Consider the following 105,648-nt stretch of genomic DNA (forward strand, 5'->3'; position numbering starts at 1 on the left):
CGGCGTCGGTGTCTGGTTTGCCGCCGAAGGTGGGGGAGAATTCTCCTGCTCGGGTTGAGGCTTCGGGGTCGGTGTCGGTGCCGTCGGAGCATAAGCCGGGGTTGTCGTTGGTGAAGTCGGCGGATAAAGAATCCGCTGGAATCGGAGATACTATTACCTACACCTTTACTGTGAAGAATGAAGGTAACGTGACGGTCCATGACATTGCCATCAAGGACGCAATGCCAGGAGTGAAGTTAGCTGAGCTGCCTAAGACGACGTTGGCACCAGGAGAAAGCGTAGAGACTACGGGAACATACGTGGTCACTGCAGACGATGCCTCCAAAGCCTCTCTAGTTAATGAAGCAACAGCCGTCGGTTCACTTCCGGATAGTTCTACGTTGACGGTTACTTCTGAAGTGGCTAAAGCAACTGTCAAGATCGTTGTTCCGCCACCGGCACCAACCCCAGGTAAGCCAGATCAGCCGGCTGTGCCAATTAATCCTCCGGCTAAGCCAGTTCCCGCACCTGGTGGCTCTGGTGGCAGCCTGCCGGATACCGGTATGCATCTGGGCAACCAGTTGCGCAATGCCTTGCTGCTATTGTTTAGCGGTATTGCAATGTTGTTTGCTGGTAAACGACGTCGGAAGGATACGGAGGTATAGCTTGGGCAATGCGCTCGCGAGGAATATCTGCTCGCTCAACAATTAAGAGCTGATGCAGAGCCATTCCGTCACGAGCTCATCCCAGGGATCCATTCATTAAAGAATGATTGTGGGGTTCGCATATAACTGCGAACCCCACATCTGTATCTAATAATGATCAGGCCTGCCCGGTTAACGTCAGTACCACAAGAGCGAGATTTAAGCTCACAATTAACGCCGCAATAAGACTGGACACTATGCGTAGGACCCGCCCGTCAGCATATCCGCCCATCACATCTCGTTGCCGCGTGTAGTATGCCAAGGGAACAATAGCGAGTGGTATTCCAAAGGAGAGCACTACTTGGGAGACTACGAGAGCCCAGGTTGGTTCTGCGCCCCACCACAAAATGGCAAGCGCGGGGATAATCGTGATGGCTCGTCGTGCCACAACAGGAACTCGGATATGTAGCAACCCTTTCATAATCTCCGATCCGGCGTATGCACCGACGGAGGTGGACGCTAATCCGGAGGCGAGCAACCCGATAGCGAAAATAACGCCGATCCCTGGCCCAAGGGCGGCAGTAATGGCAGCATGTGCCCCGTCAATCGTATCGGTATCAGAACGACCTGCTAAGGCACTCGCAGCTAAGAGCAACAACGCGATATTCACAGCGCCGGCAAGTAAAAGTGCCCACAATACGTCCCAGCGGGATGCGGATAATAGCCGACGTTTTTCTCGGTCTGTTCGAACTTGCCCGTGGCGATCGTTGACGAGTGAGGAATGTAGATAGATGGCGTGCGGCATGACGGTTGCGCCCAGCATAGAGGCAGCCACTAAAACGGTGTCAGTCCCAGCAAAACGCGGAATAAGCCCGTGGATTACCCCATTCGGCGAAGGGGGCGCGACAAAGAGTGCAGAGACGAACCCTAAGGTAATAATCACCAGGAGAGCGATGATGATGCCCTCAAAAAGCCGTTGCCGCCGTCGGTCCTGAACAATGAGCAAGGCGATAGAAACAGCGGCTACTATCACGCCACCCCATAAAAGTGGCAGATTGAATAACAGGTGTAGGGCAATAGCTCCGCCAATGACTTCTGCCAAATCAGTTGCCGCAGCGACGAGTTCGGCTTGTGCCCACATAGCTAGTCGAGCCGGTTTGCTGAGTCGAGCACCTAAGAGCTCTGGCAGGGAAGATCCTGTGACGATGCCGAGTTTGGCGCTTTGGTATTGCACGATGACGGCCATTGCGTTAGCGAGGACGAGCACCCATACGAGCAGGTAGCCGTAGCGTGCGCCGGCGGTGATATTGGCTGCGACATTGCCAGGATCGACGTATGCCACTGCTGCCACGAATGCTGGTCCGAGCAGAGTCCACAATTTTCCATGCTGAGCTGGGCGAGACACGGTGCTGACTTTCTAAGTAAACAACGACCGGAGGGGCGGTACTCCGATTCCCTCATTGTAGCCGCGCTCCTGCATAGAATAAATTCCTCAGGGCCCGGATGTATGGATTTGAATTGATGGCGGGATTTCACGCCAGACTATGGAGATGAGGGGATATCTGCACGCGGGCGGGGTGCATCGTGGCAGGAGCAGGAATGGTGTGGTGTGCTCTGTGCTCTGGGAATTATTGCGTTTAGGTTTGTGGACGGCAAACGTGCGGAAACTAAAGAGGGCACAGAAAAAGAAGCCGGAAAGCAGAATCTGAAAGCAGAATCTGAACGTAGCTTCCGTGCGAGGACGTAGAGCGAAATGGTTAGTCCGTGTGCTCTGTGCCTCTTTTCTGTTCCCCGAAGTCGTGCCGGTACGCGAGAGGCCTGCCCTTCTATCGCCTGACGATTATTGCTGCGGGATGAAAGCACATAGCCTGCTGTGGGTAGCACAAAGAAGGCAAAATCCTAGGAAAGCCCAGGGAAAGCCATGAAATCAAGGAAATAAGAAAGACGGGGGAGCGAGAAACTCAGGTGGGAAAAGAGAGGAACAAAGAGTAACGGAAAGCAGGAAAGCTAAGAATCCGCGAGCGCATAATACGGACTAGGAGAAGATGAGATGGGAGGAGATGGCACGAACTTCCTATGCTCATATCTCTTAGATCGGTTATAGTGATGGGGAAATGTTCGCACTGTTAAGGAGAGTGTCATATATGGCTACCCCCCCCTCGCAGGTCAGCAGGTAGCGCCTGAAGTTACGGCATCGAATACGGAGGCCAAGAAGCCGTTTTATAAGAAATGGTGGTTTTGGCTGATCGTGGTCATTGCGGTAGCGGTGATTGCCACGCAAATGAGCGGCGGATCGAAGTCCGAGGATCAATCCGGCGCACACAGCTCATCGACGAGCCAGACAAGCCAAGATAGTGGATCGGCAACGTCAGAAGATCAGGGTGCGTCAACGGAAAGCGAAACGGAAAGTGAGCAGAAAGCAGCCGCGCCTGAGTTAACCGTCACGGTGACTGATCTGACGAAGGCCTATCAAGAAAACGAATTGGCTGCCGATAAACAGTACAAGGATAAAGTTATCCAAGTCACCGGAAAGATGGACCAGGTGACGGATATTCTCAACCACAAGACTCTGTTTTTAGGTAGCGGCGAGCAGTTCGCAATTCATGGCGTCTCGTGCCCAATTTCCGATGAGCAGATTGATAAAGCGGCAGGATTGAGCAAAGGCGCAGATGTAACTGTTATCGGCACAGTAGATGGATTTGATCAGCTCAATGTCGAGTTGTCGGACTGCGTTATTCAGTAACAGCTAAAAAATACACCTCGGTGCGGTTATCTGTGCGATGTATTGGGTACTGCTGAAATCGTGTACGCGCGAGGAATAGTTAGCGTAGGCGGCAGATAGGTAGCGCAGATATTGCGGTAATGACGGAAGAGGTCTGCTGATTGGCTGCTTCTTCGGGCATTGCGCGTATAGATAGCCGTGTTGGGGCAAATATCGTCGATGTGGGGGTGCAAAACGTTGCGCCCCCACATGTGTTCCTCACATTTATTTTTTATCCCGCCAAAGGCGAGGTTGGCTGGGCACGAACTTCGCCAGATCCGCGCGGGATGAGATGTACTGGTAGTTCAATAAGCTCTGGCTTGCCGGTTACTGTGCCGTCAAGGCGGTCGAAGATTCGCTGTGCTGCCAGAGTGCCAATTTTGGATACGTCTTGAGCGACGGCGGTTAGCGGGGTGGGGAATAGGTCGGCGTATTCAATATCGTCGAAGCTAACGATTGCTACTTGGTCATTTAATCTCAAGCTGGTAACGAAGCGCATTGCTTCTGCGGCCAGGTTGTTTCGGGCTGCGAGGAATGCGGTGACGGGTTCTGGGGCGTGAACTAGGGCGGTGATTTGTTTGCCCAGCCCAGACAGGTTGCGAATATTGGTCAGGTGATAGCTGGGATTTGGCGTGATACCGGCTTCCGTCAGGGCGTCAAGGTAGCCTTTCTGGCGCTCTTGTGCGGTTTGGATGGTTGATAAATCGCCGATGAATCCGATTCGGCGGTGGCCGTGTGCAAGTAAATGTTTGATGGCGAGTTTTGCTCCGGCATAGTTTTGGCTGACGACGGCGTCTGCGATGAGAGGGGTGGGCTGACGATCAATAAATACGACGGGGATTGTATTGGCAACGCCGGTGAGCCACTCTTGGTTTGCCCCGACGGAGGCGATGATGAGTCCGTCAATTTGGCGTTGCATGAGACGTTGAACATAGTCTTGTTCGCGTTCGATGTCATCTTCGGTGCTCACTGCCAGAACCATGACGTTGCGTTCGTGGGCAACCTGTTCGATGGCGGCGTGAATAACTGAATCGAATTCGTTGGCGACGGAGGAGATGACCAGGCCGATGGATTGGGTTCGCCGGTCGGCTCTGCGCAGGGATCGTGCGGAAAGATCGGCTTGGTAGCCGAGTTTTAGGCAGGCTTGTTTTACTTTTTCTGCAGTATCCTTGCCGACGCCGTATTCCTTGTTAATTGCCCGAGAGACGGTTTTGACGCTCACTCCGGCTAGGGCGGCTACCTCTTTGATGGTAACGCGCTGTTGACGATTCATATCTCAAGTATGCCGTGAAAAAGATTTTAATGAAACTTTGCTATTGACAACGTTTACCATCGTCAGTATTGTTAAGACAACGTTGTCAGATAACGTTGTCTGATCCGTTAACTCCGTCGCACAGCCTCGTATGTGCCACATAATCCATAAACAATCGCACTCGCGAGAGGAAATAAAATGAGCGAAACCAAAGCCGCTCCGGCAAAGGCGAGTTCGCTAGTAAAACGTAGCGCCATTGTTGCCGCTATCGGTGGCCTCATCTTCGGTTTTGACACGGCAGTCATCTCCGGAACAACCACCGCACTTGAAGCCAAGTTTGACTTAAGCTCGTCGGGTCTTGGCTTTACTGTCGCCATTGCAACGATCGGTACCATTCTCGGTGCTTTAGTTGCTGGCAATCTCGCAGATCGTCTCGGTCGGCGCAAGGTCCTATTCATTATCGGATGTCTATATCTTCTTGGCGCGTTGGGAACTGGTTTAGCTCCTACGCATGTCGTACTGCTGATCTTCCGTTTTATTGGTGGTATTGGCGTGGGTATGTCCAGTGTGGTTGCCCCGATCTACACGGCAGAGATTTCTCCTGCCGCAGTTCGCGGTCGCCTCGTTGGGCTGGTTCAGTTCAATATTGTGCTCGGTATTCTGGTTGCCTATGCTTCCAATGCTGGTATCCGTAAGATCTTTGACGATGACGTTGCCTGGCGCTGGATGCTCGGTGTGATGGCGATTCCGGCTGTGATCTTCCTCCTCCTGTTGGCTTTCGTGCCGGAAACTCCGCGCTGGTTGTTTGATAACGGTAAAGACGCAGAGGCGACGCGCGTCAGCCGGGCATTGTGCAATTCCCAGGAAGAATCCGATATGCAGATCGCGGAAATTCGCAAGCAAATGGCAGAGGACGCTGCCGTTGCGGGTGCGCATATCCCGTTCTTCACCAAGCGTTACCGCAAGCCAATCCTTATGGCTTTCCTGATTGCTATGTTTAACCAGCTCTCCGGTATTAACGCCATCTTGTACTACGCCCCAGTTGTTATGCAGCAGGCAGGCGCTTCGGAAGATAGCTCGTATCTGATGTCGATTGCTGTCGGTTTGATGAACCTGGTGGCAACTATGATCGCATTGACGGTTATTGACCGCCTGGGTCGTCGTCAACTGATGATCGTCGGCTCGTTGGGCTACCTCATCAGCTTGGGCTTCCTGGCAGTTGTTATGTTCAAGTACGAAGGTCATTTCAACAGCACCTCGTCGGTTCTCGTGCTCATTGGTTTGCTAGTGTTCATCGCTGCGCACGCTTTCGGGCAAGGCTCGGTCATCTGGGTGTTTATCTCGGAGATTTTCCCGAACCGAGTGCGCGGTCGCGGTCAATCCCTTGGGTCGATGACTCACTGGGTGTTCGCGGCGCTGACCACTTACGCATTCCCGCCGATGATCGACGGTTTAGGTGGTGGAACAGCGTTCTTGTTCTTCTTCCTGTTCATGGGCGGTCAGTTGTTCTGGGTGCTCAAGGTGATGCCGGAAACAAAGGGAATTCCGCTCGAAGAAATGGAATCCCGACTTGGCCTATCCCAGTAAGATAGGTCACGGCAGAGGGGAGAGAAGAGATGAACGGCGCAAATCGACCTGTGTTGTGCCTCGGTGAAGCCCTGGTAGATGTTGTTAACCGCGACGGAGAAGTCACCGAACACGTCGGAGGCAGCCTGCTCAATGTGGCTTGTGTTATCGCTCGGTTGGGCTACCGCTGTGCAATCGGTGCCTGGTGGGGTGACGATAAGTTCGGCAAAATGATCTCTGCGTATGCGGAGGAGCATAATGTTGAGATTGTTCCGGGGAGCGACCATGCTGAGCGCACCACCGTTGCGTATGCCACCCTTGATGAAAACGGGCGGGCCAGTTACGAATTTGACCTGTTGTGGGATGTTCCCCAGCTTCCACCGGCTGACGAACTTCGTCATCTGCACGTCGGAAGTATTGGGGCGACGTTGGAACCAGGAGCGCAGAAAGTCCTGCAAGCGGTCAAACAGATGGCCATTCGGGGAACGGTCTCCTATGATCCGAATGCTCGTCCGGCCATCATGGAATCTCCCGAGCTGGTTCGTGATCGGATAGAGTCCATCATCGCGTTATCAGATCTCGTTAAGGCCTCAGATGAGGATATCCAGTGGCTCTACCCGGAGCGCCCGGTTGAAGATGTTATGCGTCATTGGCTGAGCCTTGGTGCCGGCATGGTGGTGGCAACTCGGGGGCCGTGGGGTGCCTATGCCATGTTGAGTAGTGAACGAGACATGCTCGTCATTGACCCGCTCAATATTGAGATGGTCGATACGGTGGGTGCTGGAGATTCCTTTATGGGAGGTCTGATCTCTGGTTTGTTGGATGCTCGCCTGCTGGGAGGTGCAGAAGCAAAGAATGCTCTGCGGCAGGCGCGTTGGGCTGATGTGCAAACTGCGTTACACCGAGCCACGATTACATCTGGCCTGACGGTTAGCCACTCCGGTGCTTATGCTCCGACGTATGATGACGTGGCACAAGTGCTGGCGGCGAATCCTAAGCTGCATTAAAACTGTGGGGTGAAGCTCCAGTAAACGCATCGGTCTACGGGTGTTGGGAGACTTGGCGGCACGGCTGCGAGTCTCCCAACATCATCTTGTGTGGAAAGTCGGTTGGTGTTGGGGTACTGCTAAGTGGTTCGTCGGTACTGCATAGAGGGCAGTGCGGTAAGGGACAAATGCGGGAGTGCTTAACTGGGCGTTAATGGATACAAAGACCGCTAAGAGAGAAGCATGCCCGAAAAGAGAAATTGGAGCTATAGGATCAATAACGCTGTCAGAGGTTTCGCCCTGGGAGTTATTGGTTATAGCAGTCGGTTTTAGCGCTCTGAGATGCGCGAGTGTGATTTATGTGCGCCGCGTGCCCTGATTATCTGCAACTAGATAGTAGGGCACGCATTGAATCGAGATGTGGTTTAGCTACTCGCCGTCGGTAAATACATGATCGGAGACGTCAATGCGGTGGAAGTTCTGATGCGAACGCGATGCCGTCGGACCCCGTTGACCGTGATAATGCGAGCCAAGTGAACCTTGCCCATAGGGCTGTTTGGCGGCGCTGGAAAGTTGGAAGAAGCAGAACTGGCCAACCTTCATGCCTGGAAGCAGTTTGATCGGCATGGTAGCAGTATTGGATAGTTCAAGGGTGACGTGACCGGAGAATCCAGGATCAATAAAACCGGCGGTCGAGTGTGTGAGCAGACCGAGCCGACCGAGCGAGGACTTACCTTCTAGTCGGGCAGCAATATCGTCGGATAATGTGATGTGCTCATAGGTGGAGCCGAGTACGAACTCGCCAGGATGCAAAATGAAATGCCCGTCGGCCGGTACCTCAACTAAGCGGGTAAGTTCTGGTTGAGGCTCAGCGGGGTCGATAACGGGATACTTGTGATTATCGAATAGCCGGAAAAAACGGTCTAAATGAATATCCACTGACGAGGGCTGGACCATTTGCGGGTCCCACGGTTCGAGCACAATGCGCCCGTCCACCACGGCGGCGGTGATGTCACGATCTGAAAGCAGCACGTGGTTATTGTGTCACGGCTGAGAGCTAGGTGCATCTCGTATTGAGGTATTTGGAATAGGCGAACTGACGGTGCTGGTTATTTGAGTGATAGCGCTGGGTGCTGTTTGCTAAAGAGTTGGTAGTGGGAGGTGGGTTAGGAGGGGGTAATGAGCGGAGAAAGTAAGGTCAATTGTGAAAAATGGTCATGCCTCGTCGTGAATACGTGTGTGGATAGCTTTCTTGGGGTATTGGAAGTAAAAGACGGGGAGGTTTCGTGGTGGGGGGGGTAAAGGCAGAGAGATTTTGGAGGGGCTTGGCTGGCAAGTGGTAGGGGTAGCTCGTGGCGGGGAAGTGTTGGTGTGAATGGGCTGGGGTAAATGGGCTGGTAGTGGACTGGCTGCGCGAGAGTTGGTGGTGGCAAGTGAAAGGCCTGAAGTCAGCGGCGAGCTGGTGGTGCGGTAAGGAATAGGGCGATAAGGAGTAGTGAAAGACCGCATGAATGGAATATATGTTTCGAGCCTGAAGTGGGCATAGGGAACGCCTTGCGGCATTTTATGCGGTTTTGGGATGGGGCTTGATTGTGAATATGTTTTTTTTGGGGGGGGGTGAAGGGTGTAGGTAATTTGGGTAAGGTATGTGCTCTCGCGCTGTGGTTAGGCAGTTGGATGCGGATAGCATTTGGCAACTGGGAGTGTAATTACATATGATCGGAGGGTACTCATAAGAGTGCTTGCGCGAATACGCGGGCGTGATTGTGTGGCGTGAAGGCGCTGTGCAGGTCAGGTTCTTGTTCGGCGGATCTCCCCGGTGGGTGTGCTGGCGCGGTGCAAGTGCTTATGAGCTGATCTGCGGGTGTAGTTCATCGGTAGAACGGCAGCTTCCCAAGCTGCAGAGGCGGGTTCGACTCCCGTCACCCGCTCCACTTTCACGTCGTATTTGATAAGCCCCTGGTTGCGTTGGAGTGTTGGCGCTTCGCCTCATCCGCGCTCATTCCAAATATCATCACCTGTCTTTTAGAGAGTGTTTTCACCAGATCCTCTATCCCAAACGGAGTGCCTGCCGTCTCCTACTTTAGATCATCACCAACGCCTGGGCCGTAGCCTGATCGCCAGGCAGCGTGGTGAAGCTAGGTGTATATGCCGGATTTGAAGTCTTTAATAATCTCACTCGCGCCGTCGTTTGCATAGAGGATGGCTTCTGCGATTTCGATGGAGAGTTCGGCGCTGATGGATTTGGCGAGTTGTTTTTTTGGAGTGGCGTAGGTTTCCTTACCGGAATCGTTTCGGTGATGGTGGCGTAGTAGAGCTCATCTAAATCAATAGCGGCTATGGTGTGGATCCTTTCTTAAGTGTTTGGCGTTGGTGATGGCCCGGGCGGATAGGCAGAGGCTTGGTAGAATTGAGGAAGAACATAGTCAGTGTCGAGTTAAAGGTGACGTGGATAATGACAGTGGACAACACTCCAACGATTGACCAGTTCCGTCCTATCGTTTTGCGGGTTCTTGCTGACGGGCAGGAGCGGTCCTTCAAAGAGGTATGCGAGCTTGTTGCCATGCACATGCAGCTTCCTGCAGATGTTCGAGCTGAACGGATTGCTTCGGGTCAACAGCGATACGTCAATCGAATTAACTGGGCATGTTCTGCCCTGACTCAGGCAGGTTTAGTGGATAGGCCACGTCGTGGCCATTACCGTATTACAGGCAATGGACGTATTGTTGATCAACGGTCACTGGGTGAGTATTCCGAGAAAGATATGCTTGAATGGCCGGCGTGGCAGTCATATCAAGAAGAGATCATTGAGCGGCGTCACGCACGAGGTGACGCCCTAGAGCCTATTCCCACTGGGGAGGATATGAGTGACCCGCTTGAGGCATTAACTGCAGGTGAGCGTGACTTCAACACTCAAACCGAGACAAAACTGCGTAAACGCCTACAAGAGGCCTCACCAGAGTTCTTCGAGCGCGCTGTTATAGATGTCTTATGGGCGATGGGCTATGGCGGTAGCCACGGAGAGAAACAGCACGTTGGACGTTCCGGGGATGGCGGCATTGACGGAATCATTCGTCAAGATGCTCTGGGATTGTCCAACATCTACATCCAAGCCAAACGCTATTCAGACTCCAACAAGGTCGGCGAACCTGAAATCCGCAACTTTATTGGTTCCCTTGTTGCCAAGGGTGCAAGCCTTGGTGTTTTTATTACAACCTCTACATTCCAGCCTGCCGCGCAAAAGACTGCTGAGCGTTACCAGCCCGGCAAGATTGTCCTCATCGATGGCATTAAGCTGACCTCTTTGATGCTTGCCTACGGTGTGGCTGTTCATAAAGCCCACGAGTTCACGCTCTACGAAATCGATGACGACTTCTTCGACGAAGAGCTCACCTAACCATCTGCAGGTCGCCGTTATTTCGATGGCGTAGTGCTGAATCCTGTATCCGGTTCAAAAAGCACATACCGTCGGCAAGTGATCGTCACAACGGCGTTGATAAGCGCCTTGATGATTCGTTTACGTAGGGGCAAGTTGCCTGTGGTGAACAAAGCGAGGTGGACTTCCTCGACTTGACCTTGATCTCGGAGTGTTGTCTGGGAACAGCTCAAATGAGTCAGTCAGCGGTGTGGCGATCAGATATATGGCAGGTGCTGGGTGAACAAACCAACCTCAAACGGGACACTTAGCCCGTCAGTGACCGCACGCAGCGTTTCGAATCGAAAGTGATCGTTTATGCTTTCACCCGATCAATCGTTGACGTGAGAGCCTGTTTCATCGCCTCGGTCGCGGGTTGGGAGCGGTGGTGTGAGAGAAAACAGTCTGGTTGGCTGATTACTACGTTCGTGTTCGAGAATGTTGATCAATGCATTGGAACGGGCATGGTCCCGATTTAAGTAAACCTGACCTTCACGTTATAAACATCCTGGGAGTTCACTCGCACGGCGGTCGTGCCAAGCCGCCCAGGAGGTGACCTGTGGAACGAGACGGCAGTTTCATGCCGTGTCCGATCGCCACATTCAGGCTGGCGCTGAGAAACTTTCCGAGGTCGAATCAGACAAGTAAGGGCGGTTGCCGGAGCAGGCGAAAAGGTTCGCCGATGCCTGATCAACATGCGTTGTTATCTTCTTCTGATGCTCACTGGTGGTTGGTCTGCCACCCTCCGCAACCTTAGAAAACAACCTGCCAGAATCATCGAATTAAAGATCAAAGACGAAAGGTCATTGCGTTTAAGAAAATACGTCCTGCAGCTCTGCCTAGCGCGATTTTGGCATGGCTTTGTGTGCTCTTGAGCCAGAGCTAAACACAGCTATCACAAAATCTGGCTTCTCTCTAGCTACTAGGTTTAGTCGGTTCTGCACCCACCCAACCCCTTGTAGCCACGGATCACCAAACATCCAGAGATTACTTATGAATATTATGAATACTTTGCTTAGGTCAGAAAATTGCCGGAACCCCTACGGTAAAACGCATGATAATTGCCGTGGCTACTAGGGGGAATAAAAAGGCTGGCCATTTGTATTTCAGTTCCATCTTGCTTATATACGCAGTAGTCGTAATTGCGCTAAAAATAATAAGAGGAATGAGATAAATAGCGTCTTTTTCCTGTGATACTCCTTCAAAGGCTAGCCGACCTGCAACCACCAGTGCGATAGCTATTACGCTGAGCCAGCAATATCGAAAAATAGGCTTCATCTGTTTTCTCCTTGTTTCCGCAGAACCGCTGGAAGTATAAACAAAAGCTGAATAACAAGATATGCCACAGCAAATACTGCAAACCAGATGAGCGCATTAGTTACACTCCATCCTGCTGGTTTGGCGAGAAAAGCAATAAACATGCCAAGTAATCCAGCCACAATATCTGGAATATGATTTTTTAATTTTCCATTTTTATGCCTTTTCCAGATTTATTTTTCGTCACTTTGTGCAATCTAGGATTCTCTTGGTGAAAGAATAACTGGTTCGTGCAGAAATGTTAAGGTCTCGGTTACTAACGTTTTGGCGGGCGAGAGCAAGACGAAACTACTTTGTAGAAGAAAAGAAAATCTTTCGTGTCCTCAAAACTGCGCCACTAGGCTATGGCTCCATACGCAAACTAATTGAGCGAATCGTCTGCAAAAGCCATCAGCCGCACCGAGCGAATGTGACGCTGTTCAGGTCGTGGTCAAGTGTGATTAGGCGTAGAAAGACGCCATTTGACGAGGAAGAATGCAATCGTTCGGTTAATGGCGGAGATGTGCTATTCGGTAAGGGAAGGCTGTTATTCGATAGGAAGAGGTCTGTTATTCGGTAGCGCGGGTGACCCAGTATTTAGTAGGGAGTGACCGGCTTAGTAGTGGTGATAAACCGCCATTTAAGCGTGACAATGAAGCATTATTTATGCGGGAGGCTGAGCCGTTATTTAACTGCGATGATGTCACTATTCAGTAGGAGGATGACCGCTACTCATTAGGAGGATGACCCGCTATCTCCCCGGAATTGTAGATGAGTGGGGGGGAGGCAGGGCCTTTTCGTTAAAATAGAGCCTCTTTTCGTTAAAACGGAGCTACTCCTTGTTAAAAACAGTGATACTTCTTGTTGTTAAAGGTGTCCAATCCGTAAGCCGTTCTAAGGCTTAGCTGTTGCGACTATGAATCTTCAGCTCATTAGATGCCTCAAAATTGATAGTGGATTGAGCTAACGGGTAAACCTCCTGGCATTTCGAGCTGGTGTATCGGAGTCGAGAAAGGTCTTGATCCACAGCGCCAGGCGTAATCGCCATCGCCCATGATCCGGCGGCCTCGGCCAGATCCGGTTCAAGATAACCCATTTTCACTACAATGACGTCATACTCGTTAAAAGTACGGATTCCAGCGTTGTTAAACATTTCAAGCCGTCCATATTGAGTTCGACCTTCAGTTACGATTATGGATACGCCTCCTGTTTGCACGTCTACGTCAAGCAGTGCCGAGCGCTTGCCTTGCGGGCAGTGAAAGACCTTCCGCACTCTTGCAGTGCCGGCAAACGGCGATCCATACTGGGGTGCGAGCTTGCCGCCGAGAGAAAAGCTAATCGTTTCCCCTTCTTGGCAGAACGCTGACTGCGCTACCTCTGGGTCATAGATTGCTGCAACGAGAATTCGTTTTCCCGATCCTTTGTTTTGGTGCTGCTTAAATAATTCATTGAGCACAACAACGAGATCGCCAATACCTCCAGCGCCGGTGTTATCGCCAGTATCGGAGATGAAGAACGGTTTTTCCGCTGCTTGAAGCGCTGTTGATACTGCCGTCTCGCAATCAACGGCTGGTCCAACAAACTCGAATGCGTCTTTTCTATCCCAAAACGCATTAGCTAGCCGTATCGCCTCGCTTTGTGCTACCTCGTGAGAGTCTGCGGATACAACTACAGTTCCGCGGCAACGATCCTCATCTCCCCAAGGAAATCCCATCCAGATTGCGGCATCCAGCACTGAGGCATGTGCTTCGCTGCGGTCAATTTCCAGATACAGACTCTTGCCAGGTTCAACAACCGTTGAGGTTTTTTCGCCAGGTAACAAAATGGGTACCGAAATTTTAGCGGTGTAAATTGGACGCTTTGTTTTCAGTGAATCAGTGAGGATACGCGCTGCTCGATAGCGGGTTTCGAGTGTATCGATATGCGGTGCTGTGCGATAGCAGGTGAGTAGATCGCAGGATTCGAACAGGGCGTCGGAAATATTGCCGTGCAGATCCATAGTGGCGCTAATCAGCGCCTTTTGACCGACGATTTCTCTAACGGTTGTCGCGAGAGAACCTTCGGCATCGTCAAGACCTTCAACCAATGCGGCGCCGTGGATGTCCAGTAAAACCCCATCCAACCCTTCTTGTGCGGCCTCTGATAGCTTCGAGGTGAATTTATGGAAGAAATCCTGGTAGAAATCGGCTGCTATAGGGCCACCTGGTAAAGCTCGCATGTGAACTAGAGGGATCCATTCCACACCAGGTATTGGCTCGACAATCGCTCCTCGTTCTTGCTCTCTACGTGTTTCACCGGAGGATTCGTCACCGGCAATAAACGGGTAGGAGTGTAGGAGTTCCTTTCCCTCAAGGACGTGAAAATCTGCGCTTCCGGAGCGATAAGGGGTGAAAGCTGATGACTCAATATGAAAACCGCCGACCGCGATACGCATCTTTTCCTCGCTGATTCCGCTATGAAATGTATGTAATATTATCCGTCCTTCTACCTGCTGGAAAGCTGAAGCAACGCCGTGAGCTCGTCGTCATTCTGGAAAAATGCAGGTCACGTCAGGGAAACCTAAAAAAGCAAATGAACTCATCACAGTCGATCCTTTGCAGATGCGGGGCATTACCGCGAGGCGTATGACTGATTTTTACTGCAGAGCGGAGGTGTGGCGGGAAATTTGGGATAGCGACGCATTTGGGATAGTGACAAAGTTGGGCTGACGATAAATTTGAGACGGCGGCAAAGTCGGTAGTTGTGGTCAGATCTCTTACCGATTCCATGTATATCCCTGTTTATCTGCCGTTTAGGTGCAGTTTATAGGTGTTTTTGCAGGCCTTCGTGCCCTGAAGGGATGGGGTACTAACTGACGGACAACCCGTAGGCAATCCCCATGTGACTGCCTAGACGATGCCTTTGCGCACTGCATGTACCGCAATTTGCACTCTATTGCGCATGTGCCATTTGGTCATTACTGATCCAAGCCGCTTTTTCACGGTTCCTTCTGAGATGTGGATGCGCTCTGCAATTTCCTCATTGGATAAGCCCTCTACAACGAGGCGCAGCACATCAATTTCCCGAGGGGTGAGTTGAGGATAAGCGATCTTAGGTGAAGAGCATCCAAGTTCATTTAATATGATGTTCGCTGCGTGGCTGGATACTACTGTCTCCCCACGCATTACGCTGCGCAGGTTCTCATGTAACCGATCAGCGGGTTCGTTCTTATTTAAGTATCCCCATGCTCCGTTTCTCAGTGCTGCGAAGAGATTATCGCCGAGTTCGGATACCGTCAGCATAACTACTCGAACATCAGGATTGTCGCTCGAAATGAGTTTAGTTGCTTCAATACCGTCAATCTCTCCTTCCATTCGTACATCCATCAATATGATGTCTGGTCGTAGGATGGCTGCTTGACGGATGCCGTCAGCACCAGAATTGGCGATACCGACAACGTCGAAATCGTCCCAACGCGAAAGCAAAACTTCCATGCCTTGGCAAAAGAGCACATGGTCATCAACAATAAGGAGACGATATGGTGTAGATGGTTTTTCGGTCAATGTCACCTGGTTAACCCCTCCTCATAGAGCAGTGGCACACTCACAAATACTGTAGTTCCTTGACCTGCTGCGGAACTGACGCGGAACTGGCCATGTATTTGATCCACTCGTTCTTTCATGATTTGCAGTCCGAGCCGTGCCCCCTCGATAGCTTGGACGTCAAAACCTACTCCGTCATCAATAACCTGCATGACTATCCGAGTCGCAGAGCAATCTAACGTAACATCGACGCGATGCGCGTTAGCGTGAAGCAAAATGTTATTCAGTGATTCACGCAGCACACGAGCTAGCGGCGAGGCAATAGCAAGAGGAATCGAGTTTTGTCGATTGCCCGTCACATTCAGTGCGGTTTGGACGTCGGTGCGTTGTGCTAGTGCATTCAGGCGCTCGCGGACAACATCAATAAAATTGCCATCAATCATGTTCGCGTCGCGACGTAGCCCGAGCATAAGACTGCGCAAACCTTGCTGAGCTTCCTGCAGCATTGTTTTCAGCCGGATAATATCTTCATCTAGCCCAGAACAGTCACATTCTTGCGCGTCAATATCGAGCGTCTCAAGCGCTAATCCTAGGGCGGCGAGATCTTGGGAAATATCAGCATGCAGCTCGTCGCCCATTCGGCGGCGTTCAACGAGAGCGCCAATCTCGCGATTGCGTTCACGTGTCTGCCAGGCATAAACAAATTGCCCAAGAATCCTTCCGGTAGCGGCAAAGAAGCGCGCCTGTTCTTCGTCCATGTCGTATTGATCGTCAAAGGTCAATAGGACGGCTCCGAGGTGACGCCCATCGGCACACAGCGGTAACACTATTCCGGATTCGCTGAACCAATCACGGAAACGCTGCGGAAAAATCTCCCAGGCCTGAGATCCGATGAGTGAGCGAGCCGATACTGGCCATTCCCGTTCATTAATCCACGGCGGGCGTACATGCATCCATGCTGGCATCGTCTCGAAACCTGCTGGGAGAAGGTGTGCTTGTTTATCGCGTAGTAGCACCAATCTCGTCTTTGATAGATCCAAAAGATACGTTGGAGCGAGCTTTGCGCCGGTTAGAGATTTGAGAATGGAAATGGCATTATCCCAAGATGTAACCGGATTTTCTGACCAATGTAGCATATCGCTGATCTCGATAAGGTCAGTTATGGTGCCGTGCCTAATGGTGTTCATAGTAGCCAATGTACTCAATGAGATTAGCCTTGGCGGAAGGCAATTCCAAACCCACCCCTAGGGTAGTGCCACTTAAGTACACCCGAGGGAACGACTGCCAGGCATGTGCCACATTCAAAACATGCTGCATACCCAACTCCGATTGAGCCATCTGCTTTACGAGAGTAAACGTGGGCTGGGCAGACGTTAATGAGGGTTTCGTCGCTACCTGTTTGCTTGGCGAGTTCTTGATTGACTTCGATATGTGATTCCTCTTCGTCAAGCTGATAGACGTTTGAGCCGATACGTTCCTCAACATTTCCAAACATTAGGGTTTCTCCTCGCGGTAAGTTGGTAAGTTATAGAGCTCGTGTAGCATGCCATGCGTCTTTCGCAATCGTCAGCAAGCCAATTCCTGAGCGTTTGATCGCTCGCAGTGCAATAGAGACAGCGCGCTTACGAGGGGTGGTATCCAAAGTGAATAGCTCGTTAAAAATATCAACGGCAAGTTTTCCATGGCTCTTATACATTCGTTCGTTTTCGAGAAATGCGGGAGTTCGCTGGTACGTTGCCATATCTTGACCTAAGAATGAATCTGCTAATGCTTGACGGTAAACAGTAGTGAGATCTTCCGTGTAGTTTTCATCCGTTAATGCCTGATTAACTATTTTTGCCGCGCATCGAGCACTCTCGGTTGCTAAATCCATGCCGCGTATCGTTAAGCCAGTGTTCAGTGTGAACCCTGCCGCGTCCCCAATTAAAAGAATACCTGGACGCGCAATCGCTTGTTTAACCATTGCGGGGCCGTTCTCGATGGTTAAATGAGAACCGTATTCTAAGAGATCTCCTCCTTTGATTAAGGGTTTTATCGTGGGGTGAGAGAGGAAATAATCGTGGATATCTGAGGCTGATTTGCCGGACGCAACCAGATCGTCTAAGCGCAATACGACGCCTAAAGAAATAGACTCAGTGTTGGTGTATAAAAATGCACCGCCGCCAATTCCTTGTGTACAGTCGCCCACCATTGCGTAGGCAACGCCATCGTTTTCACTGAGGTGGAATCTTTCTTCGATTTTCTCTTTGGGTAGGCCAATAACTGATTTAACTCCGATTGCAAGATGGGAAAGTTTTTCTTGCTGACGCATCCCAAGCGAACGCGCTACAAAGGAGTTCACACCATCGGCAGCAATCGTCATACGAGCACGAATTTCGTCACCGTCAACCTCAATGCCTTTTACAACGCCGTCTTCCACAATGAGCTTTTCAATGAGGAACCCTGGCATTAACGTGACGCCAGAGTTTTCGGCTTGTTCGGCAAGCCACGGATCTAAACGGGCGCGCAGTACGCTCACCGCATTGACGGGTTCGCCTAGACGCTGATCGTAGTAGTCAACCCCAACGCTGGAGGTTTCGTTAATAAAGTGTATGCAGTTGCGAGTGATACGGCGTTCTACTGGCGCTACATCGGCAAAGTTGGGGAAAATCTCTTCTATCACCCGTGAATAAAAGATTCCGCCGGAAAGATTCTTTGAACCTGGTTCATTGCCGCGTTCGACGAGCAAAACCTCGTGCCCTTGATCGGCTATTAGCTTTGCGCATACTGATCCGGCAACACCAGCTCCAATGATGATTACGTCAAAATCTACTTCTTCAGCCATCGTTTTCCCTTCAAGGAGTAACCCCGGGCAAGATGGAGTGCTTGTTGGCAATTCAGGAAAAGTACCCCAACCTTGCCCGGAGAATGAATGATTTACAGTTCGCCGGCGTGAATACGCGCGTTAATATCATCGGCGCTGAGCCAGCCCGAGGTTAACGCGAAACCGTTAGCTGTGCCGGGAACGGTCAAAGCATAGGCTTCGCCATACATACCACCCGCATCGCAGCCCACTACATATAGACCACGCACTGGTTCGCCACTATCGTTGAGTGCCCGCATTTTATCGTCAATACGTAGCGCGCCCATCGTAATCATTGCGCCAGTTTCCATCTTGATGGCATAGAAAGGAGCAGTTTCTACGGCGTGTAAATACTTCGCATTCTTGTGGAACTTACTATCTACGCCACTGTGGCAGGCTTCGTTATAATCTTCGACTTCGCCGGCAAGAATATCTGGGTCAACGCCCATCTTCTGTGCCAATTCGGCAATAGTATCGGCGGATACAACATTTTCGCTATTTTCAGCGTCTGCGGCTATTTCCGTCGGAAGGTTAACGAGCTTTTCGTAGTTGCGCACGTAAATGCCCAATCCGACTTCGTTACCGTTGTTGACCAGATGATCGATTGTTGCTGAATCGAGAACCATCCAATAGAAGGATCCGGGAAGGGCGGCAACAACATCGCCTGCGAAACCGAAATTCAGCCCTACCGTCTCGTCAGTGAAGCGATAGCCCTCGGAGTTTACCCAGAAATATGGCTGCATACCGGCATTATTGGTATGTGACGTGACCGTCTTATTCCGCATAAAGGGGAAAAGTAGTGATGTGCCAATGGAGGGGCTGAGGCTACCTCCAGCCTGCAAAACCATGGTGATCCCATCGCCAGTATTTCCCGGACTTCCTACAACGATGAGCTTTTCGCCAATGGGATGCTTATAGAATTTATTGAACATCTCGGGGTTTGATGCGTACCCTCCAGTACCGACGACGACAGCTTTTGCGCCCAACATGACTTCTTCACCGTCGGCGTCGCAGGCCCGCACGCCAATGACTTTCCCGTCCTCTGTGAGAATCTCCTTGGCTGGAGTTTCAGTGAAAATATCGACTCCGTGGCGTCGCGCATCGGCTTCCAGCAGAAGAAGTAACTGTGCAACCTCGCCTTTTGGCAAGTGCCATGTGACCAGCTCGCCAGATTGTTCTGGGGCGGTAATCGTCACTTCTTCATATTCCGCGCCAATATCCTCACGCATGCGGCGAATTGTTTCAGCCGCATTTTCAACGAATCGGGAGACGAGTGCGGGCTCTGCGCGCCAATGGCTGTAATCGAGGTAGGTGCGGAATGCTTCGTCTTTCGTGACGGTAATTCCACGTTTTTCTTGTTCATCGGATTCAAAGGCGGCATGCCCCTCAGCGAAAGCAGAGGATCCGCCTAACTGTGGCATCTTTTCTAACAGAGCCACGCTGAGACCGTGGCGGGCTGCGTACACTGCACATGACTGCCCGGAGGCGCCAGAGCCAAGCACAACGACGTCATACTCGGCATCCCACGAATATTGAGTATCTGACATGATGTTAGGGTCCTTTCCCGGTTTCTATTTCGATACGGCTGCAGTTAATGCGGGTAGAACTTCGTAAAGATCTCCGCAGATTCCGTAGTGAGCGTGGGTGAAGATCGCGGCGGCAGGATCATCGTTGATGGCCACTATCGTCTTAGCTCCACGCACACCTTCCATGTGTTGAGGTGCGCCAGAAATTCCTACTGCTATGTAGAGTTGAGGAGAAACTTGCTGGCCTGACCTTCCCACATAGTGGCTCTTATCCACCCATCCCAAATCGTCAGCAACCGGCATTGAGCAACCGATCTCGGCGCCAATTGCTGAAGCAAATTCTTGAGCTAATGCGATGTCATCCTTTGCCTTAAATCCTCGGCCTACCGAGACGATTCGTTCCGCATTCGCGATACCGGATGCGGCAAATTGGGATTTCTGTGTTGATTCACGTTTAAGCTCAGGATCTACATCGGCGTCAATTGTGGTAATTTCTCCAGCTTCGGTGCTTTCCTGCGGGGCGTCAATATCACTGGGAGTTGTTAACGCTACGAGGGTTCCACTGCCGGCTAGCGTCTGAATTAATTTGGATTGGATGGTCAGGCAATGTGCGCACCATGAATCCCCATCATGACTGACGTTAAGAGCTCCGCTAACGATACAAGCATTTAACTGCGCGGAAATAGCGCCACCGATAACTCGCCCAGCGGGAGTTTGTGGTAGCACTACGATACGTGGCTGTAGTGGGGTGAGGGCCTTACAGATTGAATCGGTATATGCTTCGAGAGCGTTTTCGGAGTTAAGCCACAGCACGCGAGATACGTAGTGAGAGGCAAACTGAGCTAATTCTTGCGAACCCAGCACGATTGCGACCCTGTTATGTGCAGGAGTGTCCGTCAAAGCTAAAAGAGATCCAAACTGGCGCTGGTCGTCACAGATGATTGCGGTAATTTCAGAATTCACGTTCTCTCCTTCGTTGACTAGAGCAATCCGTCATTGCGTAGCCGAGCGATTAGTTTTTCAGCAGCTTCAGCAGGATCGCCATCAAACATTGTTGTGCTGACGTTTTCCGGAAGCTGGGTGCCGGTAACTTCGATACGTTTTGTGCCGTCGGTATTGAGATCCGAGATGTTTATTTTGGTGATAGGCCGTTTACGGGCTTTTAACATTTCTTTCATCCCCGGTGGGTTCTTTTCTGACGAGGCAGCCGCAATTCCAATTAACGCCGGCAGGGCGACGGTGATCTCCTCGATATTGCTGCCACTGCGACGCTTTACGGTGAGGCTCTCGCCATTGCGGGTACAGGATTCAACTCCAAGTATTGCCCGTATTCCGAGGTATCCGGCGATGGTTCCCGCAACTGCCGCTTGGTCATTGTTTTCGCCGATAAGTACCAGATCGACGTCTCCCATTCGAGTAATTGCGGCGGCTAAGAGCTGAGCGAGATATGCGTGATCGTCAGTGATTTCGGGTTCTGTGATGCTGTAGGTTTCTTCAGCTCCGCGTGCCAAAGCCCAGGATGCATCTCCGCTATCGAACGTAAGACCGCTCAGTGTATCGCCCGGGTTGAGGATCTCCCGAGCGCACGCAATTGCTGCAGCATCGTCGTCACTGGCTACCATCTTGGCATTGCGCCAGTCCACACTTGCGTCACTTTTAATAAGGGCGTCGTCGGGATTGAGCGCCCATTTATAGATGGCAACTATTTTCATACTGACATCCTCATTTCAACGTTGAAACAATGTTCTATATTTCAAGTCTTATGAGCTAAAAACTGACGGGCTAGCCTCAAATGGGTAAATAAGGTAGCCATTTGGCTACTTTTATCGTGGAAAATATAGGCTGACTACTGGAGGTAATGGCGATAGGTGTGGGGTTGGTTTTAGCGTTGGCGCGGGCGGATATTAAATGATGCGTGCTGGGAAAGTTGGAGGTTCCGCATATTCTCGTGCTTGGAGGGCAGATCAGATCGGGTGATCTTGGTTGAGGGCGCACTGTTTACACTGCTTCGCTCGGAATATCTGCTGACGTTTTATGAGCAGTGGCGAGGCTGGAGGGCGGGAGAGGGCCTAATTAATCCGCTAAAACGCCTAGTAAATGTTCAGCAAAACCTAATAGCGTGTGCCGCGCATTTCAGGGGTGTTCGTGATTAACCTGCTCTGCCAGGTCCTGATGTGCCATGAGTTAGCTACACAGCTAAGGAATGAACGGGTTTCGGGAATCGGCACGTGCCCTGTTTGGCAGGTTGAGTGTGTGCTCTGGCCGGCGGGGTAGGTACGCGCCCTATGAAACCTTATATTTAACAGAACATTAAGATGGTTAAATTCCTGATTCGGTGCCTGCCGTCATTTTTTGCCTGTAATGCGGCAATTTCATGTTATGCCCGTGGTGACGGCGTACATAATTAAAAACCGCCCTCGCGGTTCTTTCATAACGCAGATGATTAATCTATCTTCGCAGGTTATGCTGGTGGTGGTTTCCATATACCTGCAACGATTTTTGTTGGCACGGTTGGAATCCACCGGACAGCAATCCAAAAAAAGACAGCACAGCACTGTTAATACGCCGCGTCTCAGGTGTATTAACAAGAAAGGTATTCCGTGAAAACTCACCACTTCCGGAGGAAATGTATCTCAGCAAGGGTGGCTGCGCTAGCGGCACTTCCCCTTGCACTGACGGGGATGATGTCATCTTCAGTCACCGTCTATGCTGATGATGAGGGCGCTGCTATGACCGCGCATGCCACGCAATCCGCATCTGCTCTCATTGAAGCCGAGCTGAGTACAGAAGCTCAGACGTCGTTATTGCACTCATCTTCTGAGATATCTCGTGGCGATAATACTCTTGACGTTAAAACTGCAGGTGACATTGCTGATACGACTGAATCGTTGATGGATGACCCTGTTATTGCTAGCGCTCGTGAGAGCGACGAGATAGCTAATGGCGAGGCAGTGAGCGAAAGTATCAAACCAGGCGAAGCGGGAGCCGCGCCCAATAACGCTGAGCTTTGGTCTACTGACGAGGCGGCGTCCCCACAATCAACGGATCTGTTGAAGCAGTTGGCAGATAGTAGGGCTTTGCCGAGGGAACAGCCTGCGAACAGCGCGTTACAGGCGCGACAGCCAAATCCCAGTGCACCGCAAACACCACAGCAGCCAGATACCGCTACCTCGCTGGCAAAAGAGGCAGCGAACATTACACCGCAAGCAACGCAGTCGGGCAGTACGTTCATCCCGCCGGTCAACAAGTATCCGGAAATTGGGAGCGATGAGTGGAATGCTTTGCCAGAAGCCGAACGCCTTGCTGCCAGTGAGAACTTTTATGGGATGGATCCTAAATATAGAGAGTTCTTTGAACCTCGCGTGCCATCTTCGAGCACAAATCATTTAACGTATCAGCTTTGGCAAAAGCATCCGGTGACGGGTCAGATGGAGCGCGTTCCAGTCACCTGGATGACTGCTGCCATCAATCCAGGGGCAAAGCTGTATGTTTTTATGAAAGTTGACGTGTCGAAGGCGCGTTACGACATGAGCAACGAGACGCGCGTCGGATTCGGCTTCCATTATTGGGGTTCACATCCGGCTGGTGACGGGGTCTATGCTCTCGATCGGAACGACGCTGGAAAAGCGCTCTTTACTTTCCTCAAGCCTGACTCAGTAATGATTGATGGGCAGATCACGAACAGATTTGATGATGCTGAGCGGATCTATGGAACGCATACGACTGATCCGTACCCTGCTCCGGATCGTAGTGAGCCACGTCAGGGGCATAAAGTGATCGAAAAGAAGGTTGCGCGCGGAGCGGTTCATTACATCGCCATCGAATATACAATGCCAGATAATTTTGCCTACGCGGCTTGGTCGCATGGTTCTGGATCGTCGGGGTCAGCGAGTGGAAGTATCGGCGCAAAGGCCCAAGGGTTCCGTGCGTTCCCGCTACCTCGGATTGACGTGCGTTATGTTCTCGATAAGGATTACCGCCAGTCGCAAGGTATCGCAGCTCCTGAATCGGACAGTCCCTTGACGGAGCGTGAACAGATGGCGCAGTACCACGTCATTGCTGATCTGGAAAACAAGCAAATTGCTGAGAAGAGTGCGGTATTTATGGACGGCGCGGGTGAAACGCTTTTCCCGCTGGATACCACATTCCGAATTTCTGGGTCGGATGGGAGCGTCCAAACGCTTCCCTATAAGTATGTGATGTTTGGGCCGGGTGCATACAGTACGGAACGACCTACTTATGAGAGTCTTATTAAAGATATTCCTGGTTATCGTTACGTGGCTGATGATTTTCAAAAGTCAACCGATAAGTTTTATAACGAGGGGAAAGAATCAAAGCTGCCCGTCTTTGACTATGAGTTTGACCCAAGCACAGGAAAGGTTGCGGTTTTTAAGCACTACTACGTCACCTACGAGGCGTTAACGGATGTTCGGGTAACGAAATCCTGGGTAGGTGATGAAACGAAGCGCCCGGATTCGGTTAAGGTTCAGCTCGAACGCGACGGGGAAGCGCTGGGTGATGTCATCGAGCTAAATGCGGAAAATAATTGGGTTTATCGATGGACCGAGCTTGAGCGTGATCGTGCCGATGGTGAGCCGTATGTTTATACGGTTGTTGAGGTGGATGTTCCAGAAGGTTTTAGTCTGACGAGGGAGCGCACGGTTGGTGAGGATTCCACGACGGGGGTTCCGCTCGTGGAAGTATCGCTGACGAATACGTATATTCCGCCAGAAGAACCGCCGAATACTCCACCTGATACGCCTCCGGATACTCCGCCGTCAACCCCACCTGTTCCACCGACCCCGCCGACACCTCCGTCAACGCCGCCTGCTCCTCCACATCTGGCAAAAACAGGTATTGGTGTGGTTGGTACGGTGTTATATGCTGCGATCATATTGAGTTCGGTTGGAGTTGGCTTTATGCGGTATAGCCGGCGAGAACGGCGATCCTAAAATGCCTCAGTAAGTGTTGAAGGGTGGCATAGGCTGTGATTTGCCTAGAGCTATCATCTATCAGGTAGGTATCGAGGGCGGCCTTGTAGCGAGTAATGCTGCGAGGTCGCCCGCTACTTTGTGCGTAGAGATGTGCGGTGTTTCAGAACAGAAGGATAATGCCTGACGGGATAAGAGGGCATGGACGGGCGGTTTTCAGCGTATTACTCCTGGCGAGCTGGCATTAGTTTTTACGCAGGGGATATGGCTGTGTGTTTGCTGGTTTATGAGGCTGTTTTTAGGGAAAAGAAGAGGCCTCGTATATGCGGGGTGCGTGTGTATGAATGTGTGTCGTTAAATTGTGGAGCAATTTTATGGTAGCCTGCATTTCGGACTTATGACTCAGGAAAATCGCATCTATTTACTTAAAATATTTCTCCATTGAAAACAGCGGATTGGGCTTGGAAGCATGGATGGAAACAGGGTAATAATCGCGGAGAGTCGGAATTATTTGCTTATGTACCAAGCTGAGACTAGCTTTTGTATTTTAGCTCGACTTCGACAATGGTAAGCGGGATAGTGCTAATCCCGGTCATGAGCGCGTGCGGATCGTCGTCAGATCTTTCCTTGGGAATTTTTCGTCATTGAAAATAGCAGTACCAGAGATTTCTGCTCTATCCTGCATATATAATAGGAGACATCCGAAACTTTCGTAAAAGTATTGACATGCATATTTTGTGTCACTAGATTGTCCTTAAGTTTCGAAGATGAAACTTCTAATTTGAGTCGAAGAAGGTGATTGTACGTCCAAGCGAAGAAATGCATATTTTGCAGCATCTATAATTTTTCTGCTTTCAACCATTACCACGGCTTATGGGTTGAGCTATACTGGTACGAAATATGGCAGTGAGATTCATACCAACGGCTCATTTATTTCTCTAAAAGATAATCAGGATGATAATCAGTTCCCGTCAGTTAACTACAGCTTTGATCAAGCGCGCCAAAGCTCAGGATTCTCAAATAAGTCTGGATACAATACAACAGTGACGATGAATGCTCCAGCGGAAGTCAACGGTATTCAGCCTTGTGTCTCGAGGTATTACATTCTTCCGTCTAACTGTGGAGGATGGATCGGTACTCCGCCGAAATAAGCAGGTTATCGGTTAATTTGTCTGACGTTTTGCGCTAAAAATTCAGCGCAAAATGTCAGCATATATCACTATCATGTTTAGGCTTGCTCGATTTAGTATCGCTACTACGGTGGCACTGTGGTTTGCCACAGTATTGATTGTGGTGCTGTGTTTTGCATCGCCCCATTGGCGTCTCAATAAAGCGGCGGAGCGCGCGCCGAACTATTTAGCAGATGCCTCTACTGCCGATATGGCTTTCATCTCCGGTGCGACCACTATTGACGATACAGTGGTTCCTTACTTTATTATCGAGCCACTCAATGGTCAATTACGTGTTCCTGGATTTGGCAAAACGCTTGGACCAGGTGAGGTTGTCATTTCCCCACGTTTGCAGGCGAATGAATCATTGGTAACTGCGCAGTTTGGCAAGATCGTCGGAGCGCTATCCACCGATATTCTTCTTCATGACGAGGAGGCACTCGTGTATGCTCGCCCCGCTGATGGGCAGCTCTTGCGTGACCGAGCCAATTCGGGCGTAGGGGTGGAGTATGGGGCTGGTTTTGGTCCAGATGCTAGATTTCGCAATGGTGAAGTGGTTTACGATTCCTGGTCGCAACTGTTGCCGGGGCTTGCCTGCGTGACCCTGATTCCGCCATTGCTGTTATTGACGATGGCGGCTTTGTCTATCAGCCATATTGCCATGTATCGCAAGTCCCAGATCTTTCAGATCGCAGGGGCTCGATATAGGCAGCTGTGTCGATTAAATCTACGCGAGCTTGGTACGTCGTTTCTTCTAGGTATATTGATTGGGGTTCTTTTCCAGGTATTATTTATTGCTTTTGACGTGCCGTTACCAGTTGATTTTATAGCTAGGTCGGAAGCGATCCGCCCATATCTTTCCGCTCTTTTCGGAGCAGATATCCTCACGGGTATAACCTTGGTGGTCTTATTTTTCCGTCCACAGATCGGGATTACCATTAAAAGTTCTCGTCGGAAGATCGTTTGGTGGCGTTCTTCCGTGTGGTTGGGGTCGTTTGTAGTTGGATTTCTTGTCACTATTATGGTGGCGATCTTCTATCAGGCTATCCCCGATTCGACTGCGCTCATTCTTTTGCTTATGGGTAGCGCGATGATGACCGCAGGGTTTCCGATGGCTTTGTCTTACCTGGTGAAGTTCTACTTCTCTCGTCAAGCTCGTGAGAAAGCGCCACTCACATTTGATCGTTTGCAGTGGCAGTGGGTATCGAGGAATTCATGGTTTGCAACGCGAAGTGGCTCGATCACTGGCGTGATGCTTATTGTTGGAATCTTTATCTCTGGTCTTTATGTCGTCTCAAGTGATAGCCCGTGGGGAAAGAATTATGGCGAGACGCGTGGCAGGATTGCTCAAGTTAATATTGATTGCGAAATGCGCCCAGAGTGTTTTACCGAACTCTTTTCCTCCCTTACTCAAGTAATGCCGGACTCCTTTGTTGGGGCAACGTTCTACGGTGAAAATACTGACGGAGTACTAGGAACTGCAAGGGTTGAGAGGGGAAGGAATAATCTAGACATTGAGCTTGAGCATAGTGTTAATTCCTATGTCCCTGATTCTATTCCAGAAGGGATTGGGCCGGAGGAATCAAATCTAGTGACCTTTTATGTTGCCGACTCTAACGGAGTCGATTTGACTCAGATCGCACCTATTCGCCTTAAATCTGTAGCTCACTATCCGACTGTTGAATGGGTTGGGGCTGGAGATAAAGCAGCAGCTGATATTTATAACTACCATTCTCGTTGGGTTTTGATTTTCTTTACGATAGCCACTCTGCTGTTCCTTAACGTCACACTGGTGAGTCAAGCGCTCCAAGCCCGGAAGTATGCCATCGAGATTAGTGCAATCGTTGCATTATCCGGGGCCAAGGATATGATAAGCCATACGCTGTCCAAACAACATGTGCGCATTGCGATGATTTCATCAATCTTCGCGTTACTTATCGGGGTGTATCTGTCCTACTCTTATGTTCGAGTCTCTCCATTTGAACTCCCACTCGGGTTTATCGCGGCGCTTCTAGCTATGCTGATCCTCGCTTCTTTCGTTCAGTTTATTCATATTTCCCGTGCTATCGCGGCTGAAACGGTCCGTTGGTTACCAGGAAAGGAATCCTAAGATGGTTTTATCTCTTCGGGATTTGGTTATCGGATATACGAGTCCACTGTGTCAGCCGATGACGTTCGATGTTGAGTGCGGGGAATCAGTGGTACTTGTGGGGCGTTCTGGTGTTGGAAAAACTACTCTGCTTTCAACGGTTCTGGGAATGCATCGCCCCTTATCTGGGACGGTCCTCGTCGATGGTATCAATGTTCATAAGATAAAATACGACGATCTCGCTCGGCTACGTAGCACAACTATCGGCACAGTTTTTCAGCATGGAGAGCTTCTCTCCACGTACACTGCAGAGCAAAATGTCATCCTGCCTCGATTACTTGCTAATAAGAGCGATAGCCATGTAACCGACGAAGCGATTGAGCTTTTGAAAGAGCTACGAGTAGAACCATCGCGTCTCGGCTCAGATCTATCAGGGGGTGAGAGACAGCGAGTTGCTTTGGCTCGTGCTCTCATTAACCATCCTCGTCTCATTCTCGCTGATGAACCAACTGGTTCCCTTGATCCCAATATGCGTGACGAAGTTATTGAGCTATTGTTTGCGGTTACCCAGCGTAACAATGCCGGACTCCTGATCGTCACTCATGACCCAATCGTCGCTAGTCATGCGGATAGGATTGTTTCCCTTGATTGAAAAACGGTGCTAGGAGTTTTGAGAGCACGAAACGCGGACGGATTGGATGAGAGAAGAGTTTTCGCTTTCATCCAATCCGCCTACATCGCTTATTTCCATTAACATTAAGATTTCTCTATTGGTTTATGGGGTGCGAGATGGTCTAGCTCTGTGGGGATCATGTGTGTTGCTCTGTTTTGCGTCTATGTAACGCCAGATCTTTACACATAGTAAAACGAGAGCTATCGCAATTATCGCTAGCAAGATTATGACGATGGGGCCTGTAATTGTTGCAGCGGTCATTAGGTATCCTCCTCATCAGCGGCTTGTGAGATTTCGAAGATAGGGTTCGCCACTCCTCTATGTTTAATGTGTTTTTAATCAGAAAGTATGTGACTTTCTGATGCGTGCGCGAAGCAAGCTTCGTGTGGAACTAGTGCGACTCTGCACTTCGCTCTTTGACGAGTGTGAGATCTCTCTCATTCGTCATTGTATGCTCGATAGGGGAATAGATCAAGAGAAATTCTAATAATGGCTATATGTGACTATGTAGTATTTCTAAAAATAACCTGAATTCAGGGATAGTAAAGCCGATGTTGTGATGGCGGATAGGAAATGTGGATGGCAATGAGGGCCCTCAGAGGTCGTTCGGGGGGGGGCTGAATTGCTGATTTTGCTTTTGGTGTTTTGACGGGCAAGGGGCGAGGTTGCATTTTGCCAGCTAGATTAGATCAGAGATGATTATCATCGTCGGTTTTGCTAAGGGGGGGGCAAATGAGAAAAGTACTTGTCATTGGTTGCCCAGGAGCTGGCAAAAGTACATTCGCTCGCCGATTACATGGAATAGTGGGTTTGCCCCTTCATCATCTAGATTTATTGTTCTGGAACGAGGATAAAACTTTCGTGCCAGCAAGTATTTTCAAAGGTCGCCAAGAGAAGATCCTTAACACGGATAATTGGATTATTGACGGTAACTACGAAAGTACCCTGGAACGACGGCTGCTGTTTGCCGATACGATATTTTTCTTAGACTATCCATTAGACGTTTGTATCGCCGGAGTGAAAGAAAGAAGCGGAAAGTTTCGTCCAGATTTACCGTGGAAAGAAAACGAAAATGACGAGACCTTTGAAGAGCTTGTAAGCTTTATTCGGGATTTTCATAAGAGCGGAAGGCAAAAGATTTCCGCCTTATTAGGTACCTGTTCGGGTAAAGAGGTTTACCATTTCAAAAGTCGCGATGAAGCCACAATGTATTTAAATGCGCTTTGTCAAAAGTAGATTGTGCTTTAAGAGGGGCTTGTGCCTCAGTTCCGTGCAGTATCTCTGAATTTTGGGTAATAAAGCTATCGGAGCGGCTAAGCAAAAACGGGGAGGCAAGTAATGATTTTCCTGTACCTTACTGGCTAGTAAAGGTAATGTTTTACCTAGTTTTACAGGTGAGAGCGACGTTAGAAGCAGGTAAATATGGACATATTTAATATCGATGCGAAAGACATGAATCTGTTTGCCACTTCGCAGGAAGCGTATATCGCCTGTTGTGTGGTGGCGTTGCTGTGGATTTCTGAGCTTGCTATCTGGTTTTATACCTCATTTGCTCAGCGGAAACATAGCCGAGATCTGACGCTTTGGTTAATTATTGGTGCGTGGTGTTGGGGTGTTGCGTCGGGAATAGTTTTCAGAGATACCGATATGCCATCTTGGGTTCAAAATCTGCTTTTCCCTCATATTATTTATTACCTCGGTTTGGTTCTGATCGTTGTAGGTGTTGTGATTCGTTGCCTTGCAGTCATTACTTTGCGCCATGCCTTTACGCACAATGTGCAGACAACCAGCGACCAGCATCTGATTCAAAGTGGGCTTTACCAGTGGGTGAGGAACCCTGCCTACACTGGAAGTATTGTCAGTTTGATCGGTGCCACGTTCGTCTACAGATCGGTGATCGCCACTATATCTACGATATTGGTATGCGCAATATGTTACGGGCTAAGAATTCACGTGGAAGAAAGGGCCTTGCAAAACCAGTTCCACGCTGAATTTATGGATTATTGCCAGAAAGTAAAATACCGCTTGTTTCCAGGTGTGTATTAATGATTTATTGGTGCTTTTCTGCAGACCTGCCGTGAATTCCTGGGAATATCTTTGGCTACAACCCAATTCTTTTCGAAGCGGCCAAGGAAAAAGCCCGAAATCCAAGACGTGCCAATTTGTTATTGGGAAAAGCTGAAGTGGTGCTGGCTTAAGCGGCGATAAGGCCGAGGCGAATCTTATTGTTTATATGCCATTGCTGGGATCAATTATTGTGTGGGGCGCAGGGGTGGTAAGTTTGAAATAGTGCGTATTCGAAAAATGTGCTTGACACGATTCGGGCAGTCTGCAAAACTTCTATCAAGCCAAAAATTGGAAACGTTTCAATTCTCGAAGGTGAGATCATGGCCAGAAAGAAAGTGACCCTAACTGAGGTTGCGGCGTATGCTGGCGTTTCGCTCGGATCTGCTTCGCGCGCAATGCGAGGCAATGGTGCAAGCGGTGCAACTGCGCGCAAGGTCCTTGAAGCGGCCGAGGAACTCGGTTATGTCCCCAATTTGCGGGCGCGTGCGTTGCGCGAAGGCAAGACGATGACGATCGCATTCGCAGTTCCTGATATTGGTAATCCGGCTTACGTCGAGATGATGAAAGAGCTAACAAACGTTCTCTCGCCGGTGGGTTATCGGGTAACCGTGGCGCAGATAGGGTCAGACCCTCGAGATGCAATTGATTTTGTCAGATCCTTTGCCAACGGCTCGGTTGATGCGGCGATCTTGTCGGTGCTTCGTATCAGTGATGAACTTGTCGAGGCACTTAAGAAGAGCGAGATTCCTGTGGTGGTGATCGGAAGTCCGGTGGATGACGGTGACATTGAAACCATAACGACTGATTCTGCACTTGGAATTGGCATGGCGGTGCGGCATGTAGTGGATCGCGGGTGCAAAGATCTCATCTTCGTAAACGGTCCCCTTGATACCCGACCGGGTGCCGCTCGGCAAATGGGTTTCGATGACATTGTGGAACAGCTAGGTTCTGAGATTTCCTCGGCACGGACGATACGGGTTGGAGATTTCAATCTGGAAGCAGGTTCTCATGCTGGAAGGAGGATCGCGCGGCTGTGGGAGGATAAACCTGCTAGTGACGTGAAAAGAGCTGTCATTGCGGCGAACGACCTGCTTGCCATAGGTGTTATGAGGGAGCTTATGAGCGCAGGATTCTTAATTCCGAGAGATGTTGCCGTCACGGGAATGGATGCCATTGAACTGGGAAAGCTCGTCACCCCCACACTGACTTCTGTATCTCTACGAGCGGGGGAGCGGGGTCGCCTTGCTGCGGAATCCCTCCTCTCCCATTTCGATACTCCCACCAAAGTTGCGCGTTCAACGTTCTTGGAGCCGCAACTCATTATTGCTGAATCAACAGGATGGATGTGACAACCAGATGGCTTCTGTAACGTCATTTCGTGGGCGAGAGCGAAGAAAGGAAGCACTCTTTCTTGCGATCCCCTCCTTGATCCCCATTCTGATCTTTTCGGTTGTGCCGCTCATTATCGGCATCGGACTTGCGTTTACGGATGCGCGGCTTGTGCGAAAACCAGAATACAATTTCGTTGGTCTGGATAACTTCCACGATCTTATGTCGAACGGCATGTTCTGGAACTCGTTCAAAATCGGCTTGATTTGGGCGGTTTCCGTCACGTTGTTGCAGATGGTGCTCGGGATGATCCTAGCCTTGCTCCTTAACTCCAACCTTCGCTTCAGCAGCTTTACTCGAGTGCTCGCTCTGATACCGTGGGCGATGCCGCCGGTTGTTGTCGCCATCATGTGGCGGATGCTTTACTCGCCGAATGCAGGCCCGATCAATGCATTCCTCGGGTCGATAGGTCTGCCGGATAGCACAAACTGGCTGGGTAGCTTCTCAACAGCTTTCCCTGCGGTAATCGTTGTTGGAGTATGGGTTGGGATGCCGCAAACGACCATTACGTTGCTCGCTGGTTTGCAGCAGATTCCACCGGAGATAAATGAAGCCGCACAGATTGATGGTGCTAATAATTGGAAACGATTCCGACACGTGACACTCCCGTCCCTTACTCCGATTATTGCGGCCATTGCCTCGCTTAATTTCATCTGGAATTTCAATTCGTTTTCGCTTGTTTATGTGCTCACCGAAGGCGGCCCAGGAGGTCGCACCATGCTGCCGATGCTTTTTACATATATCGAGGCATTCAAGAACCGAAACATCGGATACGCGGCGGCAATGGGTCTCGTTCTAGTAGTCATCGTGACAATCCTGCTCGCGCTATACCTCAAACTTCAGCTCCGCGAAGACAAGGAGAAGTAAGATGAAACAGGTTACGCGCGCCAGCCAGTACACGCTCCTCGTCGGGTTTATCGTATTCCTTGGTTTTCCCCTTCTGTGGCTGATCTCGTCCTCATTCAAATCATCTGGCGAGCTCAATTCGCTATCGGTCAACCTCATACCTCAAGACTTCACGGCATCCAACTATTCGGTCGCTCTTGAGAAGCAAGGAATTATCAGGTCATCGTGGAACTCGCTCGTTGTCGCTCTCGCGTCAACTGCTCTCGTCGTACTCATATCCATGCCTGCAGCATATTTACTGGCCAGATACAAGGGTGCAATACGGATGATTGGCACCGGATGGGTCATGATTAGCCAGGTGTTCCCAGTCATCCTGATTATTCTTCCGCTGTTCCTCATTCTGCGGTCAATCAATCTGGCTGACTCTCTGATCGGGCTCACTCTTGTGCATACGACCTATACCCTCCCGTTCGCGCTGTGGATGCTGCAGGGATACGTGGCAAATATTCCGATTGATCTTGAGGAAGCGGGAGCGATTGATGGCGCTTCGAGATACCAGGTACTCAGGCAAATTGTCTTCCCGTTACTGGCACCCGGAGCTGTCGCGACTGCGCTGTTTGCTTTTGTCTCCTCGTGGAACGAGTTTTTCTTCGCTCTCGTTCTACTCCAATCTCCAGAAAATTACACACTACCAATCACGCTGAAGATGTTTATCGGTGGTGAGGGCAAAGTGGCCCTCGGTCCATTAGCGGCTGGCTCGGTTCTTGCCGCTATTCCATCCATCATCTTCTTTTCAATCATGCAGAGAAAACTAATCTCCGGGCTAATGTCCGGCGCGGTCAAAGGCTGACCGTAAAGAGAGGAAAACCATGCGCACATACAAGATTCTGATAACGGTGATGGCGGCGGCAATTGGCCTTGCCGCCTGCGGTGCGGACGAAAAATCCGCAGAAGGAGAGCCGATCCGGCTTAGCTTCCAATCGCTCTCCGATCAACCAGCCACAATCGAGGTAACGAAACAGATTGTTGACACCTGGAACAAGGACAATCCCAATATCCAGGTTGAGATCATTCCTGCCGGCTGGGACGGCATCTACGACAAGCTCATAACGCAGTTCAACTCTGGGTCAGCTCCCGACATCATCCATTATGAGGCTGCTTCAATCATCCCCTTTGCTCGCGATGGATACCTCGCAGACCTCTCTGGACTCCTTGATAAAGACTTTGTCGCCGATGTCCCCAAAGGGATCATGGAGTCAGTGACCGTGGATGGGAAAGTCGTTGCCGCGCCAACAGAACTCCAGTCCTACATGGTGTTTGCTAATAAGAGCATTTTGAACAAAGCCGGAATTGAGATCCCGCACGGCGAAACAATGACCTGGGATGAACTGCGGAACATTGCAAAAGCGACGACAAATGCAGATACCTACGGTCTTGCCTGGGGGCTCAAGTCGCCTACCGCTGCAATGATGGCTATGGGCCCGCAATTCGACGGCAACTTCTTCGAAGGCACTGGGGAAGATGTGCGTATCAACGTGGGCGAAGGAGAGCTGGCTATTCCTAACATAATCCACGACATGGCCTACGTGGACAAGACCCTTTTCCCGCTATCTCTAACCCAATCGGGTTCTGAGGTGCTAGCTAGCTTCTACGCCGGCAAAGTTGCCATGACGATCCAGGGCTCTTACCAGGCCGCCAATATTGCGGTAGATGCTCCCAAAGGCTTCGATTGGGTCGTCTTGCCTCCGCTCAAGGGCACGGCAGGTGCTGGTCAATCAGCAAACCCGCAGACTCTCTCGGTAAACATTGATTCTGAGCATGTCGAAGAGTCGGCAGCATTTATCAACTATTTCGTAAAGGCGGAAAACCTTGCCACGATCAACAAGGCAGATGCTCTCATTCCGCCTTCGCAGTCGGCTCAAAAGCGTATGACTGAGTCCCTTGGCGGCGACGACAATTGGAAGACCATTCTCTCCTCAGGTCAGTATATGGTCTCCGCTCCCTACCTCTTTGCGGACCACTACGCACAGTGGAAAGACACAGTTGCCACCCCGGCCTACCAGAAGTACTTCGCTCAGGAAATTGATGCCGCACAACTCCAGGAGGCCTTGACCAGCGGGTGGAACACTATAACCCACTAGGTAAATAAAAGACGAAACTGCTGTATTAAAACCGCACAGAAGAAGGGTCACATCAATGGGAATCCGCGAAAAGTCACGAGCCGTCATCGCCGGTGTGGCTGTCGGAGATGCTCTCGGCGGCGCTACCGAGGGATGGTCGCCGGAGCAAATTCGGCAAAGGTGGGGCGGTCCGGTTACCGGAATAGTTGAGCCCTACTATTCGGACTGGAAAACAGCGCGACCTATCGCCCCCTACCACAAGGGCGATGGGCACGTGACCGACGATACGCTTATGACCAGGATTCTCATTGATGTGTACGCCTCAGTCCGTCGGCACTTAACTGCCTACGATATGGCGTCGGAAATTGTCCCAAGGTTGATTGGCGAGGAAGTATGGATCCCTGAACTGGAGGAGTCGCGAATCCCTCTGCAACGGCTCTTTCTCGCGGAGAAATGGATTGTAACGCGGCTCCACTATGGTCATATTGATCCCCGTGAAGCGGGAGTCGGGAACATCGTAAACTGCGGCGCTGCAATGTATATGGCTCCGGTGGGAATCGTCAATGCGGGGGATGCTGCCGGGGCTTACGCGGAGGCCATTGACTTATCTGGAGCGCACCAGTCGTCATACGGCCGGGAGGCCGCCGGTGTCTTTGCTGCCGCTGTTGCCCAAGCGATGGTAGCTGAATCAATAGATGAGGTTGTTGATTGCGCGATTGAGCTTAGCCATGATGGGACGCGACAGGCGATCATTGCGGTTGCGGAGTGTGCGCGCTCCTTGCGATCTGCCGGCCTCAACTCGACCAACCTAGCTGATATTAATTCTGCTCTACGTGACGCGATACGCCCCTACGATACCGTCGGAGATGCATACCGAGAAATGAGCTCCGACGCCCGCAGACCGTCGCGAACCAAAGCAATCGAAGAACTTCCAGTGGCTCTGGGATTATCGCTTGTTTATTCGGGAAATACCCGAGATGCTATCGTCTGTGCGGTTAACTATGGGCGCGATTCGGATTCGATTGCCGTCATGACGGCAGCAGTGTGCGCAGGACTCACTGGTCTTGAATCTATTCCAAAAGATTGGATCGATGATATTGGTGCCGCAAGTCAACTAGACATTCTTGGCCTTGGCGACAAGATCGCTGATGCGGCAAGAGACATTATTGAAGCTGATGTCGCCCGTCTTCGCACACTCCTCGAAACAAAGCTCAATTTTGAAACAGTGCGGGGAGTCCTATCGTGAGATTAACCTGGGCGCAGCCTGAAGATCTTGTTCCGCATGAGTTTGTTGCTCTGCGTGAGGAAGGCGTGGATACTACTGAGTTTGAAAAGGTATGGGTTGATGCCGGCGGATCCCTCATCCCAGAAGTATCTGGCGCGTCTGCCGTTGCCGCTCCAGCCGAGCGACGAGTAATTGCGCGGAAGATTCTCCATGCCCTACAAGAAGTTGAGAGCCCAGCGAGAACCGAAGCGATTTATGCTCCATATCGCGCTGCTGCTATGCGAGAGCCACGTCCAATAGGCCGAGCAGATTACGAACGTCGGGTTGCAGGGGCGTGGCACGGCAGGCTGGTGGGATGTCTGTTGGGTAAACCCGTCGAGAAAATTCCGCGCCAGGGGGTCGAGGAAATCGCACGTGCCACTGGAAATTGGCCAATCAGCTCATATTTCACTGCTAAGGGCTTGCCTGAGGAGATCTCCGTGCGCTGGCCGTGGAATAGGCGTTCCCGGCCGACGAGCCTCAAAGAGAACATTAACGGTATGCCCGAGGATGACGACATTAACTATCCACTCCTCGCTCTGAGCCTTCTCGAAGAGAAAGGGTCAGACTTTACCAGCGATGATGTGGTCAACCTCTGGCTTGCTAATCTCAGTGCTGGTCGCGTTTTTACTGCGGAACGTGCCGCTTACCGCAATATTCTCGATGCTCGGCCGGTACCAGAGTCTGCTATATACATAAATCCGTTCCGTGAATGGATTGGCGCTCTCATACGAGCTGACGTATTTGGCTGGGTTAATCCGGGTAATGAAGCGAAAGCAGCGGAGATGGCGTGGCGAGATGCGCGAGTATCCCACACTCGTAATGGTGTGTATGGAGAGATGTGGGCGGCTGCCTTGACCTCCTCCGCCATGACTGCTGATAGCGCTGAAGAGGCAATCGAACGATCTCTCACTGTTATCCCACCTACGTCTTTACTGGCACAGGCAGTGCGTAGCGGAGAGCAGATAGGTCGCGACGCGGGCACCCTCAGGGAAGGTCTTGATCGGCTCCATGCTGATTTCGGTCACTATCACTGGGTCCACGTCCTCAATAACGCGGCAACGATCAGTTTCGCTCTCACCGTTGGAAAAGGAGATTTTACTGCCTCAATTGGGGCTGCCGTATCGGCGGGGTGGGATACCGATTCGGTGGGAGCCACGGTTGGAAGTGTGGCCGGTGCGCTCGGCGGTACTGCCAAGATTGACCGCGCCTGGACCGACCCTATCCACGGATTCTTGCGCACATCGCTTCCAGGCATGAACGAGATTCACGTCAGCGAAGTTATTTCACGCACTATTGATCTCGGGGAGAGAATTTCTCATGTATGACGTCATGGTTATCGGTAGTTCAAATCTGGATACCGTTCTTAGCGTTCCAACTATTCCTAAACCAGGAGAAACAATTCTGGGATACACCATCGATAAAATTGGTGGTGGCAAGGGTGCCAACCAGGCGGTTGCTGCCGCTCGAGCCGGTGCTAAAACTGCATTTCTTTCTGCTTTTGGTCAGGATGAGGCGGGCGCAATGCTGCGCGCTGCGTTAGAAGGTGACGGGATTGACGTCTCCTCCTCGGTGAGTTCCGCCCAGCCGACTGGCGCTGCGTATATTGCCGTATCGGAAGATGGCGAGAATTCAATCGTCGTTATTGCTGGCGCAAACCAATCAGAGGAACTTTTAGAGGGCGCTAAGGATCTCGAAATAGAAGCTCGCGTTATTCTTTTCTCTCTTGAGATCCCGATGCGTGTTGTACAGGCGGCACTTGAGCGCGTCGGCGATGCGAAAGTCATCATTAATGTTGCGCCGGTTACTGATCTTCCTGCGGATGTGGCGAGACGGGTTGATGTGCTTGTTGTTAATGAGCATGAAGGGGCTGCGCTCGCTGAGCATACTGATCGGGGCGAGATTATTGAGATCCTCGGTGCGACGTATCCGGCTGTGGTTATGACTCTCGGTAAGAACGGGGCCCTTGTTGCTGAGCAGGGTAACGATAGCGTCCTGATCGAACCGTATGAGGTTTGTGCCGTAGATTCGACCGGGGCAGGAGATACGTTCTGTGGATACGTGGCTGCTGGTCTTGCTCGTGGTGACACGCTAGTTGAAGCTGTTCGGCGCGCAACTATTGCGGGAGCGCTCTGCGTAACGAAAAAGGGAGCTCAACCAGCGATCCCATACCTTGATGACGTAATCAACGCCGAAGAGCAGTAGTGGAAAGAGTAATGCTGTGGTTATCAGGTATTCATTTGATTCGCTCCAACCCCGACCTATCGATCTGCCAACAGAGGTACCACTTGACGATGATGCTGATCTTTCGGTGCTTGATGAGGCAAAGATTCTTGCTGCGCCCGCCTCACGGGCCGACGTTGAGCGGTGGCGGGATCAGATCGAGCGGTGGCGAGAAGAAGCTAGGAGTAGGCTTTGCTATTCCGGGGCTCAATATGACCGGATAGAGAGCCAGTGGGCGCAAACATGTTTTGCCGTGGCGCAGGTATGGCTGTGGGATGAATTGCTGTACTCCTTTGAGGATCATGTTTTTACGCCACAGAAATTCCTGGCGGATGCTAGGCAACGGTTGGGCGGGTTAGATGCAGTTGTCCTGTGGCACGCGTATCCCGTTATTGGTCTTGACGACCGGAATCAATGGGACTATTACAGGCAGATCCCCGGCTTAAAAGAACTCATAGCACAGTTCCATGCAGCAGGAGTGCGGGTCGGTGTTGACTACAACCCGTGGGATACCCAAACGCGAAGAGGAAAGGCGGATGTTGAAGAGCTTGCTGCTCTGGTAGCAGATCTGGGAGCGGATGCGGTATTCCTTGACACCCTTAAAACGGCGGAACCCGAGCTTGTTGAGGCATTAGAACGGGCCAAGCCAGGCATTGTTCTCGAAGGGGAATCGCGCGTCCTGCTTGCCCGCATTGAAGACCACGGCGCCTCCTGGGCACAGTTTTTTGCGGATTCCCCAGTACCTGGTGTGTTAAAGAGCCATTTCTTCGAGCGGCGCCACATGCTCCACCATGTTCGACGATGGCACCGCGACCACTCCGAAGAGATCCAGTCGGCCTGGGTGAACGGAGTGGGGCTCATGATGTGGGAGGTTGTCTTTGGTGTCTGGGTTGGATGGAATAAGCGCGACCGATCAACTGCTGCCAGGATGCTGACACTTCAGCGATCTTTATCGCATTTCCTTCTTGAGGGGCAGTTCACGCCGCTCGTTGAATGTGCTGACAATGCAGATGACAAGTTGGTTTTTGGCTCGTCGTGGAAACGTGGAACGGACACCTTATATGCCCTGGTGAACAGGTCCGAAACCCCAATAACGCTTAAACCCATCCGAGAAGAAACTGGAATCGTACAACTTGATCTCATGACTGGCGCAGTGGCGCAATGTCTTGCGATTACGATCCCTGCACGAGGAATCGCCGCGGTTATGACCAGTCAGGGAGAAATAGATCCAGACATGATTGAGCTTGCTAGCGAAGTTTCCGTGATTGAGCTATCTGATGATGCGCGGTTCGAACATCGGAGAGTCCATCGAGTCCATGAATCCAGCCGTTCAAAGAATACTGGCGAATCAGGTGTGCTCATTGAGCCTGGCGAGTATGTACTGACGGTTCGTTATCGGGGTAGGGAAACCGGGATGTATGACGGAGCGCCATACGTTGATGAATGGAAACCTCTCGTCCCACGCCTGCATGACCCGCGAACGCTCGAAAGAGTGACCACCTTGGATAATCCGGTTATTGTTGCCCAACATGAAGTGACGAATGACGAATTCCTGCACTTCGTCCGCGAAAGCGGATACCAGCCAGCCGTATCCAATCGTTTTCTCCTCCATGTGAAAGACGGAGTTAATGGGCGTGGTCACGAGCCGGTGTGTTTCGTCAGCTTAGAAGATGCTCGCGCGTACTGCGAGTGGGTGGGTGGCCGTCTGCCTACCGAAGATGAGTGGCAGATAGCCGGAGATAAACAAGGATTCCAGCGCCTGGAGCCGCACGTATGGAATTGGACGGAATCAGAATATTCCGACGGCAGGAGTCGTTTTGCCATCCTCAAGGGTGGATCCGATGCGCAATACGATGAATCGGAGTGGTACTTCGATGCGGGCGTGCGTCCCCCGGATTTCTCCGCAAAACTCCTCCTCATGGGATTGGGGATGTCTCGATCAGAACGTATTGGATTCCGAGTTGCATTTGATAGGAGAAACAAGTGAGTGTCTCAAGAAATCGCGAGGATGGGCCACTATCGGGATTGACGGTGATCGACGCATCAACCTTGTTTGCCGGGCCACTTGCCGCCATGCATCTTGGTGATTTTGGTGCGCGCGTCATTAAGGTCGAACATCCCTCCAAGCCGGATCCATCTCGGGGGCATGGTGCTGCGAAGAATGGCGTCAATCTGTGGTGGAAGACTCTGGGCCGGAACAAGGAATGTGTGACCTGCAATCTTTCCTCTCCGTCAGGGAAGGACGTATTCCTCCGACTCGTTGAACGAGCGGATGTTCTTATTGAGAATTTCCGTCCGGGGACCCTTGAACGCTGGGGATTGGATCCGGAGGTTCTTCACGAACGCAACCCGCGTCTTGTTCTCGCCCGTGTCACCGGATTTGGTCAGTTCGGGCCGTATGCTCACCGACCTGGCTTCGGTACGCTTGCCGAATCGATGAGTGGATTTGCATCCATGACGGGGGAGCCCGATGGTCCGCCGACATTGCCTCCGTTTGGGCTAGCTGACGGGATCACTTCCCTTGCCACAGCCTATGCCGTCATGACTGCTCTTCATGATCGCGACCGCACAGGCAAAGGCGGGATTGTTGACCTCTCGATTCTCGAACCCATGCTTGCAGTTCTTGGTCCTCAAATTTCGCGTTGGGATCAGCTACGTACAATCCAGCCTCGAACCGGCAATAGGTCAAGCAATAACGCTCCAAGGAATGTGTACCGAACACGTGATCGGCAGTGGGTCGCAGTGTCAACTAGTGCTCAATCGATAGCCGAGCGCGTTGTTGATCTCGTTGGGCGACCGGATTTTATTTCCGAACCGTGGTTCGCCACAGGTGCGGGTAGGGCAGCGCATGTAGAAGAACTTGATGAGGCTGTTGGATCGTGGATTGCCCAGAGGGATAGGGATGACGTCATTGCTGCTTTCACGCAGGCTCAGGCTGCCATTGCCCCGATTTATACGGCCGAGGACATCGTGAATGATCCGCAACTGAATGCAATTGGTGCCATCCAAAAGATCGAAGATAATGATTTTGGTCAGATGCTGATGCAGGGTCCTCTCTTTAGATATTCAGAGAAGGATGCGACCATCTCTTTCACAGGCAGAGCGCACGGTGCAGATACGGATAGCGTCCTTGAGGAACTTGGTTTCAATAAAGCGGATATAAATATTCTTCGTGCCGAAGGAGCAATCTAGTGGTAGCGCCCATGCGAGACGAGCATGTTCACGCAGTTCCTCTCACCTGGCTTTACGTACCTGGTGATCGCCCTGACCGTATTATTAAAGCGCTCGCAACGAAAGCGGATAGGGTCATTGTGGATTTGGAGGATGCGGTTGCTCCGCAGAAGAAAGCCGAGGCGCGTAAGAATCTTCACCTTCTCAGTGAGTATCCAGATCGCCCCACTGAAATCCGCATCAACGCGATCAATAGCCCCTGGTTCGACGATGACTGTATGGTCGTGCAACAACTTTCGCATGTTTCGGTGCGGGTGCCTAAGGTCGAATCCCCGGATCAGGTCTGCCTTCTGGGTGAGAAGCTCCCAGGTAAATCCTTGACCCTGTTGATTGAGTCTGCCATTGGGGTTGAGAATGCTTATCTGTTAGCCCAAGCCTCGCCCTCTGTCGAGTCGTTAGGTCTCGGTGAGGCAGACTTACGATCTGATTTAGGGGTTAGCGATCCAGCGGGATTATCGTGGGTGCGCTCTCGTATCGTTGTAGCGAGTCGGGCTGCTGGATTGCGTTCCCCAGCGATGTCCGTCTATCCGAATGTGAGAGATCTTGACGGGCTGGCGCTATCCTGCGCTCAGGGGCGAGATCTAGGTTTCGTTGGTCGAGCTGCAATTCATCCTAAACAATTGGAGACTATTCGCCGTGCGTTTCAAGCCACTGCAGAAGAACGTGAGCGAGCGCAACGCATTATCGGCAGTGTTGCTGGAGCGGCTCAGCAGGGGAGCGGTACTTTCGTTTTAGAAGACGGAACTTTCCTTGATGTTGCGATGGTGGAAGAAGCGAAGCGGGTGCTCGGAAGAGTTTAGGTTTCCGCTTATTTCTGCTCGTTTTCGCTCATGTTTCCGCAGTTCGTGGATGCGCGTCAGGAGAGGCTATGCCGGCGGGTATAAGAACTGGGGCGCAAGAACTAGGGGCATAAGAACGGGGCTCTGATGGGCGTAAGAACTAGGCTCTGGTGGATTTTGCCGAGTTTATGTTGAGGTTTTACGTTGAATTGCTTTACCCGTGCCCTGTTTTTGATGAGCTGGTTGCTGGTTTTTGATGGGGCGTGCGTGCTTTACGGCTCTCGTCATATCTCGCTTCGCTACGGCAATTACGTCGTTTCTGGTCAGCTCATTACGCCATTTCTTGGTTAACTATTCTGAATCCTCGCGCCGTGCTACAAGGTTGAGGTATGGGCATTTAATCCACGCATCGCCTTTTAAGAGTAATAGCATTGGCGAAAAGAGGAGAACGCTGCCTTGCAATCTTTATTTCATGGCTTGTTGATATTGTGCAGGGCTAGTAATAAGAAAGTAGGAAGAAAAGGAATTCGCGTTAAGGGATAGCGGAGGGCACATGGTGTTTGAGGTCAGTAATTTACAGTGGACGCGAGAGCCGAAAAATTACGTCATTTCCCAGGATAAAATAGAGATCGTTACCGAACCGCATACTGACTTATGGCAACGCACCTACTACCATTTTCGCAATGACAATGCCCCAGTGTTGCAGATGTCTACCCGTGAGAAATTCTTTTCCTTTGTTGTGAGGACGGAGTTCTCTAATAGCTGCCATCGTTTCGATCAGTGTGGCGTCGTGCTTTATCTTGATAGCGAGAACTGGCTTAAAGGTTCTATTGAATATGAAAACCAGCATTTTCAGCATTTAGGTAGCGTCGTAACTAATAATGGCTACTCGGATTGGGCGACGACGGAGATCCCTGCTGATGTTAAAGCTATGTGGTATCGCTTGAGCCGTCGGGAGGACGATTTCTGTATCGAATGTTCGGTGGATGGCGTCGTATTTCAGCAGATGCGCGTATGCCATCTCCATGCGGCTCAGGATGAGATTCGCTTTGGTGTGTATGCGTGTAGCCCAGAGGATTCTTCATTCCGTGCCGTCTTTACGGATATGGATGTGATGGAATGTCAATGGCTAGCGCATGATGGTCAGTCACCGGACAAAGATGTATAAACATATAAAAGCCATGACATCGGATCGATCATTGTTTATTATGGGATGAATCCTGCAGGGCATCTCTTCGATGGGGAAGAGATAGGGGGGATAGGGAAGAGGTTTGTGATGACGCTACATGCACGCTATCCGCGCCTCGCTGTGGGGCTTGCCCTTTTCGGCCTTCTCGCCTCAGGATGTACAGATAATAGCAATCCCTCGTCGAGCGACGATACAACGCATAAACAGGAATCTACCCAATCGGTCAATACGCCGGCATCGCAGGATTTTGATTACAATTCTTGGAAACCGGCGACGCGGGTCGCCCCTGTTGTGCTTGATGATCAAGCTTTAGCAAAGGCTCGCCTGGAATGGTTAGAACGCAATCGGGCGACGATTAATGCTGGTAATGGGGCGCAGATTGAGCCGCCGCCTCTCGTCCGTTACCTGGAACTTGGTGAGACGTTCGAACCTGTTGCGCAGTGCATTAAAGAGGCTGGTTATGATGTGCGGCTATCCCCAGATGGCCATGGTTTCGCATATACGCATCAACCGCCGGATCTTTCAACACAGATGTGGACGTGTTTAGCCCAATACACCCCGAAAGAAGTGTTATATCCGACAGGAGCGGATCAGGAATCTGTAATCTACGACTATTACACGACGTTCTTTGTTCCGTGCGCTGAAGCCCAAGGTGTCGTTTTCTCTGGTGAGATTCCAAGTAAACAAGCCTGGTTAGCTTCCTTGCATGGCGATTCAGGGACTCCGTGGCATCCGGTGACCCCTGGGTCAACGTGGTCTACGGAGAGCCAACACGAATTTGATGACGCTAAATTAACGGCACTGTATAAGGCCTGCCCATCCTCCCCGCCAGCTAGTGCCTTATACGGTGAATGAGCATGAAAGCGAAACGGGTCCAGCTCACACTGCTTATAGTGTGTGCGTTGCTCTGTGCTTTTTGGGCGGGAAGTGTTGTCTCGCGAGCCGGAATGACGAACGAGGGCAGTAACGCCGAACCGACTTATGCCAAAGTGGCTAAGGGTGCTCTCGGCAAAGAAGCACATATTACCGTGATGGCTCAACAGGAAATCCGAGATTTTGGGATCAATCGGCTCGCCGGAACGTTGACGTTTTTAGCAGCAAGTGGTGAGTTTAAGACGGGAGACGTCCTTTATAAAGTTGATGGGCGGGAGGTTCTTGCTCTGCCAGGAACAGTTCCGTTTTATCGGGATCTTGCGCGAGGAATTTCTGGCGAGGATGTTGCGCAACTAAATGTGGCTCTTCGCGAACTTGGATTTTCGCCTGACGAGGGATCGGAGTTCGGTGCGCGCACGCAAAGCGCAGTGCGTCAATGGCAAGAAAGCCGTGGGCATTCGGTAACTGGCTCTATTATGCTCGGTGAGGTTATCGCGATCCCAGCATTGCCGGCGGCGTTGACCTTTGATCCGACAGCGCATATTTTAGGCGCATCGCTAGGTGGCGGTGAACCGATGTTTAAGATGCGGCAGGGAGAACCACAGTTCAAAGTGGTGTTAACTGCGCATCAGTCAACAATGATCGGAGCAGACGTCCCCATAGTGATCAGCTATCAGGATCTCACCTGGCACGGAATTATCGGTCAAGCAACAACGGGTGAGGATGGTCAGATTACCGCACCCGTCACCCCTGCGGAGGGTACTTCGATATGCGCTCAGGATTGCGGGAGGCTACCTGCGTCGGCAGCAGTCAACCTCACCGGATTGGTCACCATCGTTCCGCAACAGAGTGGCTTAACTGTTCCCGTTTCTGCGCTGCAGCTAGAAAGCGGCGGAAACGTCTACGTTATGCGTCGGGCAGGTAGTGCGGATGAGAAGGTTCCCGTCAAACTCCTGGGAAGTCAAGACGGAGTAGCCCTTATAACGGGAGTGAACGACGGCGACGAGGTGCTCATTGATGGTAAAGCTAAGCAATGAGCTAGTTAGTTGGCTGCGCAGAAACCGAAATAAAAGCTCGCACACACATCTGAATGATGAGCTGCATACGACCTCGTGCGATACATTGCCTGATGCTCCATGCGCCGAGCAAATTAATAAATCAGCTCTTGAGCTGGCGGATCCTCCACTTGAGTCATCTCAAGAGCTATATGCCGATCCGGTATGTAGGGCGCCTGCTGATTCGCGACCTATATCTGTTACTACGCCCGTGAGCGAACCGAGTGGCGAAGCGCTGAGACGATCGCATAATGAGCCGGTCATCTGGGGTGTTGAGGATCTGTATTTTTCTTATAAGCCGCATCTTCCTGAGCTGTTTCATGGGCTGACGCACACGTTCACGCCTGGTGCTATTACGGCACTAACAGGAGCTTCCGGTCGAGGAAAATCAACTCTGCTCTATATTCTCGGCTTGCTATTGCGGGCTAACTCTGGGCGGATAATTCAAGGCGGCGTTGATATAGGGCGGCTTAAAGATTCTGCCGCTTCCCACATACGCGCACGCGATATTGGTTTTATTTTTCAAAGTGCGGAACTTGATCCGGCTGTGCCGATCCTGCGTTCGATTATTGAACCGGGGATGTATGAGGGGCGTCCCTTGGAACATTTGCTTACTCGCGCTCGCGAACTCTTAGAACAGTTCGGGCTTGGCGAACTTGCTGAGCGTCACCCTGGGCAGATCTCGGGTGGCCAAGCGCAACGAGTGGCGGTATGCCGCGCCTTAATCTGTGAGCCACAGATTATTCTGGCTGACGAACCGACGGGAAATCTGGATCGGGAGAATGCGGCCGCTCTTTTGCGAGCCTTGACGGAGATTGCTCGTTTGGGGACCACGGTTGTTATTGCCACCCATGATCCTTTTGTTGTGGAGAACGCCGACGAGGTGCTTGCGCTATGAAGTTATCTCGGATTGTTGTTTTGGGAATGCAGACGGCTCGTTCTACGCCGGTGACGTCTGGGCTTATGGTGATCATTGCTGCTCTTCTTTCGATGTTAACTTTGGTGACTATTGGGCGTGCTACTGCTGCCGAACAGGAACTTACCGAGAAAATAGAGCGGCCTGCGGCTCGCGTGCTCACCGTTCGAGATATTGCTAATGCTGGTTTTATTAATCCATTGACGTTGGAGGCGGTGTCGCACCTTTCTTCGACGGAGGTCGTGGTTGGGATGAGCGCTCCGATAGATATGCGAAATGGCCTCCTTGAGGGAGCGACGCCAGTTCCGATATGGGAGGTAACTAAACCGGAGGCGGTTGCCACGCTGACGGCGGGGCGGTTACCTCATGCCGGGGAGGTAATTCTTTCCGAATCAGCCACGCATCTCCAGCGGATTAGTCAGCCGAGTGGCTATATCACAGGTGCGGAGGATCGGGAGTACGCTGTTGTCGGATTTTTCAAAGCGAAACCAGGCTTTGATATTTTCGATTCCGGTGGAATTGCCGGTGCTGGAGGTGAGCCGGTAACTGGATTAATCGGTTTAGTGAAATCTACTCGGCAGGCTTCAAGTTTTCAGCAGGACGTGCTCGGCATACTTGGTTCGCCCGCGCGAGAATCAGTTATGGTGGAGTCTCCGTCGGGGATACGTGCGGCGGCGGATGCTGTGACCGTTGATGTGGCGCGGTATAACCGAAGTACTATTCTTATTGCTTTTGCTTTGGGCGGGTTGCTCATAGCAGCAACGGTTTTAGCTGATGTGCTCTTGCATCGTCGTGATCTGGGGCGGCGTCGAGCGCTGGGAATAAGTCGGGGTGATTTGACCCTGCTGACGATAGTTCGCACGATAACGCCAGCAGCGCTTGGGGCTTTTATCGCCTCGGGCGGTATCGTCGTGTATTTTCTCAATCGTGGGGTGTGGCTTGATGTCCCCCTTATTGTTTCGAATTTTGTTCTCTGTATTGGGCTGACGGGGATTGTTTCGGCGTTGCCTGCGGCGTGGTCGGCGTCGCGCGACCCAGTTGCTGTGCTGCGCACGCCCTAGCAGGTGTAATAGCGCGGCTGTGTTTTGGGGTGGTCGTGTCGTGAAGTTCTACTTTAAAAGCTGTGCTTTAAGGCGCGGCTTTAGATGGCGTGGTTTTCGCTATTTTTCTTTTATCTGCCTGACGTTTCCGCTGTCCTTTGAATATTCGGTAGAACTATGGATCCATGCAAAGTAACTCTTCCTTGGTTCTAGTTTTTGCAAAGAGGTCTATTTTTTTTGGGGGGGGGAGAGAGAATGTGCCCCGCGGATTTTTTTGGGGGGGGGATTTAGCGGATGAGAGCGGCGATCCGGCATTATGATGGATCATCATTAGCGGTTTGATAGCTGACATTTACGGAATTATTTATGCCGTGGGCGGGATTTCTCTTTATTAGCCCACAGAAGCTGGTGTTGAGTGCGCTATCTAAACTCGACCGTGGGTATTTGAAAACGTCTGCTGATCTGCGGCTAAATTGGATTATCAGTAAAAGCATTGTAAAAGGGGTGTTGGTATGATACTGTGACTCAAAACACAACGAGGTGTTTTGTGGTGAAAGGGCACATCATGAAGAAACTCCTATCAGTTCTTTGTTCGGGGATGATGGTAGCTGCCGCCTTTATGTGCTCTGCTGCTCCGGCCCACGCGGCAACTGCTACTATTACGAAAGTCTGCTCGACAAATGCGATTGTTACTGCGGTTTCTGCTGTGCCAAATCCGGCGAGACATGTTCATACCTATGTTGCTTCATCTGGAGCAAAGCAGGTTGAGGATTCTAGAACAATGGTGATTCGCCATACGTCTGGATCGGGATATTATCGGGCAACAGTCACCCTTAAAACAAGTACGCATGAATCCTTTACCGAGTATTCGGCAAGCTGCCTGACGATTGGCTAATGAGCTAATGGTGCGGTTTTCATTGGCGAGAAAGCAACTCTTAGTAGGTATTGCTGCGGTGGGAGTTCTGCTTTCAGGGTGTGGCGGCTCGGATGAGAGTCCGGCTGCCACGCCTACCATTGTTGATAGTCCAGCAGTGAGTGTGCAGCAGGGTACGGCTACCGCTTCGAATGGAAATAAAACCTATACGAACGCACCTGATGTGATTGTCGGAGAGGATGGTCAGCGCTCTTTCCCGACGATAACTACTCAGGAGACTCTGGACCTGATGTGGGAACAAGCTCTTTCTGATATTCCAGAGGGAACACCCATTCCAGAACGCCCCCAGGTTGATGTTGTTGTAGTTAAAGATCCTGAACAAAACAAATCTGGATACGTTCAATGTATGGCGGATTCCGGATTTCCGGGATTCACAATTTCTGATAGTGGAGTCAGCTCGCCAGAGATTCCGGCTGGGCAAATTGCGGCATACAATGTGGCTGACTATATCTGTACTGCTAAAAATTTTGTTCCGACTCCGGCACCCATGGATGAAGCGGATATGAATCGGCTTTACGATCATCAGATCAATTATGTTATTCCATGCTTAGAAAAATTAGGGTATCGAGTACACAATTTCCCCTCGCGTCAAACTTTTGTTGATCGCTATTTTGCGGAGCGTCAATATGAATTGGCGACTGATCTAGTGGGGCTATCTCCACAGGAGAGCGCGAAATGGGCTACCGAGGATGAATCTGTTTCATGCCATGCCTATCCGCCGGGGTTATGGGATGAGTAAATCGGCGCTTTTTCTGCGCATACTCGGTGCTCTCCTAGCGCTCGGAGTGGTTTTCGGCGCAGGATGGTGGGCGGGAAGTGCCACCTTTGGGTCGCGATCCACTGATCCTGAGGTGGCGCCTCCAACGTATGCTGAGGCCCGCCAAGGGCATGTTGGGCGTGAATATAGTTTCGGTATCACCGCTCGCCTGCCAATGGCTCCCGTTGCGGTTAACCTTCTCGAAGGCGTGGTCACTGCGATTGGTTCTCCTGATGTTGCGCAAGGCAGCCTGTTATATCGGGTAGCGCAAACTCCTGTCATCGCGGTGCGTTCACAGCTTCCGTTTTATCGTGATCTCAGTGAAGGCGCCCGAGGGGATGACGTACATGCTTTGCAGCAGATGCTTGTTGACTGTGGGCTGCTTGCAGGCGCTGATGGAGTTTTTGGGGCGGGCACAACCCATGCCCTGAAACAACTGCAGTTATCCCGTGGTGGGGAAGCGACGGGAGTTGCGCCGCTGGGATCTTTAGTGGCTTTCTCGACGCTCCCTACGCACATCAGCTTTTCACCGGATCTACGTATGGCCACCCTGATAACTACTGGCGCTACGGTCATCTCTGCCCCGTCGGCGCAACGGGATTTTATTATTAGTGCCAATAAACAACAGGTTGAGTTTGTGCCTGTAGGGGCTGAAGTTGTGTTCAACTATGGTGATGCGTCATTTAATGCGGTGGTATCCCGCGTTGAGCCGAATACCTCAGGGGAGGGCGTAGTTGCCTATCTTTCCAGCTCTGATGGTGGGAGCGTCTGTGCGGATCGCTGCGATGTTTTGCCGACGCTCCCGGAAGTGACGATGTTAGGGGCAGTACATCCAGAAAAGTCGGTGGAAGGAGTGGTGATCCCAGCCGCAGCAGTTGTTACATTATCTGATGGCAGTACAAAGGTGCTGATGAGTGACGGTGAAGAACGCCAAGTGACGATCCGTGGCTCTGGTCAGGGTCTGGTTGTTGTTGAGGGCGTTGCCGTCGGAGAGAAAGTAACACTCGGTGTTGAAGTAGTGAGCAGATAAATGCTCAGTGTTCGCGATTTATCATTTTCTTACCCGAAGTCTGACGAGAAACTGTACGACGGGCTGACTCACACATTTGAAGAGGGCAAAGTTACGGCTGTTACCGGGGCATCGGGCTGTGGGAAATCTACCTTGCTGTATATTCTTGGGCTAATGTTGCGCCCAACAAAAGGCGGGGTATATGTGGATGACGTTGAACTCTCCGCTCTTTCGCATGCCGATCGCGCTAGGGCACGCGCACAGACTTTCGGATTTGTGTTCCAAGATGCGGCGCTGGATCCAACGCGCACAATCCGTGATTGCGTCATTGAGCCAGCCCTCTATGCTGGGTGGAAACGCTCTGTCGCTGTCGCGCGAGCACAAGCTCTTTTGGAACTTACTCAGGTTTCTTATCGAATCGACCATAAAGCCAATGAGATTTCGGGTGGTCAAGCTCAACGTGTGGCATTAGCGCGGGCGTTGGTGAATGATCCTGCTGTCATCCTTGCCGATGAACCGACCGGAAATCTTGACCGTGCCAATGCGTCAATCGTGCTGGATGTGTTTTCCCAGCAGGCGCGTAGCGGGCGCACGGTTATCGTCGTTACGCATGATCCCTTCGTTGTCGATCATGCAGATCTTATTCTTGAATTAGATCACCTTGACGCTTCCACTCCTGATTCGACTACCCGCAGGGAAGTGGGGGCTGAGTGATGAGAGGGCGTGAGCTACTTCGAGAAATCCTTGTTTCAACGCGAGCATTGATTCTATCCTCGGCAATGATTGCCGGTATTGCCATGATTATTTGCCTGTCGGCAATCTTGACGGTAGGGCGGTCGGCGGCGGCCGATGCGCAGCTCCTTGCGCGTCTTGATGAGGCCGGTACTCGCTCATTTTCAATTGTTGATAGCAACAATATTGGGTACCTCAATGATCCAGTTTTCTCGGCGATCGAGAGTTTATCGACGGTTGAGGACGCCTACGGTTTCTCAGTTGCCCGCGACGTCGTCAATAGCCATATTGGTGCTGGGAGTAACGCGGTAGCGGCTCGGGTAGTAACCGGAAATTTGCCGGATGCGGTGCGTTTAGTTGAGGGGCGTTGGCCTGCAGATGGAGAGGGGATTGTTGATATTGACGCACAGCGGGCGTTGGGAATGATCGCACCCTATGGGTCGGTGACTTTTACGGCGACGGGGCGAGAAGTGGCCATCGTCGGGCGTTATGAGCCGGTTGTTAAGCTGGATAATCTCTCGTCGGTGCTCGTTGTTGGTGGTGGAGAGGCTCCGCAGATCATCCAGGTAATAACACGAAATTACGCTGATATTGACCCTACGATGACCTATAGCTCCCAGATTATTGCTGCGCACACTGCTCAGGCGGTGCGAATTCAATCGCCGACCTCGCTCGGTGAGCTGGCGCATGCGGTTACTGGGGATTTGGCCAATTACTCAACGGCAATACTGTATGGCGTTCTTGGGATTGGGGGAGTGATTTGTGCGCTGGTGGTATTCACGGACGCGCTCTCGCGGCGCGGTGATTTGGGGCGGCGCATGGCTCTGGGGGCTACGCGCTCTGTGATTGTGGGATATACCGTTGGGCGCACGGTACTTCCGGCGCTTATTGGTGCGCTGATTGGATCTGTTGTGGGGCTGGTGGCTACGTCGGTCATGGCGTATCCGGCGCCGATAAGTTTTGTGGCAGGAACGGCAATTCTTACTCTCATCATTATGATGATCGCGGCAATCCCTGGGGCGTTGTGGGCCGCTAATCAGGATCCGGTCACTGTGCTGCGCACGCCCTAGCAGGTGTAATAGCGCGGCTGTGTTTTGGGGCGGTCGTGTCGTGAAGTTCTACTTTAAAAGTTGTACTTTAAGGTGCGGCTTTAGGCGGCGTGGTTTTCGCCCTATGCGGAGAACGTCACTGGGCAGATGATATGTGCTGACGTGAACAGTGCAGGCATGGTTCCGCCGCAGGATGTGTTGTGATGACGATGAGATGCCAACTTGTATTCGCAGGGCTGCCTGCTATATCGGATAAGCGCGATCTAGGCGCGACGTCTAGATCAAAATTTGAGACAGTCCAGATACATTCGTATGCCGCTACTGCAGGGAGCGTGATAGGGCTTTTTATATAGGTGTTATATAGGTGAACTGCGATATGCGTCGCCGAGTTTTGTGGAATACACCTGAGGAGTGAGTGCTCTTTATGCCAGGGAGATCCGGCGACGTCGGGCACTTATATATTACAGTCAGGATAATCCTAAGCGCTTCCTAGCACATAGGAGTAGGAACAACAGAATAATAACTGCTGACGGAGAATGCTGCCGTGCAGCGAAGTCGCACATGCGAAAAAGAAGTGCATAGTTCGGGGGGGGGAGACGTCATGGGAATATTGAAGAACAAGATGCCCAAAGATTACTATCTATGGTTTACCGGCGGGACCGTTTTTAGTTTAGGCTCATCCATTGAACAGACGGCCGTCCCGCTCGTGGCATTTGCCGTCACCCAGTCAACCAAAACGGCTGGCGTTATCTCGATGGCCGTCTCAATCGGCTGTTTGATAGCGATGATCCCCAGCGGGGTCGTCGCTGATTACTACGATCGCCGCAAAACCATCATGGTGCTTGGAGCGCTTGACGCGATCATCGCTTTCATCTTGGCTGCCCTGATCTACACCGAGAAAGCTAATTTGATCTGGCTGGTCGTCCTCGGATTTATCGCGGCGGTTATTGGAACAGTGGTGGGCGTAGCGAATAATGCCCTCTTGAAAAACATCGTATCGACTGAGCAGTTCCCGACGGCGATGTCCTTAAACGAGGGGCGGAGCGCTGCCGTCTCGATTATTGGCGGTCCGATCGGTGGCGCGCTCTTCGCCCTGTCCCACGCTTTGCCGTCGGCCGTGTATTCCTTCAGCGCGTTAATTCGAGTGTTCACTACGAAATTTATTAAACGTTCGGAAGGTACGGCTCCTCGGATCGACAATAACCACATTAAAATGTTGACCGCTGGTTTGCATATCGTGGTCAAAGAGCCATTTTTGCGCAGCCTGACGATCATTGCGGCTCTGTTGAATTTTGCGGGAGGGGCAATCTTCCTCGCCGTCATTCTCGATCTACAGCAACGCCACACTCCGCCGGCACTTATTGGCGCTATCTTTACGGCGATCAGCGTCGGAGCGCTGGTGGGTGCGCCGCTAGCAGGTTTCCTATTGCATCGAGTACCGACGGGGAAGCTAATTGTATTGGGTTTCGTTGTTGAAGCAATCGGCATGGCACTACTTGCGGTTAGCTCGAATGTATTTTGGGTAGTTGGATGCATTGCGGTGGCCTGCATTGCACTGCCCTGTATTAACGGTTCGGTTGAGGGATTTTTGATGGCGTCTGTGCCCTCTGAGTTCCAAGGTCGAGTCGGATCGGCTGTGAGCTTCGTGGCTTTAGCTATTGCGCCGCTGGCTCCGCTCGCTGCGGGATTCCTTCTGGCGGGCTGTGGGCGCGAATGGACGATTCTAATTAATAGTTTTGTTTTTGTTATCGCACTTGCGCTCGCGGTAGGTATGAGAGCAGTGCGGTCAATCCCGCTTCCAGAAAAGTGGGACGAACATGCGAGCAGTATTCGAGAGCATTGCGAAGCCTTATCGGGGAATAGTTCTGCACGATAAAGGAGGCGCTGGGTTTCCAATGCGAGAGGAAATTTAGCTGATATACGCCAGATGGTAGTTGATAGCTGACATCTGATAGCTACATCGGCTAGTCGATATAGGCACGTGATAGCGGCTAATCGATAGTCACATGGGCTGTTATCTGAGTAAGAAGATGTCTGGGCTATTCGTCATCGCTTTGAGTAGGTAGTTAACGCGGATACTGTGCAAACGCTGAGATAGCAACGGTTACAGGCATGTGCTGGAGGAACATGCCAAAAATGGTGCGTAGTGCGCGTTTAATCTTATGCCACGTAGCGCGACCCGCGATGATAGGTTATGCCTTACGATTCCAGGTAAGAGTTCCGGCTAATAGTGTTAGGGGAGTGGCCGACGTAGCGCTTGAAAACCCGCGTGAAATATTTGTAGTCAGAAATGCCTACTGCTTGGGCCACCTGATAGACCTTCATATCTGTTGAGGTCAGCAAATAGACCGCTTGTTGTATGCGGTACCGATTGACGTAGTCAGCCAGCGTCGTGCCCACCTCGGCTTTGAACTGCTCATTCATATAATTCACCGACATCCCCACATGTGCTGCCACGTCGCGAAGCAAAATGCGCTGAGCAAAATGTTGGTGAATAAAATCCAGGATCTGCCCAATAGTTTTCGACCAATGACCGTCAGCGGCTGTGTGAGGCAGCGCGTGAAAATTGAGGGCTTGGTGTGCGATATGGTCGGTATCCCTACTGCGAACTGCCATAATGTGTTCGCGCAGAGTATCAATACAGGCAGCGAGCTCGTCGGGATTAACCGGCTTCAAAATATAGTCGAAAACGCCTAACCGTAAGGCTTGCTGAACTAAAGAGAACTCGTCATACCCACTCAAAATAACAGTGGCAAAAGAGGTGCGATCCTTAACGTTTTGAAGCATCTCCAGCCCCGTCATGACCGGCATTTTAATATCGGTGATGACGATATCGGGCTTTACGTGGGTAATCAGCTCAATGCCTTCAGCGCCATCGGAGGCTTCCCCGACGACGTGGCAATCATGTGCCGCCCAGTCGATAGAAAAACGTAAACTGCGCACGATCAGGCTCTCGTCGTCAATCAGCACAACCTTCAGCATTTATTTCCTCTCTCCCGATATGCGCTCACTATGAAACATCCTTAAACTGCCATATTCGCTACAGGTACTAAACCAATAACGGTAAGTTCAGCCGCACGCGCGTCCCGCAACCGACGGCAGAATCAATCGTCAAACCCAGATCGGGTGTGCCATCAGGCGTATCATTTTCGCAACCGTATAGCAGTGAGATCATTCGGTGGACGTACACCAAGCCCAAGTGATTGCCGTCCACATCAGGCTGAGTGAGGGCGTGGCGGATCTCGGCAATTTTCTCTTGGCTCATGCCATCGCCGTCATCGTATACCTCGATTTGTAAGACCTCATTGACGGCGCGAGCCTGAATACGGATGGTTAGTTCTTTGGTGCGGTTACCTCCGTGCAGTAACGCGTTCTCAATGATGGGTTGTAAGAGAAGACGTGGTACGCGCGCATCGGCAATATCCGCTGGAATCTCAATGCTGTATTTGAGCCGGTTTCCCCAGCGCATCTGCTGTAATCGCAGATAGGTTTCCATCAGTTCGGCGTCCTCGCACAGTGGCACTTCCGCGTCGGATTCATGGATGCAATAGCGCAAGAATCGAGCAAATTCTTGGGTCATTTGGATGGCAGACTCAGTGTTTTCTGCGATCTGGAACGCCAAAATATGCAGGATATTAAAGACGAAATGGGGGTTGAACTGGTTGGTTAAAACCTTGACGCGCAAGGTCTGCTCGGATTGGACGAGTTGCCGGTTGCGTTCCAGTAGCTCTTCAATGTGGGAAAAACTCTGATTAAATGCGGCATATAGATCGTTGAATTCTGTGAATTGCCCTGGTGGTAGCCGGTATCCGGGGCCTTGTGCAGACCATTGGTTGATTCCTTGAACCACGTCATCAACGACGGAATATAGGCGATCTGCCTGGCGTTTGGCGACGATGAGGGTCAATGCGAGGGCTGCGATTGCTAGCAGGATCATGGCGGTGAGGGCATATCCGCCGATGGCGACGAATAATGCGGTAGAGGTCATGGCGTAGCATTGCATGCCCCGGGGACCGCTGGCATGTTCGCGGAAATATGAATGGCCGCCGACGTCAACCGCGCCCCAGCGGGTAGGGTGCATTTGGAGTTTGGCGATGGCGGCGTCCTCGTCGGAGTGTTGGCTGAGGGATTCCCAGGTGGGCGAACCCCAGATGATGGTGTTGAACTCATCGGTGATCACAACGGTATCTACGCCTTGCTCAGCGACGACGTTATGTACGCCGACTTCCCCGATGGTGGCCATTAAGACGGGATCGCCGGTGGCGGCGGTGTATGCCAAAACGCCGATAGTTTGGTGCGGAGAAAAAAGTTTGCTTTGCAGTTGCCCAGTAGCTATTTTCCCTGGATGGGCGATTGCGGTACGTGCGATCTGGTTTTCTTGTTGGGTTTCGCGGAGAAGTTGGCGATTTGGTTCGTAGAGGGTGCTGAGCAGTTCCCCTCCTTGCGCGTCAAGGATCGTCAATGTTGATCCTTCGGGCCAGGTTTTGATGATGGGGTAGATGAGCTGGTAGATGTGCTGACGGCTGAGCTCGGTAGAGGCGGTGGCGAGCTGGTGTAGAGCTGGTTCGTTGGAGAGTCGAGTCAGATCGGATTCGATTTGGTCAGTGGCGGTATCGAGAAAATGGCATGTTTGGCGGGCGCTACGGGAGAGGACTTCGTGGGTGGTCCAGGCGAGGATTGCACCAATGACGAAAATAGCGACGAGGAGCGTGACCCCGACGAGAAGCATGGCGAAGCGAAGAAAACCTGCTTGGGCGTAATCCCGGTATCTCTTCACGTATCGTTCTCCTCGGTGATGGGGGGGGAGGCGGCTATAGCTCGCACCTGTGTGCAAGTTTAGCTATAGCCGCCGTGGCTCGGGCGCTTCGTGCCAGATTAGCTGGCTGGCTAATTCGCGAATTAGCCAGCCAGGTCAGTCAGCTAGATTAGCCAGAGCCGGATTATTTCCCTGGCTCTGGCTAATCTAGCTGACCAGGGTCGGCAGGCCCGTTGGCGTATCTCAACCTGGTGGTGTCGTCGGCTGAGATACGCCAACGGGCTCAATTCCTCTGGCTCAGCCAGCCAACTCCAATTAATCAACTTGGCTGGCTGAGCGGGCAATCAGCAGGGCAGATTGCGGCAATCACGCTGACTGTAGCATTAGCATTCTGGCCGGCTTAGCTGCCAGCTAAATTTGCGCAATCTTAGTCGCCAGCCAGAATTGTGCAATTGCATATCGCAGGGATCTGGCACGATCTGGCACGAAGCTCGCGTCAGGGTCCGTCGTTACCAATATCGTGACGGCCCCTGACGCGGCACTGACTTTTGCTTATACGCTAGCGGCGCTAGCCTCGTCAGGCTTTACCTCGCTAGCACTTGCCCGTACCTAGACGCTAACGTCATTCTTTCCAGTGAGCTTGAAGAACAACAGGAGAGAGATGATGGATGTCAGCGTCAAGATAGTGGAGTAGGCGGCGGCTGCGCCGAAGTTAGAGCGAATAACCTCGGTGTAGATCGCCACGGTAAGGGTTTTCGTCCCTGCGGTGTACAAAATGATTGAGGAACTCAATTCACTGATGACGGTAATCCACGACATGATCGCGCCGGCGAACACACCGGGAAGCATCATGGGAATCGTCACGCGCCACAAGGATTTGAACTCGCTGGCCCCCAAACTGATCGCAGCTTCCTCAAGGGAGGGGCTGATCTGCCCGAGAATCGCAGAGCTAGAACGAATCGTGTACGGCATCCGTCGGACGGCTAAAGCCACAATGATGATGTAGGCCGTGCCGGAGAGGAATATCGGCGGAGAGTTGAAACCGTACAAGAACGAGATAGCTAAAACAGATCCGGGAATGATGTACGGGAACATGGAGAGCACATCTAGGCTACCAGTGATGGCATTAGGTTTACGCACCGAGAGATAGGAAACCAACATACCGATGACGACAACGAGAATAATCGCAGCCAGACCGAATAAATAGGTATTCCAGATCGCGCTCGAATTCGTCGAATCGAATAAGGTATGCCGGTAATGATCCAAAGTGAGTGTCCCATCCAGCACAACCCCGCCTGAGGTCCCCATAAAGGAGGTCGCAATAACGGTCACTTGCGGCAAAATAGCCAGCGCCAGCACCCCATAGACGAATACGTAAGCAAAGATACCGCGCAGACCTTTAGCAGGCTCTGCTTGCATAGGCTTCAAAGCTGTCATGGAGTAAGTCAGGCGCTTAGAAATATAGCGTTGCGCGAAGAACAGAACCAGCGCAATGAGCACGACAACGACGCACAAGGCAGCGGCAAAGTGGTCATCCGTGCTGACTTCACCCATGAACTCGTTATAAATCAGGACGGGGAAGGTCTGGTATCCTTCACCGATCAGCATGGGAGTACCGAAATCGGAGAACACCCGCATGAATACCAGCAGCATTGACGCCAGCAATGTGGGAACCACTAAGGGGAGGACGACTTTAAGTACCCGCCCGACGGCGTTACATCCGAGCGACTGTGCTGCTTCGATGAGCGAAGAGTCGAGATTCTTCAGCGCTCCCGAGATATACATGTAGATCAGCGGGAAGGATTGCAAACAAAAGACGAGAACAATCCCAGGGAATCCGTAAATACCGGGGAGTTCTATGCCGGTTAAGGTATGAATTGCGCGGGTGATGTACCCATTGCGACCCAATAGTTGCACCCAAGCATAGGCCCCGATGAAAGGTGGGGATAGGTAGGAGATAACGATGAGAATGTTGATCCATTTTGAGCCGCGGATCCGCACGGAACGCAATACGTAGGCCATTGGCAAGCCGATAACTGTTGCAATTAACGTTGCAACAATTGTGACCTTGAAACTGTTAACCAGGGAACCCCAGTAGTATTCCTTGGCCATGAATTTGGCGAAATATGCGGTGGAGAAGCTACCCGTTTCTGGATCAATCACTGCCCGATACAGGACGAGAATCAGTGGAAAGACGACGAAAGTAACGAAGAACGCCAGCAGTGCCAGGCTCAGCACATTCCATCCGGCTTTTGTGCCGCGAGAGGTCGCCCCGGCGCGATTCGCACGAGTCTTTCGGCGCGGCGGAGTAGGTGATTTAGTCGTGACCGTCATGGCAAACTCCTAGTTCCCTCGGGTGAGGTTGCGCTGACCGTCTGCGGTAAAGACGTTAATCTTATGGGCGCGAACCTGGAGCTTGACGGGGGTGCCAGCGGGGATAGGCGCGGCGGTATCGTCGTCGCGAATAACCTCTACGTGCTGCCCGTCGGGCAATTCCAGGAAGTAATGGGTGGATGTGCCAAGGAATACTGACGATATGACGGTAGCCGGCAACCCTGCGGCATCGTTTTCGGTCACGATGAGGAATTCTTCTGGCCGGACGGAAACCGTCACGTTTTGGGAATCAGAGCTGGAATCGCCCTGCGGATCAAGACCCGGCACGCTGACCTCGTATCCTTCGCTAATGCGGATTTTCTCGCCGATGCGCTGGGCGGAAAGCAGGTTGGATAAACCGATGAAGGTGGCAACAAAGGTATTTGCTGGGCGTCGATAGATCTCTTGTGGTGTGCCTACTTGCTGGATAACCCCGCCGTTCATGACGGCGATCCGATCAGAAACGGCAAGGGCTTCTTCTTGATCGTGGGTGACATACACCGTAGTGATACCAACGGAATGTTGGATTTCTTTGATGGCATTGCGCATTTCGACGCGCAACTTGGCGTCAAGATTGGATAGCGGCTCGTCCATGAGCAGCACTTGCGGTTCAATCACGAGCGCACGGGCAAGGGCGACGCGCTGCTGCTGACCGCCGGAAAGTTTGGCAGGCATACGCTCTGCCAATTGGCTGATCTTAACGGTATCGAGGATCTTTTCGATAGCTTGTGCGGCCTCTTTCTTCGCGGTTTTGCGCATTTGCAGGCCGAATCCCACGTTTTCTTTGACGGATAGATGTGGGAACACGGCGTAGTTTTGGAAAACCATCCCCATATTGCGCTTATTGATCGGGACGTTATTAATGACCTTACCGTCAACCGTAATCTGCCCACCGTCGATGCTGTTAAAGCCGATAATCATGCGTAGTAGCGTGGTCTTTCCGCAGCCAGAGGGACCAAGTAAGGTGAAGAATTCTCCGGGGTTGATTGACAGGGAAAGACCGTCGATAACAGTGTCGTTGCCGAATCGTTTAGTGACGTTATCAATGGAAATCGTTACGCTCATCGTATTTTTCTTTCTTTATGGTCGCGCCTGAGGCGACCCTATGACTGGGCAGATCATTAAACGCATTAACGAGGGGTCATCTGCATTAATGCAATGATCTGCCCAGTACATTTTGGGATTAAAGGGACGCGGGATTACTTTGCGTCGGTGCGATGCTCGGAGTACTTCTCCGTGATAGCGGCCTTATTTTCAGCGACCCACGCCTCGTCATAGTTGGCAACGAGCTTGATCTTGTCGGTGGGCGTCATGTAATCAGCGAGCTTCGCGCCGGTGCGCAGCGGGCGAACAGTGGTTGTTTCACCAACGCGGTTCTGAGTCTCTTCATTAATCATGAAGTCCACGAACTTCTTGGCATTATCTAAATGAGCAGCGCCTTTAATGATCTGTACGGATTCCCCAGGGAAGATTGCCCCTTCAGCGGGGAAAACAACCTCCACGTCAGCACCAGACTTGACCAGGTTAGCGGCGGGATCTTCCCAGGTGAGGCCGACGACGTATTCGCCGTTAGCAACGCCCTTGTAGACCTGTGATGAGGAGTTCGCGATCTTGCCGTCGAGATTGGCCAGGAATTTATCTACATAATCCCAGGCTGCCTTGGACATCGGATCGCCATTACCGGCGGTGTAGAGCATAGCCATCAATACCTGGAATGCCGAGGAGGAATTCACCGGATCGCCGAACGCGATCTTTCCTTTCAGCTCAGGGTTAAGCAGATCGGCAAAGCTCTTGATCTGCATTGAGCCAGCAAGACCTTTATTGACAACCATCACCGTTGGATCAGCAAAAGCCGGAGTGAAGTATCCGCTCTTGTTCTTGAATTCGGCAGGCATATTGGCGTCTTCGGGGCTGGTGTACTTCTCGAACATGTCTTTCTGCGAGGAGAGCATCGTTTCATCGGCGGCCCAGAGCACGTCACCGAGTGGGTGATCGCCTTCGGATTTAACGCGCTTAATTAACTCGCCGGTACCGGCTGTCACTACCTCAACCTTAATGCCGGTTTCCTTTTCAAACTGTGGGATAACCGCGTTGTTGAGGGCTTCGGAACGGGCAGTATATACCACTAATGTGTTGGGGTCATCAGCGGAATCATTACCGCCACAACCAGTCAGGCTGAGGCCGACAACTGGCAGAGCGAGAGAACATAACAGTGCAACAGAGCGTTTCATTTTCCATTCCTCCTTGAATGTGTCGCGTCAACGCTTAGAGCAACTCTAAAAGTTCCTCAGCAGGTGTGATACCGACGATATCCCGCACTGGGTGGAAAATATCCCGCAATAGCAGAAAGCTATTCAGGAATGAAAAAGCCTGGTTAACGAGCAGTGCTCGGCTCTACGGTTGCCAATAGTAAGTGGTCGATGCTGTTAGCGTGCAATGACGTGGTAAGAGCGGATAACAGCTCGCGGGTGGTAGCGCTAAGCGGCATCAGCAGCTAATAGCTACATGTAAGCGAGCGCAGAGGATCTGCGGCATGCTCGGAGTGCACCTAATACGTGCGGTTATATGCAGCCCGATCGCAGATTCTGCTAGTGTGCCGGCCTAGAGGCTGTATCCGGTACGTTTAGTGAATAACCCGATGTACCACGCATAGCCTCAGTGTTTTTATGCAAAACGAATAGCGCGCTGACGAAAACAGCGTGCCCGACAACGCTAAGACCCGAGCGGCAGAACAAAAATAAGGATCATAGGGCATGCCGTGCGCGCACTGAAAGTAGTGCGACCAGTAGATATGGGGCGGCATGAGACGCCATGAGACAGGCAGCAAAGAGAGAAATCCGCGTGTTAGCCTAGTGGGCAGACAACTCACAGGGGGGGGCGTTGCCACATGCGCAAAGCCTATTATGCTTGGTTATTGGCAGATACATCCACACAGCTCGGTTCTGCTATTCGCGCCTTTGCGCTGCCAGTGTTAGTTGTTATTGCGGATGGATCCAATACGCGAGCAGGAACCCTATCGGCAATCTCGTCTTTTATTATTGCTGCGGTTTCGTTAATTGGTGGGGTCATTATTGATCGCTATGATCGGCGTATTTTGTTGCTGCTCTCATGTGCAATATCGTTGATGATCTTCGGTGGCAGCATTGTCTGGCTCAGCTTTAACCGGCTTACCTGGATGTTCCTGATGGTCGTCGCAGTCTTATCGGCACTGCGCGGTGGCATGTTAGGGCAAACCTCCAATGTATTGCTTCGCGACGTCGTCGAGGACGAAAAACTCCCACGGGCAATGAGCATCAATGAGGGGCGGGACGCCAGTATAGAGATCGCTGCTGGGCCGATTAGTGGTTTCCTTATTACCCTGGGCGCTATCGTCCCGTTTATCGTCGAGTTTGTTCTCAATGCGCTCGCCTTTGCCGCCACGCTATTTTTGCCATCGACGAAAACAAAAACTGCTGAGGGTGCTAACGACGAGGAATCCCCAACACCAAGCGAGCAAGAGATCGATAACGCTGCCCGCGGCTTACAAACGAAAGAGCGGCGCAACCTTATCGTGGCAATGTACCGTGGACTAGCCAATACGGTAGGCGAGGCCTAGCAAGGGATTGCACTCATTGGGAAAAACAGAATTTTCTTGCTATCGGTGATTCTTTCGTCATTATTCTTCCCCATGCTCAACGGGCTGATTTTCATGCTCATCCTCGTCATGGTTGATGGTGGAAATTCCCCGATTTCTGCTGCGACGCTCAACTCTTCAGTGGCAGTTGGCGTCATTATCGGCTCGTTCCTCTCTGCTCATATCACTTCTCGGGTAGCAACTGGAAAGATCTTAGTGATCGCTTTCTGTATGCCCGTGCCCTTTGCCTTAGGTGCGTTATGTGCCCCTAATTTTGTTCTCCGATTAGGTGCGCTGTTCTTTTTACTCATCATGCTGCCCTCGGGTAACGCGGCCTTTGGCGGATTCGTGATGAAAATGATCCCCAAAGATCTACTGGGGCGCGTCTTTTCCGTGCTACAACTCGCAGGCATTGCTATTGCGCCGATTGTCAGCATGTTCGTCGGCCTCGGCTTGGATCACCTGGGAGCGATCGTCACCGGTTCTGTACTCATTGCGGTGATGGCAGGCGTTGGAGCCATGAGCTTTTCTCCGTTACTGCGCAATATTCCACGGCCCGACGGGTGGGACGATTACATCGAGAATCTAAAAATTATCCGCTCATAATCGTGCGCAAAGACTATCTCGCGCGGATATAAGGGTGGGGTATGTGCTGGGCAAATATCGTCGATATGGGTGATTGACGGTTATAGGTTGTGAGGGGCGGCAGGTGGCGATCCGGAATCTTAAAGAATGTGAGCGGGGAGAGGTTTCGTGCTCACGGCAACGCGAGGGCATCTGCGCAAATAGAGGCAATCAGGCAGTGAAGCGAGCAGATTTTGCCTGAAGAAGGCGAACGCGCGTAATTGTGGGTGATTTACGGGGTAGCAGGTGAGCTGTTCGCCATTCGGAAAGTGAAATATTAGCTATATTCGTACATAGATATTTGGCTATATCGGGCATGTCTGTATTAGGTTATGGGTCTGGCGGATAGATATGGGTGTTTTCGGGAGAGCACGGGATTACATCGAGAAAAAGCGGTGCGTATTGGCAAGGCGCAATGCATTACCAGGGGATAGCGGTGAGGCAGGTAGCGGTAATGGAGAACGGATAGCGCCTGCCACTGAAACGATAGCTGGAAAATCTGCGCCACAAAACGAGGATTCGGCAGTAGATAAGCAGAGCGAAGCGGTAAATACTGCGGAGGGCGATACTCCGACAGCAGTGGATGATAACGCTGAAATAGATGCGGCGATTAATGCGGCTGTGCAGGAAGAGAAACAAGAGAAGCGGGTAGCGAGATATGTCCTGCATCAGGCCTATACGGTGCAGTTTGTAATAATAGTTTTTGGTGCTTATGTTGTTTTTGGCCTGCCTTATATTGCTGTAATGGTTTGGCCTTCTGGGGATGCCTATCAGCAAAAACAATATCTGTCAGCAATGCTTGACTGGTATCAACATGCCGGGCAGTCAATCGTCGGGGATCCACTGATAATGCTCAATACTTTGGCGCTGGCATTCCTCGCGGCATTCGTTTTTATTACGTTCGGATCTCGCCATGACAAGACCTGGCAGGGACTGCGGGTAGATGGTGTTATAGAGGGGTGGTGTAGAAATGTTGCAGCGGTAACAATCCTTTGCAATCTGCTTGTGTGTTATGCCGTCTGCCGGCAAAAGGGCTTTGTTGCGTTACCGCCATATCTTATTTCAATAGTCTTACTGTTCTTATGTGGTTCACTTTCCTGCCGAGCTTTCGGTTTTTCGCTAGCTCGGCAAATAAGAGATCTTAAGAAGCAGAAAGAAGAGATGAAAAATGAGCGTGCAGAGTTTGCTTATGGGCGGAAGAAGGTGGTAGGCAGTACTGTCTTCTATGTAGTGAGCATTGGCTGTGGTGTAGGGGGATTCTGGATTATTGGTGGTGTCAGGACTGAACTTTCTTCAGTTATCCAGATGTCTTCCACAATGTCATTTCTTATGCTTTCCGTGCATTTTGGCGTTATTATTGGGGCGGATCGAAACAGAATTCCACGAACCGCCCTATCGGCAATGGATTTATTGTTTAGTGGAGTTTATATATCGACCCTTATCGATAGTATTCGCGGAAATATGCCTCTCATTATGATGATAGTCGTAGTGTTGCTTGAGGCGTGTTTCCTCCTCCCATATTTCGTTTTCGGAGTTTTACGTCTGTTTGACGATCTTTTGTGTCCACTTTTGTTGAAAAATGGTAAAAGGCTAAAAAGAAGATATTACGGGGCGCGGGAAATAAGAGGCTGCAGGTTTCTTTTCAGAGTGAGAGAGTGCTGCTTGTACGTATCAATTCTCCCTATCCTAGGTGCTATTTATGGCTGGGTACTAAGCCGCGAAATCAAGCGGTGTGACAAAAGAATCGCTGAGCTAACAGCTTTCTTGGAAAAGCAAAAAGGATCGGCGCCTACACTATGAGGTGCCGATCCTTAGAAGTAATAACGCCTCTATTTTACCCGATAGAGTCAATGACTCTCTTTGCCTCAGCTAGTGAAGCTCCTGTGCGCTCGCGATACAGCTTAATTGCCTCAATTTTGTGACCGGCGAGCAAAGCTGCCTGCTCCTGTGGGGAGAACTGATTGAGATCCACCGACGGCTGAGCGGGGGCTTCGTCAGCACTGGAGGTGTTAACTGCCGGCGTGATGTTTGTGGTGGTGCTAGGGGTGGTGCTCCACGTGCTGGTTGGAGAGCTATCCTTGCTGAAGATCTTAGATAAAAAGCCCATTTTTGCTCCTAAATTCCATGCTTCATTGAGGTGCGTCACCTCGTATGCGGGGTGAGGTATCGCTAAGTATATTCCCCTTTATATGGATCGTTTTGCTGTGGGAAAGAATTATTCTCTGAGCTTTCTTGGCTGGTAGGTAGCGGGTATATAGGAATTGGCGGCTATACGGAAATAAGGAAAGCCGGTGTGCTCGCCTCCCGCAGGCTTCAGAGCAGTCAAATGCATTTGCTATATCCGTAGGTTTTCGGCTGTTCGTCCGGCAGATATGCATGATTTTCCTGACGGAGAACCCCAGAACGGGATAAAATCGCGGCAATAGTGTGAGACAGAAGGAGCTAATCCCATGCTTATTACAACTACATCCAGCGTTGAGGGATACCCCGTCCAGCAATACTTCGGCGTTGTCAATGGTGAGACTATTATCGGTATCAACTTCCTCAAAGATATTGGTGCCGGATTACGCGATTTCTTTGGTGGTCGCTCGGCCGGATATGAGCGAGAGATGGCGCAAGCGCGAGATATTGCCCTTGCCGAAATGGCAGATAATGCCACCCGAATGGGCGCGAATGCTGTGATCGGATTCCGCTTTGACTATGAAACACTAGGTGCAAACAACAGCATGTTGATGGTGGTTGCCACCGGAACGGCAGTACGGATCTAACCTCTGCCTCAGCCACGCCGAGTATGTCGAGGAGTATCCACAGATACTGCAAAAGCAAATGTGGCATGTTGTGCTCTATTGGGTGCGTTTCGTCTATATGCGGGACGCACCCAATGTGTGAGTAACCATTCTTCAGTGTCAGATGGCTAACACGGGGTTTGCGGCGAAGATATAGCCCCCCCCTGAACCTGAGCGATTCCCCGATGGCGAAACGTGATTAATGCCGGAAAATCGGCGCAAGACTCCAGGAATAATCGTTCTTCCCGTAGAATATATAGCGGTGACGCCACCTGGTGACATCGCCGAGATCTGGGAGAACCATGCTGACATTACTTGCCGCATTCGCAGGTGGAGCTTTTGGTGCTCCCATTCTTATGCGGCGCGGGCGGCTAGGTTATCTGATTCTGGCGCTTATTCCGGCGTTCGCTTTCTGTTATCTCCTGAGTTTTGCTCCGGCGGTTATCCACGGAAATCTGCCATATTCAGCATGGCATTGGGTTCCGCAGCTCCATCTCATTTTATCTTTCCGCCTAGATGCGCTCTCCTGGGTGATGGCTTTGCTAGTCACCGGCATTGGAGCACTGGTCTTGGCTTATTGCGCTCGTTACTTTTCCCCGACGGCATCTGGTATGGGGCGATTTGCTGCGATTTTCTTGAGCTTTGCCGGTGCGATGCTCGGGCTGGTCACCACGGACAACACCTTAGCGCTCTATCTGTTCTGGGAACTGACCTCCGTCTTTTCCTTTATTCTGATCGGTCATAACCACGATAAACGCAACTCTCGGCGGGCGGCCATGCAAGCCTTTATCGTCACCACTGCCGGTGGATTGGCAATGCTAGCTGGCATTATCACCCTAGGAAGCATTCCTGGTGGCTCATATTCTCTGACGGAGCTTATTTCGGCCGCGCAGTCAGGGGCGCTAGGGGTTGCGCCTATCACCGCACATTCCGTGCCGCCAATTGTTATCTCTGGGGCAGTGGTAGCTATCCTGTGTGGCGCGCTCAGCAAATCCGCCGTTATCCCTGTGCATTTCTGGCTTCCCGGCGCAATGGCTGCCCCGACGCCGACCTCTGCCTATCTTCATGCTGCCGCTATGGTCAAAGCCGGCGTCTACCTTATCGCTCGATTATCTCCCGCATTTTCTGACGTTCCAGCCTGGCGGTATATTGTGCTTATCGGCGGGATCGGGACGCTGCTCCTTGGCGGGTATCGAGCCCTAAAGCAATATGATCTGAAACTCGTCCTGGCCTTTGGCACGGTATCGCAGCTCGGCCTGATTATGCTCATGGTTGGCTACGGAACCTCGGCAATGCTGCTTGCCGGTATGAGTATGCTCGTCGCTCATGCGCTATTCAAATCCACGTTATTCCTGGCCGTCGGTCACGTGGATTGGGCGACTGGCACGCGCGATCTGCGGAAATTATCTGGCGTTGGGCGGCGAATGCCGATTACTGCTATCGCGGCAGGTCTTGGCGTGTGCTCTATGATGGGCATTCCAGGATTCGCTGGGTTCGTCGCGAAAGAAGCCGCCCTCCATGCGCTCGTTGAACCACAGTTGCGCCCAGATGGAACGGATCTCCTTGCGATCTTTACCTGTGTTGCCATCGCCCTCGGTTCAGCGCTGACCGTCGGATATGCCCTGCGATTTTGGTGGGGCGCATTTATGTCCAAAGCAGACTGCGAATGTGAAGCAGGGAACGTCAAACCTCATTCGTGGGTGATGACCCTTCCCATCGTTATCCTTTCCCTCGGCGGGGTAGTATTCGGGCTGGCTCCTAATATTTTGGAGCGGGTACTGGGCTCGCACGCCCGTTTAATAGCTGGCAATCCAGGGCATCTATCAGCTTGGGCAGGATTTGGAGTGCCGCTAGCTATTTCGGTGGGGATTCTCAGTGCAGGTTGCGGGCTTTTTGCGATCCGCTCCGTTTTTGCTCGTCTGACCGGTCGGCATAACTTCCCCCTCGATGCGGAAGATACTTACCATGCCCTTATCTCTCGTCTCGATGCCCTCTCTGGGCGGGTAACGGCAGTAACGCAGCGAGGATCATTACCGGCATATCTTTCGACGATTTTCACCTTTACTGCGTTGGCAGCGTTCTTTGCCCTCCTTTTTGGTGATCTGCATGTGCCACTGCGTTTGCGCCCCTACGATACGCTCGCTCAGGCTATTTGTGCTGCTCTCACGCTTCTTGCGGCAATCCTGGCAGCGCGTGCCCGTCATCGCCTGAAAGCCGTGCTCATGATGGGAATTTCTGGTTATGGCGTTGCCTTCACCTACGAGCTGTATGGTGCTCCAGATCTTGCCTTGACCCAAGCGCTGGTGGAAACCATGACCTTAGTGGTCTTTATTTTGGTGTTGCGCCGCTTACCGCAGTATTTCTCGAACCGACCATTGCGTATCTCGCGGTGGTGGCGCATTGGCCTAGCAGTAATTTTTGGCTTAATGACGACGATTGTGGCGGTGTTAGCGGCGGGAGCGCGGATACATGAACCGATTTCTGCGGCCTTCCACGATGAAGCGTATGCCTACGGCTACGGGAAAAATATCGTCAACGTGACCTTAGTGGACGTGCGGGCGTGGGATACGTTCGGCGAAATGTCTGTGGTGGTGGCCTGTGCTATCGGCATCTCTTCGCTGCTCTTCATCCGAGATCGCAGCGGGCGCGTGGATAGATTCCGCAATTTGACTGCGCCGCGAACCTCCGTTGCCGGTCAGATCGTGCGCCCGATGCGAGATAATGGTGGGCCGACGTGGCGGCGTTCCCAAACTCGCCGGATCGAATCAGCCGTGACAGCTCCAGCTCGAAACCGCCGTTGGCTTGCCGGTACTGACAGTGTGGATTTCGCTAACCGTTCCGTGATCCTCGAAGTCGGCACGCGGCTCATTTTCCATACCATCGTCGTGGTGTCAGTGTTTTTCCTGTTCTCTGGGCACAATCAACCAGGAGGTGGATTCGCTGGTGGGTTACTAGCGGGTATCGCCTTAGTTTTGCGCTACGTTGCTGGCGGGCGCTATGAGCTAGGGGCGACGTTGCCGCTCCATCCGGGGCATTTAATGGGAACTGGAATGATAACTGCTGGTATGGCGGCCATGATTCCAGTTCTCTTAGGCGGCACAATTTTGCAAAGTGCCAAGATAGATTTTGTTCTCCCTGGTTTCGGGCATGTTCATCTGGCGACGGCAATTTTTTTCGATATCGGCGTCTATCTTGTGGTTATTGGATTGATCCTCGATATTTTGCGCTCTTTGGGGGCAGAGATTGACCGTCATGGCGAGATTGAAGGTCTGAAAGTAAAGGAATACCAGTTGTCGCCCGCACAGGATTCACGTCGAGATGATACCGACGCAGAAGTTTCGCGCTCCATGAGTGACGATGAGGGAACGCCGGATGATCTTCTCGTCGCCAACGCTACCGGCCAAGATCGGATTTCCGGCGAAGACGTAGAGCACACTCGCGCCTACCTCGGGCAAACACGGCAGGAGGAGCGATAAGTCATGGCATCCTTAGCGCTTGCGATATTGGCCGGTGGTCTTGTAGCAGTGGGAGTGTATCTCGTTTTAGAGCGCTCACTTTCGCGTATTGTGCTGGGATTATCTGCAATAACCAATGGGGTGAATATCGTCTTTCTGATTGCTGGCGGGCGCTCCGGGCAGCCGCCGATTGTGGGAACGGCTGAACCAGAGCACATGTCAGATCCGTTGGCGCAGGCCATGATGCTCACAGCAATCGTGATTTCACTATCCTTGACGGGATTCTTGCTGGCGATGGCCTATCGCATGTGGCAGCTCAACGGCAATGATGAAGTGCAAGACGATTTAGAGGATCGACGCATTGCCCAACGAGCAGAGCGTGACAAGATCGAAGCCCGAGTCGATGTGCCAGATACGATTGAACAGCAAGCTGCCGAAGCAAGCGATGAAATGGAAAAGGGCGATCCGCTGGAGGTTGCCTCATGACCTGGACTTTCTTGGTGGCCTTACCCGTGGCCTTACCGATCTTCGGGGCGGGACTTTCGCTGGCATTCGCCCAGGTGCGACGCTTACAAGGGATTGTCTCCGCGGGGATCTTGACCTTAGTGTGGCTGGTTGCGGCGGCGCTGGTGTATTTATCAACGCAGGGTCCTGTGGTGCTCGATGTTGCCTCGTGGGCAGCCCCCGTCGGGATCTCTTTGGTTGCTGATCGACTCTCGGCAATTTTACTACTGACCTCCGTAACCGTCACGCTCACCGTGTTGTTCTATTCCCTGGCGCAAGGTGCGGCAGATGGCGATGAGGCTGCGCCGATTGCGGTGTACCATCCGGCATTCTTGCTGCTGTCAGCCGGAGTCTCTAATGCGTTCTTAGCTGGGGATCTGTTCAATATCTACGTCGGTTTTGAACTGTTGCTTACGGCTTCGTTCGTCCTTATCACCTTGGGTGGAACTCGTGATCGAATCCGCTCTGGCACGGTCTATATCGTGGTGTCGCTGGTATCGTCGGTCGTTTTCCTAGTGGGAATTGCGCTATCGTATGCGGCGACCGGCACGGTGAGCTTGGCGCAGTTGGCCTTGCGGCTGCCAGAGATTGATCCAGGGGTTCGGCTGACGATCCAAATCCTGCTTTTGGTTGGGTTCGGGATTAAAGCGGCAGTGTTCCCGCTGTCGGCATGGTTGCCTGATTCTTATCCGACGGCTCCGGCTCCAGTGACTGCGGTTTTCGCGGGATTACTGACGAAAGTCGGAGTATATACCATTATTCGTAGCCAGACCTTGCTGTTCCCTAATAATCGGCTCTCGGTGCTGCTAGGTGGGCTGGCGATTGCCACTATGCTGATGGGAATTTTAGGCGCGGTGGCGCAACATGACATTAAACGTCTGCTTTCCTTCACCTTGGTTTCCCATATCGGGTACATGATGTGGGGTATCTCGATTGCGTCGGTCGGGGCGTTAAGCGCGACGATCTACTACGCGGTCCATCACATCACGGTGCAGACGGCGCTCTTCCTCGTTGTGGGCTTGATTGAACGTCGGGGCGGAACGACCTCCCTCGTAAAACTCGGTTCGCTACTGAAACTTGCTCCGTTACTGGCGGTGCTCTATCTCGTACCGGCACTGAACCTCGCTGGAATTCCGCCTGGATCAGGATTCTTCGGAAAAGTGGGGCTTATTGAGGCTTCCGTTGATCGTTTCACCTGGTTGGATGTGGTGTTGATCGGGTCAGGCATTATCTGTTCACTGTTGACCTTATATGCCGTGGCGCGCGCGTGGAATATGGCTTTTTGGCAGGAAGCCCCGGAGCCTTTGCCTGCTAAGCCGATCCCGTGGGGGATGACGGCGGCCGCAGCAACTTTGGTCTGTGTATCCGTCGTGATCTCCTTGTGGGCGGGGCCGATCAACGAATTTAGCCGATCGGCAGCAGCGGAATTGCGCGCTCGCAGCCCGTACATTGTGGCGGTATTACCCGAAGGGGGTCGCGGGACGGGGCAAAGCCCGAACGTCCCGGCGGAGGATTTACCACAGGTGGATCCCAGCCCGCGCCCCTCGTGGGTGCCTAAGTCGGGAGAGGAGCACACGGATGACTAATACCTCGCTGGGGAAGAGCAGTGCTCCGTATCGGTCGAGTCGTTCTGCGTCGGCTATTCGGCGAGCGAGCCATCGTCCGGGCAGATTTCCGCATGCTTCCGTCGGGCTGCTGTTGTGGTTGATGTTTGTCTGGGTGTTGTTGTGGGGAGATCCTACGACGGGCAATTTCTTGGCAGGCATGATTGTCGCGCTGGTTGTGACGACGGTGGCCTCATTCCCTGCCACTCCCTTTGATGGGCGATTCCGCCCGTGGGCTGTGGTGCGCCTGGTGATTAGACTGCTGTGGGATATTGTTCATTCCTCTTTCCAACAAGGGATGTTTATTGTGCGCGGCAAAAAACCGCGCGGGGCGATCATTCGGGTGCATGTGCGCTCCCACTCGGATGTGTACCTCGCGATGATTTCTGGGATGACGGCGCTGGTGCCAGGATCAGTGGTGGTTGAAGCACATCGGGTGACGGGAACACTGTACGTCCACGTCTTTGATACGGGGCTTGCTGGTGGGATTACGGGGGTACATCGGACGATTCTGGCTTTGGAAGAGCGGATCATGCGGGCCTTCGCTTCTCATGATGAATTGGTTGACGCGGGATATGTGCCAGGATCATCGCCCCGATTAGGCCGTCTGCCTACCCCGTATGCGCCGGCGACGGGTGCGCCTCGGGAAAAACTCTCCGACACCTCGGTTCGATCGCCTGTTGCCTATCGCCATTCGCGCCTGGAAGCCAAGAAACATGAGGCCGCCACTGGGCGCAGACCGGCAGGTGATTGCCCGTGATATACGTCGTTATCTTCTGTGTGGTGTTACAGGTGATTGCCGCTTGTTTGATTGTGGGGCGAATCGTTAAAGGTCCAACATCCCTTGATCGGATGGTTGCTGTGGATTTGATGACCTCAATTCTCTTAGGGGCGTTTGCGGTTCTCGCTGCGGTAACTCGACGTTCGGATCTGTTGGCGGTATTTATTGTGCTGTCGCTTGTCGGTTTCGTAGGATCGACGACATTGGCACGTTTTCTTGGTCCTTTGGATCCGGAGGCTCGTCGGATTCTTTCTCGGGAAGAAGAGCGTCAACTTGATGAAGAAACGGCTCGCCGAGCTGACGATGCGGCGCCAGTTCATGACGTCGATCATGAGGAGGATATGCCGACGCAGTATCCGCCGCATTACTCAATGCCGCAGGAGGAGATTCCGCAAGAGGCGTATGCTCAGCGTAGCCGCTATGTGTTGCCGCGCGTATTAGGCAATACCTCACCAGAGCTAGGCGGTGAACGCCCATGAATTGGCTGTTGCTAGCCGATGTTCTCGGCATGGGATGTATGCTCATGGGATCCATTTTTATGTTGATCGCCGCGATTGGCGTGTACCGTTACCCGGATGTGCTGGCCCGTCAGCACGTGGCCACGAAACCGCAAGTATTTTCCTTGATTCTTCTCATGTGTGGTGTCATGTTGTTAGTCCGTGAGGCGACGATGACGTGGACGATGTTGTTAGTGATCGGCTTCCAGCTCATTACCTCGCCCATCTCGGCGCACATGATATCGAGATCAGGGTATCGGACTGGGCGGGTTAACCGATCTGCCTTGGTGTTAGATGAGCTAGGTGAAGATATTGCCAGCGGGGATGACGGCGGTAGCTCGCCAGTGAGCTAGCCAGAAGATATGTGCGGCGTTAACGGATAGCCTGTATGGCTGCTGCGAGCGTCGGTGCGAACGGGAACATACGCATGATTGCGCAAAGAGCGGAGTTCCGAGATGAGCGCATGACATCCGTCGGGCAAACGACGATAATAGACAACACACGATACCTCGAAGTCGGAGGGAAGAATGAATATCGGATGGAAAGTCGTCAGCCTCGCTATTTCTGGTGCGGCCGGCGTGGTAGCAAATCAGGTTGTGGGGCAGATCTGGGAAAAGGGTTTGCACAAGCAGCGGCCAGAGGGCGATGAGGCGGAAATTGATTTGCCGCTGATTGAGATTGTGGTTTTCACCGGCGTTACGGCGGTTGTTAACACCTTGATTACAACCGCATTGAAGCGTAAAGCTGCTCAGTGGTACGGCAACCGTTAATCGGAGTGCCCGCCTGGTAACAGGAATGGTGTAGTGCTAGCTGGTGCGGTCATAGTAATAGGCTGCACGGCCCAGAGATAGCTGGGGTAGCTCGGGTGCTACAATTGAGAGCACGACAGGGGAGCGCGAATGCGCTGAGAGTGCGGGATCGGCCTGCAGACCCTCGAACCTGATCCGGTTAGTACCGGCGAAGGAAGTCGAGTATCTCTCCTCGGGGGTACCCCGAGCCCTCCCGATAGCTGGGAGGAACAGTGAAAAGAATATATGTCGCGTGTGTAAGTGTGCTGTTGAGTGCCGGTGTTGGATTATCCGGTTGTTCCGCGATGGATCAGACCTCCTCACAAGCCCGTGATAAGATAGTAACCGTATTGACGCATGATTCCTTTGCGTTGTCAGAAGAACGCAAAGCTCAATTTGAAAAACAGACGGGATACACCCTGAAAACTACCGCGCCTGGGGATGCGGGTATGGTGCTCAACCAGTTGATCTTAAATAAAGATAATCCGACGGTTGATGTAGTATTCGGAATTGATAACATGTCTGCCCAACAGGCAGTTGATTCTGGGGTGATTGCCGCGTATCAGCCGAAAGTGGATCCGCGTGCGCAGTTGCGCGTTGGTGGATTAACCGCCATTGATTTAGGGGATGTATGCCTGAATGCTGATACGGCGTGGTTCGCTAGTCACGGTGTGGCTGTGCCGCAAGGCTTCGATGACCTGGTGGATCCGCGTTATCGGAATCTTTTGGTGGTAACGAATCCTGTCACTTCCAGCCCTGGTTTGGCGTTCTTAGCGGGAACGATTGTGCATGCCGGTGAGCAGTGGCCGCAATATTGGAGTGCGCTGTTTGCTAATGGGGTGAAAGTGGATGATTCCTGGTCCACTGCCTTTAATACGGATTTCAGTGCTGGTGAAGGTAAGGGGGCGTATCCGTTAGCCCTGTCCTATGCATCGAGTCCGGCTTATGGGCAGGGGGCGTTTGAATCCGTATTGGGGACGTGCGTGCGCCAAGTGGAGTATGCCGGGGTTGTCACGGGTGCGAAGAATGAAGCAGGCGCGCGGGCCTTCGTTGATTTCTTGCTGGAAGATCAGACCCAGCAAGAAATCCCGCAGACGATGTATATGTATCCAGTGGCGAATGTGCCGTTGCCAGCAGATTGGGAAAAGTACGCACAATTGGCCCCCAACCCGATTGTCCCGGATCCGGCAACAGTCAAAGCTCACCGTGAGGCCTGGCAAAAACAATGGACGCAGTTATTTGAATCGCGCTGATATGAGCGGAAAAATCCGGTCATAGGTGATTGATGGCAATAGCGAGCTGTAATAGGGGAAATCGTACTCAGCGCCGCGGCAGGATAGCCGCGGCGCTGAGCTGGGTTATTATTCTCAGCATTCCGCTGGTCTTTCTGGCTCTCTTTTTCTTTTGGCCAGTGGGTGCCATGGTGGGGCGTGGGATCGGAGATTCGGCGGTTGCCCACAGCGTGCTCGGGTCGAGTCGAACCTGGAAGATTGCCGGGCAAACATTGTTCATGGCTCTGGCGGCAACTGGTGGTTCAATCCTGTTAGGTATCCCTGGCGCTTACGTGCTGTATCGGCTCGATTTTCCGGGCCAGCGCTTGTTACGGGCACTGGTCAGTGTGCCTTTTGCCCTGCCGACCATCGTCGTCGGTATTGCGTTTCGGGTTCTTCTCGATAGCGACGGCCCGCTGGGTTTCCTGGGGTGGCAGGAGAGTACCGTTGCGGTGATCGCCGCGATGATCTTCTTTAATTATTGCGTGGTGGTGCGCAGCGTTGGGACGATGTGGCAAGGATTAGGTGATCTTGCCGTGGCTGCCCGCACTTTAGGTGCCTCACCCTGCCGAGCTTTTCTCACGGTGACCCTCCCGCAGCTTGGTCCGGCTATAGCGGCGTCCGGTGCGCTCGTTTTTCTCTTTTGTTCCACATCATTCGGGATTGTCAGTGCTTTGGGGCGCCCTGGATATGGCACGCTCGAATCGGAAATATATATCCAGACGAAGGTCTATATGAATTTTCCGGTTGCGGCGGTGTTATCGGTTCTCCAACTGTTGTTTGTGGTTTTTGCGTTGATTTTATCGTCGGTGCTATCGGCACGCACGGAGAGATACGCCCCCCAACGTGTTCGACCACGGCAGATGGCGCGAAGTGATCTGCCGGCAGTGGTGATAACGGCAGGAATGTTATTATTCCTCGCCGCGCCTATGATAAGCCTGGTTCTTGGTTCGCTACACGCAGCCGACGGCTGGGGCATGCACAACTATCGAGTACTGCACCTGGCTGGTTCGGGTTTTGCCGGTGGAACCTCTGTTCTTTCGGCTCTCAACCATTCCATTAAGATCGCCTGGGATGCGGCAATCATCGCTGTAATCGTGGGGATTATTGTAGCTTTTGCTGGGTCACGTCGGCCACGTAGCCGCCTCCTTAGCCTTCTGCAACGCCTAGCTGACACCTTTATTTTGCTTCCTTTGGGGATCTCTGCGGTGACGGTTGGATTCGGTTTCCTTATCACCTGGGGGCGGATTTCCACTATTCCTTCAGGGATGATCGTGCCTCTCGCGCAAGCAGTGGTGGCGCTTCCACTGGTTGTTCGTTCGCTCGTTCCCATTTTGCGTTCTATCGATCCTCGGATGCGCCAGGCGGCAGCAACCCTCGGGGCGACTCCGATACGTATTGCGCTGACGATTGATCTGCCGATTATGGCTCGCGGTATCGGCGTGGTATTCGGCTTTGCGTTCGCAATTTCACTGGGCGAATTTGGTGCAACCTCGTTTCTAGCTAATCCGGATTATGTGACGCTCCCTGTTTTAATATCGCGACTGTTGGGGCGCCCTGGGGTGGATAACTACGGTATGGCTTTGGCTGGTTCCGTCATTCTCATGTTTTTGACGATGGCGGTCATGTTTGCTGCTGATCTGCTACGCCTGCGTGGTCGAAAGGAAAACACATGATGGAATTACGAGACGTTGACGTGCGCTATGCGAAACCGCCGGTACATGCTGTGCGCCGCCTTTCCATGACGATTAACTCGGGCGAAATCGTCGCCATTCTCGGTAAATCAGGCTGTGGAAAATCCTCACTATTACGGGCAATCGCTGGGTTAGAACCGGCAACTGGGCAGATCCTGCTCAATGGTCGAGATATTTCTGCGCTGCCCACTCATCGCCGGAAAGTTGGCATGTTATTCCAAGACGGGCAACTCTTTCCGCATCGCAATGTGGAACGCAATATCAGTTACGGTTTGGAAATGATAGATATGTCTGCCGCTGAGCGCAGGGAACGGGTGGCGCAAATGCTGGAAATGGTGGGGATGGCAGGGTATGGCAAGCGGGCGATTTCCACGTTATCTGGCGGGCAGGCCCAGCGGGTGGCTCTGGCCCGGACGCTGGCAGTACGCCCGGATATTATTCTGCTGGATGAGCCGTTATCAGCGCTTGATCGTCTTTTGCGTTTGCGACTGGGCGAAGAGATCCGTCATATCGTGCAAAAATCGGGGATGACTGCACTGTATGTTACTCATGATCGCGAGGAAGCAATAGCGGTTGCCGATCAGATTGCTGTGATGGATGGCGGTGAGCTAATCGGGATGGGAACGTATCAGGAGATGCGTGAGCGCACCTCAGTTCCAATCATTCGCGATTTATTGAGCTGAGCTTCGGGTTGGTGCTTCACACCTGCTGGAGCGGCAATCACCGACCCCTAAGAGAGGGCGGGTAGTGAGCAGGGATAGTGCCGCCGCTCATGAGCGAGAGGGTGATTATTATCCGGAGAATCGCCCTTTCAACACAAGCCGATCACTCATAACGGAGCGTCGGCTTGTGTTGGGGTTGTCAATAACTCGTATAAGAGGCTACCTTTGGTTAAGATACTTGAGGTATTGCCGGTATTTTTTCAGCATTAGATTCTTGGCATATTGTTCCATGTATTCGTAATCAGGCTCGCCGGAATCAGTGACGGGAAGCATGACCTTATCGCCAGCAAGATGCTCCTTATTCCGCTTATAGCCGTGACTATATTTATGCTCAATCATGTCTTGAGCAGCCACGAAGAATAACCCTGTTGCTTCATTCAGCCAATCAGCATATCCGTAAAGCACATTAACTGTCGAAACAAAAGGTTCCTTTTTATAAATTGCATAGCCTGCTGAACCATCGCCATCTTTTATGAAACCTATGCAATTTCCATCTTGAATCTTATTTTTTAATTCGTCAGTCGAATCTAAAAAATACAAGCACCCATTGTTTCTGTTTGTAGCTGCAATATACTCAACCCCCTTACAAGTAGTTTTTTCAAAAGCACTTGCATTAGAGATTTTCCCAGCTGAAATATTAGTGAATAGACTGGCTATTGCGATAGGCTTCCACTCCTTCTCGTTGAGAGTTGGAATCTTAGCAACTTCACCGAGTTCTGCAATGCGTTTCTCGACATAGGCGCAATATTTAGCAAGCATAGCATCACGCTTCTGCTGTGCATACTCCGCCATGTACGTATAATCGGGCTTGCCAGAATCAGTGATAGGGAGCATTAGCTTCTGTCGAAGCATGCGTTGTTCCTTGAACTTATAGCCGTAGCTATATTTAGACCGCTGCTTCGCAAATACAGAAACGAAAAATAGCAAGACAAACTTGTTGTCGGAATAATGGCGGAGATGCAGCCGTTTTACATCATCCGTAAAAATACATTCATACGGATGATAAAAAGCAACGCATGGCGATCCATTATAGTTGACGCCCAGCACGTTACCATCCCTTGACGAATTGTCATTACCGACAAACCCTGTGACGCCGTTGTTATTATCTGTTGCACCGATAAACGGGCGCGTTCCCAGAACTTTGTTCCGCGTTTCCAATCGTTTGCCGGCGCTGACAGTAAAAATGTCATCTAAAGAAAATTCACGCCACTCTTTCTCATCAAGACTCTGCATTATCGTCACCCCCTCCAAAGAGGTACTCACGGTTCTGCATGACCATCGAGAACTCGAACGTCAAATAATCGCCGATAGCCTTCTCAAAATCAGCATCCGTAGGAATCTCGTCGTTGAAGTAGTAGAACGAATGCAGCCACTCATCCTCGGGCTTCACCGTAGACTCAACGCAGAACTTCGACGGTGCTTCAGCGCGTCCATTCCAGACATCCAACAGGTGCTGCTTCTTATCCTTTGCAGAATCACCCTCGACAAGACCGATATGTGCCCTAACCTCATACCCGTCATCACGGAAGTCGATAAACTTACACGCCTTATCAGCGTCGTGCGGCTCATGAGCGGTAAACACAGCAATGACAGGGTTCGTTCCCACACGATAAAACGTGTCCGTGTTACACGTAATCACGCCCTCCAACGTGTGACTCTTCAGGATGCTCTTCTTGAACGCCTGCTCGATCTTGGATTTACTGCCCGTCATGGAAGACTGTGGAACAATAACCGCCGCTCGCGCTCCGACCGTCAGTGAATCCAACAGATGCTCAATGAATGAAAGCTCATACTGCTCGGGGTCTGCTTTCGTGCCCTGTGAGTAGGGCGGATTCATCAAGCCAACCGTTGCGCCCTTCATCTGCACCTGAGCGGGATTCTTGCGCAGAAAATCGCAGCATTCAAGATTGCTGTTGCCGTCCTTACGTAAAATCATGTTTGCAGCGGCTACGGCAAACATGTTGCTTTGAAGCTCAAAGCCGTGAAGCTGCTTCTTCTTAATGTTCTTCTTTTGTGCATCTGTATCTGCCATCGTTAGCATGCTGTGCATTGCAGAGATCAAAAATCCGGCTGTTCCACAGGTTGGATCAAGCACGGTATCTTCGGGTTGAACATCCACCAGCTCGCACATTAAGTCACAGATATGACGGGGCGTTAGGATGATACCGAGCGTCTGCCCATCACCGCCAGAATAACTCATAAACTCGCCGTAGAAACGACCGATAAAGTCCTCGCTGGTCTTCTGATACTTGATGTTACGAAACACATGCTCATACAGGAACTCCGTGTAAAACTTCAGCGGAGTCTTTCCAAGAGTCGCGTTCACTTCGTTCAAACGGAAGCTGGTCTGCAAAATGGAGAATTCCGCTAATAACTTGTCCTTTTTCGCGTCAGGGCCGACGTTAGAACGAGTCAAGCGCCCTTTTACGGCGTTCATTAATTTGTCGCCATCGCGCATTCCTGGCGTTTGATCGCCGGTTAGCGAAGTAATAGAAAAACCGCCAAATTCAATTTCATCTAGCGCCAATAAAATACCGGCAACAACTAAGGGTTTATCTTGGTCTTTGAGAGTTCCGTAGGTTCGGAGATATTCGTGAAGTTTAGCTGCATCTTTTAGAATCTGCTCCGTTGTTTTCTCAACATCAGTTGCTTCTTCTAGTACATAGCGCGTGTAGTATTCCTGAATATTGTCCTCAGAAAAGAAAACAAAAGATTCTAGTTCCGGAAGCTCTTTGTAAGATTCTCGATCATCGACATAGAGTGGCGTAATAATGTGTCGTTTTGCATCGCCAGATACCCCGACGGCAAAGACTTTCTTAAATGAAGTGTTCTGAGCAATATGCTTCGCATAGAAGTAGGCACCATTGACGGCGTAATCGGTTATTGCTTTCGTATTACAGTCGAGGATTCCTCCCCCCCCCCCGTCAATTTCACGTGCTTTGACAGGTCGGCTTTATCTTCAATGACTAAAACAAATTCACCGATACGTGCCACGAACTCAGGAAAACCAACTTTTCCAGTTCCTCGTTTCGAAGCCGTCTTGAGAGCTTCATTGATCTCCAGTATTTCGCTGCCTTGAGGGTCATAGTTGATGTTGAATTCATCTAATTGTGACGCTACCCAAAGATCTATTTTTGCTTCTTTCTTTGCCACGTTCGTTATTCTCCTTTCACTTATCTGGTGACCGTAGAGGTTGATTTATTTGATTTTGTAGCTCAGACGTTCCGCGTTAGCAAACATACGAACTCGGTCATTGAGTGGTGGGGAAAGCTACTCAGCGCAAAGAAACCGCTCGCCCGCCCATAACGTTACACGCGAAACCTATATGCGCGATCCTCCGTCTCTTCTTCTGCCTTTAACGATGGGTTTTCCGGCTCGTACACCGCGTTATAGTATTTGCTGGTTGGCGCCGTTGCTGGCAGCCCTAATAGTGGCAGCTCTAGTACCGGCAGCCCCATACGGGTGTGCTTTCCGAGCCTGGAGGCTGACGCTATTGCAGCGCTGGATTGTATCTCAGGGAATTCACCTCGCACGAGCACTCCGTCGCGATATTGATATTCCGAGCCAGTTTCCCTTCGGCCCGCAACTGAAGCAACCGCGGAACGACGCGATCCCGCAGATTCCATGGGTCAATAGTGTTGACGTAAATCTTCGATCCGCCCTCAAAACCGGCCAGAGTGGATACTCGCCATTTGAGCAGGATACGCCAGGGCATATTCACGTCGGAATCCATCGGCTTGGTGTACCACTCCTCATTAGTGGGGATTTCCGAGCCGGTTGCCGCATGGATGGCATGGACGAGATCCGACACAGCAGTAATCTCCTCGCGCGTGTGCTCCCAAGGTTGAATATGAGCCGAACGGGACCACACCTCTAACGTGGGATAGCGATGGCCAAAACCTGCGATAGCAACAGCATGCTTATTCTCAGCAATGATGAGGTTGTGGTATCCGGCGTAATCCACCCCAGCTTCGTTATACAGATTCGGATTGCGCCGCACCTTCTCCACCTCAATACGCCCATTGACGGTGCGTTGATCTATTGCGACGAGCTGCTTATGGAGATGATCGAAAGACGCCCCCGCCGGCTTTAACCAATTTTGGAACACCTGCACGTAACGAACATATCGGTTTGAGGCATAGAGGTCGCGCATAGTGTCAATCGTCAGGCGCATATACCATTCGTGCTCCTGCGGAGTGAGCGTGCCAGAGGAAGCTAACTGCGCATCATTTTCTGCGCCATCAACGAAATGCCGCCGCCCCACGATGAGATCATGGCTGCCACCAAAAAAGGAATATGCCGCTTCAATCTTGTCCATTTCCGGTAGTGAGTCGAACTCGTCATTGCTCATGCGGTTCGCAAATTTTGCACGCAATACGTTCATGACGTGCGAGCGCCCGGCAGGATCGGCTAAATACGAATCCATTCGCATCTGCGCTGCCGGTGTAAGGGTGTAGCCGTAGTTTTTCGCCCAATAATCAAAGGATAAAATCTCGAACAGATTGGGAACTCGGCGGAATTCCCACTGCTGAGTGAGCATATCGACGCCGGTCGTTCGGACGATCTCTGCGTCATCTCCGTTGCGCACTAACCGAGCTTTTTCTGGCGGGGTTTCCAAAATGCGCTGGGTGCAAAAGGCGCAGTGCCGCCCGTGCTGAGATTCGTCAATCGGTTGGGCAGAATTCGCGGAAACGCCTAGCGGGCGATCTGCCCGACCAGGAATAGTCCAGACCTCTGTTCCGGTAAAAGGGTTGAGCTGTTTGATCGTTCCATCAGCCAATCGGGTTAGCGGTGGCGGGAAAGAATCGTACGCTGGCATGCGGCTTCCTTTCGGGCATCGTTGCGCCCTCCAGTCTATCAGTCACAAGGTGGTATTCGGCACGCTCTGGGTATTATCCCGAGGATATGTAGCCTTTATCCAGCCAAAATGATAGGACGGATAGGTGAGTCAGGATGTGAAATTACCGCGAGAAATTTGGGTGCTTGTTGCTGCGGCTGTGTGCGTATCGCTGGGATACGGAATCGTTGCCCCAGTTTTGCCGTTGTTTGCCGGTAGTTTCGGGGTGAAAACCTATGCGGCAACCGCCGTCGTCTCTGCCTTTGCATGTATGCGTCTCGCATTTGCACCGGCTTCTGGCTGGCTCTCAAAAATTTTTGGGGAACGCCATATGTATATGACGGGCATGGCGGTTGTTGCCAGCTCCTCGGCGTTAAGCGGGCTATCACAAAATTACGTGCAGCTCCTCATCTTCCGCTCTATCGGCGGGATCGGCTCAGTGATGTTTACCGTCGCTGCGATGTCTCTCATTATTAAACTTGCGCCTAGCGGTGCGCGCGGGCGAGCTTCGGCAGCATACGGATCAGGGTTTCTGATTGGCAATATTCTTGGGCCAGCCATTGGAGCTTTTTTGGAGCCATTTGGTTTTCGGGCGCCTTTCTTTATCTATACTGTGCTGCTCCTTATCGCTGGCAGTATCGTCGGCGTTCTCGTTCCCTATGATATTGACGGTCACGAACCCCATCATTGGGGTAAGCACTATAAAGAAAAGCAGGTAGCTCCCACGGAGCGGCCGACTCGGGAATCCATATCCGTCTCGGAAGCGCTCGCAATACCGCGTTTTCGAATCGCGCTCGTCACCGCCTTTGCCCAAGGCTGGACGAATATGGGAGTGCGGGTGGCTATTGTTCCCATCTTCGCAGCCTATCTTGTGAAGACCAGTAATGCGCCAAGTATGCTGCCAGGTTTAGCCTTAATGGTTTTCGCGGTTGGTAACGGGATCGCGCTTGCTTTTGCGGGGCGCTGGTCAGATGTGTATGGGCGCAAGCCTGTCATTGTTGTGGGGCTCATCCTCTCTGGCGTTTTCACAGTTACCATGGGGGTGTGGGCTACGACTTTTGTCGTGTTGATCGGAAGTTTCTTAGGCGGTTTTGGCTCTGGTTGTATTCAGCCATCACAGCAGGGCACAGTTGCCGATATTATTGGCCGACGAGAAGGCAACCGCGTGGTGTCTTTCTTCCAGCAATCGACCGATCTCGGGCAGATTCTTGGACCGCTCCTCGCCGGTTTCTTAGTGGATCATTCCGGCTTTTCTTTGGCGTACATCAGTTCAGGGGCAATTTTGCTTGTGGCGGCTGTGGCATGGATCGTGGCGGTGCGGGGGCACTGGCCGCGGATTTCCCGTCGGCACTAATGCCGGTATTGGGACTACCGAATTACCTCAGTTCTAATGGCATGCGGGGTACTAATAAATGTGCCGTGTTGATAAATGCGCTGTGCTGATAAATGCGTAGGTACTGATAAGCCCGTTGCACACTAATAAACCTGTGGGCATTGTTGATAAACATCTTGCGCTAATCATTATTAATAGACCCTTGGCGTTAATAAAATACGCTGATTTTGTTTGGGGCCGACGGGCGGTGATAACGCCGGCATAAGTTACGTGCCGCCTACCGCTAAGGTTGACCTTATTCCTCATACAGCGAAGTATGGATATCTTTTAGTGGGGCTGCGAGATAATGGAATCACGCAAGTTTATGCTGAAAACGGTCAGCAGGTTACGAGGAGGCATGGGTTATGTCCTACGCAGGTGTATATGACGATAAGGGTAAGAAGCCCTTTGTTCTCGATATGGAAGCCGAAACGGTTAACAATACGACCTTCCGCACGACGATGTGGACGGGTGAACATTTGCAAATGACGGTTATGTCCATTCCGGTTGGTGGTGACGTCGGCCTGGAAGTTCATGAAGAAAACGATCAGTTCCTCCGCATTGAAGCCGGAAAAGGCAAGTGCGAGATGGGAACCGCTAAGGACGCACTCGATTTCGTAGCGGAAGTCGAAGACGATTCGGCGATTTTCGTTCCGGCCGGATACTGGCACAATATTACGAACATCGGGGATGAGCCACTGAAGCTGTACACCATTTACGCAGGTCCGGATCATCTGCCCGGCACCGTCCACCAGACGCAAGAGGACGCGGAAAACGATCCGAATGAGGACTAATCCCAGCGTGCGTTCATGCTGAAATATCGCGGCAAAAAAGATAGGAAACCTCGCCAGATTCCCGCCATATTCTTAATGGATACGGAAAACTGACGAGGTAGGCGCGCGAAGAGTTCCTGCGTGAACGGTTAAAACTGATGATGATGTGGGCTGTCGATCCCGCTATGCTGCACGGCGAGCGAGGTCGGCAGCCCCAATGATTCCCGCCTGATTGCCCAATGTTGCCACTCGGATGGGCGGCAACGGGCGATAGGCTCGCCCGGTCAGTAACTCGGTGAAAGATTGGCGAGTAGGCTCCAGAAGCAAATCGCCAGCTTCGCACACTCCTCCGGCAAGGACGAATACATCCGGATCCAGAAGCGCTGCCACATCAGCCATTCCTTGACCGAGCCAGTAGCCGATCTCAGCGAACGCATTTCGCGCCCCGCAGCAGCCCTCCTGGGCAGCTTGCGTCACCATCAATCCAGTAATGGCCTGCGGATCTCCGTCGGCTAATCGCAGTAAACCAGCGGCAATCTCGGGGCAGGTGCGAGCCTGTTCTTGAGCTGCGGCAAGGAGGGCGCGCCCAGAAGAATACACTTCCCAGCAGCCACGTTGCCCACATCCACATTCGCGCCCGTCGCGAACCATATTGATATGGCCGATTTCGCCAGCAAAACCGTATGATCCGCGCAGCAATTCGCCATTGAGGATGATTCCGCCGCCAATTCCAGTGCCGACTGTGACGACGACTGCCGAGGAAAATCCTGCCGCTGCACCGAAACGATACTCAGCCCAGGCTGCCGCGTTTGCGTCGTTTTCGACCACGACTGGCATATCAATTGCTTGGGAAACCTGCTCGGCGATTGGCTCATTACGCCAGGAAACATTAGGCGCAAAAATGACGGTTGAACCGGAAGAATCAACAAAACCCGCAGCCCCGATACCGACGGCTTCGACCTCGTTTTCCTGCTGCAATTGGCGGCACAGATCAATGATCGTATCGCGTACAGATTGGGAGTCGTTCGGAATCGTTGGCCGACGCAACATCATGACAATGTGCCCAGAAGAATCTACGAGCCCTGCGGCGATCTTTGTTCCACCAACATCCACACCGATTGATAACGTCATATCCCCATGATGGCATGCCTGCTTTCAGTTTTCTCGTCTGAAAAACGGAATGCAAGATTTTGGGTGTTCTGTGCGCTCCACAGTGTAGCGTTGCCGAGCTGCTGCCTGCGCTTTTACAGCACTACAGTGCGTATCCCGTCGGTGTTTCGCTTCAGGTGTGCCCGTCGCAGCCGAAGCACACAGGTTTACTCTTTCGATATGGCTAGGTGAGAGCAGAATTTTCTGGCTGCTCAGCGTAGGTACCACATATTTGGCTCGCTAGCATCAGGGGCTCAATCTCACGTTGCTCGCGCATAGCAAAATGACGGTGCCAACGAGGTAGATAATAAGCGGAGCCTGAGGCTATTGCGCTGGCGGAGCATCGCACAAAGCCGCGAGCCTATCTAAGGCTTCTCGGCTCAGCTCAGCTACTCCACGATAGAAATGTGTGCGAGAATTCCGTGCAACATCAACAAAAAATGCGGGTGCCCACTGCATGAGGTGCTCATGAGTAAACCGCCAAACAATGTGGAAATACCGCTGTGCGTCATTGTGCAAACCCCGATCAAGGGCGTTGAGGCTACGGGCTAAACCCTGCGCAATGAAGTCATATTCCAGCCCAATATGGTCATCTGGTTCTTTATGAAGATGCGGAGCTTGTAGGCCAAGCTGGCGGTAATCTTTGCGCACAATGAGCGTATCCTCATCAAAGACTAGGCCGTCTTTCCCGCGGTGAACAGATTCAAAGGGCGCGACGAGGGCGCGGGCAGTGCGACCATACAGCGCATTGAGATCATCGCGGAGCTGTTCAGGGCTTTCCTTGGCAGCAAAGGAGCGTTCCCATTCTTGTAACCCGACGGAGGTAGCCGTGCCGTCAGATAGCGGCCATTCGCGATACATGTGGCGCACCTGATTCAGCGTTTCCGTATCGGGCGCATCCAAATGGAAACGCGATAAGACGAGGAATGCCGAAGCAAGAGCTTCCAGCTCGTTCGCGCTCGGTAGGAGATCTTCACCTCGGCGGGGATGGGAGCTGGCGTCAGAGCACGTAGAAGGGGAACCCGAGCTGGAATTTGTGGTGCTGGGGCTGATGTCGGAACCGGAGGTGGAAGCAGATTCGGAACCAGAAGTGGAAGCGGAACCAGCGTTGGAACCGGATTCAGAACTAGAAGCGGCAGACATAGCAGAATCTCCGTCAGTGGAAAAGGAAAGGTCAATCATCGTTACCGTGCCAATTTCTCGTCAAAAAAGGTGAAGGTCAGTGCCTCAAGGTGGGCGAGCTGTTGAGGATCAGCATAGCCGGTGTGACCTCCGTCTGGATTCTCCCAGAAGAATGAGGCGTGGCCGAGTTTCCGTGCTCGGGCATGAAAACAGCGAGCATGGGTGGCAGACGCGCACCCATCGTAGGTGGATGTCGTTAGCAGAAGCGGGGGATACTGCGCGGGATCGGATTGCTTTGCAATATCAAGCTGATGGTATGGGCAGCACAGGTCTGCGTTATCGCGACTCTTATCCGCAGAGGAAGGGGGCAGGGCAGCATCTGCTGAATCGCCAGGGCATACGGTGGCGCGTGACAGATCCAGGAGTGGCATGCGGGCAGCTAGTGCTGCGAAATGTGTGGGATAGCGGTGATATGCATTGCCGATCACCAGAGCGTTATGGGCCGTTCCGATTCCGGCGAGTTTATCTGCACTGGTGATACCGCGCGCAAGGAGATCCTCGGCGACGGCAACAAAATCGGGAACACTGTGTTCGCAGATGGATTGCGGGCGGCGCGGCTCGCCAGTGCTCGCAGGCAGGGATGTTGGGTATTTCGCACGCCCGAGTGCCAGTGCATACACGTAACCGGATCCCAGCCACAACGTGCCAAGAGCGCTGCGATAAGCCGGATGGGCAACAGATGGATCGCTGTTAGTTTCCAACAGGACTCGCGTGGGGCGTTTGCCTTCGAGGCTGTCGTATGGCCCGACGAGATAGTAGGGTACGGCAGTACCATCCGCAGATTGGGCGTAGCATAGCCGCACTTCAGCGCTTGGAGCGGAGAAACGATGCGGCTCAACTCCGATGCGATGTAACCGGAGCTGGGTGGCGTTCACGGTTCCACAGTAAAGTGCGCTGGGGGTAAGGAAACCGTCTACCCGCAACCAGATCTCATCACTTTTTCCAGCGTCAACAGGGATAACGCGCAGATGTAGATGTTCCATGTGCGCTGGAGTCAGGTCAACCTGATACCACGGGCGGCGATCATTTTTACGGTCAGCAGTGTTAACGGCAGGATCATGCTGGGTGTGCGGATCAACAGCGAAGCGGATAACAGGTTTAAGCTCGCAGGTGGCAAGGATGAGAACCCCGGAGGCAAGGCAATGGATCTCCGTTATTGTGCTGTGGGGTGTGCCGGTAAAGAGGACGTGAATTTCTTGCGGCACGGCGCCGTTACAGGCATCCTGATAGGGCATGGCGAGCACGGATCCGGCTGGATAGCTGCCCGTAGCGGTGGACCATTCCTGCTGTAGCGTCAGGATAATCCAGTTACGCACAATATCTATTCGCGAGAAATCTGGCACGTTAAGCGCCTGCGGAGTGGCGCGCCGCCACCGTCGGGCCTGGGGATGGATACGGTAGATGCGCCGACGTTCGAGGTCGTGGTGGATGATTCCATGTATCCGCGGTTCAGGCCAATGCGGCGTCGGGGCACATATCTGAATCTCTACACCCACATCGTCAGCGTCACATTCCAATACGACGGGGGCTTTTGCCAGTGACGTCCCTCGTCGCCAATATCGAATCTGCCGAGGATTTCCGTATGCAGTTAGGCTCTGAGCGCCAACAGCGCTGGTAATGAGGATGTGCTGACGGTCCAGCCAGCGAGCAGTTATCTCGCAACCAGCGCTGGCGAGAAAGCCGCGGGTGAGGAATTTCTGTTTGGAAATATCAAATTCTCGGATAGCGCATGTGTGGCTGTTAGCGTCACTGAGGGTGATAAGAGCGCGATCCCCATCGGGGGACAAAATATCTATATCGCGCACAATCCAGGATCGTTTTTCCTGAGTGTTAAGGCGGCCAACATCAAGCACGGTATGCCAACGCAAGGCAGACATTGGTTTTGTGCCGTAATGCTTGGCTAGCGTGCGTCGCCAAAGCCCGCGCGGATGGCGTGAATCTGAGGTAAAACAATAGACCCATGTGCCGTTGCGATGTGGCGTGGCGAGTGCATCATCGGCACACAGGGCACGACGGGCACGGCTTTCATATTTGGCTAGTTTGCGTGAGGGGAACGCATTATGAGTGCGGCGTGATTGGCGGTGAGCCCAGCGCCGGACGCTCGTGGTGTTCTTTTCTAGCCGTTGACATGGGTCGGCAGGAGTTTTCCGCATGGTATCAGTCTAAATCAGGTGGGCTATGTGATTGGTGATGAGGGTGGTGATGAGAAATGAGGGGTGTGGCACGTGCGAGCACGGAGGATAACGAGCGAGTAAAAAATAATGACGGGGATAGACGCAAAAGTGTCGGCTGATTCTTCGTTAAAAGAACCAGCCGACACACAATGAGGTATAGGCAAAGAAGAACTCAGATACCGATACGCATCATCGAGGCGTAGTGCAAAGAACGTCCCATGAATTCGGCAACCAAGATCAGGAAGAAGGTCAAGGTCACTAAAGCAGCCAGCGGAGCAGGCTTTTCTAACATGGCCTTACCGGCAATCCGGTACACCAGCGCACCCAGGACGATAGCTCCCAACGCCAACAGAACAAGCCGTGCCCAGAAGAACAGACCAGAGTAGACGGCAAGGGAAGCCGTTGCTGCTGGGGATGGGTTCGTAGCCAGATTCTGAATGTGCATCGTGTAGGAAATGAGCACTCCCACTGCGGCGAGGGCAGAAACGACGGAGCAGGCGCGCACGAGCCGCACAGAGTACGTCCATTCCTCAGGCGAGGCTGGGGCGTTAATCTCCGTGATATTCCGAGTGAAGCCGAGACGATCACGCAGGGAGCGTGGCCCGCCCTTAGGATCGGTTGTGTTCTTCACCGCGCGAGGTGGCACCGGAACAGGGGATACCTTGGAGCGTGCCGCGCGCTGGCGGATAACCGTCATTACTCCGATGGCAGCCGCCACTGCCGCCGCACCCAGCATGATCGTGGTAGCGAAGAACTGGAACGGAACAACCCAGGTGTGCCAGGCGGGAACTGAGCGAAGCGAAGTGTAGATCATCGACATGACGAACACTAACGCCACCCCGATAACCGCGGTGATGAGGCCAAGTGCTTGCCGTAGCGCGCGCGAACCAATGCGGAACCACTGCATAACGGCAAACAAGAAGCCAGCGCCAGCGAACCCTACGCCAACGATAATTTCGCGTGAGAGCCACGAGCTTTGCCAGTGCCGGATGACGTTAAGCACATGCATGACGTCATTCATGTGGAACATGGAGGCGATCAAGCCAAAGACGAGCGCCGGGCCGATTACGTAGAGAATCGGCAGAGTCAGGCGATCAACGGTTGTTGAATCCGCTTTTGCGGAGAGCCACAGTTGGGTGGCACCGAGGATAATAAACATCCCCACACACATTTGTGCGATGACCGTGAATAGGATCATCGGAAGTTCATGCAGATTCATGGCGTTAGATCTCCTGCGGGTTCATGATGGAGCCGTTCGCGTTATCCCAAGGCTGGGCATCGCGATGCGGCTTGATAACGAGACGCGGCTGAGTGACGGATGGATCGGGCAGAGGCGCGACGGCATCCAGTTCACCGTAGGTTTCGCGGAGTTTGTCGATCGGACCCCAATCGAGCGCGCGCGACGGGCAAGCCTCCACACATGCCGGATCTTGACCTTGACTGCGGTAGTCGTAGCACAGATCGCACTTGCTCATGTGGCCAGTTTCCGCATTGAACTGAGGAGCGGAATACGGGCAGGCCCATTCGCAGTACCGGCAGCCCACGCACTTAGAGGAATCGACGTAGACGGTGCCGTCATCGCGTCGAGACATTGCCGTCGTCGGGCAAACCTCCATACACACCGCATTTTCACAGTGATTACAGGAAATTGAGGTGTAGTAGGAGAAGATCGACGGTGTGACGGTATGGCCGGAACGCTGCCAGGTTCCGCCAGCGTATTCCACGACGCGACGCCAGGTGACGCCGACGGGCAGGTCGTGCTTATCCTTGCACGCAATTTGGCAGGCCTTGCAGCCGGTGCATACGGACTGATCGAAGAAGAAGCCGTAGTTGGCATCTGCTTCAGTTGCGGCTGTTCCCTTTGCGACGACCTTGTTCTCGGGATTGGTGATTAAGCTGTCGCCTTTTGCGGCAGCGACAATATCAATGCTCATGTTTCTTCTCCCTTAGGCTTTCGCAACGTCGGCAAGGATCGTGTGGCTGACTAGGCCTCGCGCGAGTGGCGAGGGATGTAAGGAGGTCAGGGTGTTAACCGAACCGGAGGTATCTACCGGCTTTTCTGGATTAGCTCCAGCGGGCAGTTCAAACTCGCTCGCCTTTTCTGGCTTGTACCAAGCTCCCTGCGGGATTGACATGACCCCAGGGATAATGCGTGGCGTCACCTGGGCGCGCAGCTTGACCGTGCCTCGCTCGTTGAATACAAAGACGTCATCGCCGTTAGAGATACCTCGCTCGGCTGCGTCAATTGGGTTGATCCAGCAGGTTTGGGTGTGGGCTTCCTTGAGCCAATCGACGTTTCCATACGAGGAATGTGTGCGAGCTTTGAAGTGATGCCCGATGACCTGCAAGGGGTACTTCTTGTTCTCGCGGGCTTCAATGGCGCCTTCCCAGGTATCGACGTGCGCTGGAATCGGCTGGATCTCTTCGCCGCGTAAGCGTGGACGGAACGTGCCGTACTCCCACTTTTGCGCCATATTGGCCAGGCGCTGCGAGTAGACCTCGATCTTGCCTGATGGCGTGCTTAACGGATGCGCCTCAGGATCCTTGCGGAAATCCTCCAGCGGGATAACTGATCCCTTGTTGCGCCGGTAAATTCCCATCTTGACCCATTCGTCATAGGTGGGGAGCTGAGGATCTGCCTCACGGGAGGCGTCAATGGTGGCGCGCAGCCAATCTTCACGGCTCTTGCCACCTGTGAAAGCGTCTTTGATTCCGAGCTTGTCGGATAGCTCGGTGCAAATATCAAAGATGGACTTCGTCTCGTACATTGGCTCAATCGCTTGGCTGGACATAATTCCATACGCCATGGGGCCGCCGTTTTCACCGCCGTGGAAATCGAATTCTTCGGAGGTGGAGGTACCTGGCAGTACGTAATCGGAATAGCGGGCCGAGACGGTGTACATAATGTCGCAGGTGACGATCAGTTCGGCCTTGGTTTCGTCGCGCAGAATATCTACCGAGGAATTGTTATCGCCGGTCTGGTTGACGAGGGAGTTAGAGCCGTACTGGAAAATTGCCTTGAGTGGGACTTCGAGGCTGGTGTTTTCCGGATTGCCGTTGGCGTCCACCGGGACTTTCAATGCTCGGCTGCCACCTTCGGGCTTGACACCAACGCCAGCGTTAAAGGTGTTCATCTGCGGCCCGTGGTCGATAGCGTCAAGCCAAGAGAAACAGGAGATGATCTTGTTGGAGGCATTCTTAATTTCGGAGGCGAAGGGACGCTTAATACCGAGACCGGCAGCGGCTTCGCGCCCGCCCGTTCCACCGCCAGAAATACCAATGTTTCCGGTGACGCAGGCGAGGAGGAAAATTGCGCGCGAGGTGTTCTCGCCGTTTGCTTGCCGTTGCACGCCCCAGCCTTGCGTGATTGCACAGGGCTTAGCGGTGGCGATTTCGCGGGCAAGCTGGCGGATACGTGTAGCGGGAACGCCACAAATATCTGCTGCCCATTCGGGGGTCTTGGCAATGCCGTCTGGGCCTTTGCCTTCCAGATATGCGCGATAGGAGGAATTCGGGGCAGCGCCTTGGGGCAAGGTTGCCTCGTCGAATCCGACGCAGTAGCGATCCAAGAAAGCCTGATCGTGGAGGTTTTCTTGGAGCATTGTGTAGATCATGCCGGCAATAAATGCGGCGTCTGTGCCGGGGCGAACCGGAACCCATTCATCGGCAAGACCAACATGCGTTTCGGTGTAGCGCGGATCAACGACGATAGTGCGCACATTATGTTCGGCTTTCGTCTTTTGGGTGACGAAGGTGTGCCCGCCGCCAGACATACGAGTTTCAAGCGGGTTGTTCCCGAACATGACCTGCATTTTGGCGTTTTTCACGTCATCGAATGAATTACTGGATACCCATTCGCCATAGAAGTATGGGTAGGCCTGAGTGATGGCCGTCGTTGAGTAGTCGGAATAGTGATCGAGATACCCGCCGAATGCGTTGAGGAGTCGTGCCATCGGGGTGGATTCGGGTGGCCAGGAACAGGCCATGATTGAACCGAGTACGCCGGTGCCGTACTGAATGTAGAAAGCTTCGTTGCCGAATCGGGATTTAATATCCTTCATCTTCTCGGCAATTTCCGTCAGTGCCTGCTCCCAGGAGATTTCTTCCCACTGTTCGTCGCCGCGCTGGGTTCCCGGCTTGCGCTTCATTGGTTTCTTCAGGCGATCGGGGTTGTATATGCGATGACGGATAGAGCGACCGCGCACGCAGGCGCGCACTTGCTGGTTGCCAAGGGTGTTATCGCCGGTGTTATCTGGCAGGACGCGAACGACTGTGCCGTCTTTGACCTGGAGGCGAACTGGGCAGCGTGAGCCACAGTTGACGGTACATGCTGACCAGACTGTCCGTTCGGCATCTGCAAGGCCCTCAACCGGATCGGCGGCAGCGGTGCTAGCTGGCATACCGACGTGCTGTGCGGTTGAGGCCAGACCTGCGACACCAGCAGCGACGGCAGACCACTTGAGGAAGGTCCGGCGCGATGGGCCAGATTGCGCGGTGGGCGCAGTTGGGCTGTTCGCGCTGTCCACTTCGGGACTAAGCGTTTGGGTCATCTTCTTTTACCTCTGTGTATGCATGGTGGCAAGCCACCCTGGCTCTGTGAATTTTTCGTTCACGTATTGGATATATGCACGTGCTAAGCGCATAGTTGTAGCTCCTAAAATACCGCGTCAACACAGGAAAACCCCCGTGAAAAGGAGGGGATATAGGTAAGACTTTGGTTGCGAAACTTATTTGCGGTAGACGGATTTTGCGCGAGTCCGAATAATGCAGAAATTTATCTGGTGTTCGCGACGCGCATGTACGGTGCGGGAGATTGATGTGCAAGAAATCGAGGAGTGGAAGCGGAATTGGCAGCGCAATTATCTGGCTGATTGTAGGGAGCGGGCAGGGCGAGGGCGCGCCTTCCATGTCACCACTGAGATGAATAAGTTGAGTGATGTTCGCTCAAGAAAGAATCACTATTCTTGACGTAAGTTTATGTATCTGCGTATGCTGTACTCGGAATTCAAGAAAACGTACCGTGTTCCGTCAGCAGCTCACCGGAGTTCTGGCAGCACGGAGATAGCAAGGAGTACAACATGGCACGCGCAGTTGGTATTGATTTAGGTACCACTAACTCGGTGGTAACTGTTTTGGAAGGTGGCGAGCCGACGGTTATCGCCAACGCAGAAGGGCAGCGAACCACCCCATCAGTCGTTGGGTTTTCTAAGAGCGGCGAAGTTCTGGTTGGTGAGATCGCCAAGCGTCAGGCCGTTACGAACGTGGAACGGACGATCTCCTCAGTTAAGCGTCACATGGGCGATCCGAACTGGAAGATTGAGATCGATGATAAGACGTACAACGCCCAGCAGATTTCAGCATTCATTTTGCAGAAGCTGAAGAAAGATGCCGAGGCATACCTTGGCGAAAAGGTAACGGAAGCGGTTATCACCGTTCCGGCGTATTTCAATGACGCACAGCGTCAGGCCACGAAGGATGCTGGTCAGATTGCTGGCTTGAAGGTGGATCGTATCGTCAACGAGCCGACGGCAGCAGCACTGGCCTATGGTCTGGAGAAAGGCAAGGAAGATGAACTGATCCTGGTCTTTGATCTGGGCGGCGGCACATTCGATGTCTCCCTCTTGGAAGTCGGCAAAGATGATGAAGATTTCTCCGTCATTCAGGTGCGGGCCACGTCGGGCGATAACAAACTAGGTGGCGATGATTGGGATCAGCGCATTGTTGATTGGCTCGTTACCCAAGTGAAGAACAACTACGGTATGGATCTGTCGAAAGATAAGATCGCCTTACAACGCCTCAAGGAAGCTGCCGAGCAGGCAAAGAAAGAGCTATCCTCGGCAACCTCAACGAATATCACGTTGCAGTACCTATCCATGTCAGAAAACGGTCCGATTCATTTGGATGAAACACTGACCCGCGCCAAGTTTGAAGAAATGACGCGCGATCTGCTGGAACGGACGAAAGCGCCATTCAAGAAGGTCATTGAGGACGCCAAGATCTCGGTATCGGAAATTGACCACGTCGTCATGGTCGGCGGTTCGACTCGTATGCCGGCAGTGACGGAAGTCGTCAAGGAACTCACTGGCGGGCGCGAGCCCAACAAGGGCGTCAACCCAGATGAGGTTGTTGCTGTGGGTGCGGCCTTGCAGGCCGGTGTGCTCACGGGTGATCGCTCAGACGTGTTGCTGATTGACGTCACGCCACTGTCGCTCGGTATTGAGACGAAGGGCGGCATGATGAGCACGATGATTCAGCGCAATACGGCAATCCCGTTCACTCATTCTGCACCGTTCTCGACCGCAGAGAACAACCAGCCGTCGGTACTGATCCAGGTCTACCAGGGTGAGCGCCCGATTGCCCGTGATAACAAGCTGTTGGGAACCTTTGAGCTATCCGGTATCGCACCTGCTCCGGCTGGTGTGCCGAAGATCGAGGTGACGTTCAATATCGACGTTAACGGCATTGTCCACGTCACTGCCCGTGATCTGGGAACGGGTCGCGAACAGTCTGTGACGATCACCGGCGGATCGGCGTTGTCGCAAGAAGAGATTCAGCGAATGATCAAGGAAGCTGAAGAGAACGCGGCTGAGGACGAGAAGCGCCGTGAAGCTGCCGAGGTGCGCAATACCGCCGAACAGCATGTCTACCAGATTGAAAAGCTCCTGGAAGATAACAAGGATAAGCTCTCAGATTCAGTAGCAGCCGATGTTAAGGAAGCAGCCGACGCGCTTCGCACAGCGTTGGAGGGTGAGGATATTGAGGCCATTAAGTCGGCCTTGGATGATCTGAACACGCGGGCGCAGAAGATTGGTGAAGCCCTCTATGCGCAAGCACAGGCCGAACAGGCTGGCGGGGCAGCGAGCGCAGAAGCCGGCAGCGCGAACGCACATGACGAAAATGTCGTCGATGCCGAAATCATTGATGAGGACGACGAGAAGTAAATAACTGGATGGGGGCGGCGGCTATCTGGTCGCCGCCCTTATTCTAGGAGGCGAGAAATGAATCATCCCGATAATGAAAATCGGTGCTGCCAAGGCTCTCCAGATTCACTGGATGACGCTAATGGAGTAACAGGCGATAGCTCGTCTGCAGCACAGCACGATAGCGCTCAGTTTGCCAGTTCCTGTTGTGCTTCCGCTGGAGAAAATGAGCCAGCGGGCGCGTGCTGTACGCAAGAGGAAAGCGATAGCCCTGCGCAGGATTCGTGTGCTGCACCGGAATCTGATGCCGCGGAAAATGAGGCTGACGGCGCATGCTCAGAAGAAGCAGAGCTGAGCGAATACGATCAGGCTTTGCTGAAAATTGCTGAGTTAGAAGAACTTGTTGCACGGCGCAATGCGGATCTATACAACCTGCAGCAGGAGTATTCCAAATATGTCAAACGCGCAAAGTCCGACGCGATAACCTACCGCGAACAGGGGATTGCAGCGGTGTTGGAATCGCTCCTATCGGTACTTGATGACGCTCACCTGGCTCGCGAGCATGGCGATCTTGACGGGCCGGCCGGCAAAATCGTGGAGAAGCTCGAAAATACCTTGGTGACCAACTACCAACTGGAACGCTTTGGCGAGCAAGGCGAGGAGTTTGATCCAGAGCTGCATGAAGCGCTCATGCATCAAACCAGCTCCGAGGTTCCATCTCAGCAAGTTGCTCAGCTCATTCAGCCGGGATATAAGCAGGGCGATAAGGTGCTGCGTCCGGCGCGAGTGGGTGTTGTTTCGCCGGAATAGTGTGCTAGCGATACGTGATGACCAAAGGATTAAGGAGGTGAGTGATGCCAGCTTCGCAGGATTGGTTAGCTAAAGATTTCTATGCCGCCCTTGGGGTGAAGAAAGACGCCACGGAAGCGGAGATTAAGAAGGCATACAACACCTACGCCCGCAAGTATCATCCAGACCGCAACCCTGGAGATCAGGAGGCGGAAAAGAAATTCAAAGCGGCGGCTGAGGCCTATCAGGTGCTGTCAAATGCTGAGGATCGTAAACAATACGACGCTCTGCGTTCGATGGCCGGTGGAGGTCCTCGTTTCTACGGTGGGCAAAGCGGCGGATTTGAAGATATTTTCAGCTCCTTTGCGCAAGGTGCGAACGGCAGTGCGCACTTCGGTGGCAGCGCTGGTGGCGGCGGCTTTGACGATATTCTCTCCTCGCTCTTTGGCGGTGGCGCCGCAGGTGCTCAGGGTGGTAATGGGTTCGGCGGTTTTGGCGGGTTTGGATCGCGCCGGCGCCCGGAGCGTGGTGCCGATGTGAGTGCCAATATCTCCATCCCATTACGAGAAGCAGTTGATGGAACGACGGTAACCGTCACGCATAATGGCCAAAAGGTGACGGCGAAAGTTCCACCAGGCATAACTGACGGGCAGAAGGTGCGGATCACTGGGAAAGGTCAGCCGGGGCGTAATGGCGGGCAAGCCGGCGATATTCTGGTGACGGTACACGTCGAGCCGCATCCGGTTTATGAAGTGAAAGGCAAAGACGTCTACGTCAATGTGCCGATTTCCTTCGATGAAGCTGCTTTAGGAGCAACTATTGAGGTGCCGACGATCACTGGCAAACATGTGAAAGTCAAAATTCCAGCCGGATCAAGCACGGATAAGTTGTTGCGGGTACGGCATAAGGGGATTGAGACGAAACGCTTATCCGCCGGCGATATGTACGTGCGTTTGAAGGTCGTTGTTCCGAAGCGGCTTACTGAGGAAGCACGTCAAGCCGTGGAGGCGTTCCGTGAGGCAGCCGCTGGTGTTGACCCGCGTCAGGAATTCACGGAGATGGCTAAACTGTAAGTTAGAGACGAGAGGTTTCCACGGCGGAGGGTACATAATCTGCCGTGGAAACGGGCAGTTTTGTGGGTGCTGCTGGTTGAAGGAGGGAACATGTCGAAAATATCGAGAAGCGCGCCGATCTTATCGGTATCCGTCGCGGCCGAGCTCGCTGGCATGCATGCCCAAACTGTTCGTCAATACGACCGCATGGGATTAGTCGTCGCTAAACGCACGCAAGGCGGTGGGCGGCGCTACTCCCTCAACGATGTCGATAAACTCATTGAGATTCAACGATTATCCCAGGACGAAGGGGTGAGCTTGGCAGGGATTGCCCATATTTTTACCCTGCAAAACAAGCTGGAAAAGGCGCAGCGGCAGCGAGCGGCATTGGAACGCGAAAACGCCGCATTGCGCGAGGCTGTCGTGGCGCTACGCGAAGAGCTCGCTCAGCATGAGCAGCGCTCCGATCGAGTATTTGCGGTTAATCCGTCCGGTGATGTGTTAGTGGTGGATCGCCGCAAGCATTTGCGTTCTCAGTTACGCACCCAGTCCTATTCGCATAGCACAGATATGACGGTGTGGCGCCCGGCGACGATAATTTCAGGCAATCTTCCCTAACGCTCCCTATTGGCGAGCTATTGCCGATATGCTAGATAGGATGGTTCCGCAGTGTAGCGGATTTTCCTAGGGCAGAAGGGAATACCTGTGAAGAACAGATGGAAAGCAGTAGGGATTCTCGCCGCGTCTACGTTAGCTATTCCTCTGGGCGTCTTGCCGGCACAGGCAGCGCCAGCCGGTGACTCCGTCGTCATCAATGAGGTATATGTGCGTGGATCGAATGGCGATCAGGCGTACCGCGATTTTGTTGAGCTGTACAACCCGACAGATAACCCGATTACGTTGGATGGAATGTCCTTGCAATATTTCTCCCGTGGCGGGAAAGTAGGCAATGGGGTTACTGCATTATCGGGAACGATTGCTGCAAAAGGCTACTTCTTAGTTTATGGTGCAGCTCCGAATACTGCGCCACCCACCGAGCTGAAAGTTGACGCATCGGGTGGGCTGAATCTCTCGGGTTCAGATGGCACGGTTGTTTTGGCCAAGGGTAAAGAGGCCCTGAATTTGCCGAATCCCTCGGATACTGCGCAAGCCGATACCGTGGTGGACGCATTCGGATACGGCACGGCAGGTATTACAGAAAAGGCAACCTTCCGGCAAGCAACTCGGGGTGCGCAGTCGTACCAGCGGGTCAGCGAGGGTGTTGATACGAACGACAACTCCGTGGATTTCCGGATTGCTGACGCGACTCCGATGAATTCAACCGGCTCGGCCCTGCCAGGAACCGATCCAAAGCCCGACCCGAATCCGAAGCCTGATCCGGATCCAAATCCAAAACCGGATCCAGACCCGAAGCCGGATCCGACACCGGAGGCGCAGGTTCTGTCTATTGCCACTATTCAGGGGCAGACGGATACTACCCCGTATGATGGCAAGGCTGTGACGACGGAAGGCATCGTGACGGCGGTCTACCGTACTGGCGGCTTTAACGGCATTTACCTGCAGACCCCTGGTACGGGAGGGACGCAAGATGGAGCCGCTTCGCACGGTATCTTCGTCTATTCTGGAAAAACTGGCATGGTCGATAAGGTCGCAATCGGCGACTATCTGCGTGTAACGGGCACGGCAGGTGAGCATTTTGGACTGACGCAGATCTCGGATCCGAAGTGGGAAAAGCTCACTCGCACGGAGGCAATTAAAGATCCCGTTCCGGTTAAGCTTGCGGAAATTCCTGCTGGTGATGCGGCTCGCGAAAAGCTAGAGGGCATGCTTGTTGAGGTGACCGGTCCATACACCGTGACGAATAACTATACGACGAATCGTTACGGTGCTTTTGACGTTATCCCTGGTCTAGAGCCAATGATCCAGCCGACAGAGAAAATGAATCCGGCTGACGGGGATTTGGCCGCAGTAGTCGCAGGCTATAAGGCGAAGTTGTTGACAATTGATGACGGATGCTCGCGCGATTACACGAATTTCAAGCAGGGGAACGACCTCGTTCCAGTTCCCTACCTCAATGTTGCTAATCCGGTTCGGGTTGGAGCACAAGTAGAGCTCAAGCGTCCGTTCGTCCTCGATTATCGTCATCAGTGGAATCTTCAGCCGACTGAGCCGATTAACGTTGCTGGTCCTGATGATCCGGCTGCCGTCGTGGATAACACCGATAAGTGGGTGAGCTTTGTGAATAACACGCGAGAGGCAGCACCGGGAATGCTTGGCGGGGATATTACGATCTCCTCGTTCAATGTCTTGAACTACTTCCCAACGACGGGCGTTGAGGTTGGATGTAAGTCGGGATATGCGGATCGTAAGGGTAATTTCATTACTACCCGAAACTGTGATCCGCGTGGCGCGTTCCGTGCTGAGGATCTAGAGCGGCAAGAGACGAAGATTGTTAAGGCAATTAATGCCTTAGATTCGACCATTTTCGGTTTGGAAGAGATCGAAAACTCTGCCACGTTAGGGAAAGATCGCGACTATGCCTTGAATAACTTGGTGGCGAAGCTCAACGCCGATGCGGGTTATGACAAGTGGGTTGCGGTACCTTCTCCGGCTAAAGTTCCGGCAAGTGAGGACGTCATTCGGTTGGCCTTCATCTATCAAAGTGCGAAGGTTATGCCGGTAGGAGAGTCCAGTATTCTCATTGGTAATGAATACTTCACAGGATATGCTCGCGAGCCACTGGCCCAGAAGTTCCAGGCGAAGGATGCTCAAGGAAAGGGCGTCGGACCGGAGTTTGTGGTGTCGGTAAACCACTTTAAGTCCAAGGGCTCCTTGGCGACGAAGTTCCCCGACGATGCCGATGAGTTCCAGGGGAACAACAATAAGCTGCGTACGGCTCAGTCGCAGGCGCTCGCGGCATGGTTGAAGCAGAGCTTTGGGGATGAACCGACGTTCATCCTTGGCGATTTGAACTCCTACTCGGCTGAAGATCCGGTTCGCGCCCTAGAGGCAGCGGGCTATGGCAATGTGGCTGAGAAGCTGACGAAGTACAGCTACCAGTACAGCGGTTATATGGGGTCTTTGGATCACGTCATGGCCAATAAGGCGGCGCAAGCATTAGTGGCGGGCGTGGACGTATGGAATGTCAACGCGGTCGAGCCGATTGCTTTCGAGTATTCGCGGTACAACTACAACGTGAAGGTCAATGAGCTCTTCGATCTCACGCCGTATCGTTCTTCGGATCATGATCCGATTAAGGTTGGTCTGAAGGTGCTGCCGACTCCACAGCCCACACCGGAGCCGACCCCGCAGCCAAAGCCTGAGCCGGTTCCAACGCCAACTCCGACGCCGGCACCTGCGCCAAGCCCGACGCCACATCATCCGGGTGTTATCGCTGTTGGTAATGCGCCGACGGCAAAGTTGCCTCATACAGGTATGGCCGCTGGTTCGTTGATTGCTACGGCTGGCGTGCTCATGCTGCTCGGTACGGCTGGGGTGTTGACCAGCGCGGCGACGAAGCGGCGCACGCGCTAGCGGGTGAATCGCTCACGCAGAGATACAGATCTGGGAGGGCGGCGGAGGATAATGCGCGGCGCGCTGTTGTGATCTGAGTTTCTCTCGCGTACATATTGTTATCTGCTGTGACGGCGGCTAGGAGTTCGCTCCTGGCCGCCGTTGCGCGTCAATGGGGACTGACTTGTAAAATCGCGGGTATGAGTGGTCGATATGCTCCGTCTCCGACGGGTGATTTACATCTAGGAAATCTGCGAACAGCGTGGTTGGCGTGGGCGTGTGCGCGCCGGTACGGTCTAGATTTTCAGGTGCGGATGGAGGATATTGATGAGCGCTCGCGTCCGGAGTTCTATGATCGCCAGTTAGCGGATCTGCATTCCTTAGGGATTGATTGGGATGGGCCGGTGATCTACCAGCGGCAGCGGGTTGAACGCTATAGCGAATTGGTGGCGCAGCTATGGGAGGCAGGGCATTTGTATGAATGTTATTGCACCCGCCGAGAGTTGGCTCAGGTGACGTCGGCTCCGCATGCGCCAGCGGGGGCGTATCCCGGAACCTGCCGTGATCTGAGCGAGGAGGAACGAGAGCGCGGGCGAGAGAAATGTCGGCAGTTGCGTCGAGAGCCATCTTTGCGTTTGCGTGCCGAGGTGAGCCATTGGACGGTATGCGATGTGCGCGCTGGAGAGTATTGCGGCGTGGTGGATGATTTTGTTGTGCGCCGTGGGGATGGCGCGTATTCGTATAATTTTGCCTCAGTGGTAGATGATGCCGAGTTTGGGGTGACGCAGATTGTGCGCGGGGATGATCTGTTGCCCTCTACTGCGCGTCAGGTTTATCTGCAGCAGGTGTTAGGGTATCCGACGCCGTCGTATATTCATGTGCCCTTGGTGCTCAATAGTGACGGGGTGCGTTTAGCGAAGCGGGATGGGGCGGTGACGTTGTCCCAGCTTGCTGAGTGTGGGTGGAGTGCCGAGCAGGTTCGGGAGCTAATTTTGGGATCTTTGGGGTTGCCGGTTGAGGTGCAGCCAGAGAATTTTGATCCGTGTCAGATCCCGGATGAGCCGTGGCGTGTGGATGTGGCGGCTTTGAGCAGTGGGCCGGCGCACTACTGAATTTTTGTGCCTGATGGGTCGGTTTTTCTGCTGGAAATAGGCAGCGTTTGCCGTGTGTGCACGTGGTAGATGTGAAGCGCGTGTTGCTGGTTGTGCAGTCTTTGGCTGGGTGGTGTGTGTGCGGCGCGTGACGTTTTGAATGGCTGATGAGAGAGGGACGGCCGGGTTTATACGGTTGTTTCGTTGGCTGGTACTTCGGCCGTGCTGGTGTTGCGGTATGGCTAGCTCGTGGTTTGTAGGGGCGTGTGCTGAATTCTTGGGACTTTGCCGAGAGCGGAAGTATATCTGGCTACTATCTTCCAGTGTGTCTTGTTAGGAATAGTTGAGTGGAGTATGCTCAATGTTAGAGCGTGAATGGGCGACGTGAAGTCGCATAAAACGCAGATGTCATAACGATGCTCACGGGCATTGGAGGGAAGAATGGATAAGCTTACAACCAAATCGCAGGAGGCGCTGGCAGAAGCGATTGAGATAGCAACTCGCGCCGGCAATCCGCATCTCGAACCCACACATTTATTGGTGGCTTTGCTCAACCAGCGCGGCGGAGTAGCGCAGGCGCTGTTGGAGTCTATCGGTGCGCGCAGTGCTCCTATTATTCAACGGGCTACCGCCCAATTGGCAACTTTCCCTGGCGCTTCTGGGGCTTCCGTCAGCCAGCCGCAGGCCTCTCGGAATATGTCGCTGGTGTTATCGGATGCGGGGAAAGAAGCCACAGCATTAGGGGATTCGTATATCTCAACGGAGCATTTGCTTCTCGCCCTGGCGGCAAGCCAACATTCCGCAGGAGATATTCTGCGGGAGGCGGGTGTTACTCGCGATCAGCTCATCGCTGCTTTGCCTCGCGTGCGCGGTTCTCGCACGGTCGATAATCCTGATCCAGAAGGAACGTTCCAGGCCTTAGAGAAATACGGAGCAGATCTGACGGCGGCTGCTCGTGAGGGCAAGTTGGATCCGGTGATTGGGCGTGATAGTGAGATTCGCCGCGTCGTTCAGGTGCTTTCGCGGCGCACGAAGAATAATCCGGTTTTGATTGGTGAACCAGGGGTCGGAAAGACTGCCGTAGTGGAGGGTCTGGCACAGCGCATTGTCGATGGTGATGTGCCGGAATCCTTGCAGGGCAAGCGTCTGATTTCGCTCGATATTTCAGCAATGCTGGCTGGCGCGAAATATCGGGGAGAATTTGAAGAGCGCCTGAAGGCAGTCTTGCAGGAAATCAAGGAATCTGACGGCGAAGTGGTCACTTTTATTGACGAGCTGCACACTGTCGTCGGTGCTGGGGCTGGAGCAGATTCAGCTATGGATGCCGGTAATATGCTCAAGCCGATGTTAGCGCGTGGCGAGCTGAGGCTTGTCGGGGCAACCACCCTTGATGAATATCGCGAGCATGTGGAAAAGGATCCGGCGCTTGAACGCCGTTTCCAGCAGGTGTACGTCGGTGAGCCCTCGGTTGATGATACGGTGGCAATTCTGCGTGGGATCGCGCCGAAGTACGAGGCTCATCACAAGGTGACGATCTCGGATGGTGCACTTGTGGCGGCGGCCAGTTTATCGGACCGCTATATTTCTGGGCGTCAGTTGCCAGATAAGGCGATTGATCTGATTGACGAGGCAGCCTCCCGTTTGCGCATGGAACTGGATTCTTCGCCGGAAGAGATTGACGCATTGCGCCGGCAAGTTGATCGTCTGACGATGGAGAAGTCCTATCTTGAAGATACTGAGGAAATGAATGCCGACGCAGGAGCGGCTGACCGCTTGGAGCGGATCGAAGCGGAACTGGCAGATAAATCCGAGGAACTTGCTGCATTAAATGCGCGTTGGGAAGCCGAAAAGTCGGATCGCAATAAGGTCGGAGATCTGCGGGTGCGCCTAGACGAATTGCGGATCGAGTTGGAGAAGTCGATCCGTGAGGGGCGGTACGATGACGCGGGTCGCCTGCAAAATGGGGATATTCCTCAGGTTCAGCGTCAGATTGAAGAAGCTGAGGCGGCAGAAGAGCGCATCACTGAGCCGATGATTGCGGAGCGGGTGGATGCTGACGGTATCGCGGAAGTCGTGGCAGCGTGGACGGGGATTCCAGTGGGGCGTTTGCTCCAAGGGGAGACGGAAAAGCTGTTGACGATGGAGGATCACATTGGCAAGCGGCTCATTGGTCAAACCCGTGCGGTTGCGTCGGTTTCTGACGCGGTACGGCGTTCGCGTGCGGGTGTTGCCGATCCGCATCGTCCTACTGGTTCGTTTATGTTCCTTGGGCCGACGGGCGTCGGTAAAACAGAACTGGCCAAATCTTTGGCGGATTTCTTGTTTGATGACGAGCGGGCAATCGTGCGTATCGATATGTCGGAGTATTCGGAGAAACATTCTGTTGCGCGTTTGATTGGGGCGCCTCCCGGATATGTGGGATATGAGGAAGGCGGTCAGCTCACTGAGGCGGTGCGGCGGCGCCCTTATGGCGTCGTGCTGTTAGACGAAGTGGAGAAGGCACATCCGGAAGTATTCGATATTCTCTTGCAGGTCCTCGATGATGGTCGGTTGACGGATGGGCAAGGGCGCACTGTCGATTTCCGCAATACGATTCTCATTTTGACCTCGAATATCGGATCGCAGTTCCTGACCGACGAGGCATTATCGGAGGAGGGGAAGAGTGAGGCGGTCATGGGTGCGGTGCGCATGCATTTCAAGCCGGAGTTCCTCAACCGTCTCGATGACATCATCGTCTTTAGCCCATTGACGATTGATGAGATTGGGCAGATTGTTGACCTCAACATTGAGCAGCTTGTGGCTCGTTTGGCTAGCCGCCGAATCTCCTTGGAGGTGACGCCTGCCGCGCGGTCATTCCTCGCATTGGATGGTTATGATCCGGCGTATGGGGCACGCCCATTGCGCCGCTTGATTCAGCGAGAAATCGGGGATCAGCTGGCGCGGATGCTATTGGCAGGGTCGGTTGCTGATGGTGATGTGGTGTGCGTCGATGCGCCGCAGTTGGATAGCTCAGTATTAGCGCAGGATGGCCAGGAGCACCACCTGCTCTTGCAGGTGGTAGGCTCGCGCGAAGCTGGAGCGCCTAGCAAGCATGAAGTGTAGCAGTGGGGGGGGGGGGGGGGGGGGGGTGCCCCCCCCCCCCCCCCCCCCCCCCCCCCCCCCCCCCCTCTCCCCCCGCTTTGTGTTTTTCCTGAGCCCCCCCCCC

The 105,648-nt window shown here is 52.6% G+C and carries 83 protein-coding genes, 1 tRNA gene, 1 pseudogene and 1 riboswitch; of the genes and pseudogenes, 56 read left to right on the forward strand and 29 right to left on the reverse strand.

The window, feature by feature from the left end:
- The coding region (locus tag ACLHIJ_RS07000) for a hypothetical protein (protein ID WP_411298801.1) at positions 1-644 on the forward strand (644 nt) is incomplete at its 5' end.
- 157 nt (positions 645-801) lie between these two features.
- On the opposite strand, the gene ACLHIJ_RS07005 is transcribed toward ACLHIJ_RS07000, so the two are convergent.
- Complete coding sequence (locus ACLHIJ_RS07005; protein ID WP_411296918.1) at positions 802-2,028, reverse strand: Nramp family divalent metal transporter; 1,227 nt, start codon at positions 2,026-2,028, stop codon at positions 802-804.
- Positions 2,029-2,763: 735 nt separating this feature from the next.
- On the opposite strand from ACLHIJ_RS07005, the gene ACLHIJ_RS07010 reads away from it, so the two are divergent.
- Positions 2,764-3,366, forward strand: coding sequence for an OB-fold protein (locus tag ACLHIJ_RS07010; RefSeq protein ID WP_411298844.1), 603 nt, complete (start codon positions 2,764-2,766; stop codon positions 3,364-3,366).
- 250 nt (positions 3,367-3,616) lie between these two features.
- On the opposite strand, the gene ACLHIJ_RS07015 is transcribed toward ACLHIJ_RS07010, so the two are convergent.
- Positions 3,617-4,657, reverse strand: a complete 1,041-nt coding sequence (locus ACLHIJ_RS07015; RefSeq protein ID WP_411298802.1) for a LacI family DNA-binding transcriptional regulator — start codon at positions 4,655-4,657, stop codon at positions 3,617-3,619.
- A 177-nt stretch (positions 4,658-4,834) separates the two neighbouring features.
- Here ACLHIJ_RS07015 and ACLHIJ_RS07020 point away from each other — a divergent pair, with 177 nt between their 5' ends.
- Complete coding sequence (locus ACLHIJ_RS07020; protein ID WP_411296920.1) at positions 4,835-6,223, forward strand: sugar porter family MFS transporter; 1,389 nt, start codon at positions 4,835-4,837, stop codon at positions 6,221-6,223.
- 29 nt (positions 6,224-6,252) lie between these two features.
- Positions 6,253-7,209: a carbohydrate kinase family protein gene (locus ACLHIJ_RS07025; protein WP_411296921.1), complete on the forward strand. Its 957-nt coding sequence runs from the start codon at positions 6,253-6,255 to the stop codon at positions 7,207-7,209.
- Positions 7,210-7,617: 408 nt separating this feature from the next.
- Here the strand turns inward: ACLHIJ_RS07025 and dcd are convergent, their stop codons facing one another.
- Positions 7,618-8,220 (reverse strand): dCTP deaminase, encoded by a 603-nt coding sequence (dcd, locus tag ACLHIJ_RS07030; RefSeq protein ID WP_411296922.1) that lies wholly within the window; start codon positions 8,218-8,220, stop codon positions 7,618-7,620.
- 828 nt (positions 8,221-9,048) lie between these two features.
- Between dcd and ACLHIJ_RS07035 the strand changes: the two genes are divergently transcribed.
- Positions 9,049-9,122, forward strand: a tRNA-Gly gene (locus ACLHIJ_RS07035).
- Between the two features lie 207 nt (positions 9,123-9,329).
- Here ACLHIJ_RS07035 and ACLHIJ_RS07040 read toward each other — a convergent pair.
- Positions 9,330-9,529: pseudogene (locus ACLHIJ_RS07040) on the reverse strand (phage tail protein); the annotation flags it as partial.
- A gap of 114 nt (positions 9,530-9,643) precedes the next feature.
- Here ACLHIJ_RS07040 and ACLHIJ_RS07045 point away from each other — a divergent pair.
- A complete protein-coding gene (locus ACLHIJ_RS07045) occupies positions 9,644-10,585 on the forward strand; it encodes a restriction endonuclease (RefSeq protein ID WP_411296924.1) in 942 nt (313 codons plus the stop codon).
- Positions 10,586-11,623: 1,038 nt separating this feature from the next.
- On the opposite strand, the gene ACLHIJ_RS07050 is transcribed toward ACLHIJ_RS07045, so the two are convergent.
- From ACLHIJ_RS07050 to ACLHIJ_RS07090, 9 genes are all read right to left on the reverse strand, one after another.
- A complete protein-coding gene (locus tag ACLHIJ_RS07050; RefSeq protein ID WP_411296925.1) occupies positions 11,624-11,881 on the reverse strand; it encodes a hypothetical protein in 258 nt (85 codons plus the stop codon).
- A gap of 919 nt (positions 11,882-12,800) precedes the next feature.
- Positions 12,801-14,333 (reverse strand): M81 family metallopeptidase, encoded by a 1,533-nt coding sequence (locus ACLHIJ_RS07055; RefSeq protein ID WP_411298803.1) that lies wholly within the window; start codon positions 14,331-14,333, stop codon positions 12,801-12,803.
- A gap of 454 nt (positions 14,334-14,787) precedes the next feature.
- Positions 14,788-15,447, reverse strand: a complete 660-nt coding sequence (locus ACLHIJ_RS07060; protein WP_411296928.1) for a response regulator — start codon at positions 15,445-15,447, stop codon at positions 14,788-14,790.
- Positions 15,444-16,607 (reverse strand): sensor histidine kinase, encoded by a 1,164-nt coding sequence (locus tag ACLHIJ_RS07065; protein WP_411298804.1) that lies wholly within the window; start codon positions 16,605-16,607, stop codon positions 15,444-15,446. Before ACLHIJ_RS07065 ends, ACLHIJ_RS07060 begins: the two co-directional genes overlap by 4 nt.
- A gap of 23 nt (positions 16,608-16,630) precedes the next feature.
- Positions 16,631-16,915 (reverse strand): ferredoxin family protein, encoded by a 285-nt coding sequence (locus ACLHIJ_RS07070; RefSeq protein WP_411296930.1) that lies wholly within the window; start codon positions 16,913-16,915, stop codon positions 16,631-16,633.
- A gap of 30 nt (positions 16,916-16,945) precedes the next feature.
- The gene (locus ACLHIJ_RS07075; RefSeq protein WP_411298805.1) at positions 16,946-18,244 is read right to left on the reverse strand and encodes an FAD-dependent oxidoreductase; all 1,299 of its coding nucleotides are present in this window, start codon (positions 18,242-18,244) and stop codon (positions 16,946-16,948) included.
- A 92-nt stretch (positions 18,245-18,336) separates the two neighbouring features.
- Complete coding sequence (locus ACLHIJ_RS07080; protein WP_411298806.1) at positions 18,337-19,809, reverse strand: FAD-dependent oxidoreductase; 1,473 nt, start codon at positions 19,807-19,809, stop codon at positions 18,337-18,339.
- A 24-nt stretch (positions 19,810-19,833) separates the two neighbouring features.
- Positions 19,834-20,751: an electron transfer flavoprotein subunit alpha/FixB family protein gene (locus ACLHIJ_RS07085; RefSeq protein WP_411296933.1), complete on the reverse strand. Its 918-nt coding sequence runs from the start codon at positions 20,749-20,751 to the stop codon at positions 19,834-19,836.
- A gap of 17 nt (positions 20,752-20,768) precedes the next feature.
- Complete coding sequence (locus ACLHIJ_RS07090; protein WP_411296934.1) at positions 20,769-21,500, reverse strand: electron transfer flavoprotein subunit beta/FixA family protein; 732 nt, start codon at positions 21,498-21,500, stop codon at positions 20,769-20,771.
- Between the two features lie 969 nt (positions 21,501-22,469).
- Here ACLHIJ_RS07090 and ACLHIJ_RS07095 point away from each other — a divergent pair.
- From ACLHIJ_RS07095 to ACLHIJ_RS07225, 27 genes are all read left to right on the forward strand, one after another.
- Positions 22,470-24,740: a Cna B-type domain-containing protein gene (locus ACLHIJ_RS07095; protein WP_411298807.1), complete on the forward strand. Its 2,271-nt coding sequence runs from the start codon at positions 22,470-22,472 to the stop codon at positions 24,738-24,740.
- A gap of 1,239 nt (positions 24,741-25,979) precedes the next feature.
- Complete coding sequence (locus ACLHIJ_RS07100; protein ID WP_411298808.1) at positions 25,980-27,998, forward strand: hypothetical protein; 2,019 nt, start codon at positions 25,980-25,982, stop codon at positions 27,996-27,998.
- 1 nt (position 27,999) lies between these two features.
- Positions 28,000-28,629 (forward strand): ABC transporter ATP-binding protein, encoded by a 630-nt coding sequence (locus tag ACLHIJ_RS07105; RefSeq protein ID WP_411298809.1) that lies wholly within the window; start codon positions 28,000-28,002, stop codon positions 28,627-28,629.
- Positions 28,630-29,382: 753 nt separating this feature from the next.
- Entirely contained in the window at positions 29,383-29,886 is a 504-nt protein-coding gene (locus tag ACLHIJ_RS07110) for an adenylate kinase (protein ID WP_411296939.1), read from the forward strand.
- Positions 29,887-30,072: 186 nt separating this feature from the next.
- On the forward strand, positions 30,073-30,696 hold the full coding sequence (locus ACLHIJ_RS07115; protein WP_411296940.1) for a methyltransferase family protein: 624 nt from the start codon (positions 30,073-30,075) through the stop codon (positions 30,694-30,696).
- A 341-nt stretch (positions 30,697-31,037) separates the two neighbouring features.
- Positions 31,038-32,066 (forward strand): LacI family DNA-binding transcriptional regulator, encoded by a 1,029-nt coding sequence (locus ACLHIJ_RS07120; protein WP_411296941.1) that lies wholly within the window; start codon positions 31,038-31,040, stop codon positions 32,064-32,066.
- A 7-nt stretch (positions 32,067-32,073) separates the two neighbouring features.
- The gene (locus ACLHIJ_RS07125) at positions 32,074-32,973 is read left to right on the forward strand and encodes a carbohydrate ABC transporter permease (protein WP_411296942.1); all 900 of its coding nucleotides are present in this window, start codon (positions 32,074-32,076) and stop codon (positions 32,971-32,973) included.
- 1 nt (position 32,974) lies between these two features.
- Positions 32,975-33,802, forward strand: a complete 828-nt coding sequence (locus ACLHIJ_RS07130) for a carbohydrate ABC transporter permease (RefSeq protein ID WP_411296943.1) — start codon at positions 32,975-32,977, stop codon at positions 33,800-33,802.
- A 19-nt stretch (positions 33,803-33,821) separates the two neighbouring features.
- Entirely contained in the window at positions 33,822-35,093 is a 1,272-nt protein-coding gene (locus tag ACLHIJ_RS07135) for an ABC transporter substrate-binding protein (protein WP_411296944.1), read from the forward strand.
- Positions 35,094-35,148: 55 nt separating this feature from the next.
- On the forward strand, positions 35,149-36,318 hold the full coding sequence (locus tag ACLHIJ_RS07140) for an ADP-ribosylglycohydrolase family protein (protein WP_411296945.1): 1,170 nt from the start codon (positions 35,149-35,151) through the stop codon (positions 36,316-36,318).
- Positions 36,315-37,664, forward strand: a complete 1,350-nt coding sequence (locus tag ACLHIJ_RS07145) for an ADP-ribosylglycohydrolase family protein (protein WP_411298810.1) — start codon at positions 36,315-36,317, stop codon at positions 37,662-37,664. The genes ACLHIJ_RS07140 and ACLHIJ_RS07145 overlap by 4 nt, the downstream gene beginning before the upstream one ends.
- Positions 37,657-38,541, forward strand: a complete 885-nt coding sequence (locus ACLHIJ_RS07150) for a ribokinase (RefSeq protein ID WP_411298811.1) — start codon at positions 37,657-37,659, stop codon at positions 38,539-38,541. Before ACLHIJ_RS07145 ends, ACLHIJ_RS07150 begins: the two co-directional genes overlap by 8 nt.
- Positions 38,542-38,557: 16 nt before the next feature.
- Positions 38,558-40,546, forward strand: coding sequence for a formylglycine-generating enzyme family protein (locus tag ACLHIJ_RS07155; RefSeq protein WP_411298812.1), 1,989 nt, complete (start codon positions 38,558-38,560; stop codon positions 40,544-40,546).
- On the forward strand, positions 40,543-41,751 hold the full coding sequence (locus ACLHIJ_RS07160; protein ID WP_411298813.1) for a CaiB/BaiF CoA transferase family protein: 1,209 nt from the start codon (positions 40,543-40,545) through the stop codon (positions 41,749-41,751). Before ACLHIJ_RS07155 ends, ACLHIJ_RS07160 begins: the two co-directional genes overlap by 4 nt.
- Entirely contained in the window at positions 41,751-42,590 is an 840-nt protein-coding gene (locus tag ACLHIJ_RS07165; RefSeq protein ID WP_411298814.1) for an HpcH/HpaI aldolase/citrate lyase family protein, read from the forward strand. Before ACLHIJ_RS07160 ends, ACLHIJ_RS07165 begins: the two co-directional genes overlap by 1 nt.
- Before the next feature lie 183 nt (positions 42,591-42,773).
- The gene (locus tag ACLHIJ_RS07170; protein WP_411298815.1) at positions 42,774-42,920 is read left to right on the forward strand and encodes a hypothetical protein; all 147 of its coding nucleotides are present in this window, start codon (positions 42,774-42,776) and stop codon (positions 42,918-42,920) included.
- A 202-nt stretch (positions 42,921-43,122) separates the two neighbouring features.
- Positions 43,123-43,737 carry a DUF1349 domain-containing protein gene (locus tag ACLHIJ_RS07175; RefSeq protein ID WP_411298816.1) on the forward strand — a complete coding sequence of 205 codons (615 nt, stop codon included), beginning with the start codon at positions 43,123-43,125 and terminating at the stop codon, positions 43,735-43,737.
- 108 nt (positions 43,738-43,845) lie between these two features.
- Positions 43,846-44,613 carry a hypothetical protein gene (locus ACLHIJ_RS07180; protein WP_411298817.1) on the forward strand — a complete coding sequence of 256 codons (768 nt, stop codon included), beginning with the start codon at positions 43,846-43,848 and terminating at the stop codon, positions 44,611-44,613.
- 92 nt (positions 44,614-44,705) lie between these two features.
- Complete coding sequence (locus ACLHIJ_RS07185; RefSeq protein WP_411298818.1) at positions 44,706-45,668, forward strand: peptidoglycan-binding protein; 963 nt, start codon at positions 44,706-44,708, stop codon at positions 45,666-45,668.
- A gap of 229 nt (positions 45,669-45,897) precedes the next feature.
- Positions 45,898-46,584, forward strand: coding sequence for an ABC transporter ATP-binding protein (locus tag ACLHIJ_RS07190; protein WP_411298819.1), 687 nt, complete (start codon positions 45,898-45,900; stop codon positions 46,582-46,584).
- Positions 46,581-47,663, forward strand: coding sequence for an ABC transporter permease (locus ACLHIJ_RS07195; RefSeq protein ID WP_411296956.1), 1,083 nt, complete (start codon positions 46,581-46,583; stop codon positions 47,661-47,663). Before ACLHIJ_RS07190 ends, ACLHIJ_RS07195 begins: the two co-directional genes overlap by 4 nt.
- Positions 47,664-48,192: 529 nt before the next feature.
- Entirely contained in the window at positions 48,193-48,537 is a 345-nt protein-coding gene (locus ACLHIJ_RS07200) for a hypothetical protein (protein WP_411298820.1), read from the forward strand.
- A gap of 7 nt (positions 48,538-48,544) precedes the next feature.
- The gene (locus ACLHIJ_RS07205; RefSeq protein ID WP_411296958.1) at positions 48,545-49,315 is read left to right on the forward strand and encodes a hypothetical protein; all 771 of its coding nucleotides are present in this window, start codon (positions 48,545-48,547) and stop codon (positions 49,313-49,315) included.
- A complete protein-coding gene (locus ACLHIJ_RS07210) occupies positions 49,308-50,363 on the forward strand; it encodes a peptidoglycan-binding domain-containing protein (protein ID WP_411298821.1) in 1,056 nt (351 codons plus the stop codon). The genes ACLHIJ_RS07205 and ACLHIJ_RS07210 overlap by 8 nt, the downstream gene beginning before the upstream one ends.
- A complete protein-coding gene (locus ACLHIJ_RS07215) occupies positions 50,364-51,056 on the forward strand; it encodes an ABC transporter ATP-binding protein (RefSeq protein WP_411296960.1) in 693 nt (230 codons plus the stop codon).
- Positions 51,056-52,144 (forward strand): ABC transporter permease, encoded by a 1,089-nt coding sequence (locus ACLHIJ_RS07220; protein WP_411298845.1) that lies wholly within the window; start codon positions 51,056-51,058, stop codon positions 52,142-52,144. The genes ACLHIJ_RS07215 and ACLHIJ_RS07220 overlap by 1 nt, the downstream gene beginning before the upstream one ends.
- 580 nt (positions 52,145-52,724) lie before the next feature.
- A complete protein-coding gene (locus tag ACLHIJ_RS07225) occupies positions 52,725-53,999 on the forward strand; it encodes an MFS transporter (RefSeq protein WP_411298822.1) in 1,275 nt (424 codons plus the stop codon).
- A gap of 323 nt (positions 54,000-54,322) precedes the next feature.
- Here ACLHIJ_RS07225 and ACLHIJ_RS07230 read toward each other — a convergent pair whose 3' ends face one another.
- From ACLHIJ_RS07230 to ACLHIJ_RS07250, 5 genes are all read right to left on the reverse strand, one after another.
- Positions 54,323-55,105 (reverse strand): response regulator, encoded by a 783-nt coding sequence (locus tag ACLHIJ_RS07230; protein ID WP_411298823.1) that lies wholly within the window; start codon positions 55,103-55,105, stop codon positions 54,323-54,325.
- Between the two features lie 67 nt (positions 55,106-55,172).
- Positions 55,173-56,900, reverse strand: a complete 1,728-nt coding sequence (locus ACLHIJ_RS07235; protein WP_411296963.1) for a sensor histidine kinase — start codon at positions 56,898-56,900, stop codon at positions 55,173-55,175.
- A 588-nt stretch (positions 56,901-57,488) separates the two neighbouring features.
- The gene (locus ACLHIJ_RS07240; protein WP_411298824.1) at positions 57,489-59,213 is read right to left on the reverse strand and encodes an ABC transporter permease; all 1,725 of its coding nucleotides are present in this window, start codon (positions 59,211-59,213) and stop codon (positions 57,489-57,491) included.
- 9 nt (positions 59,214-59,222) lie between these two features.
- Positions 59,223-60,317: an ABC transporter ATP-binding protein gene (locus ACLHIJ_RS07245; RefSeq protein WP_411296965.1), complete on the reverse strand. Its 1,095-nt coding sequence runs from the start codon at positions 60,315-60,317 to the stop codon at positions 59,223-59,225.
- 134 nt (positions 60,318-60,451) lie between these two features.
- Positions 60,452-61,483, reverse strand: a complete 1,032-nt coding sequence (locus ACLHIJ_RS07250; protein ID WP_411296966.1) for an extracellular solute-binding protein — start codon at positions 61,481-61,483, stop codon at positions 60,452-60,454.
- A gap of 656 nt (positions 61,484-62,139) precedes the next feature.
- Here ACLHIJ_RS07250 and ACLHIJ_RS07255 point away from each other — a divergent pair.
- The 3 genes from ACLHIJ_RS07255 (at position 62,140) to ACLHIJ_RS07265 (ending at position 65,289) form a co-directional block, all read left to right on the forward strand.
- Positions 62,140-62,847 (forward strand): MFS transporter, encoded by a 708-nt coding sequence (locus ACLHIJ_RS07255; RefSeq protein ID WP_411298825.1) that lies wholly within the window; start codon positions 62,140-62,142, stop codon positions 62,845-62,847.
- A gap of 45 nt (positions 62,848-62,892) precedes the next feature.
- Positions 62,893-63,471 (forward strand): hypothetical protein, encoded by a 579-nt coding sequence (locus ACLHIJ_RS07260; RefSeq protein WP_411298826.1) that lies wholly within the window; start codon positions 62,893-62,895, stop codon positions 63,469-63,471.
- 369 nt (positions 63,472-63,840) lie between these two features.
- Positions 63,841-65,289 (forward strand): hypothetical protein, encoded by a 1,449-nt coding sequence (locus ACLHIJ_RS07265; RefSeq protein WP_411298827.1) that lies wholly within the window; start codon positions 63,841-63,843, stop codon positions 65,287-65,289.
- Positions 65,290-65,323: 34 nt separating this feature from the next.
- Here the strand turns inward: ACLHIJ_RS07265 and ACLHIJ_RS07270 are convergent, their stop codons facing one another.
- Positions 65,324-65,596, reverse strand: coding sequence for a hypothetical protein (locus ACLHIJ_RS07270; RefSeq protein WP_411296971.1), 273 nt, complete (start codon positions 65,594-65,596; stop codon positions 65,324-65,326).
- A gap of 343 nt (positions 65,597-65,939) precedes the next feature.
- Here ACLHIJ_RS07270 and ACLHIJ_RS07275 point away from each other — a divergent pair, with 343 nt between their 5' ends.
- The 11 genes from ACLHIJ_RS07275 (at position 65,940) to ACLHIJ_RS07325 (ending at position 77,552) form a co-directional block, all read left to right on the forward strand.
- Positions 65,940-66,257 (forward strand): YbjQ family protein, encoded by a 318-nt coding sequence (locus tag ACLHIJ_RS07275; protein ID WP_411296972.1) that lies wholly within the window; start codon positions 65,940-65,942, stop codon positions 66,255-66,257.
- A 320-nt stretch (positions 66,258-66,577) separates the two neighbouring features.
- On the forward strand, positions 66,578-69,751 hold the full coding sequence (locus ACLHIJ_RS07280; protein ID WP_411298828.1) for a Na+/H+ antiporter subunit A: 3,174 nt from the start codon (positions 66,578-66,580) through the stop codon (positions 69,749-69,751).
- A gap of 3 nt (positions 69,752-69,754) precedes the next feature.
- Entirely contained in the window at positions 69,755-70,216 is a 462-nt protein-coding gene (locus tag ACLHIJ_RS07285; RefSeq protein WP_411296974.1) for a Na(+)/H(+) antiporter subunit C, read from the forward strand.
- Complete coding sequence (locus ACLHIJ_RS07290) at positions 70,213-71,820, forward strand: Na+/H+ antiporter subunit D (protein WP_411296975.1); 1,608 nt, start codon at positions 70,213-70,215, stop codon at positions 71,818-71,820. Before ACLHIJ_RS07285 ends, ACLHIJ_RS07290 begins: the two co-directional genes overlap by 4 nt.
- The gene (locus ACLHIJ_RS07295) at positions 71,813-72,598 is read left to right on the forward strand and encodes a Na+/H+ antiporter subunit E (RefSeq protein ID WP_411298829.1); all 786 of its coding nucleotides are present in this window, start codon (positions 71,813-71,815) and stop codon (positions 72,596-72,598) included. Before ACLHIJ_RS07290 ends, ACLHIJ_RS07295 begins: the two co-directional genes overlap by 8 nt.
- Positions 72,595-73,098: a monovalent cation/H+ antiporter complex subunit F gene (locus ACLHIJ_RS07300; RefSeq protein WP_411298830.1), complete on the forward strand. Its 504-nt coding sequence runs from the start codon at positions 72,595-72,597 to the stop codon at positions 73,096-73,098. The genes ACLHIJ_RS07295 and ACLHIJ_RS07300 overlap by 4 nt, the downstream gene beginning before the upstream one ends.
- The gene (gene mnhG, locus ACLHIJ_RS07305) at positions 73,095-73,469 is read left to right on the forward strand and encodes a monovalent cation/H(+) antiporter subunit G (protein WP_411296978.1); all 375 of its coding nucleotides are present in this window, start codon (positions 73,095-73,097) and stop codon (positions 73,467-73,469) included. Before ACLHIJ_RS07300 ends, mnhG begins: the two co-directional genes overlap by 4 nt.
- 174 nt (positions 73,470-73,643) lie before the next feature.
- Positions 73,644-73,886, forward strand: a complete 243-nt coding sequence (locus tag ACLHIJ_RS07310; RefSeq protein WP_411296979.1) for a DUF4235 domain-containing protein — start codon at positions 73,644-73,646, stop codon at positions 73,884-73,886.
- A 107-nt stretch (positions 73,887-73,993) separates the two neighbouring features.
- Positions 73,994-74,099, forward strand: a riboswitch (TPP riboswitch).
- 38 nt (positions 74,100-74,137) lie between these two features.
- On the forward strand, positions 74,138-75,157 hold the full coding sequence (locus ACLHIJ_RS07315) for a thiamine ABC transporter substrate binding subunit (RefSeq protein ID WP_411298831.1): 1,020 nt from the start codon (positions 74,138-74,140) through the stop codon (positions 75,155-75,157).
- Between the two features lie 167 nt (positions 75,158-75,324).
- Positions 75,325-76,851: an ABC transporter permease gene (locus ACLHIJ_RS07320; protein ID WP_411298832.1), complete on the forward strand. Its 1,527-nt coding sequence runs from the start codon at positions 75,325-75,327 to the stop codon at positions 76,849-76,851.
- Positions 76,848-77,552, forward strand: a complete 705-nt coding sequence (locus tag ACLHIJ_RS07325) for an ABC transporter ATP-binding protein (RefSeq protein WP_411298833.1) — start codon at positions 76,848-76,850, stop codon at positions 77,550-77,552. The genes ACLHIJ_RS07320 and ACLHIJ_RS07325 overlap by 4 nt, the downstream gene beginning before the upstream one ends.
- Before the next feature lie 198 nt (positions 77,553-77,750).
- Here ACLHIJ_RS07325 and ACLHIJ_RS07330 read toward each other — a convergent pair whose 3' ends face one another.
- From ACLHIJ_RS07330 to ACLHIJ_RS07345, 4 genes are all read right to left on the reverse strand, one after another.
- Positions 77,751-78,824, reverse strand: a complete 1,074-nt coding sequence (locus tag ACLHIJ_RS07330) for a restriction endonuclease subunit S (RefSeq protein ID WP_411296983.1) — start codon at positions 78,822-78,824, stop codon at positions 77,751-77,753.
- Entirely contained in the window at positions 78,811-80,118 is a 1,308-nt protein-coding gene (locus ACLHIJ_RS07335) for a class I SAM-dependent DNA methyltransferase (protein ID WP_411296984.1), read from the reverse strand. The genes ACLHIJ_RS07330 and ACLHIJ_RS07335 overlap by 14 nt, the downstream gene beginning before the upstream one ends.
- Before the next feature lie 353 nt (positions 80,119-80,471).
- The gene (locus ACLHIJ_RS07340) at positions 80,472-80,744 is read right to left on the reverse strand and encodes a hypothetical protein (RefSeq protein ID WP_411298834.1); all 273 of its coding nucleotides are present in this window, start codon (positions 80,742-80,744) and stop codon (positions 80,472-80,474) included.
- 337 nt (positions 80,745-81,081) lie between these two features.
- On the reverse strand, positions 81,082-82,410 hold the full coding sequence (locus ACLHIJ_RS07345; protein ID WP_411296987.1) for a DUF4921 family protein: 1,329 nt from the start codon (positions 82,408-82,410) through the stop codon (positions 81,082-81,084).
- Positions 82,411-82,534: 124 nt separating this feature from the next.
- Here ACLHIJ_RS07345 and ACLHIJ_RS07350 point away from each other — a divergent pair, with 124 nt between their 5' ends.
- Positions 82,535-83,782, forward strand: coding sequence for an MFS transporter (locus ACLHIJ_RS07350; RefSeq protein WP_411298835.1), 1,248 nt, complete (start codon positions 82,535-82,537; stop codon positions 83,780-83,782).
- A gap of 383 nt (positions 83,783-84,165) precedes the next feature.
- Positions 84,166-84,594: a cupin domain-containing protein gene (locus tag ACLHIJ_RS07355; protein ID WP_411296989.1), complete on the forward strand. Its 429-nt coding sequence runs from the start codon at positions 84,166-84,168 to the stop codon at positions 84,592-84,594.
- A 162-nt stretch (positions 84,595-84,756) separates the two neighbouring features.
- Here the strand turns inward: ACLHIJ_RS07355 and ACLHIJ_RS07360 are convergent, their stop codons facing one another.
- The 6 genes from ACLHIJ_RS07360 to ACLHIJ_RS07385 form a co-directional block, all read right to left on the reverse strand.
- Positions 84,757-85,704: an ROK family glucokinase gene (locus ACLHIJ_RS07360; RefSeq protein WP_411296990.1), complete on the reverse strand. Its 948-nt coding sequence runs from the start codon at positions 85,702-85,704 to the stop codon at positions 84,757-84,759.
- A gap of 342 nt (positions 85,705-86,046) precedes the next feature.
- Complete coding sequence (locus ACLHIJ_RS07365) at positions 86,047-86,904, reverse strand: molecular chaperone (protein ID WP_411298836.1); 858 nt, start codon at positions 86,902-86,904, stop codon at positions 86,047-86,049.
- Between the two features lie 2 nt (positions 86,905-86,906).
- Positions 86,907-89,057, reverse strand: a complete 2,151-nt coding sequence (locus ACLHIJ_RS07370) for a prolyl oligopeptidase family serine peptidase (RefSeq protein ID WP_411298837.1) — start codon at positions 89,055-89,057, stop codon at positions 86,907-86,909.
- A 193-nt stretch (positions 89,058-89,250) separates the two neighbouring features.
- Positions 89,251-90,297: a dimethyl sulfoxide reductase anchor subunit family protein gene (locus tag ACLHIJ_RS07375; RefSeq protein ID WP_411298838.1), complete on the reverse strand. Its 1,047-nt coding sequence runs from the start codon at positions 90,295-90,297 to the stop codon at positions 89,251-89,253.
- 4 nt (positions 90,298-90,301) lie between these two features.
- Positions 90,302-91,012 (reverse strand): DMSO/selenate family reductase complex B subunit, encoded by a 711-nt coding sequence (locus ACLHIJ_RS07380; protein WP_411296994.1) that lies wholly within the window; start codon positions 91,010-91,012, stop codon positions 90,302-90,304.
- A 12-nt stretch (positions 91,013-91,024) separates the two neighbouring features.
- Positions 91,025-93,628: a DMSO/selenate family reductase complex A subunit gene (locus ACLHIJ_RS07385; RefSeq protein WP_411298839.1), complete on the reverse strand. Its 2,604-nt coding sequence runs from the start codon at positions 93,626-93,628 to the stop codon at positions 91,025-91,027.
- Positions 93,629-94,156: 528 nt separating this feature from the next.
- On the opposite strand from ACLHIJ_RS07385, the gene dnaK reads away from it, so the two are divergent.
- From dnaK to clpB, 7 genes are all read left to right on the forward strand, one after another.
- The gene (dnaK, locus tag ACLHIJ_RS07390) at positions 94,157-96,019 is read left to right on the forward strand and encodes a molecular chaperone DnaK (RefSeq protein ID WP_411296997.1); all 1,863 of its coding nucleotides are present in this window, start codon (positions 94,157-94,159) and stop codon (positions 96,017-96,019) included.
- A 57-nt stretch (positions 96,020-96,076) separates the two neighbouring features.
- Positions 96,077-96,808 (forward strand): nucleotide exchange factor GrpE, encoded by a 732-nt coding sequence (locus ACLHIJ_RS07395; RefSeq protein ID WP_411298840.1) that lies wholly within the window; start codon positions 96,077-96,079, stop codon positions 96,806-96,808.
- Between the two features lie 44 nt (positions 96,809-96,852).
- Positions 96,853-97,860, forward strand: coding sequence for a DnaJ C-terminal domain-containing protein (locus tag ACLHIJ_RS07400; RefSeq protein WP_411296999.1), 1,008 nt, complete (start codon positions 96,853-96,855; stop codon positions 97,858-97,860).
- 90 nt (positions 97,861-97,950) lie between these two features.
- On the forward strand, positions 97,951-98,457 hold the full coding sequence (locus ACLHIJ_RS07405) for a heat shock protein transcriptional repressor HspR (RefSeq protein ID WP_411297000.1): 507 nt from the start codon (positions 97,951-97,953) through the stop codon (positions 98,455-98,457).
- 87 nt (positions 98,458-98,544) lie between these two features.
- Positions 98,545-101,373: an ExeM/NucH family extracellular endonuclease gene (locus ACLHIJ_RS07410; protein WP_411298841.1), complete on the forward strand. Its 2,829-nt coding sequence runs from the start codon at positions 98,545-98,547 to the stop codon at positions 101,371-101,373.
- Between the two features lie 179 nt (positions 101,374-101,552).
- Entirely contained in the window at positions 101,553-102,464 is a 912-nt protein-coding gene (gene gluQRS, locus ACLHIJ_RS07415; protein WP_411298842.1) for a tRNA glutamyl-Q(34) synthetase GluQRS, read from the forward strand.
- A gap of 420 nt (positions 102,465-102,884) precedes the next feature.
- On the forward strand, positions 102,885-105,545 hold the full coding sequence (gene clpB, locus ACLHIJ_RS07420; protein WP_411298843.1) for an ATP-dependent chaperone ClpB: 2,661 nt from the start codon (positions 102,885-102,887) through the stop codon (positions 105,543-105,545).
- The last annotated feature ends 103 nt before the right edge of the window (positions 105,546-105,648 follow it).

Origin of the sequence: Trueperella sp. LYQ141 (assembly GCF_046599555.1) — a bacterium.
Lineage (GTDB): Bacteria > Actinomycetota > Actinomycetes > Actinomycetales > Actinomycetaceae > Trueperella.

What these genes read in the sequence shown, in the direction of transcription:
- ACLHIJ_RS07205 (WP_411296958.1), top strand. Translation starts at nt 48,545, where the DNA reads ATGGTGCGGTTTTCATTGGCGAGAAAGCAACTCTTAGTAGGTATTGCT.
- ACLHIJ_RS07110 (WP_411296939.1), top strand. Translation starts at nt 29,383, where the DNA reads ATGAGAAAAGTACTTGTCATTGGTTGCCCAGGAGCTGGCAAAAGTACA.
- ACLHIJ_RS07290 (WP_411296975.1), top strand. Translation starts at nt 70,213, where the DNA reads ATGACCTGGACTTTCTTGGTGGCCTTACCCGTGGCCTTACCGATCTTC.
- ACLHIJ_RS07115 (WP_411296940.1), top strand. Translation starts at nt 30,073, where the DNA reads ATGGACATATTTAATATCGATGCGAAAGACATGAATCTGTTTGCCACT.
- ACLHIJ_RS07175 (WP_411298816.1), top strand. Translation starts at nt 43,123, where the DNA reads ATGGTGTTTGAGGTCAGTAATTTACAGTGGACGCGAGAGCCGAAAAAT.
- ACLHIJ_RS07130 (WP_411296943.1), top strand. Translation starts at nt 32,975, where the DNA reads ATGAAACAGGTTACGCGCGCCAGCCAGTACACGCTCCTCGTCGGGTTT.
- ACLHIJ_RS07225 (WP_411298822.1), top strand. Translation starts at nt 52,725, where the DNA reads ATGGGAATATTGAAGAACAAGATGCCCAAAGATTACTATCTATGGTTT.
- ACLHIJ_RS07180 (WP_411298817.1), top strand. Translation starts at nt 43,846, where the DNA reads ATGACGCTACATGCACGCTATCCGCGCCTCGCTGTGGGGCTTGCCCTT.
- ACLHIJ_RS07365 (WP_411298836.1), bottom strand. Translation starts at nt 86,904, where the DNA reads ATGATTGACCTTTCCTTTTCCACTGACGGAGATTCTGCTATGTCTGCC.
- ACLHIJ_RS07220 (WP_411298845.1), top strand. Translation starts at nt 51,056, where the DNA reads ATGAGAGGGCGTGAGCTACTTCGAGAAATCCTTGTTTCAACGCGAGCA.
- ACLHIJ_RS07395 (WP_411298840.1), top strand. Translation starts at nt 96,077, where the DNA reads ATGAATCATCCCGATAATGAAAATCGGTGCTGCCAAGGCTCTCCAGAT.
- ACLHIJ_RS07020 (WP_411296920.1), top strand. Translation starts at nt 4,835, where the DNA reads ATGAGCGAAACCAAAGCCGCTCCGGCAAAGGCGAGTTCGCTAGTAAAA.
- ACLHIJ_RS07070 (WP_411296930.1), bottom strand. Translation starts at nt 16,915, where the DNA reads ATGTTTGGAAATGTTGAGGAACGTATCGGCTCAAACGTCTATCAGCTT.
- clpB (WP_411298843.1), top strand. Translation starts at nt 102,885, where the DNA reads ATGGATAAGCTTACAACCAAATCGCAGGAGGCGCTGGCAGAAGCGATT.
- ACLHIJ_RS07285 (WP_411296974.1), top strand. Translation starts at nt 69,755, where the DNA reads ATGGCATCCTTAGCGCTTGCGATATTGGCCGGTGGTCTTGTAGCAGTG.
- ACLHIJ_RS07355 (WP_411296989.1), top strand. Translation starts at nt 84,166, where the DNA reads ATGTCCTACGCAGGTGTATATGACGATAAGGGTAAGAAGCCCTTTGTT.
- ACLHIJ_RS07150 (WP_411298811.1), top strand. Translation starts at nt 37,657, where the DNA reads ATGTATGACGTCATGGTTATCGGTAGTTCAAATCTGGATACCGTTCTT.
- dnaK (WP_411296997.1), top strand. Translation starts at nt 94,157, where the DNA reads ATGGCACGCGCAGTTGGTATTGATTTAGGTACCACTAACTCGGTGGTA.
- ACLHIJ_RS07330 (WP_411296983.1), bottom strand. Translation starts at nt 78,824, where the DNA reads ATGCAGAGTCTTGATGAGAAAGAGTGGCGTGAATTTTCTTTAGATGAC.
- ACLHIJ_RS07370 (WP_411298837.1), bottom strand. Translation starts at nt 89,057, where the DNA reads ATGCGGAAAACTCCTGCCGACCCATGTCAACGGCTAGAAAAGAACACC.
- ACLHIJ_RS07120 (WP_411296941.1), top strand. Translation starts at nt 31,038, where the DNA reads ATGGCCAGAAAGAAAGTGACCCTAACTGAGGTTGCGGCGTATGCTGGC.
- ACLHIJ_RS07270 (WP_411296971.1), bottom strand. Translation starts at nt 65,596, where the DNA reads ATGGGCTTTTTATCTAAGATCTTCAGCAAGGATAGCTCTCCAACCAGC.
- mnhG (WP_411296978.1), top strand. Translation starts at nt 73,095, where the DNA reads ATGAATTGGCTGTTGCTAGCCGATGTTCTCGGCATGGGATGTATGCTC.
- ACLHIJ_RS07310 (WP_411296979.1), top strand. Translation starts at nt 73,644, where the DNA reads ATGAATATCGGATGGAAAGTCGTCAGCCTCGCTATTTCTGGTGCGGCC.
- ACLHIJ_RS07125 (WP_411296942.1), top strand. Translation starts at nt 32,074, where the DNA reads ATGGCTTCTGTAACGTCATTTCGTGGGCGAGAGCGAAGAAAGGAAGCA.
- ACLHIJ_RS07195 (WP_411296956.1), top strand. Translation starts at nt 46,581, where the DNA reads ATGAAGTTATCTCGGATTGTTGTTTTGGGAATGCAGACGGCTCGTTCT.
- gluQRS (WP_411298842.1), top strand. Translation starts at nt 101,553, where the DNA reads ATGAGTGGTCGATATGCTCCGTCTCCGACGGGTGATTTACATCTAGGA.
- ACLHIJ_RS07275 (WP_411296972.1), top strand. Translation starts at nt 65,940, where the DNA reads ATGCTTATTACAACTACATCCAGCGTTGAGGGATACCCCGTCCAGCAA.
- ACLHIJ_RS07080 (WP_411298806.1), bottom strand. Translation starts at nt 19,809, where the DNA reads ATGTCAGATACTCAATATTCGTGGGATGCCGAGTATGACGTCGTTGTG.
- ACLHIJ_RS07360 (WP_411296990.1), bottom strand. Translation starts at nt 85,704, where the DNA reads ATGACGTTATCAATCGGTGTGGATGTTGGTGGAACAAAGATCGCCGCA.
- ACLHIJ_RS07185 (WP_411298818.1), top strand. Translation starts at nt 44,706, where the DNA reads ATGACGAACGAGGGCAGTAACGCCGAACCGACTTATGCCAAAGTGGCT.
- ACLHIJ_RS07065 (WP_411298804.1), bottom strand. Translation starts at nt 16,607, where the DNA reads ATGAACACCATTAGGCACGGCACCATAACTGACCTTATCGAGATCAGC.
- ACLHIJ_RS07400 (WP_411296999.1), top strand. Translation starts at nt 96,853, where the DNA reads ATGCCAGCTTCGCAGGATTGGTTAGCTAAAGATTTCTATGCCGCCCTT.
- ACLHIJ_RS07385 (WP_411298839.1), bottom strand. Translation starts at nt 93,628, where the DNA reads ATGACCCAAACGCTTAGTCCCGAAGTGGACAGCGCGAACAGCCCAACT.
- ACLHIJ_RS07015 (WP_411298802.1), bottom strand. Translation starts at nt 4,657, where the DNA reads ATGAATCGTCAACAGCGCGTTACCATCAAAGAGGTAGCCGCCCTAGCC.
- ACLHIJ_RS07025 (WP_411296921.1), top strand. Translation starts at nt 6,253, where the DNA reads ATGAACGGCGCAAATCGACCTGTGTTGTGCCTCGGTGAAGCCCTGGTA.
- ACLHIJ_RS07105 (WP_411298809.1), top strand. Translation starts at nt 28,000, where the DNA reads ATGGTTTTATCTCTTCGGGATTTGGTTATCGGATATACGAGTCCACTG.
- ACLHIJ_RS07050 (WP_411296925.1), bottom strand. Translation starts at nt 11,881, where the DNA reads ATGAAGCCTATTTTTCGATATTGCTGGCTCAGCGTAATAGCTATCGCA.
- ACLHIJ_RS07215 (WP_411296960.1), top strand. Translation starts at nt 50,364, where the DNA reads ATGCTCAGTGTTCGCGATTTATCATTTTCTTACCCGAAGTCTGACGAG.
- ACLHIJ_RS07095 (WP_411298807.1), top strand. Translation starts at nt 22,470, where the DNA reads ATGATGTCATCTTCAGTCACCGTCTATGCTGATGATGAGGGCGCTGCT.
- ACLHIJ_RS07140 (WP_411296945.1), top strand. Translation starts at nt 35,149, where the DNA reads ATGGGAATCCGCGAAAAGTCACGAGCCGTCATCGCCGGTGTGGCTGTC.
- ACLHIJ_RS07055 (WP_411298803.1), bottom strand. Translation starts at nt 14,333, where the DNA reads ATGCGTATCGCGGTCGGCGGTTTTCATATTGAGTCATCAGCTTTCACC.
- ACLHIJ_RS07320 (WP_411298832.1), top strand. Translation starts at nt 75,325, where the DNA reads ATGGTGGGGCGTGGGATCGGAGATTCGGCGGTTGCCCACAGCGTGCTC.
- ACLHIJ_RS07325 (WP_411298833.1), top strand. Translation starts at nt 76,848, where the DNA reads ATGATGGAATTACGAGACGTTGACGTGCGCTATGCGAAACCGCCGGTA.
- ACLHIJ_RS07135 (WP_411296944.1), top strand. Translation starts at nt 33,822, where the DNA reads ATGCGCACATACAAGATTCTGATAACGGTGATGGCGGCGGCAATTGGC.
- ACLHIJ_RS07075 (WP_411298805.1), bottom strand. Translation starts at nt 18,244, where the DNA reads ATGGCTGAAGAAGTAGATTTTGACGTAATCATCATTGGAGCTGGTGTT.
- ACLHIJ_RS07345 (WP_411296987.1), bottom strand. Translation starts at nt 82,410, where the DNA reads ATGCCAGCGTACGATTCTTTCCCGCCACCGCTAACCCGATTGGCTGAT.
- ACLHIJ_RS07240 (WP_411298824.1), bottom strand. Translation starts at nt 59,213, where the DNA reads ATGACGGTCACGACTAAATCACCTACTCCGCCGCGCCGAAAGACTCGT.
- ACLHIJ_RS07045 (WP_411296924.1), top strand. Translation starts at nt 9,644, where the DNA reads ATGACAGTGGACAACACTCCAACGATTGACCAGTTCCGTCCTATCGTT.
- ACLHIJ_RS07280 (WP_411298828.1), top strand. Translation starts at nt 66,578, where the DNA reads ATGCTGACATTACTTGCCGCATTCGCAGGTGGAGCTTTTGGTGCTCCC.
- ACLHIJ_RS07250 (WP_411296966.1), bottom strand. Translation starts at nt 61,483, where the DNA reads ATGAAACGCTCTGTTGCACTGTTATGTTCTCTCGCTCTGCCAGTTGTC.
- ACLHIJ_RS07265 (WP_411298827.1), top strand. Translation starts at nt 63,841, where the DNA reads ATGGGTGTTTTCGGGAGAGCACGGGATTACATCGAGAAAAAGCGGTGC.
- ACLHIJ_RS07295 (WP_411298829.1), top strand. Translation starts at nt 71,813, where the DNA reads ATGACTAATACCTCGCTGGGGAAGAGCAGTGCTCCGTATCGGTCGAGT.
- ACLHIJ_RS07230 (WP_411298823.1), bottom strand. Translation starts at nt 55,105, where the DNA reads ATGCTGAAGGTTGTGCTGATTGACGACGAGAGCCTGATCGTGCGCAGT.
- ACLHIJ_RS07380 (WP_411296994.1), bottom strand. Translation starts at nt 91,012, where the DNA reads ATGAGCATTGATATTGTCGCTGCCGCAAAAGGCGACAGCTTAATCACC.
- ACLHIJ_RS07245 (WP_411296965.1), bottom strand. Translation starts at nt 60,317, where the DNA reads ATGAGCGTAACGATTTCCATTGATAACGTCACTAAACGATTCGGCAAC.
- ACLHIJ_RS07375 (WP_411298838.1), bottom strand. Translation starts at nt 90,297, where the DNA reads ATGAATCTGCATGAACTTCCGATGATCCTATTCACGGTCATCGCACAA.
- ACLHIJ_RS07405 (WP_411297000.1), top strand. Translation starts at nt 97,951, where the DNA reads ATGTCGAAAATATCGAGAAGCGCGCCGATCTTATCGGTATCCGTCGCG.
- ACLHIJ_RS07210 (WP_411298821.1), top strand. Translation starts at nt 49,308, where the DNA reads ATGAGTAAATCGGCGCTTTTTCTGCGCATACTCGGTGCTCTCCTAGCG.
- ACLHIJ_RS07090 (WP_411296934.1), bottom strand. Translation starts at nt 21,500, where the DNA reads ATGAAAATAGTTGCCATCTATAAATGGGCGCTCAATCCCGACGACGCC.
- ACLHIJ_RS07255 (WP_411298825.1), top strand. Translation starts at nt 62,140, where the DNA reads ATGCGCAAAGCCTATTATGCTTGGTTATTGGCAGATACATCCACACAG.